The organism is Pseudomonas sp. SJZ103, assembly GCF_007828335.1.
In the GTDB taxonomy this organism is placed as follows: Bacteria; Pseudomonadota; Gammaproteobacteria; order Pseudomonadales; family Pseudomonadaceae; genus Aquipseudomonas.
This window is the reverse complement of record NZ_VIUN01000006.1, coordinates 1-115,343: the sequence shown is the minus strand read 5'-3', so window position 1 is coordinate 115,343 and position 115,343 is coordinate 1. Positions and strand designations below refer to the sequence as shown.

The 115,343-nt window shown below is 61.8% G+C and carries 104 protein-coding genes and 1 pseudogene (1 of these 105 running past the window's edge); 78 read left to right on the top strand and 27 right to left on the bottom strand.

Annotated elements, in window-relative coordinates; translation table 11 throughout:
* The 12 genes from bluB to FBY10_RS15415 form a co-directional block, all read left to right on the top strand.
* Nucleotides 1-388 carry the 3' portion of a 5,6-dimethylbenzimidazole synthase gene (gene bluB / locus FBY10_RS15465; RefSeq protein ID WP_131698612.1) on the top strand. It extends 263 nt beyond the left edge of the window, so only the last 388 of its 651 coding nucleotides appear in the window; the start codon falls outside the window, past its left edge; it ends in the stop codon at nt 386-388.
* The gene (cbiB, locus tag FBY10_RS15460; protein WP_145336984.1) at nt 385-1,293 is read left to right on the top strand and encodes an adenosylcobinamide-phosphate synthase CbiB; all 909 of its coding nucleotides are present in this window, start codon (nt 385-387) and stop codon (nt 1,291-1,293) included. The genes bluB and cbiB overlap by 4 nt, the downstream gene beginning before the upstream one ends.
* On the top strand, nt 1,286-2,275 hold the full coding sequence (gene cobD, locus FBY10_RS15455; protein ID WP_131698610.1) for a threonine-phosphate decarboxylase CobD: 990 nt from the start codon (nt 1,286-1,288) through the stop codon (nt 2,273-2,275). Before cbiB ends, cobD begins: the two co-directional genes overlap by 8 nt.
* The gene (locus FBY10_RS15450) at nt 2,272-3,723 is read left to right on the top strand and encodes a cobyric acid synthase (RefSeq protein WP_145336983.1); all 1,452 of its coding nucleotides are present in this window, start codon (nt 2,272-2,274) and stop codon (nt 3,721-3,723) included. Before cobD ends, FBY10_RS15450 begins: the two co-directional genes overlap by 4 nt.
* Before the next feature lie 109 nt (nt 3,724-3,832).
* Nucleotides 3,833-4,354: a bifunctional adenosylcobinamide kinase/adenosylcobinamide-phosphate guanylyltransferase gene (gene cobU, locus FBY10_RS15445; protein ID WP_131698608.1), complete on the top strand. Its 522-nt coding sequence runs from the start codon at nt 3,833-3,835 to the stop codon at nt 4,352-4,354.
* A complete protein-coding gene (gene cobT / locus FBY10_RS15440; RefSeq protein WP_145336982.1) occupies nt 4,351-5,406 on the top strand; it encodes a nicotinate-nucleotide--dimethylbenzimidazole phosphoribosyltransferase in 1,056 nt (351 codons plus the stop codon). The genes cobU and cobT overlap by 4 nt, the downstream gene beginning before the upstream one ends.
* Complete coding sequence (gene cobC, locus FBY10_RS15435) at nt 5,403-5,978, top strand: alpha-ribazole phosphatase family protein (RefSeq protein ID WP_145336981.1); 576 nt, start codon at nt 5,403-5,405, stop codon at nt 5,976-5,978. The genes cobT and cobC overlap by 4 nt, the downstream gene beginning before the upstream one ends.
* Before the next feature lie 2 nt (nt 5,979-5,980).
* Nucleotides 5,981-6,709, top strand: coding sequence for an adenosylcobinamide-GDP ribazoletransferase (locus FBY10_RS15430; RefSeq protein ID WP_131698605.1), 729 nt, complete (start codon nt 5,981-5,983; stop codon nt 6,707-6,709).
* 42 nt (nt 6,710-6,751) lie between these two features.
* The gene (locus FBY10_RS15425) at nt 6,752-7,156 is read left to right on the top strand and encodes a MarR family winged helix-turn-helix transcriptional regulator (RefSeq protein WP_090400092.1); all 405 of its coding nucleotides are present in this window, start codon (nt 6,752-6,754) and stop codon (nt 7,154-7,156) included.
* A 63-nt stretch (nt 7,157-7,219) separates the two neighbouring features.
* Nucleotides 7,220-8,419 (top strand): MFS transporter, encoded by a 1,200-nt coding sequence (locus FBY10_RS15420; protein WP_178116758.1) that lies wholly within the window; start codon nt 7,220-7,222, stop codon nt 8,417-8,419.
* A complete protein-coding gene (locus FBY10_RS31785) occupies nt 8,416-8,538 on the top strand; it encodes a hypothetical protein (protein WP_256663489.1) in 123 nt (40 codons plus the stop codon). Before FBY10_RS15420 ends, FBY10_RS31785 begins: the two co-directional genes overlap by 4 nt.
* 35 nt (nt 8,539-8,573) lie before the next feature.
* Nucleotides 8,574-9,125 carry a glutathione peroxidase gene (locus FBY10_RS15415; protein ID WP_027603814.1) on the top strand — a complete coding sequence of 184 codons (552 nt, stop codon included), beginning with the start codon at nt 8,574-8,576 and terminating at the stop codon, nt 9,123-9,125.
* A gap of 65 nt (nt 9,126-9,190) precedes the next feature.
* Here FBY10_RS15415 and FBY10_RS15410 read toward each other — a convergent pair whose 3' ends face one another.
* The 4 genes from FBY10_RS15410 to FBY10_RS15390 all read right to left on the bottom strand — a co-directional run bounded on the left by FBY10_RS15410 (nt 9,191) and on the right by FBY10_RS15390 (nt 12,351).
* Nucleotides 9,191-10,474, bottom strand: coding sequence for an OmpP1/FadL family transporter (locus FBY10_RS15410; protein WP_145336980.1), 1,284 nt, complete (start codon nt 10,472-10,474; stop codon nt 9,191-9,193).
* A 146-nt stretch (nt 10,475-10,620) separates the two neighbouring features.
* Nucleotides 10,621-11,103, bottom strand: a complete 483-nt coding sequence (locus FBY10_RS15405; RefSeq protein WP_065946840.1) for a hypothetical protein — start codon at nt 11,101-11,103, stop codon at nt 10,621-10,623.
* Nucleotides 11,104-11,381: 278 nt separating this feature from the next.
* Nucleotides 11,382-11,603, bottom strand: a complete 222-nt coding sequence (locus tag FBY10_RS15400; RefSeq protein ID WP_010563939.1) for a hypothetical protein — start codon at nt 11,601-11,603, stop codon at nt 11,382-11,384.
* Nucleotides 11,604-12,045: 442 nt separating this feature from the next.
* Nucleotides 12,046-12,351, bottom strand: a complete 306-nt coding sequence (locus tag FBY10_RS15390; RefSeq protein ID WP_131698600.1) for a hypothetical protein — start codon at nt 12,349-12,351, stop codon at nt 12,046-12,048.
* A gap of 457 nt (nt 12,352-12,808) precedes the next feature.
* Between FBY10_RS15390 and FBY10_RS15385 the strand changes: the two genes are divergently transcribed.
* Together FBY10_RS15385 and rmuC are read left to right on the top strand one after the other, a co-directional pair.
* Nucleotides 12,809-13,132, top strand: a complete 324-nt coding sequence (locus FBY10_RS15385) for a hypothetical protein (protein ID WP_065940585.1) — start codon at nt 12,809-12,811, stop codon at nt 13,130-13,132.
* Between the two features lie 175 nt (nt 13,133-13,307).
* Nucleotides 13,308-14,672: a DNA recombination protein RmuC gene (gene rmuC / locus FBY10_RS15380; RefSeq protein WP_178116757.1), complete on the top strand. Its 1,365-nt coding sequence runs from the start codon at nt 13,308-13,310 to the stop codon at nt 14,670-14,672.
* Nucleotides 14,673-14,795: 123 nt separating this feature from the next.
* Here the strand turns inward: rmuC and FBY10_RS15375 are convergent, their stop codons facing one another.
* From FBY10_RS15375 to FBY10_RS15365, 3 genes are all read right to left on the bottom strand, one after another.
* Nucleotides 14,796-18,266: a PAS domain-containing hybrid sensor histidine kinase/response regulator gene (locus FBY10_RS15375; RefSeq protein ID WP_131698599.1), complete on the bottom strand. Its 3,471-nt coding sequence runs from the start codon at nt 18,264-18,266 to the stop codon at nt 14,796-14,798.
* 119 nt (nt 18,267-18,385) lie between these two features.
* Entirely contained in the window at nt 18,386-18,769 is a 384-nt protein-coding gene (locus FBY10_RS15370) for a YbaN family protein (RefSeq protein WP_027603821.1), read from the bottom strand.
* A gap of 20 nt (nt 18,770-18,789) precedes the next feature.
* Nucleotides 18,790-19,377 (bottom strand): YecA family protein, encoded by a 588-nt coding sequence (locus tag FBY10_RS15365; RefSeq protein ID WP_131698598.1) that lies wholly within the window; start codon nt 19,375-19,377, stop codon nt 18,790-18,792.
* 279 nt (nt 19,378-19,656) lie between these two features.
* Here FBY10_RS15365 and recQ point away from each other — a divergent pair, with 279 nt between their 5' ends.
* Entirely contained in the window at nt 19,657-21,783 is a 2,127-nt protein-coding gene (recQ, locus tag FBY10_RS15360; protein ID WP_145336979.1) for a DNA helicase RecQ, read from the top strand.
* A gap of 121 nt (nt 21,784-21,904) precedes the next feature.
* Nucleotides 21,905-22,339: a MarR family transcriptional regulator gene (locus tag FBY10_RS15355; protein ID WP_131698596.1), complete on the top strand. Its 435-nt coding sequence runs from the start codon at nt 21,905-21,907 to the stop codon at nt 22,337-22,339.
* Between the two features lie 59 nt (nt 22,340-22,398).
* Here the strand turns inward: FBY10_RS15355 and FBY10_RS15350 are convergent, their stop codons facing one another.
* A complete protein-coding gene (locus tag FBY10_RS15350; RefSeq protein WP_145336978.1) occupies nt 22,399-24,588 on the bottom strand; it encodes a patatin-like phospholipase family protein in 2,190 nt (729 codons plus the stop codon).
* A gap of 84 nt (nt 24,589-24,672) precedes the next feature.
* Between FBY10_RS15350 and FBY10_RS15345 the strand changes: the two genes are divergently transcribed.
* Nucleotides 24,673-24,960: a SelT/SelW/SelH family protein gene (locus FBY10_RS15345; RefSeq protein ID WP_131698594.1), complete on the top strand. Its 288-nt coding sequence runs from the start codon at nt 24,673-24,675 to the stop codon at nt 24,958-24,960.
* A gap of 41 nt (nt 24,961-25,001) precedes the next feature.
* Here the strand turns inward: FBY10_RS15345 and FBY10_RS15340 are convergent, their stop codons facing one another.
* From FBY10_RS15340 to FBY10_RS15330, 3 genes are all read right to left on the bottom strand, one after another.
* Nucleotides 25,002-25,283: a hypothetical protein gene (locus tag FBY10_RS15340; protein ID WP_027603827.1), complete on the bottom strand. Its 282-nt coding sequence runs from the start codon at nt 25,281-25,283 to the stop codon at nt 25,002-25,004.
* Nucleotides 25,284-25,414: 131 nt separating this feature from the next.
* Nucleotides 25,415-26,299: a DMT family transporter gene (locus FBY10_RS15335; RefSeq protein ID WP_145336977.1), complete on the bottom strand. Its 885-nt coding sequence runs from the start codon at nt 26,297-26,299 to the stop codon at nt 25,415-25,417.
* 99 nt (nt 26,300-26,398) lie between these two features.
* Nucleotides 26,399-27,148, bottom strand: coding sequence for an AraC family transcriptional regulator (locus FBY10_RS15330; RefSeq protein ID WP_145336976.1), 750 nt, complete (start codon nt 27,146-27,148; stop codon nt 26,399-26,401).
* A gap of 137 nt (nt 27,149-27,285) precedes the next feature.
* On the opposite strand from FBY10_RS15330, the gene FBY10_RS15325 reads away from it, so the two are divergent.
* Nucleotides 27,286-28,095 (top strand): UDP-2,3-diacylglucosamine diphosphatase, encoded by an 810-nt coding sequence (locus FBY10_RS15325; RefSeq protein WP_027603830.1) that lies wholly within the window; start codon nt 27,286-27,288, stop codon nt 28,093-28,095.
* A gap of 126 nt (nt 28,096-28,221) precedes the next feature.
* Here the strand turns inward: FBY10_RS15325 and FBY10_RS15320 are convergent, their stop codons facing one another.
* The 3 genes from FBY10_RS15320 to phhA all read right to left on the bottom strand — a co-directional run bounded on the left by FBY10_RS15320 (nt 28,222) and on the right by phhA (nt 30,674).
* Complete coding sequence (locus tag FBY10_RS15320; protein WP_145336975.1) at nt 28,222-29,415, bottom strand: amino acid aminotransferase; 1,194 nt, start codon at nt 29,413-29,415, stop codon at nt 28,222-28,224.
* Nucleotides 29,415-29,771 carry a 4a-hydroxytetrahydrobiopterin dehydratase gene (locus FBY10_RS15315; protein WP_010208721.1) on the bottom strand — a complete coding sequence of 119 codons (357 nt, stop codon included), beginning with the start codon at nt 29,769-29,771 and terminating at the stop codon, nt 29,415-29,417. The genes FBY10_RS15320 and FBY10_RS15315 overlap by 1 nt, the downstream gene beginning before the upstream one ends.
* 84 nt (nt 29,772-29,855) lie before the next feature.
* Nucleotides 29,856-30,674 (bottom strand): phenylalanine 4-monooxygenase, encoded by an 819-nt coding sequence (gene phhA, locus FBY10_RS15310; RefSeq protein WP_131698589.1) that lies wholly within the window; start codon nt 30,672-30,674, stop codon nt 29,856-29,858.
* A 257-nt stretch (nt 30,675-30,931) separates the two neighbouring features.
* Here phhA and FBY10_RS15305 point away from each other — a divergent pair, with 257 nt between their 5' ends.
* The 54 genes from FBY10_RS15305 (at nt 30,932) to yegS (ending at nt 83,911) form a co-directional block, all read left to right on the top strand.
* On the top strand, nt 30,932-32,494 hold the full coding sequence (locus FBY10_RS15305) for a sigma-54-dependent transcriptional regulator (protein ID WP_131698588.1): 1,563 nt from the start codon (nt 30,932-30,934) through the stop codon (nt 32,492-32,494).
* Nucleotides 32,495-32,725: 231 nt separating this feature from the next.
* Nucleotides 32,726-33,466, top strand: coding sequence for a flagellar basal body rod protein FlgF (locus tag FBY10_RS15300; RefSeq protein WP_131698587.1), 741 nt, complete (start codon nt 32,726-32,728; stop codon nt 33,464-33,466).
* A gap of 66 nt (nt 33,467-33,532) precedes the next feature.
* Nucleotides 33,533-34,318 carry a flagellar basal-body rod protein FlgG gene (gene flgG / locus FBY10_RS15295; RefSeq protein ID WP_131698586.1) on the top strand — a complete coding sequence of 262 codons (786 nt, stop codon included), beginning with the start codon at nt 33,533-33,535 and terminating at the stop codon, nt 34,316-34,318.
* A gap of 53 nt (nt 34,319-34,371) precedes the next feature.
* The gene (gene flgH, locus FBY10_RS15290) at nt 34,372-35,067 is read left to right on the top strand and encodes a flagellar basal body L-ring protein FlgH (RefSeq protein WP_131698585.1); all 696 of its coding nucleotides are present in this window, start codon (nt 34,372-34,374) and stop codon (nt 35,065-35,067) included.
* Between the two features lie 27 nt (nt 35,068-35,094).
* Entirely contained in the window at nt 35,095-36,183 is a 1,089-nt protein-coding gene (locus FBY10_RS15285) for a flagellar basal body P-ring protein FlgI (protein ID WP_131698736.1), read from the top strand.
* Between the two features lie 4 nt (nt 36,184-36,187).
* The gene (gene flgJ, locus FBY10_RS15280; protein WP_145336974.1) at nt 36,188-37,456 is read left to right on the top strand and encodes a flagellar assembly peptidoglycan hydrolase FlgJ; all 1,269 of its coding nucleotides are present in this window, start codon (nt 36,188-36,190) and stop codon (nt 37,454-37,456) included.
* 10 nt (nt 37,457-37,466) lie between these two features.
* Nucleotides 37,467-39,515: a flagellar hook-associated protein FlgK gene (gene flgK, locus FBY10_RS15275; RefSeq protein WP_131698583.1), complete on the top strand. Its 2,049-nt coding sequence runs from the start codon at nt 37,467-37,469 to the stop codon at nt 39,513-39,515.
* A gap of 14 nt (nt 39,516-39,529) precedes the next feature.
* A complete protein-coding gene (locus FBY10_RS15270; RefSeq protein ID WP_131698582.1) occupies nt 39,530-41,131 on the top strand; it encodes a flagellar hook-associated protein 3 in 1,602 nt (533 codons plus the stop codon).
* 276 nt (nt 41,132-41,407) lie between these two features.
* Complete coding sequence (locus tag FBY10_RS15265) at nt 41,408-42,337, top strand: ketoacyl-ACP synthase III (protein ID WP_131698581.1); 930 nt, start codon at nt 41,408-41,410, stop codon at nt 42,335-42,337.
* Between the two features lie 265 nt (nt 42,338-42,602).
* Nucleotides 42,603-44,027: a flagellin gene (locus FBY10_RS15260; RefSeq protein ID WP_131698580.1), complete on the top strand. Its 1,425-nt coding sequence runs from the start codon at nt 42,603-42,605 to the stop codon at nt 44,025-44,027.
* 74 nt (nt 44,028-44,101) lie between these two features.
* Entirely contained in the window at nt 44,102-44,455 is a 354-nt protein-coding gene (locus FBY10_RS15255; RefSeq protein ID WP_145336973.1) for a flagellar protein FlaG, read from the top strand.
* A gap of 81 nt (nt 44,456-44,536) precedes the next feature.
* Entirely contained in the window at nt 44,537-45,928 is a 1,392-nt protein-coding gene (fliD, locus tag FBY10_RS15250; protein ID WP_145336972.1) for a flagellar filament capping protein FliD, read from the top strand.
* 139 nt (nt 45,929-46,067) lie between these two features.
* A complete protein-coding gene (gene fliS, locus FBY10_RS15245) occupies nt 46,068-46,472 on the top strand; it encodes a flagellar export chaperone FliS (protein WP_131698577.1) in 405 nt (134 codons plus the stop codon).
* Between the two features lie 25 nt (nt 46,473-46,497).
* Entirely contained in the window at nt 46,498-46,794 is a 297-nt protein-coding gene (fliT, locus tag FBY10_RS15240; protein ID WP_027603846.1) for a flagellar protein FliT, read from the top strand.
* A gap of 171 nt (nt 46,795-46,965) precedes the next feature.
* On the top strand, nt 46,966-48,441 hold the full coding sequence (locus tag FBY10_RS15235; RefSeq protein ID WP_131698576.1) for a sigma-54 dependent transcriptional regulator: 1,476 nt from the start codon (nt 46,966-46,968) through the stop codon (nt 48,439-48,441).
* Between the two features lie 110 nt (nt 48,442-48,551).
* Complete coding sequence (locus tag FBY10_RS15230; RefSeq protein WP_131698735.1) at nt 48,552-49,763, top strand: PAS domain-containing sensor histidine kinase; 1,212 nt, start codon at nt 48,552-48,554, stop codon at nt 49,761-49,763.
* 4 nt (nt 49,764-49,767) lie between these two features.
* Nucleotides 49,768-51,144 carry a sigma-54 dependent transcriptional regulator gene (locus FBY10_RS15225; protein WP_131698575.1) on the top strand — a complete coding sequence of 459 codons (1,377 nt, stop codon included), beginning with the start codon at nt 49,768-49,770 and terminating at the stop codon, nt 51,142-51,144.
* A gap of 128 nt (nt 51,145-51,272) precedes the next feature.
* Nucleotides 51,273-51,602: a flagellar hook-basal body complex protein FliE gene (fliE, locus tag FBY10_RS15220; protein WP_010208741.1), complete on the top strand. Its 330-nt coding sequence runs from the start codon at nt 51,273-51,275 to the stop codon at nt 51,600-51,602.
* A gap of 16 nt (nt 51,603-51,618) precedes the next feature.
* Nucleotides 51,619-53,397 (top strand): flagellar basal-body MS-ring/collar protein FliF, encoded by a 1,779-nt coding sequence (gene fliF / locus FBY10_RS15215; protein ID WP_053133228.1) that lies wholly within the window; start codon nt 51,619-51,621, stop codon nt 53,395-53,397.
* The gene (gene fliG / locus FBY10_RS15210; protein ID WP_048720872.1) at nt 53,390-54,409 is read left to right on the top strand and encodes a flagellar motor switch protein FliG; all 1,020 of its coding nucleotides are present in this window, start codon (nt 53,390-53,392) and stop codon (nt 54,407-54,409) included. Before fliF ends, fliG begins: the two co-directional genes overlap by 8 nt.
* Before the next feature lie 10 nt (nt 54,410-54,419).
* Nucleotides 54,420-55,184: a flagellar assembly protein FliH gene (gene fliH, locus FBY10_RS15205; protein WP_131698573.1), complete on the top strand. Its 765-nt coding sequence runs from the start codon at nt 54,420-54,422 to the stop codon at nt 55,182-55,184.
* A complete protein-coding gene (fliI, locus tag FBY10_RS15200; RefSeq protein ID WP_131698572.1) occupies nt 55,174-56,532 on the top strand; it encodes a flagellar protein export ATPase FliI in 1,359 nt (452 codons plus the stop codon). Before fliH ends, fliI begins: the two co-directional genes overlap by 11 nt.
* 3 nt (nt 56,533-56,535) lie before the next feature.
* Nucleotides 56,536-56,985, top strand: coding sequence for a flagellar export protein FliJ (gene fliJ, locus FBY10_RS15195; protein ID WP_027603853.1), 450 nt, complete (start codon nt 56,536-56,538; stop codon nt 56,983-56,985).
* Nucleotides 56,986-57,079: 94 nt separating this feature from the next.
* Complete coding sequence (locus FBY10_RS15190; protein ID WP_131698571.1) at nt 57,080-57,385, top strand: STAS domain-containing protein; 306 nt, start codon at nt 57,080-57,082, stop codon at nt 57,383-57,385.
* Complete coding sequence (locus tag FBY10_RS15185; RefSeq protein ID WP_145336971.1) at nt 57,382-59,100, top strand: fused response regulator/phosphatase; 1,719 nt, start codon at nt 57,382-57,384, stop codon at nt 59,098-59,100. Before FBY10_RS15190 ends, FBY10_RS15185 begins: the two co-directional genes overlap by 4 nt.
* A 30-nt stretch (nt 59,101-59,130) precedes the next feature.
* Nucleotides 59,131-59,475 carry an Hpt domain-containing protein gene (locus FBY10_RS15180; RefSeq protein WP_131698569.1) on the top strand — a complete coding sequence of 115 codons (345 nt, stop codon included), beginning with the start codon at nt 59,131-59,133 and terminating at the stop codon, nt 59,473-59,475.
* Between the two features lie 86 nt (nt 59,476-59,561).
* On the top strand, nt 59,562-60,899 hold the full coding sequence (locus FBY10_RS15175; protein ID WP_131698568.1) for a flagellar hook-length control protein FliK: 1,338 nt from the start codon (nt 59,562-59,564) through the stop codon (nt 60,897-60,899).
* 160 nt (nt 60,900-61,059) lie between these two features.
* Nucleotides 61,060-61,566 carry a flagellar basal body-associated protein FliL gene (gene fliL / locus FBY10_RS15170; protein ID WP_131698567.1) on the top strand — a complete coding sequence of 169 codons (507 nt, stop codon included), beginning with the start codon at nt 61,060-61,062 and terminating at the stop codon, nt 61,564-61,566.
* Nucleotides 61,567-61,575: 9 nt separating this feature from the next.
* Nucleotides 61,576-62,544, top strand: a complete 969-nt coding sequence (gene fliM, locus FBY10_RS15165) for a flagellar motor switch protein FliM (protein WP_131698566.1) — start codon at nt 61,576-61,578, stop codon at nt 62,542-62,544.
* Between the two features lie 56 nt (nt 62,545-62,600).
* A complete protein-coding gene (gene fliN / locus FBY10_RS15160) occupies nt 62,601-63,068 on the top strand; it encodes a flagellar motor switch protein FliN (protein WP_027603860.1) in 468 nt (155 codons plus the stop codon).
* Between the two features lies 1 nt (nt 63,069).
* Entirely contained in the window at nt 63,070-63,504 is a 435-nt protein-coding gene (gene fliO, locus FBY10_RS15155; protein WP_131698565.1) for a flagellar biosynthetic protein FliO, read from the top strand.
* The gene (fliP, locus tag FBY10_RS15150) at nt 63,504-64,247 is read left to right on the top strand and encodes a flagellar type III secretion system pore protein FliP (protein WP_053133261.1); all 744 of its coding nucleotides are present in this window, start codon (nt 63,504-63,506) and stop codon (nt 64,245-64,247) included. Before fliO ends, fliP begins: the two co-directional genes overlap by 1 nt.
* Nucleotides 64,248-64,265: 18 nt before the next feature.
* A complete protein-coding gene (gene fliQ / locus FBY10_RS15145) occupies nt 64,266-64,535 on the top strand; it encodes a flagellar biosynthesis protein FliQ (RefSeq protein ID WP_027603863.1) in 270 nt (89 codons plus the stop codon).
* Nucleotides 64,536-64,539: 4 nt separating this feature from the next.
* Nucleotides 64,540-65,325, top strand: coding sequence for a flagellar biosynthetic protein FliR (gene fliR, locus FBY10_RS15140; protein WP_027603864.1), 786 nt, complete (start codon nt 64,540-64,542; stop codon nt 65,323-65,325).
* A gap of 3 nt (nt 65,326-65,328) precedes the next feature.
* Nucleotides 65,329-66,465, top strand: coding sequence for a flagellar biosynthesis protein FlhB (gene flhB / locus FBY10_RS15135; protein WP_145336970.1), 1,137 nt, complete (start codon nt 65,329-65,331; stop codon nt 66,463-66,465).
* A gap of 117 nt (nt 66,466-66,582) precedes the next feature.
* Nucleotides 66,583-66,789 carry a cold-shock protein gene (locus FBY10_RS15130; RefSeq protein ID WP_131698563.1) on the top strand — a complete coding sequence of 69 codons (207 nt, stop codon included), beginning with the start codon at nt 66,583-66,585 and terminating at the stop codon, nt 66,787-66,789.
* Nucleotides 66,790-67,025: 236 nt separating this feature from the next.
* Nucleotides 67,026-69,140, top strand: coding sequence for a flagellar biosynthesis protein FlhA (gene flhA, locus FBY10_RS15125; protein ID WP_205885876.1), 2,115 nt, complete (start codon nt 67,026-67,028; stop codon nt 69,138-69,140).
* 12 nt (nt 69,141-69,152) lie between these two features.
* A complete protein-coding gene (gene flhF, locus FBY10_RS15120; RefSeq protein ID WP_131698561.1) occupies nt 69,153-70,469 on the top strand; it encodes a flagellar biosynthesis protein FlhF in 1,317 nt (438 codons plus the stop codon).
* Nucleotides 70,470-70,574: 105 nt separating this feature from the next.
* Complete coding sequence (gene fleN / locus FBY10_RS15115) at nt 70,575-71,408, top strand: flagellar synthesis regulator FleN (RefSeq protein WP_003192912.1); 834 nt, start codon at nt 70,575-70,577, stop codon at nt 71,406-71,408.
* Nucleotides 71,405-72,145 (top strand): RNA polymerase sigma factor FliA, encoded by a 741-nt coding sequence (gene fliA, locus FBY10_RS15110; protein ID WP_065924972.1) that lies wholly within the window; start codon nt 71,405-71,407, stop codon nt 72,143-72,145. Before fleN ends, fliA begins: the two co-directional genes overlap by 4 nt.
* A 169-nt stretch (nt 72,146-72,314) precedes the next feature.
* A complete protein-coding gene (locus FBY10_RS15105; RefSeq protein WP_160385018.1) occupies nt 72,315-72,689 on the top strand; it encodes a chemotaxis response regulator CheY in 375 nt (124 codons plus the stop codon).
* Nucleotides 72,690-72,707: 18 nt separating this feature from the next.
* Nucleotides 72,708-73,496: a protein phosphatase CheZ gene (locus FBY10_RS15100; protein ID WP_090399987.1), complete on the top strand. Its 789-nt coding sequence runs from the start codon at nt 72,708-72,710 to the stop codon at nt 73,494-73,496.
* Between the two features lie 11 nt (nt 73,497-73,507).
* The gene (locus tag FBY10_RS15095; RefSeq protein ID WP_145336968.1) at nt 73,508-75,757 is read left to right on the top strand and encodes a chemotaxis protein CheA; all 2,250 of its coding nucleotides are present in this window, start codon (nt 73,508-73,510) and stop codon (nt 75,755-75,757) included.
* Between the two features lie 48 nt (nt 75,758-75,805).
* Nucleotides 75,806-76,939 (top strand): chemotaxis response regulator protein-glutamate methylesterase, encoded by a 1,134-nt coding sequence (locus FBY10_RS15090; RefSeq protein WP_145336967.1) that lies wholly within the window; start codon nt 75,806-75,808, stop codon nt 76,937-76,939.
* On the top strand, nt 76,939-77,679 hold the full coding sequence (locus tag FBY10_RS15085; protein WP_027603872.1) for a flagellar motor protein: 741 nt from the start codon (nt 76,939-76,941) through the stop codon (nt 77,677-77,679). The genes FBY10_RS15090 and FBY10_RS15085 overlap by 1 nt, the downstream gene beginning before the upstream one ends.
* A gap of 15 nt (nt 77,680-77,694) precedes the next feature.
* Nucleotides 77,695-78,582, top strand: a complete 888-nt coding sequence (motD, locus tag FBY10_RS15080) for a flagellar motor protein MotD (RefSeq protein ID WP_145336966.1) — start codon at nt 77,695-77,697, stop codon at nt 78,580-78,582.
* A 51-nt stretch (nt 78,583-78,633) separates the two neighbouring features.
* Nucleotides 78,634-79,422: a ParA family protein gene (locus tag FBY10_RS15075; protein ID WP_065924144.1), complete on the top strand. Its 789-nt coding sequence runs from the start codon at nt 78,634-78,636 to the stop codon at nt 79,420-79,422.
* Between the two features lie 2 nt (nt 79,423-79,424).
* Entirely contained in the window at nt 79,425-80,231 is an 807-nt protein-coding gene (locus FBY10_RS15070; protein WP_145336965.1) for a CheW domain-containing protein, read from the top strand.
* Between the two features lie 81 nt (nt 80,232-80,312).
* Nucleotides 80,313-80,795, top strand: a complete 483-nt coding sequence (locus FBY10_RS15065; protein WP_005790025.1) for a chemotaxis protein CheW — start codon at nt 80,313-80,315, stop codon at nt 80,793-80,795.
* A complete protein-coding gene (locus FBY10_RS15060; protein ID WP_131698556.1) occupies nt 80,796-81,188 on the top strand; it encodes a DUF2802 domain-containing protein in 393 nt (130 codons plus the stop codon).
* 464 nt (nt 81,189-81,652) lie between these two features.
* Complete coding sequence (locus FBY10_RS15055; RefSeq protein ID WP_145336964.1) at nt 81,653-81,964, top strand: hypothetical protein; 312 nt, start codon at nt 81,653-81,655, stop codon at nt 81,962-81,964.
* Between the two features lie 24 nt (nt 81,965-81,988).
* Nucleotides 81,989-82,315, top strand: coding sequence for a hypothetical protein (locus tag FBY10_RS15050; protein WP_065940546.1), 327 nt, complete (start codon nt 81,989-81,991; stop codon nt 82,313-82,315).
* A gap of 33 nt (nt 82,316-82,348) precedes the next feature.
* Nucleotides 82,349-82,894 carry a hypothetical protein gene (locus tag FBY10_RS15045; RefSeq protein ID WP_131698554.1) on the top strand — a complete coding sequence of 182 codons (546 nt, stop codon included), beginning with the start codon at nt 82,349-82,351 and terminating at the stop codon, nt 82,892-82,894.
* Between the two features lie 96 nt (nt 82,895-82,990).
* Nucleotides 82,991-83,911: a lipid kinase YegS gene (gene yegS / locus FBY10_RS15040; protein WP_131698553.1), complete on the top strand. Its 921-nt coding sequence runs from the start codon at nt 82,991-82,993 to the stop codon at nt 83,909-83,911.
* Here yegS and FBY10_RS15035 read toward each other — a convergent pair.
* The 3 genes from FBY10_RS15035 to FBY10_RS15025 form a co-directional block, all read right to left on the bottom strand.
* Nucleotides 83,870-84,529 (bottom strand): response regulator transcription factor, encoded by a 660-nt coding sequence (locus tag FBY10_RS15035; RefSeq protein ID WP_131698552.1) that lies wholly within the window; start codon nt 84,527-84,529, stop codon nt 83,870-83,872. The genes yegS and FBY10_RS15035 overlap by 42 nt on opposite strands.
* Nucleotides 84,526-85,419, bottom strand: coding sequence for a sensor histidine kinase (locus tag FBY10_RS15030; protein ID WP_131698734.1), 894 nt, complete (start codon nt 85,417-85,419; stop codon nt 84,526-84,528). Before FBY10_RS15030 ends, FBY10_RS15035 begins: the two co-directional genes overlap by 4 nt.
* 356 nt (nt 85,420-85,775) lie before the next feature.
* Nucleotides 85,776-86,225 carry a hypothetical protein gene (locus tag FBY10_RS15025; protein ID WP_178116755.1) on the bottom strand — a complete coding sequence of 150 codons (450 nt, stop codon included), beginning with the start codon at nt 86,223-86,225 and terminating at the stop codon, nt 85,776-85,778.
* A gap of 549 nt (nt 86,226-86,774) precedes the next feature.
* Between FBY10_RS15025 and FBY10_RS15020 the strand changes: the two genes are divergently transcribed.
* Together FBY10_RS15020 and FBY10_RS15015 are read left to right on the top strand one after the other, a co-directional pair.
* Entirely contained in the window at nt 86,775-87,710 is a 936-nt protein-coding gene (locus FBY10_RS15020; protein WP_027603884.1) for a chemotaxis protein CheV, read from the top strand.
* Between the two features lie 39 nt (nt 87,711-87,749).
* Entirely contained in the window at nt 87,750-88,556 is an 807-nt protein-coding gene (locus FBY10_RS15015; RefSeq protein WP_145336963.1) for an MOSC domain-containing protein, read from the top strand.
* A gap of 63 nt (nt 88,557-88,619) precedes the next feature.
* Here FBY10_RS15015 and FBY10_RS15010 read toward each other — a convergent pair whose 3' ends face one another.
* The 9 genes and pseudogenes from FBY10_RS15010 to FBY10_RS14970 all read right to left on the bottom strand — a co-directional run bounded on the left by FBY10_RS15010 (nt 88,620) and on the right by FBY10_RS14970 (nt 98,588).
* Nucleotides 88,620-88,904 (bottom strand): pyrimidine/purine nucleoside phosphorylase, encoded by a 285-nt coding sequence (locus FBY10_RS15010; protein WP_131698550.1) that lies wholly within the window; start codon nt 88,902-88,904, stop codon nt 88,620-88,622.
* A gap of 40 nt (nt 88,905-88,944) precedes the next feature.
* Nucleotides 88,945-89,031 (bottom strand): annotated as a pseudogene (locus FBY10_RS32015) (outer membrane lipoprotein carrier protein LolA); the annotation flags it as partial.
* A gap of 65 nt (nt 89,032-89,096) precedes the next feature.
* Nucleotides 89,097-89,639 (bottom strand): exonuclease domain-containing protein, encoded by a 543-nt coding sequence (locus FBY10_RS15005; protein ID WP_053133333.1) that lies wholly within the window; start codon nt 89,637-89,639, stop codon nt 89,097-89,099.
* A 74-nt stretch (nt 89,640-89,713) separates the two neighbouring features.
* Nucleotides 89,714-91,597: an acetyl/propionyl/methylcrotonyl-CoA carboxylase subunit alpha gene (locus tag FBY10_RS15000; protein ID WP_145336962.1), complete on the bottom strand. Its 1,884-nt coding sequence runs from the start codon at nt 91,595-91,597 to the stop codon at nt 89,714-89,716.
* 775 nt (nt 91,598-92,372) lie between these two features.
* Complete coding sequence (locus FBY10_RS14990; protein ID WP_131698547.1) at nt 92,373-93,134, bottom strand: enoyl-CoA hydratase/isomerase family protein; 762 nt, start codon at nt 93,132-93,134, stop codon at nt 92,373-92,375.
* Nucleotides 93,131-94,288: a citronellyl-CoA dehydrogenase gene (atuD, locus tag FBY10_RS14985; RefSeq protein WP_145336960.1), complete on the bottom strand. Its 1,158-nt coding sequence runs from the start codon at nt 94,286-94,288 to the stop codon at nt 93,131-93,133. Before atuD ends, FBY10_RS14990 begins: the two co-directional genes overlap by 4 nt.
* 16 nt (nt 94,289-94,304) lie before the next feature.
* Entirely contained in the window at nt 94,305-95,921 is a 1,617-nt protein-coding gene (locus tag FBY10_RS14980) for an acyl-CoA carboxylase subunit beta (protein WP_145336959.1), read from the bottom strand.
* Between the two features lie 3 nt (nt 95,922-95,924).
* Nucleotides 95,925-96,797 (bottom strand): SDR family oxidoreductase, encoded by an 873-nt coding sequence (locus tag FBY10_RS14975; protein WP_145336958.1) that lies wholly within the window; start codon nt 96,795-96,797, stop codon nt 95,925-95,927.
* A 12-nt stretch (nt 96,798-96,809) separates the two neighbouring features.
* Nucleotides 96,810-98,588, bottom strand: coding sequence for an acyclic terpene utilization AtuA family protein (locus tag FBY10_RS14970; protein WP_145336957.1), 1,779 nt, complete (start codon nt 98,586-98,588; stop codon nt 96,810-96,812).
* A 153-nt stretch (nt 98,589-98,741) separates the two neighbouring features.
* Here FBY10_RS14970 and FBY10_RS14965 point away from each other — a divergent pair, with 153 nt between their 5' ends.
* Nucleotides 98,742-99,365, top strand: a complete 624-nt coding sequence (locus FBY10_RS14965; protein ID WP_145336956.1) for a TetR/AcrR family transcriptional regulator — start codon at nt 98,742-98,744, stop codon at nt 99,363-99,365.
* Nucleotides 99,366-99,458: 93 nt separating this feature from the next.
* The gene (locus FBY10_RS14960; protein WP_145336955.1) at nt 99,459-100,247 is read left to right on the top strand and encodes an ABC transporter substrate-binding protein; all 789 of its coding nucleotides are present in this window, start codon (nt 99,459-99,461) and stop codon (nt 100,245-100,247) included.
* A 2-nt stretch (nt 100,248-100,249) separates the two neighbouring features.
* Here FBY10_RS14960 and FBY10_RS14955 read toward each other — a convergent pair whose 3' ends face one another.
* The gene (locus FBY10_RS14955) at nt 100,250-100,801 is read right to left on the bottom strand and encodes an RNA polymerase factor sigma-70 (protein ID WP_027603895.1); all 552 of its coding nucleotides are present in this window, start codon (nt 100,799-100,801) and stop codon (nt 100,250-100,252) included.
* Nucleotides 100,802-101,103: 302 nt separating this feature from the next.
* Here FBY10_RS14955 and FBY10_RS14950 point away from each other — a divergent pair, with 302 nt between their 5' ends.
* Together FBY10_RS14950 and FBY10_RS14945 are read left to right on the top strand one after the other, a co-directional pair.
* On the top strand, nt 101,104-101,856 hold the full coding sequence (locus tag FBY10_RS14950; RefSeq protein ID WP_145336954.1) for a thioesterase II family protein: 753 nt from the start codon (nt 101,104-101,106) through the stop codon (nt 101,854-101,856).
* A gap of 51 nt (nt 101,857-101,907) precedes the next feature.
* Nucleotides 101,908-114,804 (top strand): non-ribosomal peptide synthetase, encoded by a 12,897-nt coding sequence (locus FBY10_RS14945; protein WP_145336953.1) that lies wholly within the window; start codon nt 101,908-101,910, stop codon nt 114,802-114,804.
* The last annotated feature ends 539 nt before the right edge of the window (nt 114,805-115,343 follow it).

The window sequence follows — 115,343 nt, the reverse complement described above, 5'->3', positions numbered from 1 at the left end:
CTCCGACGCGTTCATGAAGCTCAAGGTCGAAGGTATCCACGACTGCGCCGAAGTGCTGGTGGCGGCGTTGATGGATGATCGCGAGCGCCACATCTTCGGGCGGCGCACCCTGCCGGAGATGGACCTGGCGTCGCTGTCCTGTGCGATCCAGAACCTGTGGCTGGCCGCGCGGGTCGAGGGGCTGGGCATGGGCTGGGTCTCGCTGTTCGAACCCCAGGCCCTGGCCGACCTGCTGGGCCTGCCGCCCGGTGCGAAACCCCTGGCGGTCTTGTGCCTGGGGCCGGTGACGGAATTTTACCCGGCACCGATGTTGCAGCTCGAAGGCTGGACCGAGCCTCGGCCGTTGAGTGACATGTTGTATGAGAATGTGTGGGGAGTGAGTCAATGAGTGTGGCCTTGCTGTGTGTCGCTGCGGTGGCGCTGGATGCGCTGCTGGGCGAGCCCAGGCGCTGGCATCCGCTGGTGGCGTTCGGCAATTTTGCCGGGCGCATCGAGCAGCGTTTCAACAGCGGTGGCCGTGGCTGGCGCAGCCATGGCGTGACCGCGTGGTTTATCGCCGTGGTGCCGTTGACCCTGCTGGCCACCGCGTTGTCGTGGGCGCCGTATATCGGCTGGGTTCTGGAGATCCTCGCGTTGTACTGCGCCCTCGGCATGCGCAGCCTCGGCGAGCATGTGATCCCGGTGGCCCAGGCCCTGCGCAGCGATGACCTCGACGCGGCCCGCACACGGGTGAGCTACCTGGTCAGCCGCCAGACCAGCGAACTGGACCGCACCGAAGTCGCCCGCGCCGCCACCGAATCGGTGCTGGAAAACGGCAGCGATGCGGTGTTTGCCGCGCTGTTCTGGTTTGTCGTCGCCGGTGTGCCAGGCGTAGTGCTCTACCGCCTGAGCAACACCCTCGACGCCATGTGGGGCTATCGCAATGAACGCTTCGAGCGCTTCGGGTGGGCCGCGGCCAAGATCGATGATTTACTCAACTATATTCCTGCACGCCTGGTGGCTTTGACCTACGCCGTGCTGGGCAAAACCCGCCTGGCCCTCAAATGCTGGCGCACCCAGGGGCCGACCTGGGACAGCCCCAATGCCGGGCCGGTGATGGCATCCGGCGCTGGCGCGTTGGGCGTTGAGCTGGGCGGCGCCGCGATTTACCACGGCGAGGTGCACCATCGTCCGCAACTGGGCGAAGGTCCGGCGGCGGATGCCGACTCCATCGACCGTGGCTGGCAACTGGTGCAGCGCGGCGTATGGTTGTGGTTGCTGATTCTATGCGTGGGGGGGCAATTTTATGCTTGAGCACGGTGGCCGGCTGCGCAAGGCGGCGATTCAGTACGGGATTGCCGAGGCCGATTGGCTCGACCTTTCCAGCGGCCTCGCGCCCTGGCCGTGGCCGATCCCCGAGATTCCGCTGCGGGCCTGGGCGCGCTTGCCGGAATCGGACGACGGCCTGGAACAGGCGGCCAGCGAGTATTACGGCGCCGCGCATGTTCTGCCGGTGCCCGGCTCCCAGGCGGCGATTCAATTGCTGCCACGCCTGCGCCGTGCCGGCAAGGTCGGCGTGCTGTCGCCGTGCTACGCCGAGCACGCCGAGGCCTGGCGTCGCGCTGGTTACGTGGTGCGTGAAGTGCAGGAGCAGGAAGTCGACTTCTTCCTCGACGGCCTCGACGTGCTGGTGGTGGTCAATCCCAATAACCCCACCGGACTTAGCCTGACCCCGCAGCGCCTGCTGGACTGGCACACAAGGCTGGCCCAGCGCGGCGGCTGGCTGGTGGTGGACGAAGCGTTCATGGATGTCACCCCGCAGTTGAGCCTGGCGAACCAGGCCCATCAGGTCGGCCTGATTGTGCTGCGTTCGTTCGGCAAGTTTTTCGGCCTGGCCGGGGTGCGCCTGGGCTTTGTGCTGGCCGAACGCAGGCTGCTCAAACTGCTGGCCGAACAGGTCGGGCCGTGGGCCGTCAGCGGGCCGACGCGGGTGCTGGGCCAAGTGTGCCTGCGCGATACCGCCGGCCATGCACGGCAGCGGGCACGCTGCACCGAGGCCGCCCAGCGTTTGTTTGAAATGCTCGAACGCCGTGGCTTTCAACCCCAGGGCGGCTGCGCGTTGTTCCAATGGTTGATCACCCCGCACGCCGAGCGCATGCACGAATTCATGGCGCAACGCGGCATCTTGCTGCGCCTGTTTGTGCACAACAGCAGCGTGCGGTTTGGCCTGCCCGACACCGAGGCCGATTGGCTGCGCCTTGACGAAGCGCTGGCAGCCTACAAGGACGCCTCATGAGTACGCTGATGGTGCAAGGCACCACCTCCGATGCCGGCAAAAGTACCCTGGTGACCGCGTTGTGCCGTTGGCTGGTACGCCAGGGCATTGCCGTGGTGCCGTTCAAACCACAGAACATGGCGCTCAACAGTGCGGTGACGGCCGAGGGCGGCGAGATCGGCCGGGCCCAGGCGGTGCAGGCCCAGGCGGCCAACCTGGCGCCCCATACCGATATGAACCCGGTGCTGCTCAAGCCCAACAGCGACACCGGCTCCCAGGTGATCATCCATGGCCGCGCCGTGACCAGCATGAACGCGGTGGCCTATCACGACTACAAAGCCACCGCGATGCAGGCAGTGCTGGCTTCCCACGCGCGGTTGAGCGAAGCCTACCCGGTGGTGATGGTGGAAGGCGCAGGCTCCCCGGCCGAGATCAACCTGCGCGCCAACGACATCGCCAACATGGGTTTCGCCGAAGCGGTGGATTGCCCGGTGCTGCTGATTGCCGACATCAATCGCGGCGGGGTGTTCGCCCATCTGGTCGGCACCCTGGAATTGCTCTCGCCCAGCGAACAGGCGCGGGTCAAAGGTTTCATCATCAACCGTTTTCGCGGCGACATTGCACTGCTGCAACCCGGCCTGGATTGGTTGCAAGCACGCACCGGCAAACCGGTGGTCGGCGTATTGCCCTACGTGATGGACCTGCACCTGGAAGCCGAGGACGGCATCGACCGGCGCCAAACCGACAAGGCGGCGCAGGTGCTCAAGGTGGTCGTGCCGGTGTTGCCGCGCATCAGCAACCATACGGATTTTGATCCGCTGCGCCTGCATCCCCAAGTGGACTTGCAGTTCATCGGGCCGGGCCAGCCGATTCCGGCCGCCGACCTGATCATCCTGCCCGGCTCGAAAAGCGTGCGCAGCGACCTCGCCTACCTGCGTGCCAATGGCTGGGACACCGCCGTGGCGCGGCACTTGCGCTACGGCGGCAAGGTGCTGGGGATTTGCGGCGGCTTGCAGATGCTCGGTGAGCAGGTGCACGACCCGTTGGGGCTGGAAGGGCCAGCGGGTTCCAGCGACGGCCTGGGGCTGCTGGCGTTCAGCACCACCCTGGAAGAAGAGAAGCAACTGCGTAATGTTCGCGGGCGTTTGTTGCTGGAGAATGCCGAGGTCAGCGGGTATGAGATCCATGCGGGCGTGACGTGCGGCGCTGCCCTGTCGAACGCCGCCGTGCTGCTGGAGGACGGTCGCAGTGACGGCGCGCAAAGCGCTGACGGGCAGATTCTCGGCACGTATCTGCACGGCTTGTTCGAGACCCCGGCGGCCTGCAGTGCGTTGCTGCGTTGGGCCGGGTTGCAGGCTGTGCAGGAGGTGGACTACCACGCCCTGCGCGAGCGCGATATCGAGCGCCTGGCGGATCTGGTGGAGAACCATTTGGACACCGATTTGTTGCGCAAACTGTGTGGGGTTTAAGGGTGTACATACCCATTCCTGCGTTCGGCCAGCGTGGTTTACGGGGCGATTTCAGATCAAAAACGACTCGCTTCGCATCGTGGATGGGTGGGTGGGTAGGGGGTGTCTCATGCTTCAACTGATTTTAGGCGGCGCTCGTTCCGGTAAAAGCCGTCTGGCCGAAAAGCTCGCCAGCGACAGCGCTTTGCCCGTCATCTATATCGCCACCAGCCAGCCGCTTGACGGCGAGATGAATGCCCGCGTTGCCTTGCATCGTGAGCGTCGTCCTGATCACTGGGGTTTGATCGAAGAACCTGTCGAGCTGGCACGGGTGCTACGCGAAAACGCCGCGCCCGGTCGTTGCCTGCTGGTGGATTGCCTGACCCTGTGGCTGACCAATCTGCTGATGCTCGAAGACGCGCAGCGCCTGGCGTTTGAGCGCGATCAATTGCTGGAAACCCTGGCCGTGCTGCCGGGTGAAATTATTTTTGTCAGCAACGAGACCGGTCTGGGTGTCGTGCCGCTGGGCGAATTGACTCGCCGCTATGTGGATGAAGCCGGTTGGCTGCATCAAGCCTTGGCCGAGCGGTGTCAGCGTGTTGTCCTGACGGTTGCCGGCCTGCCCCTGACGTTGAAAGGTACTGCGTTATGACTGACACCTGGTGGCTCAACCCTTGTAAGGCCATTGACGCCTCGGCGTACGAACAAGCCCTGGCGCGCCAGCAGCAATTGACCAAACCGGCCGGTTCCCTGGGCCAGCTGGAAGCGCTGGCGGTGCAATTGGCCGGCTTGCAGGGCCAGGTCAAACCGTCGGTGGATCAGCTGTGGATTGCCATCTTTGCCGGTGACCATGGTGTGGTTGCCGAGGGTGTATCGGCGTTTCCCCAGGAAGTGACCGGGCAGATGCTGCATAACTTTGTCACCGGTGGCGCGGCCATCAGCGTATTGGCGCGGCAACTGGATGCGCAGTTGGAAGTGGTCGACCTCGGCACGGTGAGCCCTTCGCTGAGCCTGCCTGGCGTCCGTCACCTGAATCTCGGCGCGGGCACCGCCAATTTCGTCAAGGGCTCGGCAATGACCGGCGCCCAGGGCCGATTGGCATTGCAGGCGGGGCGCGACAGTGTGCTGCGCGCCCGTGAAAGCGGTGCGCAGTTGTTTGTCGGCGGCGAGATGGGCATCGGCAACACCACCGCCGCCAGTGCGCTGGCCTGCGCTTTGCTCGATTGCCAGGTGACCGACCTGACAGGCCCGGGCACCGGGTTGAATGCCCAAGGCGTCAGTCACAAGGTGGCGGTGATCGAGCGCGCGCTGGCCTTGCATGCCGCGCAGCGCGGGGATGCGTTGCAAACCCTGTGCAATCTCGGTGGATTTGAAATCGCTGCCTTGGTGGGCGCTTATCTGGCCTGCGCCCAGGAAGGTATTGTGGTGCTGGTGGATGGGTTTATCTGCACCGTCGCTGCGCTCGTCGCCACGCGCTTGAACCCGGCGTGCCGCGACTGGCTGCTGTTCGGTCATCGCGGCGCCGAGCCTGGCCATCGCCATGTCTTGCATAGCCTCGACGCACAGCCGTTGCTGGAACTGGGCCTGCGCCTGGGCGAGGGCAGTGGCGCGGCGTTGGCGGTGCCGTTGCTGCGCCTTGCCTGTGCGCTGCACGGGCAGATGGCGACGTTTGCCGAAGCGGCCGTGGCAGACCGTCCGGCATGACCTTGCACCTGGACCTGCTGCGCCATGGCGAAACCGAACTGGGGGGTGGCCTGCGCGGCAGCCTGGACGATGCATTGACCGCCAAGGGCTGGGAACAGATGCGCGCCGCCGTGGTGGCGCAGGGGCCTTGGGATCGGCTGATCAGCTCGCCGCTGCAGCGCTGCGCGCGGTTCGCGGATGAACTGGGCGCGCGGCTGAATGTGCCGGTGAGCCTGGAAAAAGACCTGCAGGAGCTGCACTTCGGTGCATGGGAAGGGCAGAGTGCGGCGGCGCTGATGGAGACCGACGCCGAAGGTTTGGGCCGGTTCTGGGCCGATCCGTATAGCTTCACGCCGCCCGAGGGCGAACCGGTCAGCGAGTTTTCCCAGCGGGTTTTGGGCGCCGTCCTACGCCTGCATAAGGCGTATGCCGGTGAGCGTGTGCTGTTGATCAGCCACGGAGGGGTGATGCGTTTGCTGTTGGCCCAGGCTCGGGGGCTGCCCCGTGAGCAGTTGCTGAATGTCGAAGTCGGTCATGGCGGGTTGTTCAACCTGCAAGTCGCCGCCGATGGCGTGTTGAAGGAAGGAATCTGAGCATGCTGCCGTTCTGGATCGCCGTGCAGTTCCTGAGCAGTTTGCCGATTCGCCTGCCGGGTATGCCGCAACCGCAGGAGCTGGGGCGCTCGTTGCTGTTTTATCCCGTGGTCGGGTTGCTGTTCGGCGTGCTGCTGTGGGGCCTGAACACACTATTGACCGGATCACCGCTGTTGTTGCACGCCGCGCTGCTGCTGACGGCCTGGGTGTTGCTCAGCGGCGGCCTGCACCTCGATGGCCTGGCGGACACTGCCGATGCCTGGCTGGGTGGCTTCGGCGACCGCGAGCGCACCCTCAGCATCATGAAAGATCCGCGCAGCGGGCCGATTGCCGTGGTCACCCTGGGCCTGGTGTTGCTGCTCAAGTTCACCGCGCTGGTGGCCTTGATCGAACAACGCAACGGTGTGGCGTTGATTCTCGCGCCGTTGATCGGGCGGGCGTCGATGCTGGGGTTGTTCCTGACCACGCGTTATGTGCGAGCGGGTGGGTTGGGCCAAGCGCTGTCGGATCATTTACCGCGCATCGTCGGTCAACAGGTGCTGATCCTCAGTGGCCTGGCCTGCATCCTGATCGGCGGTTTCAGCGGGGGGCTCGCCGTGCTGCTCGCGGCTGTGTGTTTCATGGGACTGCGTCAACTGATGGTCAATCGTCTCGGCGGCACCACCGGCGACACCGCTGGCGCGCTGCTGGAGCTGTTGGAAGTCGCTGTTCTGGTCGGTTTGGCGTTGTAACACTTTCTTGCATTTCCTTAATCGCGGGTATATACACGTTCCATGCTTGCCTCCCAATGTTTATGCACCAACCTGCGACGTGCCGCCCGGGGCGTCAGCAGGCATTACGACGGCGCCCTTGACGGCTTCGGGATCAACGTCGCCCAGTATTCCTTGTTGTGCAACCTGCAGCGCCTCGATCAACCGAGCATTTCCAGCCTGGCCGACGCCATGGGCCTGGATCGCAGCACTTTGGGGCGCAACCTGCGGGTGTTGGAAGGTGAGGGCCTGGTGCAGATGGTGGAGGGCGATGACCTGCGCAACCGCCTGGTGCTGTTGACCGCAGCCGGTGAAGAGCGCCTGGCCGCAGCGTTACCCGCCTGGGAGGCGGCGCAACAGAAATTGATCGATCAACTCGGCGCGGAAAAACGCGAAACCCTGTTGGCCTTGCTGGATGAACTCGCCTGAACGCGGGTTTGTTCGAACACAAGCGGGTATATACCCGTGAGCGGAGAATAAGAAATGACGTCGATGTGGCGCACCAGCGGTTGGATCCTTTTAGGGAGTGCGCTGATCCTGGCGTTGTCCTTGGGCGTGCGGCACGGTTTCGGCCTGTTCCTGGCGCCGATGAGCAGCGAATTCGGCTGGGGCCGTGAGACCTTTGCCTTTGCCATCGCCTTGCAGAACCTGATCTGGGGCCTGGCGCAGCCGTTTACCGGTGCCCTGGCCGACCGTTTCGGCGCCACCAGGGCGGTGTTTGTCGGCGGGGTGTTATACGCCGCAGGCCTGGTGTTGATGGGCATGTCGGATTCGGCGTGGTCGTTGTCCTTGAGTGCCGGCCTGCTGATCGGGATTGGCCTGTCGGGTACATCGTTCTCGGTGATTCTGGGCGTGGTCGGCCGCGCCGTGGCGCCGGAAAAGCGCAGCATGGCCATGGGCATTGCCAGCGCCGCCGGTTCGTTTGGCCAGTTCGCCATGGTGCCGGGCACCTTGGGCTTGATCAGTTGGCTGGGCTGGTCGGCCGCCCTGCTGGCGCTGGGCCTGATGGTGGCGCTGATCCTGCCTCTGGTAAGCATGCTCAAGGACCGCCCACTGCCGGTGATGGCTGGCCAGCAAACCTTGCGTGAAGCCTTGAAGGAAGCCTGTTCCCACTCCGGGTTCTGGCTGCTGGCCTTCGGCTTTTTCGTCTGTGGCTTCCAGGTGGTGTTTATTGGTGTGCACCTGCCAGCTTACCTGGTGGACCAGCACTTGCCTGCCACGGTCGGCACCACGGTGTTGGCGTTGATCGGGCTGTTCAATATCTTCGGCACCTACACCGCCGGCTGGCTCGGCGGGCGCATGTCCAAGCCGCGCTTGTTGACCGGGTTGTACCTGCTGCGCGCGGTGGTGATCATACTGTTCCTGTGGGCGCCGGTGACCGAGGTCACGGCCTACCTGTTCGGCATGGCAATGGGCTTCCTGTGGTTGTCCACGGTACCGCTGACCAACGGCACGGTCGCCACGTTGTTTGGGGTACGAAACCTGTCCATGCTGGGTGGGATCGTGTTCCTTTTCCACCAGCTCGGCTCGTTCCTTGGCGGTTGGTTGGGCGGGGTAGTCTATGATCGAACCGGTAACTACGATTTGATCTGGCAAGTGGCGATCCTGTTGAGTGTGCTCGCCGCAGCCTTGAATTGGCCGGTGCGTGAGCGGCCGGTGGCGCGATTGCAGGCGCAGATGGAGGCGGCATGAGTGCGACCTGGTATTGGTTCGGCGGGGCAGCAGCGATAGCGCTGTTGCTGGCCCTGGCCTGGTGGGGCTGGCAGCGCGGTGGCCTGGCGTTGATGCAACTGGGTATGTCGATCTGTTAAGTTCGATCCCTGAACTTTTTAAAGGACGTTTCGACATGCAGATGCGCTGGCTTGCTGTACCCGTGCTGATGGCTGCTTTTGGCGGTGTGGCGTTGGCTGCCGATTGCCCGCCGTTGCTTGAGGGCCAATTGCCCAAGCTGCGCGCCAAGGAATCCATCGACCTGTGCCAACGTTTTGCCGGTAAGCCCTTGGTTATCGTCAACACGGCGAGCTTTTGCGGGTTCGCACCGCAATTCAAAGGTCTCGAAGCGCTGTATCAGCGCTACAAGGATGAAGGGTTGGAGGTGATCGGCGTGCCATCCGATGACTTCAAGCAGGAAGCCAAGACCGGCGAAGAAACCGCCAAGGTCTGCTACGTGAATTACGGCGTGACCTTCACCATGACCGAGCCGCAGAAGGTCAAGGGGCCGGACGCGGTGCACCTGTTCAAGGTATTGGCGCAGCAGAGCAACGCGCCGAAGTGGAATTTCTACAAGTACGTGGTCGACCGACAGGGCAAGGTGATTGCCGATTTCTCCAGCCTCACCAAACCGGACAGCCCTGATCTGATCAAGGCTGTGGAGCAGGCGATAGCGTCTAAACCCTGATCATCGGGCACTAAAAAGGCCCGCCTCCCTTGCAGGAGTGCGGGGCTTTTTTACACCCGTCTGTATCAGAAGGTGTAGGTCATGCCCAGGCCGAAACCGTTGGCACTGTTTTCGTATTTGGCGCGGTAACTGGCTGTCGACGGGGCGTCAGCAGTCTGGTTGATCTTGACGTCTTCTTCTTTCAGGTACGAATACGCCAGGTCGACGGTCATGTTATCCATGACTTTGTAGCCCAGGCCCACGCTGAAGATCGTACGGTCGCCAGTCGGGATGCGCGGCGAACGATCGGTGTTGTTGGTCGGGGATTGGTCGAAGGTCAGGCCGGTACGCAGCACGACTTGCTTGGTCAACTGATACGAGGTACCCACGGCGTAGGCCCAGGTGTCGTGCCAATTTTGTTCTTCGGTGATGGAACCTAGTTGGCTTGGCGCCAGTAAGCCGCCTGCGGCCGTTACGCCTTCGTTGTTGACAGTGATCTCTTTCAGGCGACTCCAACGCGTCCAGGTTGCACCGCCATAGAGTTTCCAGGCGTCGGTCAGGTCTTGGGTGACGGACAGGTCGTAGGACTCTGGGGTGTCGATTTTCAGCGAGGCGTCGTAACGGTTGTTACGCAGGAACGGCTGAGTGGCCGCTGGGCCGCTGACGGTGGTGTGGCCTTCGAGCTTGTACTTGACCTTCGAGTGGTAGGTCAGGCCTACGCGTGTGGTGTCGGTGGCCTGGACCAATACGCCGACGTTGAAACCCAGGGCTGTATCGTCACCCTTGATTTTTACGTTGGTATCGGAGGCAAGCGGGCTAAGGGTCTTGTCCGACTCGAGCACACCGGAAATCCGGTTGATGGTCGGGCCAAAGCCGATGGAAACCTTGTCGTTAAAGGCATAGCTGACAGTCGGCTGGAAGGTCATGACCTTCACTTCGCTCTTGCTGCCGAAGCCGCGACCCTGGAAGCCGTTTTCATAGTCGGTCACCAGGCCGAACGGTGCGTATACACCGAAGCCGATAGCCCACTGATCGTTGAGTTTGTTGGTGTAGAAACCGAATGGCACTGCGGTGAACGGAACCATATCGCCTTTGTTGGTACCGCGAGAGTTGCCACCGGTATTGCTGATGTCGGTCGACGCATCAATGGCAGCAACGCCGCCGGTGATTTGCTGGCCATTCAGGCGGGACATACCGGCCGGGTTACCGTAGACAGTGCTTGCATCATCGGCAGAAGAGGAGCGACCTGCGAAACCCGTACCCATCCCGCTGACGCTCTGTTCGTTCAGTGCGAAACCGCTTGCGAACAGTTGGGAGGATGCCATGGCAACGGCGAGGCTAAGTGTGGTCTTGAGCATTACTTTTTTCATTATTAGAACTCCGGGGTGATCACCGCTGCGGAAAGTATCAATAAAATTAACATCGCGCTATAGGCTGTAATGTAGGAGATAGAGTGGTTTTGTAGGACAATCCGACCAGAATTCTGCTTTTTTGGCGAATCTTGCAAATTGCCCGGTCAGCAGGCCACGTGATTCAAGGGGGAAACACAGGTTTGCCAGGCTTGGGTGAAATCCCGCAGCCTTCCTTGAGGATGAAATATTTCTTTCCAGATACGCGCCATGGCTAAAACATCACCGGGTGGTGGCAGGGCGGGGCTGTGCTGTTCGACCAGCAGCCAAGCGATGGCCGTGGCATAACGCAGGTTTACGGTGAGTTCCAGCTGGGGCGCGCTGAGGAAGGCATGTTGGCTGGCGAGCCCGCGTACCAGGCTGGCGCGCTCGGGGTCGAGCGCCAGGTAGTTATCCCACAAGGCGCGATGGCGAGGTTCGGTGATGCTGTACAGGCCATGGCCGCGTCGATCGTGTAAGGCAGAACCCAATTCCGACTGGCTGGCCGCGATGCCCAGCAGCAGTGACTCAGCCGTTGGGCTCTGCTGGCCGAGGTACGTCAGCGTTGGCCGGATCACATAGCGACACAATTCACTGGCTGCGATACCCATACATGCCTCAATCCGTGAAAGGGGTCGACGAGTCCTGAGATGGGGGCTTGGCAGCAGTGGATCGGATCTCAGGCTCGTCGGAAGCGGATCATGCCGCTTGAGTTGAAGTGTAGTGTCATATTCATGATGTAAAAGACTGTTTTTAAAACATCTTCCTCATCCAGTTATAACGTTTATATCGATTTGAACTTAGTACAAAGGCTCAGGGTACGAATTTCGGGCAATAAAAAACCCTGTGTTTTAAACAGGGTTTTTTGTGTTTCAGCGACTCGGGTCGATCAGGCAACCAGTGCCTGACGGGTACGCTCGATCACGGCCTGCAGCGGTTCAGCGCTGGAGTATTGATCGGGGTACAGGCGTTCGCTGTGACGAGCGATGCCGTGTTCGTTGACCAGGGTGAAGCTGAAGCAGCCTTTGCGAGCGGCCATGATCAGGCAGTTCATTGGAGCAAAAGCGTTGGTGAGGGTGCGAATGGCATCCTGAGTGTGGATAGCGGACATATTATTGGTGTTCCTACAAATGACACGGATAAGAACCGTGCAACGTTAAAACGTTCCAGTAACGTTGATCACCATTGATCAAACGAAGAACCTGACTGGAACAAAGCAGCCAGTTTGAAGCGCTAATAAGTTAGGCGCGCTTGGGCTGGCAGGTAGGTACTTAGGAGGGCAGGCAACACAACAAGGGCAAAGGTTCTGGGCCCGGGGTGAAGATCCTGATCAATTTGCAGGTTGGTTCGGTCAGAGTATGGAAACTTCGCGGCACCCTTTGCTTGTTCAAAGGCAGTGTCGTCGCAAGTGATACCTGGAAACCATCGAGGTGGTCGATCCCGTGTTGTTCAGGGGAGTTGTTCGACCAGAATTGACTTTCAGCTTGGTACTAACGCTGCGGATAGTAACGGATTGAAACAGGTAATGGAAGCGCGTTAATCAAAAACTGCAATCAACCGCCCAGCAGGCCGCGATACACCAGCACCGTGACGGCGGCGGCCAGGGAACAACCCAGCCCATAGGCGGCCAGGGTCAGGCGCAAGGATTGGCCGGTCTCGACCATCTTCATCACATCGCCCATGTCATCGACACGTCCTTCACCCAGCTCGATGCACACGCTCGCGGCGGTGAAAGCGGCCGATAGCAGGATGGCGATGGCAAACAACGCACCATCCGGGGATGGCAGCGCGACATTGATCCCTAATGAAATGGCGCAGATGGCCAGTAACAACACGGCGAATAATAGAATTCCTTTCATCAGCCCACTCAGCCTTGCGTTGTCCGTCGGGCAGTGTGGCGAGCCTGAAAAGATTTGAAAAGTCCCTGTTTTGCTTCGGCGGTAACATTTTTGAAGGCTGTCGCTTCAAAAAAAGCCGGGGATATAACCATCGGATCGGTACTTGTGCACATTAGTTGCGGCGTGTGTAACCGGGCTGTCAATTGCTGGACAAGGCCGCCATTTGCCTGCAATGGAAATTTAAGTCAATGAAAAATCTGGCTTTTTTTTATTGGTGAAAAAATCGTCAGTTTGACTGCGGGCCCCGTTCCATGGGCGTTTGCGCGAGTTAAAGGCTGGTTGTCCACTGAGTTATCCACAGCTTCTGTGGATTGTCCCGAGCGCTTGCTCTAGAACGGGCGTGCAGGGTTTTTTCAGCTTTACCTGTACGAAAAAAAGAGTAGAGTGGCGCGCCTTCCGTTCTGTCCCACAGTGCTTTATGAAGTTTCGCTCAGTATCACCTTCTGTTACCGACATCCCCCAGACTGTTACCGCGCCCAAGCGTTTTTCTTTGAAGGTCGCCCTGTGGTTGCTCGACAGCCCACGCCTGGGGCACAGCACCAACGTCAAACACTTCGCCGGGCGCTTGCTCAAGCAGCCGGCCCGTGAGGGCGTAGTGGCTGCGCAAAGCCGCCTGGGCCAATTGATGTGCCGTGAGTGCGGCAACGCCCGCGACCGCCGCATCGGCCACGATCTGCTGCGCCTGGCCGCCCGTGCCGGTGACCGCCGTGCCCAACGAGAACTGGGTCAGGTCGAAGACTGAGCTGTCCTCACGCTCTACGCTTGGTTAACCTTGCTCCTTTTCGGTGATGGCAGAAATGGCTATGGTTTTTGACTGGACCAGTATTGCCCTGGGCCTGGCTGGCGCCGCAGTGCCCTTATTGGCGGTGTGCTGGCAGATTCAACGGCGGTTGACCGCGCGGACCACCGGCTGGGAACTGCTCGAAGAGCGCCTGGCCACTGCGCAACTGGCCCAGGAAGGCCTCACCGCTCAATTGGATGCCAGCCGCGATGAAATCAGCGATCTGAGCCAGGCCAATGCCGCCAAGCAAGCGGACCTCGCTGCCGTGCGCCGGGAGGTCGAGCTGTTGCAGATCGACCGCGATAACGCCCGCGACGCCGCCCACGCCTGGAACCTTGACCGCAGCGCCAAGGAAACCGAATTGCGCCGCCTTGATGCATTGTCGGCCGCCTTGCGCGCCGAACTGCGCGAGCAGCAGGAAAGCCATCAGCAGCGCCTCGCCGACCTGCAAGGCTCGCGGGACGAATTGCGTGCGCAGTTCGCTGAGCTGGCCGGCAAGATCTTTGATGAGCGTGAGCAGCGCTTTGCCGAGACCAGCCAGGAGCGCCTTGGCCAGTTGCTCGATCCCTTGAAGGAACGCATCCAGTCCTTCGAAAAACGCGTCGAAGAGAGCTATCAGAACGAGGCTCGCGAGCGCTTTTCCCTGGCCAAGGAGCTTGAGCGCCTGCAGCAACTGAACCTGCGTCTGTCAGATGAAGCCACCAACCTGACCCGCGCCCTCAAGGGCCAGAAAACCCAGGGCAACTGGGGTGAGCTGATCCTCGAGCGCGTGCTGGAGCACGCCGGCCTGGAGAAGGGCCGCGAGTACCAGACCCAGGTCAGCCTCAAGGGCCCGGACGGCGAGCGTTTCCAGCCGGATGTGCTGATCATGTTGCCTGGCGACAAGCAGGTCGTGGTGGACTCCAAAGTCAGCCTGACCGCTTACCAGCAGTATGTCGCAGCCGATGATGAGGTCATCGGCCAGACGGCCTTGAAACAGCACGTGCTGTCGCTGCGCAATCACGTCAAAGGTTTGGCCGGTAAGGATTACAAACGCCTGGAAGGCCTGCACAGCCTGGATTTCGTGTTGTTGTTCGTGCCGATCGAAGCCGCTTTTTCCGCGGCCTTGCAGGCCGAACCGAATCTGTTCCAAGAGGCTTTCGACCGTCATATCGTGATCGTCAGCCCAACGACGCTGCTCGCCACCCTGCGGGTAATCGACAGCCTGTGGAAACAGGAGCGCCAAAGCCAGAACGCCCGCGAAATTGCCGAACGCGCCGGGTGGCTGTACGACAAGTTCGTGCTGTTTATCCAGGATCTGGACGAAGTGGGCAATCGTCTACAGCAATTGGACAAGGCTTACAGCGCGGCGCGGAACAAGCTGACAGATGGGCGTGGAAACCTGGTCAGTCGCACCGAGCAATTAAAGTTGCTCGGTGCGCGTGCCAGCAAAAGCCTGCCGGCGGATTTGCTGGAGCGGGCTATGACCGACGCCGACGGTGTCGCGCATCTTCCCGAATAAACACATTCCGAGAGGTGGGAGGGGGCTTGCTCCCGATTGCAGTGGATCAGGCACAGATGGTGTGACTGATGCTCCGCTATCGGGGGCAAGCCCCCTTCCACATTTTGACTGGGTACATCCGGCTTATAGAGGTAAGTGTCGACTCAGCAACGCCCGTAACGCGGCTGGTTTCACCGGCTTGGCAAGGTAATCCAACCCCGCCGCATGCACCTCTGCCACCATCTCCGGGCGGCCGTCGGCACTGATGACCACGCCGGGGATCGGCTCCGCCATTTGTGTACGCAGCCAGCCCATCAACTCGGTACCGGTCTCACCGTGATCGAGGTGGTAATCCACCAGCGCCAGTTGCGGGCGTATGCCTTGCTCCAGCAGCGCCGCACATTGCGCCTGATCGGTGGCAGTCCACACCTCACAGCCCCAGCGTGTCAGCAGGCTGCGCATACCGATCAGAATGCTCTCTTCGTTATCCACGCAGAGCACTTGCGCGCCGCTCAAGGGCAGGCCGTTTTCATGTACTGCTTTGACTTGCGGGCTGGCTTGGTTGCGCGCCAGCGGCACGCGTACGCTGAACACGCTGCCCTTGCCGGGCCATGAGCGCACGCTCAGACGATGGTCCAGCACTCGGCACAGGCCGTCGGCAATCGCGAGGCCCAGGCCCAGGCCTTTCTCGGCGCGGGTCTGGTGGCTGTCCAAGCGCTTGAACTCTTCGAAGATCACCTTCTGTTTATCCTGCGGGATACCGGGGCCACGGTCCCAGACTTCCAGGCACAGCTCGCCCTTGCGCCGGCGTACGCCGAGCAGCACCGAGCCATCGGAATACCGGAAAGCGTTGGTCAGGAAATTCTGCAAAATCCGCCGTAGCAGCTTGATGTCGCTGTCGACGCGCAAGCGGCTGCCCCGCAGGCGGAAGCGCAAGCCCTGCTCTTGGGCCAGGGCCTTGAATTCGGCGCCGAGGGTATCGAACAACTCATTGAGTACGAAAGGCTGGCGCTGCGGATTGATCTTGCCGTTTTCCAGGCGGGAGATATCCAGCAGGTCGCTGATCAGGTCTTCGGCAGAGCGCAGCGAGCTGTCCAGATGCTGCACCAGTTGCCGTGCCTCGCTGGACAGGCCGTCGTTCTGGTGGGAGAGGGCGGCGGAGAACAGGCGTGCGGCGTTCAACGGCTGCATCAGGTCATGGCTGACCGCCGCGAGGAAGCGGGTCTTCGACTGGCTGGCGGACTCGGCGACGCCCTTGGCATCGGTGAGCGCCACATTGAGCTGCGACAGTTCGTGGGTGCGCTCGGTCACCCGTTGTTCGAGGCCTTCGTTGGCCTCGGTGAGTGCCTGCTCGGCCTCGCGGAACGCGGTAATGTCGGTGAAGCTCATGACGAAGCCGCCGCCGGGCATCGGGTTGCCGATCAGCTCGATCACCCGTCCATTCGGGAACAGGCGCTCTGACGTATGCGCGCGGCCCTGGCGCATCCAGTGCAGGCGGCGCGCCACGTGCACCTCGGCTTCGCCCGGCCCGCACAGGCCGCGCTCGGCGTTGTAGCGAATGATGTCGGCAATCGGTCGGCCTACGCTGATCAGCCCGTCCGGGTAATTGAACAATTCCAGATAGCGCCGGTTCCAGGCCACCAGCTTGAGGGACTGGTCCACCACACTGATACCCTGGGTGATGTTCTCGATGGCGCCTTGCAGCAATGCGCGATTGAATTGCAACACTTCGGACGCTTCGTCGGCGATGCGTACGACATCCTCCAGTTGCATTTCCCGCCCTTCGATCGCCGCTTTCACCACGGCCCGAGTCGAAGATGCACCGAGTACACCGGCCAGCAAGCGTTCGGTGTGGGCGATCCAGTCGTTGTCGGCATTCTGGTTGGGGTTAAAGCCTTTGCCCTGGCGATAGGCGAAGCGGATAAAACTCTGTTGGGCCCGTTCTTCACCGACAAAACGCGCGGCCAGGCTGAGCAGGTCGCTGATCTGTACCGACAGCATCGAGCGGGCACTCGCGCGCTGACTGATTTCCTGGCCGATAAAACGCCCGGCTTGCCAGTGTTCCGACACGCGCGTGCGCGACAGCATCGACACCCACACGAACAGCGTGAAGTTACCTGCGAGGGAGAACACCGTGCCCAAGGTCAGTGAGGTGACGGACAAACCGAGCGGGTGCGAATGCATCCACGTCAGCCCCGGGAAAAGGGTGAGGGACCAACCCAGGCTTTTCGCGGTAACCGGTAGGACCAAGGTGTAGAACCACAGGAATGTACCTGCTGCCAGCCCCGCAAACACGCCACGGCGGTTGGCCTGTTTCCAGTACAGCGCGCCGAGCATGGCCGGGGCCAGTTGGGTCACGGCGGCAAAGGCGATCTGGCCGATGGTCGCCAGGCTTGCGGTGGAGCCCAGCAGGCGGTAGCTGACATACGCCAGCAGCAGGATGATCACGATGCTGACCCGGCGCACCGACAGCATCCAGTGGCGGAACACTTCGAACGGTCGCTCTGCGCTGGAACGGCGCAGCAGCCAGGGCAGCAGCATGTCGTTGGAGACCATGGTCGACAACGCGATGCTCGCCACGATCACCATGCCGGTGGCCGCCGACGCACCGCCGATAAACGCCAGCACGGCGAGGGCCGGATGGGCTTCGGCCATGGGCAGGCTGATCACATAAGAGTCCGGCAGTACCGAGCCAGGCAGCATCATTTTGCCGCCCAGGGCGATCGGCACTACGAAAAGTGCGGCGAGGATCAGGTAGGCCGGGAATACCCACTTGGCCAGGCGCAAATCCTGTGGGTCGATGTTTTCCACGACCGTCACATGAAACTGTCGAGGCAAGCAGATGATCGCCATCATGGCGACGCCGGTTTGCACCACCATCGACGGCCAGTTGATGGTTTCCTTCCAGTATTCCTCCAGGCGTGGTGCGAGCATCGCCTGGCTGAACAGGTCGCCGAAACCGTCATATAGGCCGTAGGTCACAAACGCGCCGACTGCGAGAAACGCGAACAGCTTGACCAGGGACTCAAATGCAATCGCCAAGACCATGCCACGGTGGTGCTCCGTGGCGTCCAAGTTGCGTGTACCGAACACAATGGTGAACAACGCCAGCACCAGGGACACGATCAACGCGGTGTCCTGGGCGCGGGTGCCGGTGGTGTCCGCGCCAGCGCCAATCAGCAGGTTGACCCCCAGCACGATGCCTTTGAGTTGCAGGGCGATATAAGGCAGCACGCCCACCAGGCAGATCAGCGCGACCACCACCGCCAGGGACTGGGATTTGCCATAGCGTGCAGCGATAAAGTCGGCGATGGAGGTGATGTTTTCCTGCTTGCTGATCAGGATCATCTTCTGCAGCACCCAGGGTGCCAACACCAGTAGCAGCACCGGTCCCAGGTAGATCGGTAAAAACGCCCACAGTTGTTCGGCGGCCTGGCCTACGGCCCCGAAGAAGGTCCAACTGGTGCAGTAGACGGCCAGCGACAGGCTATAGACCCAGGCACGCATGCGCGGCGGCAGCGGCGCGCGGCGACGGTCACCGTAGAAGGCGATGGCAAACATAATGGCCATATAGGCCAGGGCAACGGCGGCGATCAGCCCGCTGGACAACGTCATGGTAACTCCGAGCATGAGAACACCCAGGCATTCCGGGCCCGGTTGGACAGTCTCGCATGATGCCTGGGGTTAGTCAGTGTCGACCAAGGTCGTGTGGGATCTAATGTCGCAGTGGGCGCTTAGCGCGGTGGCAGGGTTTTCTGACGCAGGATGTAGATTGTCACCAGCACGGCGCTGGTCAGCATGAACCCGCGGGCCCATGGCAGCGGTACCAGGTAGCAGGAAAAACCGATACTCAGCCACATCAGGCCGATGGCGTAGACCTTGCCCTTGAGTGGAATGCCGTTGCCGTCCAGGTAATCACGAATCCAAGGGCCCAGGCGCGGGTGTTCCACCAGCCACTGGTAGAAACGCGGGGAGCTTCGAGCGAAGCAGGCGGCAGCGAGAAGAAGGAAGGGTGTGGTCGGCAAGACCGGCAGGAAAATACCGATCACTCCCAACGCTACGCTCAGCCAGCCGATGGCCAGCAGTACGTAACGCAGGAGCAGCGAGCGATTGCCCATGGGTGTCACGGGCAGGCGACTCAGTGGTGACGTGGCTTGAGGATCGCCGGTTTTTCGTCAGGAGCGTTGCACAGCAGGTACAGGGCGGTCAGCGCTTCCGGGATCTGTACGATCATGTCGTCCATCAGGTTGGCGTCGGCGGCGATGTCGGAAAATTCAGCTTCTTCCTCAAACAGCCCCGAGCCGACCATGATCGGCAGCAGCATTTCGCTGACTTCTTCCTCGGCGGATTCGAACCAGGCAGCTTCGCGCAGGAACACGCCTTCCATGAAGCCGATGCACCAGCCGCGCAGGTCGGAGTCGTCCGGCTCTTCGCCGAGGTCCAGGTCGCACGGCAGCTCGAATTCCTCATCGGAAGCCAGTTGGCGACCGATGTGGGCCTTGAGGGCCAGCAGGGTGGATTCGATTTCTTCGCGCTGTGCGGCGTCGGCGTAGTGCGGTTCTTCGGCGAACAGCGCGTCGATCCATTCACGGTCGGGAACGACCTCGGAGCAGATCGACAGGGCGGTCAGGTAGCCGTGGGCGGCCACGTAGTCCAGCGCCTCGTCATGCAGCTCATCGGCGTCGAGGAAGGCTTGCAGGCGGGTTAGTTGCTCAGCGAAGGACATTGAAGGACTACCTTGGGAATAAACGATGCTGAATTCTAGGCTTTCTTGCGCGCCCAAGCCAGTCGGCATGCATATTTGCCAGGTTTTTGAGACAGGCTGCAATTCGTCAGCGGCGCCCTTTGCCGGATGACGCTCGGGTATACTGCCGCGTTTTGTGATGCCCCTGCAGGCCAAGCGCCAGGCCGAGAAAACTTCGCTTACGGATTATTTTCCGTGAAGCCGAAGTTTTTCGGCCAGCCTGTACAGAGGGATTTCGGCACTATTTTGTTGGAGTTATACATGCTCGATCAGGCTCAACGCGTCCTCAAGGACATCTTCGGCTACGACAGTTTTCGTGGCCGCCAGGGTGCGATCATTGAGCGCGTGGCCAAGGGTGGTGATGCGCTGGTCCTGATGCCTACCGGCGGCGGCAAGTCGTTGTGCTTCCAGGTACCGGCGTTGTTGCGCAACGGGCTGGCGGTGGTGGTGTCGCCGCTGATCGCGTTGATGGATGACCAGGTCGCGACCCTGGAAGAGCTCGGCGTCGCTGCCGCTGCGTTGAACTCCACCCTCAGTGCCGAGCAGCAACGCGACCTGGCCGCGCGGATCAAGCGCGGTGAAGTGAAGATGCTCTACCTTGCACCTGAGCGCCTGGTGCAACCGCGCATGCTGGCGTTTTTGCAGAGCCTGGAAATTGCCCTGTTCGCCATCGACGAAGCCCACTGCGTATCGCAATGGGGGCATGATTTTCGTCGCGAATATTTGCAGCTCGGTCAACTGGCGGAGCTGTTCCCGGACGTTCCCCGCATCGCCCTGACCGCCACCGCCGACAAGCGCACTCGTGAAGAAATCGTCGAGCGTCTGCACCTGCAGAACGCCGAGCGCTTCCTGTCGAGCTTCGACCGGCCGAATATTTTCTACCGCATCGTGCCCAAGGAGCAGCCTCGCAAGCAGCTGCTGGCGTTCCTTTCGGAGCGACGCAGCGATGCGGGCATTGTCTATTGCCTGTCGCGCAAGAAGGTCGATGAAGTGGCTGCATTCCTCTGCGAGCAGGGCTACCCGGCGCTGCCGTACCACGCCGGCCTGCCCAACGAAACACGCTCTGCCCACCAGAAACGCTTCCTTAACGAGGAAGGCCTGATCATGGTGGCTACCATCGCGTTCGGCATGGGCATCGACAAATCCAACGTGCGCTTTGTGGCCCATATGGACCTGCCCAAGTCCCTTGAGGCCTATTACCAGGAGACTGGGCGTGCCGGTCGTGATGGCCTGCCGGCCGATGCCTGGATGGTCTACGGCCTTCAGGACGTGGTGATGCTCAAGCAGATGTTGCAGAACTCCGAAGGCGATGAACGCCATAAACGCCTGGAGCAGCACAAGCTCGACGCGATGCTCTCGTTGTGTGAAGAGACCCGCTGCCGCCGCCAGACCTTGCTGGCGTACTTCGACGAGGACATGCCGCAACCGTGCGGCCACTGCGATAACTGCATTGATGGTGTACAGACCTGGGACGCCACCGAGCCGGCCCGCCAGGCACTGTCGACGATCTACCGTACCGGCCAGCGTTATGGCGTAGGCCATCTGGTGGATGTGTTGCTGGGCAAGGACAACGAAAAAGTGCGCAGCTTCGGCCACGAAAAACTCTCGGTCTATGGTGTCGGCAAGGCCCGTGCCGAAGGTGAGTGGCGTTCGCTGTTCCGGCAAATGGTTGCGCGTGGCCTGGTGGACATCGATATCGAAGGGTATGGCGGCCTGCGCCTGAACGACAGTTGCCGCCCGCTGCTCAAGGGCGAGGTGAGCCTGGAGCTGCGCCGCGACCTCAAGCCGCAGACTACCGCCAAGACCAGCACCAGCCAGGCCAGCCAGCTTGTCCGGGGTGAAGAACGTGAGCAGTGGGAAGCCCTGCGTACCCTGCGACGCAAACTGGCCCAGGAACACAGCGTGCCGCCGTACGTTATTTTCCCCGACTCCACTTTGCTGGAAATGCTGCGCGAGCAGCCCACCACCATGGCCGAAATGGCCCGGGTCAGCGGCGTCGGTGCGCGTAAGCTGGAGCGCTACGGCCAGGCGTTCCTCGAAGTGCTCGGTGGTCAGGTCGAAGCACCGAAGGAAATCGCCGATATTCGCCATGAACTGATCAGTTTGGCACGCGCCGGCATGACCCCGGTCCAGATCGCCGGCCAGCTGCAATGCTCGGAGAAAAACGTCTATACCTTGCTGGCCGAATCCATCGGCAAGCAGCAGTTGTCCCTGGAGCAGGCCCTTGACTTGCCGGAAGATATGCTCGGCGAAATCCAGGACGCATTCCTCGACGGAGAAGGCGAATTGCCACCGGTTGCGGAGATTGCACCGCTGTTTGCAGGGCGTGTACCTGAAGGGGTTTTGTACTGCGTGCGGGCCGCTTTGCAGTCTGAATTCGAAATTTAGTGTGCCAATTACGTCAATGTAACGAATCAGTACATAGCAAGTCTTGCCTAGTGACATGGCTCATGCTTAGCTGACTAATAATTAGCCATACTTTATTTTCAGTCTAAACCATGAGTTTTTTATGCCGTTAACCGATCAACACCGTTTTGGCATGCAGCTGGCGCAAATGTCCCGAGGTTGGCGCGCTGAGCTCGACCGCCGTTTGGCCGGGCTGGGCCTGTCCCAGGCGCGATGGCTGGTGCTGCTGCACCTGGCTCGTTTCGAAGAAGCGCCCACCCAGCGTGAGCTGGCGCAAAGCGTCGGCGTAGAAGGGCCGACACTGGCCCGGTTGCTCGACAGCCTAGAAGGCCAGGGCCTGGTGCAACGCCAGGCCGTGGTGGAAGACCGTCGCGCCAAACGTATCCTGCTGTGTGACACCGCCAAGCCGTTGATCGAGCAGATCGAGACGATTGCCACGGCTTTGCGCCAGGAACTGTTTATGGGCATTGACGAAGAAGATATGCGTGTATGCATGCGGGTGCATGGGCACATCCTGGCGAATCTGGAAAAGTCCTGATTCGACCACCGCAGCCTCGCTTGCGCTCGACAGCTGCTACACGAGCGTGAACGGGGGGGTTAGAAGGTTTGCCCGAGGTTCAGGTACACCGCCTTCTGATTATCATCGTTGAACCCATAGCTGAAATTCAGCGGCCCCAGCGGCGTATCAAACCCGAGGAAAATACTCGCTGCGTTGATATAGCCGCTGTCGAATTCATTGTCGTTGTTCCACGCGCGGCCGCGTTCCAGGGAGGCGCCCAGGTACAGCGGGAAATCCAGCGGCAGGTAGGAGCGCGGTGTCAGCCGGCGGTAGTACACCGCGCGCATCAAGCTGATGTTCTGCCCGGAAATCGCATCCTGGCGGAAGCCCGACAACTGCCGCGCACCGCCCAGCAGGAAGCTGGAAATCACCACGTCCGAATCATCCAGGGTGCGCCCGTAGCGACCGCCCAGTACCAGGGTGTCCGGGCCATGGCTCATGGCCTTGTCCAGCTTGAACTCCCATTGTCGATAGCGCTGGTCCGAGCCCAACCCCGGTTCGAATTCGCGAAAGGCCAGGCCAATGTCCTCGCCGCTGTGGGGGAAGTACACGTTATCCAGGGAGTCGAAGGAATACTTCAGTTCATAGAAGCCTTCGCTGAAGCTCACACTTGGCAGGTCGCGGTCGCCGATGCGCACATCCGCCTTGCCCCAGGCCTCGCCGACACCGAAGCGGATCTCGCCGCTGTTGCCGATCTGGCGTCCCACGTTCAGGCCGAAGCCGTAGCGTTCCAGGCGGTATTCGGAGATGGGGTCGTTGTCCAGGATCAGCTCGACGTTCTGTGCCTGGGCGCTGATATACGGTGCGACAAAGTAGCGCGAACCGGTGTCCATCGGCTGGTAGAACTCGCTGTAAAGCTCCTGCCGATCACCGATCTGTACCCGTGTCAGCCACTCGGCACCCAGGCGATTGATGCCGTTCATGCGGTAGCTGGCGCCGAGGTTGAAGGCGCTGTCGCCGCGCATGTCATCCGACAGGTTCAGACCCAGGCGCAGGTAGTCGGTGCCGCTGCGTTTGCCGCGCGCGCTGATCACCAGGGTGTTGTCCTGGCCCTTTTTTACCACGCGGTATTGCACCTGCTCGAAGTAATCCAGGCCATACAAGGTGCCCATGTCGGTCTGCAGGCGGCCAAGTTCCAGCGGTTGGCCCAACGGTTGGCGGATGTAGTAGCGGATCACGTCGTCGCTGACTTTCGAGTCGTTCTCCACCTTGATCGCGGTAATCACCGGGGTGCGTTCGCCCGGGGTACGCGCGGCTACCAGTTGTGGGTCGATCGGCTCGGCGGGGCGCAAATGGGCCAGGCGAACGTCGAGGGCGCGGGTGGCACGATAGCCGGCATCGATCATGTCCTTGGCGCGGCCGAAATCCGTCACGCCATAGGCGGCCAGCGGCGGCTGGATCAGTACGTCCTTGGGATGCAGGGCCTTGAGTTGTTCTTCGGAGTTGCGCCGGGTCATCAGGGTGATGGACTGGTTGAGCACATCCACCACCGTTGCCAGTTGCTTGCGTGAACGCAAGGGGGTGCCGATGTCGACCACGATGGCGATGTCCACGCCCATCTCGCGCGCCACATCCAGTGGGATGTTATCGGTCATGCCGCCATCCACCAGCAGCCGGCCATCCAACTCCACCGGGGCGAACACGGCCGGAATCGACATGCTCGCTCGGATCACCTGGGGCAGGTGGCCCTTGCTGAACACCACTTTCTCGCCAGTGGTGATGTCGGTGGCCACGGCGCGAAAGGGGATTGGCAGCTTGTCGAAATTACGCGTGTTGCTGGTATGGGCGAACATGCTTTCCAGCAACAGCGCCAGGTTCTGGCCCTGGATCACGCCAAGGGGCAGGCCGAGGCTGCCGTCATCGCGGAAGCTGAGCTTCTGCTTGACCAGGAAATCCCGGTCATCCTGCTTGCGTCGAAACGGCACGTCTTCCCGTGGCGGTGCGTCGGACAGCGCCTGTTGCCAGTCGATGCCCAGCGCCAGTTTTTCCAGTTCATCGATCTTGTAGCCCGACGCATACAGCCCGCCAATCACCGCGCCCATGCTGGTGCCGGCGATCGCGTCGATATGAATACCCTGTTCCTCGAGGGCCTTGAGCACGCCGATATGCGCCAGGCCCCGGGCGGCACCGCCGGACAGTACCAGGCCGATTTTGGGGCGAGGCGTCTCAACGGCATCGGCGACAAGAGGGAGCAGGCAAAGAAACAGGCAGGACAACAGGCGGCGCATCATGAATCTCGAGGCTGGGCGATAAAGGCCGGTATTATAGCCATCCGATCCGCTGAGCCCGTTACGCCAGGAGCCTGTCAAATTATGTCGTTGACCAAACCCGAGATCGTTATCACCTATTGCACCCAGTGCCAGTGGCTGTTGCGCGCCGCATGGTTGGCGCAGGAGCTGCTGAGTACGTTTGCCGAGGACCTGGGTAAAGTGGCGCTGGAGCCGGCGACCGGCGGGGCGTTTCGCATCACCTGCGATGGCGTGCAAATCTGGGAGCGCAAGGCGGATGGTGGATTCCCTGAAGCCAAGGTGCTCAAGCAACGGGTGCGCGACCAGATCGATCCACAGCGCGACCTGGGCCACAACGACCGTACGCAATGAAGGTCACCGCCACACCAGGACGGTGACCCCTCAGTTCACCGCTATTTTGCGGCCATCTTGCTTTTGATGAAGCCCACGACCCAGGTCAGCACCAGGCCGCCCACGCCGCCGCCGACGATATTGCTGCCGACTGCCGCCACATCCAGCGCCTCGCCGCCCGAAGTGCCGGTCAGCGCGGCGACGACCTGGCCCAGCACGAGCCCGCCGACACCACCCAGCATGGTATTGAGCCCGGTCCCCAGGCTCTGTTTGGTCATGCCGGCCAAATTGCCACCGACGGCACCGCTGATGATCTGAACCAACAAGCTGATGAACATTTCCATGATGAAACCCCTGCATCGCGTTTATGGAGTGACCACTCACGTGCAGCAACTTCAGAAAACACCCTGGCTGTCGTCGAGGAGTCTTTATCCGTTGAACGACGGCTGACTGTTGCGGATGTTTAAAGTATAGATCAGGCCGCTGCAGCGGGCTGTTTGGCCTGGCTGGCGCTGCCCATCAGCCCGGAAAGCACGATGGCGACGATGATCAACGCGCCGCCCGACAGCATGCGCAGGGTCGGCGTCTCGGCAAACAGCAGCCAGGCTACCGTGATGCCGTATACCGGCTCCATGGCGAACACCACCGAGGCGGTGCGCGCCTTGATCACCGCAAGGCTGGCGACAAACAGGCTGTGGGCCAGGCCCGTGCAGAACACCCCAAGCAGACCGATCCACAACCAATCCAGCGCGCGAACGTCCGCCAGCCCCGGCGCGGCCACGGGCAGCAGGCACACGGCGACCACCACGTTCTGGCACAGCGCTGCCTGCACGGCGGGAATCCGTCCGGAGCTGGCGCGGTTGTTCAGCGACAACAATGAGAACAGCAAGCCCGAGACAATCCCCCAAAGCAGGCCGCCCGTGGCTTCGCTGGCGAGGTTGAAGTCCGGCGTCACCAGCACCAGGCCAACGGTGACCAAGGCCACCAGCACGATTTCATTGGCGCGAATACGTTCGCGAAAGATCAGCCCTTCGAGGATCACGGTAAAGGCCGGGAATGCGGTGAACCCCAGCGTGGCGACGGCCACGCCGGCGACCTTGACGGCAATGAAGAACGTCACCCAATGCGCCGCCAGCAACACACCGCTGACCAGCAGGCGGCGCCAGTCCTGCAGCGCCAGGGTTTTCCAGGGGGCGTTGCTGGCGAAGCGTGCAAACACTGCCAGGGCAATCACGGCAAACGCGGCGCGACCGAAGACGATGATGGCCGGGGACGCGGCCGCCAACTTGCCGAAAACGCCGGTAAGGCCAAACATCAGTGCGCCGATATGCAGGGCGCCGAGGGCTGAGCGGGGAGTCATTGCGATCCTTGAACCAACGGGAGTGACAGGTTCGCAGTCTAGAGGGTGCAGGTGTGTGCGTCTGTCGTGGGACTCGCGATTTTTAGCGCAAGGCTCGCCCTATGTGGCGCGCCGCAACGCGCCGGGAGAGGCGCCAAATTCGCGCAGCATGGCGGCGGCAAAGGCACTTTGTGAGGTGTAGCCAACCCGCACGGCGATTTCACCGACGGGCAGCGGTGTCTCGCGCAGCAGGTTCAAGGCCAGTTGCAGGCGACGGCTGCGGATGTAATCCATGGGCGTCTGCCCGCACTCGGCGATAAAGCGCGCATGCAGGCGGGCCACCGACAGGCCGGCGATACGCGCCAGATCGGCGACCTGCAACGGATGCGCGACATGTTGCTGGATATGCGCATTGAATGCCGCATACGGCAGGCGACGGCCCGTTAGCGGCGGCGCCTGCGAATGATTGAGGCTGGCCAGCAACAGCACCGCACCCTGTTGGACGATCAGTGGGTCATCCACGGGGCTGTGCGCCAGCCATTGCACCAGTTGGTGTTGCCGGGAATCCAAGGCCAGGCGTGCCGGTTGATCGAGCAGGCGGCGGCTGGCGTCGGCGTGTTCGCCCAGGGAGTGCAGCAGCCAATGCTCCGTGGGCACATCCAGCACCAGGCAGCGGCTGCCATCGCGACTGCCACAGGCGTGGTGGGCGGAGAAGGGCAGCACCATCACGCTGCTTTCGCGCACCTGGCTGCCAAGGCCGTCGACTTCCAGGTCCAGGTGCCCGGACAGGCCGAACACCAACTGCGCATGGTCATGGGTGTGGGCGATGGGCGCTTCAAGGTAGTGGCGTAGCGTAAGCGACGGTCTCATCGCGGTCTCCTGGGCAGCAAGGCGCCAGTCTACAACGCTTCGCGGTCGGCGAGCGTTGTCATCAGACTGACGCACGACTGTCATGGGCTATTAATCGCCAAGGCGCAAGCTCGCGAAAACAGCGTCGAGGGATGCCCATGACCAGTGCCGAGTTCACCAAACCCAGCCGCAAGCAGCGGGTTCGTACCCTGTGGATTTCCGACGTGCACCTGGGCACCCGGGATTGCCAGGCCGAACATTTATCGCAGTTCCTCAAGGGCTACCACGCCGACAAGGTGTACCTGGTGGGGGATATCATCGACGGCTGGAAAATGCGCGGCGGTATGTATTGGCCCCAGGCCCACACCAACGTGATCCGCCGCCTGCTGACCATGGCCAAGCGCGGTACCGAAGTGATCTACGTCACCGGCAACCACGACGAGTTCCTGCGCCGCTACTCCAAGCTGATCCTGGGCAATATCCAGTTGGTGGATGAGGCGGTGCACGTGACGGCCGACGGTCGCCATCTGCTGGTGATCCACGGCGACCAATTCGATGTAATTACCCGTTACCACCGCTGGCTGGCGTTCCTGGGCGACTCGGCCTACGAGTTCACCCTCACCTTGAACCGCTGGTTAAATCACTGGCGCGCCCGCTACGGCTATGGCTACTGGTCTCTGTCGGCGTATCTGAAACACAAGGTCAAAACCGCCGTGAGCTTTATCAGCGATTTTGAAGAGGCCATCGCCCACGAAGTGACCAGGCGCGAGCTGCATGGCGTGGTGTGCGGGCATATCCACCATGCGGAGATTCGCAAGGTGGGCGAGGTGGATTACCTCAATTGCGGGGATTGGGTGGAGTCGTGCACGGCGTTGATCGAGCACTGGGACGGGAGTATCGAGTTGTATCGCTTGGCGGATGCGCAGGCGAAAGAAGCGCTGCTGAAAGCCGAGATGGTCGCCAGCTGAGGGGGGGGCTCGGTCAAAATGTGGGAGGGGGCTTGCTCCCGATGCGGGAGTGTCAGCCAATACACCTGTCACTGACCCACTGCCATCGGGAGCAAGCCCCCTCCCACATTTTCAATCCCGGTTTCGTCAGTGGGATACGTCGGCGATGGCTTCGGCCAGGAGTGTCAGGCGTGTCGCATCAATACCCGCCACGTTGGCCCGCCCCGAACTGACCATATACACGCTGTGCTTCTCGCGCAGTTGCTTCACCTGCCCGGCACTCAAACCAGTGTAGGAAAACATCCCGCGTTGCGCTCCGATGTGCGCAAACCGCTCCGATAAACCATGGGGCGCCAACGCCTCCACCAGTCCGGAACGCAACTGCGCGATTCGCGCACGCATGGCTTCGACTTCCTCGCTCCACTGCTTTTTCAGCTCGGCATCACCCAGGATCGTCGCGACCACCGCTGCGCCGTGGTCCGGCGGCGTCGACCACAGGTTGCGCGCGGTATTTGCCAACTGGCTGCGTACATCCGTCAGCTTCTCGGCGTCCGTCGCGCACACGATCAACGCGCCGACACGGTCGCGGTACAGGCCGAAGTTCTTCGAGCAGGAGCTGGTGATCAGTACTTCCGGCAGTTCAGCTGCAAACAAGCGCACCGCCCAGGCGTCCTGCTCCAGGCCGTCGCCAAAGCCCTGGTAGGCGAAGTCGATCAGCGGCAGCAACTGGCGCTCGCGCACGATCTGCAGCACCTGGCGCCAGTCATCCTGGGACAGGTCGAACCCGGTCGGGTTATGGCAGCAGGCGTGCAACAGCACCACGTCGCCTTTGGGCACGGTGGCCAGCGTCGCCAGCATCGCCGCTACATCCAGGCGATTATCCGCACCCACGTATGGGTAGTGGCTGACCTTGATCCCCGCCTTGGCAAAAATGGTTTCGTGGATTGGCCAGGTCGGATCGCTCAACCACACGCCACGGCCGGGCAAGTTGTGGGCGATGAAGTCGGCGCTCAGGCGTAGGGCGCCGGTGCCGCCAGGGGTTTGAGTCGCGCCGGCACGGTGTTCGCGCAGCAGGGCGGAGTCGGCGCCCAGTACCAGTTCGCTGATCAGTGTGCCGAAGGCTGCATCACCGTGGCCACCGATATAGGTCTTGGTCGTCTGGGTATCGACCAGGCGCTGTTCGGCGCGCTTCACCGAAGCTGGAATCGGCGTCAGGCCCTGGTCGTCTTTATACACACCTACGCCGAGGTCGAACTTGTTCGGGTTGGCGTCCTGGGCATACAGGTCCATCAAGCCGAGGATCGGGTCGCCGGGTACACGGCCTATGGCATCGAAATGCATTACTTGCGGCCCTCGGCGTCCTTGGCCACTTCGTCGGTGCGCGCGGCCATGATGAAGTCGTTGCGGTGCAGGCCCTTGATGGAGTGGCTCCACCAAGTCACGGTTACCTTGCCCCATTCGGTGAGCAGGCCCGGATGATGGCCTTCGGCTTCGGAGATTTCACCCATGGCGTTGGTAAAGGCCAGGGCGAATTTGAAGTTCTTGAACAGGAAAACCTTTTCCAGCTGCATCACGCCGTCGCGTACCTCGATGTTCCAGTCGGGGATCTGCTTGAGCAGCACCGGCAGTTCTTCATCGCTGACTTGCGGGGCATCGGCGCGGCAGGCTTCGCAGTGGGCTTGGTTCAAGGTGGTCATGGTCGGTGTCCTGAATTCGAATAGGTGAAGGTCAGTAGCGTCACCCTAAAGCAACGCTGGGCCAGGGAACAGACTCACCTGGCCTTAAACGCCACAGTTCACGCGGCTTTGGGTTTGGGGGGCCGCCTTTGGGGTAAAGAGCGGGGCGTGCAAGCCAAGCTGCATCCCGCGTTCGACCATGCCCATGATGTCTTCCTGTGCCACTTCGAACAGGCGCTTGAGGTTGGGCAGCACGAAATACAGCGGTTGCAGGATGTCGATGCGGTACGGGGTGCGCATCGCTTCCAGCGGGTCGAAGGCCTGGTGCTCGGGCTCGTCCGACAGGCAGTACACGCTTTCCTTGGGCGACGACAAAATCCCGCCACCGTAGATACGCCGACCTTCGGGGGTATCCACCAGGCCGAACTCGATGGTCATCCAGTACAGGCGCGCCAGGTACACCCGTTGCTCCTTGCTGGCCGCCAGGCCGAGCTTGCCGTAGGTGTGGGTGAATTCGGCGAACCACGGGTTGGTCAGCAGCGGGCAGTGGCCAAAGATCTCGTGGAAAATATCCGGCTCTTGCAGGTAATCCAATTCTTCGCGGGTACGAATAAAGGTCGCCACCGGGAACTGCTTGTTGGCGAGCAATTCGAAGAACGTTTGGAAGGGGATCAGCGCGGGGACGCGGGCGACCTGCCAACCGGTGGTCGCGGCCAGCACCTGGTTGATCTCGCCCAATTGCGGAATGCGATCCAGGGGCAGGCCGAGCTTGTCGATGCCGTCCAGGTATTCCTGGCACGCGCGGCCCTCGATCACTTTCAACTGGCGGGTGATCAGGGTGTTCCACACCGCGTGTTCTTCCGGCGGGTAGTGGATAAAACCTTGCGCATCGGGCTCGCGGGCCACGTAGTGCGTCTGCTTCATACGGCTCTCCTGCTAGGCATTCGTTTTTGTTATGTCCTGGGATGAGCCTATTGATACGCCTTGCGGAGCAAGATTCCATCGGCTTCAACATCGGTTATGTAGGAAAAATTACCGATTTTCGTAAAGTATTCGTTACGGTTGCGCGGCTGGTTGGCGTATTGGGCTGGGAAAAGCCCTCTAGCTGTCACATAATCTTGACGACTATCTGCGCCCAGCGACAAAAAGACGCGGCGCCTACCCACTTTTCGAGCCTTTTCATGCGTATCAAAGTGCACTGCCAGAACCGCATCGGCATCCTGCGGGACATCCTTAACCTGCTGGTGGAGTACGGCGTCAACGTTGCCAAGGGTGAGGTGGGCGGCGAGCATGGCAACGCCATTTACCTGTTCTGCCCAAACCTGGTGAACATGCAATTCCAGGCGCTGCGCCCGCAGTTTGAGGCGATTGCCGGGGTTTTTGGCGTCAAAAGGGTAGGGCTGATGCCAAGTGAACGTCGGCATATGGAACTCAATGCGCTACTCGGTGCGCTCGAGTTTCCGGTGCTGTCCATCGACATGGGCGGCTCCATTGTCGCCGCCAACCGTGCGGCCGCGCAGCTGCTCGGGGTGCGGGTGGATGAGGTGCCGGGCATTCCACTGTCGCGCTACGCCGAGGATTTCGATTTGCCGGAACTGGTGCGCGCGAGTAAATCGCGGATCAATGGCCTGCGGGTCAAGGTCAAGGGTGACGTGTTCCTGGCGGATATCGCGCCGCTGCAATCCTCCGAGCACGATGATAGCGAAGCCATGGCCGGTGCCGTATTGACCCTGCACCGCGCCGACCGCGTGGGCGAGCGCATCTACAACGTGCGCAAACAGGAGCTGCGCGGTTTTGACAGCATCTTCCAAAGCTCCAGGGTCATGGCCGCCGTGGTGCGCGAAGCCCGGCGCATGGCGCCGTTGGATGCGCCTCTATTAATAGAAGGCGAAACCGGCACCGGCAAAGAATTGTTGGCGCGCGCCTGCCACCTGGCCAGCCCACGCGGGCAATCGCCGTTGATGGCGCTCAACTGCGCCGGGCTGCCCGAGTCGATGGCCGAGACCGAATTATTCGGCTACGGCCCCGGCGCGTTTGAAGGCGCGCGGGCCGAAGGCAAGCTCGGGCTGCTGGAACTGACGGCGGGCGGTACGTTGTTTCTCGATGGCGTCGGGGAAATGAGTGCGCGTTTGCAGGTGAAATTGCTGCGCTTCCTGCAGGACGGCTGCTTTCGGCGCGTGGGCAGTGACGAAGAGGTGTACCTGGATGTGCGGGTGATTTGCGCCACCCAGGTGGACCTGTCCGAACTCTGTGCCCGTGGCGAATTCCGCCAGGACCTCTATCACCGCCTCAACGTGCTGTCCTTGCATATCCCGCCCCTGCGCGAATGCCTCGACGGCCTTGCGCCGCTGGTCGAGCACTTTCTCGACCAGGCCAGCCGGCAGATTGGCTGCCCGCTGCCCAGGCTGGCACCTGCCGCGATGGATCGCCTCAGCCACTACCACTGGCCGGGGAATGTGCGGCAGTTGGAAAACGTGCTGTTCCAGGCGGTGTCGCTGTGTGAGGGCGGGACGGTCAAGGTCGAGCACATTCGCCTGCCGGACTATGGCGTGCGCCAACCCCTTGGCGATTTTTCCCTGGAGGGCGGCTTGGAGGCGATCGTCGGGCGCTTCGAGAAGGCGGTGCTCGAGAGCCTGTATGCCGAGCACCCCAGCAGCCGGCAGTTGGGCAAGCGCCTGGGGGTGTCGCACACCACCATCGCCAATAAGTTGCGCGATTACGAAATCCTCAAGGCGGACAAATAACCAACGGCCCCTCCCGCATTGGTTCTCTGTCACCCGTAAGACGGGTACTTGCCGTAAGCGGCATAAGTCCGCCGTTTTTTCGACTATCCCCAGTCCTTAAAATCCTGCTGCCTGCCCGCAAACCCCGCCCCGCCTGGGCTTTCCCCTGTTTTTAAAAGTTGGTTCGCAAATTGCTTAAGCCTCATCAGTACAGCGGTGGGCGGCAAGCCTGCGTCAGAAAGAGGAAGAAGCGTGGACAAGTACCTTTATGTGGCAATGACCGGCGCCAGCCAGAACGCACTGGCGCAGAAGGCTCATGCCAACAACTTGGCGAACATTTCCACCAACGGTTTTCAACGTGACCTGGAACAGGCGCGTTCGATGCCGGTGTTCGGTGACAGCTTTCCGGCGCGGGCCTTTGCCATGACCGAGCGCCCAGCCACCGACTTCACGCCTGGCGCGATGATCGAGACCGGCCGTGACCTGGATGTGGCCGTTAGTGGTGACGGCTGGATGGCCGTGCAAACCCCGGACGGCGGCGAAGCCTACGTGCGCAGCGCCAGCATGAACGTCGATGCGCTGGGCGTGCTGCGGGCCGGCAACGGCATGCCGATCATGGGCAACGGCGGCCCGATTGCCGTGCCGCCCCAACAGAAGATCGAAGTGGGCGCCGACGGCACCATCAGCATCCGCGCTATGGGTGAAGGCCCACGGGTGATGGCTGAGGTGGACCGTATCAAGCTGGTCCAGCCTGACCTTAAGAACATGACCAAAGGCCTGGACGGCAGCATCCACACCAAGGATGGCCAGCCGGCACAGGCCGACGCAAACGTCACGCTGACCTCGGGCTTCCTGCAGGCGAGCAACGTCAATGCGGTGGAGGAAATGACCGCCGTATTGGCGCTTGCCAAGCAGTTCGAGCTGCACATCAAGATGATGAACAGCGCCAAGGAAGATGACCAGGCCATGACTCGCGTCATGCAGATGAGCTGACAGGCGACCACCGAATTCTAATTGTGTAACGCGGCGCCAACAAACAGGCGCGCAAAGGAGAACAGCATGCTTCCGGCTCTATGGGTTGCCAAAACAGGTCTGTCCGCCCAGGACACCAACCTGACCACCATTTCCAACAACTTGGCCAACGTGTCGACCACGGGTTTCAAACGTGACCGCGCCGAGTTCCAGGACTTGCTCTATCAGATCAAGCGCCAGCCAGGCGCCCAGTCGACTCAGGACAGCGAATTGCCGTCGGGTCTGCAACTGGGTACCGGTGTGAAGATCGTCGGCACCCAGAAGAACTTCAACGCCGGTAACCTGCAGCAGACCGGCCAACCGCTGGACATGGCAATCAACGGCAAAGGCTTCTTCCAGATCCTGCAGCCGGATGGGACCACGTCCTACACCCGTGACGGTACGTTCCACCTGGATTCCAACGGCCAGATCGTCACCGCCAACGGCTTCGCCTTGGAGCCTGCGATTGTGGTGCCAGCCGATGCGCAGACCTTCACCGTCGGCAACGATGGCACCGTTTCGATCACCGTGGCCGGCAACCCGGCGTCCCAGGTGATCGGAAATCTGCAGACCGCCGACTTCATCAACCCGGCCGGCCTGCAGGCCATGGGTGGCAATTTGTTCCTGGAAACCGCCGCCAGCGGCGCGCCGCAAATCGGCACTCCCGGCCTGAACGGTTTCGGCACCACGCTGCAAAGCACCCTGGAAACCTCCAACGTCAGCACCGTTGAAGAGATGGTCAACATGATCACTACTCAGCGCGCCTACGAGATGAACTCCAAGGTGATTTCCACCGCCGACCAGATGCTTTCGTTCGTAACGCAGAATCTGTAATCAAGTCCATGGGGCGCTCCTGAGAGCTCCTGCAACACCGTGAGGTAAGGGTCATGAATCGCTATGTTTCCGTTCTGGCATTGAGTGGGATTGCCGTGCTCGCGGGCTGTGTCGCCCCGACGCCAAAACCCAATGACCCGTACTACGCGCCGGTGTTGCCGCGCACGCCATTGCCGGCGGCGGCCAACAATGGCTCGATCTACCAGGCCGGTTTCGAACAGAACCTGTACAGCGACCGCAAGGCGTTCCGCGTGGGTGACATCATCACCATCACCCTGAACGAGCGAACCCAGGCCAGCAAGAACGCCAACTCCCAGATCGGCAAGACCAGCAAGGCAGGTCTGAGCCTGACCTCGCTGTTCGGCGCCGTACCCAACGTCAACAACCCGCTGGGCGATGGCGACCTGAGTTTGAACGCCGGCTACAGCGGCGACCGTGCCACCAACGGCAAGAGCGCGGCGGGGCAGGGCAACAGCCTGACCGGTTCGATTACTGTGACCGTCGCCGATGTATTGCCCAACGGCATCATTGCCGTGCGCGGTGAGAAGTGGATGACCCTCAACACCGGCGACGAACTGGTGCGCATTGCGGGGATGGTCCGAGCCGACGACATCTCCACCGACAACACCGTACCGTCGACGCGGATCGCCGATGCGCGCATCACTTACTCCGGCACCGGCGCTTTTGCCGATGCGAGCCAGCCGGGCTGGTTCGACCGCTTCTTCCTTAGCCCGCTGTTCCCTTTCTAGGTGGCCACTTTGAAACTCAAACAACTGATGGCTGCCGCACTCTTGCTGACGTTGAGCGCTGTCGCCCAGGCCGAGCGCCTGAAAGACATCGCCAGCATCTCCGGCGTGCGTTCCAACCAGTTGATCGGCTACGGCCTGGTGGTGGGGCTCAACGGTACGGGTGACCAGACCACCCAGACCCCGTTCACCCTGCAGACCTTCAACAACATGCTCTCGCAGTTCGGCATCAAGGTGCCGGCGGGTTCGGGCAACGTGCAGTTGAAGAACGTCGCGGCGGTGTCGATCAGTGCCGATTTGCCGGCGTTTTCCAAGCCGGGCCAGGTGGTCGACATCACGGTGTCGTCCATCGGTAACTCCAAGAGCCTTCGCGGCGGCACCCTGTTGATGACGCCGCTTAAGGGTATCGACGGCAACGTCTACGCCATCGCCCAGGGCAACCTGGTGGTGGGCGGGTTTGACGCCGAAGGTCGTGACGGTTCGAAGATCACCGTCAACGTGCCATCGGCCGGTCGGATTCCCGGCGGCGCCACGGTTGAACGCACTGTGCCGAGCGGTTTCAACCAGGGCAACAGCCTGACCCTGAACCTCAACCGTTCGGACTTCACCACCGCCAAGCGTGTGGTCGACAAGATCAACGACATGCTCGGCCCTGGCGTGGCCCAGGCCATCGACGGTGGCTCGATCCGTGTGACTGCGCCGCTGGACCCCAGCCAGCGCGTGGACTACCTGTCGATCCTGGAAAACCTGGAAGTTGATCCGGGCCAGGCGGTGGCCAAGGTCATCATCAATTCGCGTACCGGTACCATCGTGATCGGTCAGAACGTCAAGGTCTCGCCGGCGGCGGTGACCCACGGCAGCCTGACCGTGACCATCACCGAAGACCCGATCGTCAGCCAGCCTGGGCCGTTGTCCAATGGCCAGACGGCGGTGGTGCCACGCTCGCGGGTCAACGCCCAGCAAGAGGCCAAGCCGATGTTCAAGTTCGGCCCCGGCACGACCCTGGATGAGATTGTGCGTGCGGTGAACCAGGTGGGCGCAGCGCCAGGCGACTTGATGGCGATCCTCGAAGCTTTGAAGCAGGCCGGCGCGTTGCAAGCCGACCTGATCGTGATTTAAGGCCATGGCCATGGACATGCGTAACAGCGGCCTGACCAGTACGGCGGATTCGGGTTCGTATTCCGACTTGAATCGCCTGAACCAACTGAAAGTCGGCGACAAGAACAGCGAAGGCAATATGCGCAAGGTGGCGCAGGAATTCGAGTCGCTGTTCTTGAACGAGATGCTCAAATCCATGCGTTCGGCCACCGACGCCCTGGGCAAGGACAACCCGCTGAACACCCCGGCGGCCAAGCAGTACCAGGAAATGTACGACCAGCAACTGGCGGTCTCGCTGTCCCGCGAGGGCGGTGGTATCGGCCTGGCCGATGTGCTGATGCGCCAGATGCAGAAGAACAAGCCGGTGGACGCCCAGGCGGCCACCTTGCAGGGCCCGGCGGCGGCCGAGGCCGTCAAGAAAGTCGATGTGCCGACGCAAATTGCCGCCGGTACCCAGGCCGAGGGCCCGCTGGGGCGTTCCAATGGCCAGCGTCCACTGTGGGCCTATCGCGTGGCGGAGCCCCAGGCGGGCGCCGCTGCGACCCACAGCAACGACATCGCACTGATGAACCAGCGCCGTATCGCCTTGCCGAGCAAGCTCACCGATCGCCTGCTCGCCGGTATCGTGCCGAGCACCGACACCACGACCGTTGCCCAGGCGGCGCCGCTGCGTAACAACGCGGCCGCCGACAATGTGGTCAACAGCACCGCGCGCACATTTGCCGTACCGAGCGGGCGCATGCAGGTCTACGGCCGCGCGGTGGCCCAGCCGCCATTGGCGCCGGTGAAGAAGGCGTTCAGCTCCCAGGACGAATTTGTCGCGACCATGTTGCCGATGGCTAAGGCGGCGGCCGCGCGTATCGGTGTCGATCCGAAGTACCTGGTGGCCCAGGCCGCCCTGGAAACCGGTTGGGGCAAGTCGGTGATGCGCGCCGAAGATGGCAGCAGCAGCCACAACCTGTTCGGCATCAAGGCCGGCCAGAGTTGGCAGGGCGGCCAGGCCCGCGCGATCACCAGCGAGTTTCGTGATGGGGCGATGGTCAAGGAAACGGCGCAGTTCCGTTCTTACGACTCCTACCAGGACAGCTTCCATGACCTCGTGACATTGCTGCAAAGCAATGATCGCTATAAAGAAGTTGTGAAATCGGCCGATAACCCCGAACAGTTTGTACGCGAGTTGCAAAAAGCCGGGTACGCCACCGACCCGGCCTATGCCAGCAAGATTTCGCAGATCGCAAAAACCATGAACAGTTACCAGAATTACGCTGCCGCTGGCGCGACCACTCATTTATAAGGTCTGAACCATGAGTTTGCTCAACATCGGGATGTCAGGGCTTAACGCCGCTCAAGGATCGTTGTCGGTCTTGAGTAATAACATTGCCAACGCCAATACCGCGGGCTATTCGCGTCAGCAGACTACCCAGAGCGCGAATGCGTCGAACCAATATGGCGGCGTGTTCATCGGCAGCGGCACCACCCTGGCCGACGTGCGCCGGGTGTACAACGAATACCTGGACACCGCCTACCAGAACAGCACTTCGCTCAACAGTGATGCCAAGGCTTACCTGGATCAGGTCAGTGCCGTCGACAAGACCCTGTCGGACAAGACCACCGGCATGTCGGCCGTACTCAGCTCGTTCTTCGCTGCTGTGCAGACCGCCTCGGCGAACCCCAACGATACCTCGGCCCGCCAGATCCTGCTCACGAACGCCCAGACGCTGAGCAACCGGTTCAACGCGATCTCCACGCAGTTGAGCCAGCAGAAAGAAACAATCAACGGCCAGTTGAGCTCAATGAGCGATCAGGTCAACCAACTGACATCGTCGATTGCCTCTCTCAACAAGCAGATTGTCCAGGTTCAGGGTTCTTCGAACACCACCCCGGCCAACCTGCTGGACGCCCGCGCCGAAGCCGTGCGTTCGCTCAATGAGTTGATCGGCGTGACTGCCACCGAAAAGAACGGTGTGTTCAGTGTCAGCACCGGTAGCGGCCAATCCCTTGTGCTGGGTGATCGCTCCAGCACGATTTCCGCCGTACCGAGCAAGAGCGACGCCAGCCAGTACACGATCCAGCTCAATGCGGGCGGCGGGACGACGTTGGACCTGGGTAACGTGATCAGCGGTGGCAGCATTGGCGGCCTGTTGCGCTATCGCAGCGACGCGTTGATTCCTGCGATCAATGATCTGGGGCGCATCGCGATTGCCACCGCTGATACGGTCAACAGCCAACTGGGCCAGGGCCTGGACCTCAATGGCGAATTCGGCGCCTCGATGTTCACCGACATCAACAACGCAGCCTCGGTTGCCCTGCGTAGCCTGGCTGCCCAGGGCAACCTGGGCGACGGCGCCCTGGGCGTGACGATCAAGGACAGCACTCAGCTGACCAACTTCGATTACAAGGTCAGCTTCAACGACGGCGCCGATCTCAACAAGGCAACGGTACTGCGTTCCGACGGCAAGGCCATGGGCACCTATGACCTCAGTGCCACGCCGCCGCCGGTCATCGACGGGTTCACCCTGGCGGTCAAGAGCGGTGCGGTGCAAGCCGGTGACAGCTTCAAGGTCAGCCCCACCGCCAACGGCGCCAAGGAAATCGGCACGGTCCTCAGCGACCCGAGCAAGATTGCCTTTGCCGCGCCGTTGCAGGGCGAGGCCGGCAAGACCAACGAGGGCACCGGCACCTTCACGCCGCCGACGCTCACCGTGCCCCTGGACATACAGGGCGGTGCCGATACGGCACAACTGCGTACAGGCATCGAGTACTCGATGCCGGTGAAGATGGTTTTCGGTAAACCGGCGGCCGATGGCACCCAGCCCTACACGCTGAGTAACGCCCAGGGTGATCCCATCGGCTCCGGCACTATCATTCCGGGGCAAGCCAACAAAATCAGCATCAGCGTGCCAATGCGTGATGCCAGCGGTGCCTTGGTGTCGCCAGCCAAGAGCTTCAGTTTCGACACTACGGTGGGCGGTTCGCCGGCCAACGGCGACGGCACCTCGTTCTCGTTCAATGCCACCGGCAAGTCCGACAATCGCAACGCCCAGGCACTGCTCGACCTGCAGACCAAGGCAACCGTAGGCCTGGCGGCCGATGGCAGTGGCGGTACCAGCCTGGTGGGCGCCAACAGCAAGTTGGTTTCCACCGTCGGCGCCAAAGCCGCCTCGGCCGGCACTGACAACACCGCTACCGGTGCGCTGCTGGCCGCCAACAAGAACGCGCGCAACTCCGTATCCCAGGTCAACCTGGATGAAGAGGCGGGCGATATGATCAAGTTCCAGCAGTACTACACGGCGTCGTCGCAGATCATCAAGGCTGCGCAAGAAACCTTCAGCACGCTGATCAATAGTCTTTAAGGGAGTCTGGGACGATGCGCATTTCTACACAGCAGTATTACGACACCAGTGCCGTCAAGTATCAGAACAACTATTCCAGCGTTGTGAAGGCCCAGGAACAGGCGAGCTCCGGCGTGCGTGTACAGACCGCTGCGGATGATCCGGTTGCCGCCCAGCGCTTGCTGATGCTGCAACAGCAAAAAGACATGCTGGCCCAGTACAGCGGCAACATCACCAGCATTCAAAATACGCTGACGAACGAAGAAAGCGTGCTGGATGCGATCAATACCACGATCCAGGCCGGCAGCCAGTTGGCGCTGCGCGCGGGTGGCGTGACCAGTGATGCTGACCGCAAGTCCATTGCGGTCGAGGTGGGCGCGCTTGAAAATCAGCTGCTGGGTTTGCTCAACAGCAAGGATGCGGCGGGCAACTATCTGTTCTCCGGTTCCAAGACCGACACGCCGCCGTATTCGCGCAATAACGATGGTACTTATAGCTATCGGGGCGACGAGAATGAGCTGAGCCTGCAGGTCTCCGAGACGCTGAAGGTGCGCACCAGCGACACAGGCAAGACCATCCTGGAAGGGGCTGTCAACGCCAGCCGCACCCAGTCCACCTACACGACGCCTGCGACGGTGGATGACCACAAGGTCGCGATCTCTGCTGGCCTGGTAACGTCGGGGATCGACTACACCAAGCAGTTTGCCGACGGCCAGCCCTACAAGGTGACTTTTACCAGCAGCACACAGTACGTTGTGACCGACAAGGACAACAACGACATTACCTCGCAGCTTCCAGGTAATGGCACGTTCGACTCCACCAAGGAAGGCAGCGCCAGTATCAATGTGCGCGGGGTCAAATTCGATATCACCGCAGACCTCACCGGCGTGGCCACCGGGCCGGATGCCGATGCGTTGGTCGCAGGGCGCGAGTTCACCCTGGCCGCCAAGCCGGACGCGTTCAATGTCTCTCGCACCGCAAGCAACACTTCGGCGGCGCAACTGACCAATGCCCGCGTCAGCAGTGCAGCCGACTACTCCAGTACGTTTCCCAACAGCGGCGTACTGATCAAGTTCGACGATGTCGACCCGACTGCTTATAAGGTGTATGCCCAGCCGTATACCCCCGACAGCAAGCCGATTGTCGATAATGGCGTGATCGTCAGCGGTACGCCGCCAGCCAAGGACACGATCACCGCCGCGGGTGTCACCTTCGAGTTGAGCGGTACGCCGAGCACCGGCGATCAGTTTTCGGTCGGTAACACCACCCAGAGAACCCAGAACGCCCTCGACACCCTGAGCCAGCTGCGGCAGGCCCTGGAGCAGCCGGCGGATGGTATCCCCGGTGCGCGGGTCAAGCTTCAGGACGCCTTGAACGCCGCCGTCAGTAACCTGACCAACTCGGCCGATCAGGTGGACAACGTGCGTGGCTCCATCGGTGCGCGACAGAATGCACTCACAGTGCAGTCCAGTGAAAACACCAGTGTCGGCCTGGCCAACAAGACCACGATGAGTGACCTGGCCAACATCGACATGGGCGAGGCGGCGATCAACCTGACCCTCCAGCAAACCATGCTGGAAGCCTCGCAACTGGCATTCGTAAAAGTCTCGCAGTTGAGCCTGTTCAACAAGATGTAAGCGGTGCCAAGTCAAGCGGCCCGCTCTGGAAACAGGGCGGGCCGCTGTCGTTTCCGGGGGTTAATTGTTTGAAGGTTTTGCACAAACCACACAAAATTGAGTGACCTGCGAGTCATAAAGCGCATCTTCACTGTATCGTGTGAAAAGGATAAGTCGTCACAGGGTCCTTGCGGGGCGGCTTTCAGCGAGATTTTTATGGGGTTATCCCCTTTATTGTCAGCACTCCGGGCGCATGCCCTGGGGTGTTCTCCAGCTATTTAGTATTGGGAAGCCACAATGATTGGCATAAAAAGCATCGCCAGTTACGTGCCGGCAGACGGGATCGATAACTACGCCCAGGGTGCCAAGTTCGCCAAGGATGAAGAATTCATCATCGGCAAGATCGGCTCGGCGTTCCTGCCGCGCAAGGAAGCCGCGCAGGAAACCTCCGATCTGTGTGTCGAGGCGGTCAACGCGTTGTTTGCCAATAACCCGGATTTGAAGCGCGAGTCCATCGATGCACTGATCGTCGTCACCCAGAACGGCGATGAAGAGGGTTTGCCCCATACGGCCGCGATCGTTCAGGACAAACTGGGCCTGCCCACGCATGTGGCGGCGTTTGATATTTCCCTGGGCTGCTCCGGCTACGTCTATGGCATCTACGCGATGAAGGGCTTCATGGAAGCCACCGGCCTGAAAAACGGCCTGTTGGTCACCGCCGACCCGTATTCGAAGATCGTCGACCCGGAAGACCGCAACACCACCATGCTGTTCGGCGATGCCGCCACCGCCACCTGGATGGGCGAAGATGCGCCGTGGTTGCTGGGCAAGTCCAAGTTCGGCACCGACGGTTCCGGCGCACCGCACCTCAAGGTCAGCGATGGCGTGTTCTTCATGAACGGCCGCCAGGTATTCAACTTCGCCTTGCTCAAGGTGCCGGCGCATTTGCACGAGCTGCTCAACGAGTCGGATCTCAAGGCCGATGAGATCGATGCATTCTGCATTCACCAGGGCAGTGCGGCAATTGTCGACGCCGTGGCCCGCCGTTTCGAAGACGCGCCGGTGGAGAAGTTCATCAAGGACATGGTCGAGACCGGCAACACCGTGTCGTCGAGTATTCCGTTGCTGCTGGAAAAGCATGTGATGGACGCCACCTGGAAGCGCGTGGCAATCAGCGGTTTTGGTGTGGGCCTGTCGTGGGGATCGGCGATTCTCTATCGTCCGTGACCCTATAAGCGCTCATATAAAGAAACGCCGATGATCGAAAGCTCATCGGCGTTTTTTATTTGACGCCAGAAAACCCAATGAAATAAGGCTTTGGGGCCGTCGTAAACCCTTGAATTGCAAGGGGTGGCCCCGCGCCATTAAAAAAATCAAAAAAAATCCTCAAGCAACCGGCTACCACGACGATAACTATTACGTAGGTTCTCAGGCCACACCCGGCGGTTGCCAGGGCCGGAAGCCGCAGTATCCATCCAACGAGGATTTCGTCATGGCTTTAACAGTAAACACCAACATTGCTTCGATCACTACTCAGGGCAACCTGAACAAAGCCGGCGGCGCCCTGGCCACCTCCATGCAGCGCCTGTCTTCCGGCCTGCGTATCAACAGCGCTAAAGACGACGCTGCTGGCCTGCAGATCGCTAACCGCCTGACCAGCCAAATCAACGGCCTGGGCCAAGCTGTAAAAAACGTGAACGACGGTATCTCCATCGCTCAGACCGCTGAAGGCGCGATGCAGGCTTCGACCGACATCCTGCAAAAAATGCGTACCCTGGCTCTGTCTTCCGCTACTGGCTCCCTCAGCGCTGACGACCGTAAGTCGAACAACGATGAATACCAAGCTCTGACTTCGGAACTGACCCGTATCTCGCAAACCACTACTTTCGGTGGCCAGAAGCTGCTGGACGGTTCGTACGGTACCAAAGCTATCCAGGTTGGCGCTAACGCTAACGAAACCATCAACCTGAGCCTGGAAAACGTTGCAGCCAACAACATTGGTTCGCAGCAGGTCAAAACCAAGGCCATCGTGCCTAGCGCAACTGGCCTGGCTGGCGGCGACATCACTGTTACCGGCAACGGTCAGACCAAAACCGTAACTTACGCTGCAGGCGCTTCGGCTAAAGACATCGCTGCGGGCCTGAACGGTTCGATCGGTGGCCTGACCGCTACCGCCAGCACTGAAGTCAAACTGGAAGTAGGCGCTGCCACTCCGTCGAACTTCAAACTGGCTGTAGGTAGCGGTAATGCTGTTGATTTCGTCGGCGTGAAGGACCTGGCCGGCCTGGCTGACCAGCTGAAATCGAACGCTGCCAAACTGGGCATCAGCGTTAACTACGACGAATCCAACAAAACCCTGTCGGTTAAGTCGGATTCCGGCGAAAACCTGTCGTTCTCTGGTGCTGATGCCAACGCCCAGACCAACATCCTGGTTGGCGCTAAAGATGGCGCTGGCGCATTCGCCACCCCGGCTGCTCTGGGTGCTCCTGCAATCGTTGTGACCGGTCAGGTTTCCCTGGATTCGGCTAAAGGCTACTCCCTGAGCGACGCTGCTACTGGTGTATCGGACTTGTTCTCGGCTGCTACCGTTTCGTCGACCAAGACCACCATCTCTAACACCGACGTGACCGACGCTACCAACGCTCAAAACGCGCTGGCTGTTATCGACAAGGCCATCGGCACCATTGACGGCGTTCGTTCGGGCCTGGGTGCTACTCAGAACCGTCTGACTACCACTGCAGACAACCTGCAGAACATTCAGAAGAACTCCACCGCTGCACGTTCCACCGTTCAGGACGTCGACTTCGCTTCCGAAACCGCCGAACTGACCAAGCAACAAACCCTGCAGTCGGCTTCCACCGCGATCCTGTCGCAGGCTAACCAGCTGCCATCCGCTGTACTGAAGCTGCTTCAGTAATCCCAGCGCTTGGTAACTAACGGAAGGGTGCGTCTACGTGCCCTTCCGTTTTTTCGGTTTAGAGGAGATTGGACATGGACATGAGTGTAAAGCTGAACCAGTCTTATCCGCCGGTTGCACCTCAAAGCGCACCTGCTCAGGTGACGGCCAACAAAAGCGTCAACAGCAAGGTCCAGGAAACACCGGCCGCAGGCAAAGAGCCGGAACGTGCCGACCTGGAAAAAGCTGTAACCGATATTCGCGAATTCGTTCAAGCTGCCCAGCGCAGCCTGGATTTTTCCATTGATGATTCGACCCATCGGGTCGTGGTCAAAGTGATTGCCACCGACAGCGGTGAAGTAATCCGTCAGATTCCGTCGGAAACGGCCTTGAAACTGGCGCAGAACCTATCCAGCGCAAGCAATGTGTTGTTTAACGACAAGGCGTGAGCTGGCATGAAACTTGTTGCTGTCAGATCTTGAGGCGTAAATAAGTCAAGATAGCGGCAGCCACCGAACAGGAGATAGATGATGGCGGGTTCAACGGTAAGTGGTATCGGTTCGAACATCGATACGCAAGCGATCGTGACATCCTTGGTTAACGCCGAAAAGGTGCCCAAGCAAACGCAGATCAATACCGCGTCCGCGAAAGCGACCACCACGCTGTCTTCGATCGGCAAGGTTCAGGCAGCGCTGGATGCGTTTCGTAACGCCCTGGACACCATGTCCAAGGACAGTAGCTTCACCGGTTTGAGCGGTTCGTCGTCGGATGAAAAGACCGCGACCATGACGGCCAGCAATACGGCCTCGAACGGCAGCTTCCGGTTGATCGTCGACCAGTTGGCCCAGGCGTCCAAGCTGTCGAGCAAGAACTTCAGCGGTGGCACTTCGACGGTTGTCAACGCGACGGATAAGCCGACCACGTTGACCATCAGTCAGTCCGGCAAGGCTTACGGCCTCAGCGTTCCAGCCGGCGCGACCCTGCAGCAGGTACGTGACTCGATCAATACGCAGTTTGGCACGTCGGGGCTGAGTGCCAACATCCAGACCGATTCCAACGGTTCTCGATTGATCCTGACCTCTACCAATATGGGGACGGGCTCGGACCTCACGCTGTCTGGCACCTCGGGGCTGGATGTGGACGCCACGGTCGTTGATTATCCCAAGGATGCGCAATACAGCATTGATGGGGTTGCGTCTGTGTCCAAGTCCAACACCATCACTGGTGCTCTTAGTGGCGTGGATATCAAGCTGGTAGCAGCGTCGACTTACAAAACGGGCAGTGAGGTTGAAAAGAACGCCACGCTCATCACCGTCAGCACCAACAACACCGCGCTCAAGTCCGGGGTCAAGGGGTTCATTGACACCTACAACGCCCTGATCACAGCGATGAACGCCGAAACCAAGGTCACCACGAACCTGGACGGCAGCACCACTGCGGCAGCGTTGACGGGTGACTCGACCATGCGTTCGTTGCAGAGCACGATCCGCAATGAGTTCAACACGCTGTCGGGCAACGGGGCCTTCAAGTCCCTGGCTCAGTTCGGCGTGACCACCAGTTCGACCACTGGTCTGCTGGCGATTGATGACAAAAAGTGGGACGCGGCGGTTAAAACCAACGGCGCCGACATCAACAGTATGTTCAGCGGTAAAGACGGCATGCTGGCGCGGATGAAAAGTGCCACGGATGACTTTGCCAAGGCAAGTACAGGTGTTCTGGCAACACGTTCTGCTTCTCTGTCCGAGAGTCTCAAGGACCTGACCAAGCAACAGTCCTCGCTCGACGAGCGCATGACCCTGCTCACCAACAGCCTCTCCGCCAAATACAACGCCATGGATACCCTGGTCGCGCAATTGCGCCAGCAAAGCACCAGTGTCATGACTACGCTCAATGCGTTGAACAATCCCAAGACCAATAATTGATCGCAGCCTGCGATAAAGGCCAGGCAAACTGCCTGGCCTTTTTTTATCGGAGCACGACTGGCCCTAAAGCTTTTTGCGGGTCAGTCGACATATTGGTTACTAGAATCCTTTTCGCTGTCGCCTGTCACGAGGTAGAAACATGAATCCCATGAGAGCCCTTCGCCAATACCAGAAGGTCAATTCCCATGCCCAGATCTCCGAAGCCAGCCCGCATCGTCTGGTGCAGATGCTGATGGAAGGCGGGCTGGACCGCATGGCCCAGGCCAAAGGTGCACTGGCTCGTGGTGACATCGCGCAGAAGGGCCTGATGCTGGGCAAGGCCATCGATATCGTGATCGGCCTGCGTGACGGCCTGGATGCAGCAAAGAGTGATAACCCGGCTTACGTCCAGCAGTTGGAAAGTTTGTATGCATATATGACCAACCGACTGATGGAAGCGAACCTGCATAACGACGCCGACATGATCGACGAAGTGGCGCGTTTGCTGATCACCGTAAAAGAAGGCTGGGACGCTATCGCGGCGCCACAGGCAGCAGCAGAATAAGGCCATCGGCCTTGAGGAACACGTCATGAGCCAAGCACTGCAACGCATTGATGAAACCCGTGAAGCGCTGATCGGCGCGCTGGCAGACCGTAACTGGGACGCCATTGGCGAGCTGGACATGGGCTGTCGCAACGTGATCGACGAGGTGCTCAGCGAAGCACCGGTGGATGAGGATGCGTTGCGTGAAAAGCTTGAGAGCCTGCTGGCGGTTTACCAGCAGTTGCTTGAGGTGACGACAGGCGAGCGCCAGGCGATTTTTGAAGAGATGTCGCAGATCAACCAAGCGAAAAATGCGTCAAAGGTTTACCATCTGTTCGGTTGAACAGTCGCAGTTAATCCTACCGGTGCGTCATAAATTTGACCGTACCAGCTTTTTTGACTTAACTAGTGCTGTTTTCAGATTTCAGACGTCTAGTAAGGTAAGAAGTCTTACAGGCGCCTCGATTGCCCACAATCTCGGGGCAGGAAGTTTTACTAGGGAAGTTGCTATTGCATGTGGCGTGAAACCAAAATTCTGCTGATCGATGACGATAGCGTCCGCCGCCGCGACTTGGCGGTGATTTTGAATTTTCTTGGCGAAGAAAATCTGCCCTGCGGCAGCCATGATTGGCAGCAGGTGTCCAGCTCGTTGTCGTCGAGCCGTGAAGTCATTTGTGTGCTGATCGGGACGGTAAACGCTCCAGGTGGTGTTTTGGGCTTGTTAAAGACACTGTCTACCTGGGATGAGTTCCTTCCGGTGTTGCTAATCGGTGATATTTCTTCTGTCGAGCTGCCGGAAGACCAGCGCCGCCGCGTGCTTTCCAGCCTGGAAATGCCCCCCAGCTACAGCAAATTGCTTGATTCCCTGCACCGTGCCCAGGTCTATCGCGAGATGTACGACCAGGCCCGCGAGCGCGGTCGCCACCGCGAGCCCAACCTGTTCCGCAGCCTGGTCGGCACCAGCCGTGCCATCCAGCACGTGCGCCAGATGATGCAGCAGGTGGCCGATACCGACGCCAGCGTGCTGATCCTCGGCGAGTCGGGCACCGGCAAGGAAGTGGTCGCGCGCAACCTGCACTACCACTCCAAGCGCCGCGACGGGCCTTTTGTGCCGGTCAACTGCGGGGCGATCCCGGCAGAGCTGCTCGAAAGCGAACTGTTCGGCCACGAGAAGGGCGCCTTTACTGGGGCGATCACCAGCCGTGCCGGGCGTTTCGAGCTGGCCAACGGCGGCACCCTGTTCCTCGACGAAATCGGCGACATGCCGCTGCCGATGCAGGTCAAGCTGCTGCGCGTATTGCAGGAGCGCACCTTCGAGCGCGTGGGCAGCAACAAGACCCAGAGCGTCGACGTGCGCATCATCGCCGCAACCCACAAGAACCTCGAAAGCATGATCGAGGTCGGCAGCTTCCGCGAAGACCTGTACTACCGCCTCAATGTATTCCCTATCGAGATGGCCCCGTTGCGTGAGCGCGTGGAGGACATCCCGCTGCTGATGAACGAACTGATCTCGCGCATGGAACACGAAAAGCGCGGTTCGATCCGCTTCAACTCGGCCGCAATCATGTCCCTGTGCCGCCACGGCTGGCCGGGCAACGTCCGTGAGCTGGCCAACCTGGTGGAACGCATGGCGATCATGCATCCCTACGGTGTGATCGGCGTGGTCGAGCTGCCGAAGAAATTCCGCTACGTCGACGACGAAGACGAGCAACTGGTCGACAGTCTGCGCAGCGACATGGAAGAACGGGTCGCCATCAACGGCCACACCCCGGACTTCGGCTCCACCGCCATGTTGCCGCCTGAAGGCCTGGACTTGAAGGACTACCTCGGCAACCTGGAGCAGGGGCTGATCCAGCAGGCCCTGGACGACGCCAACGGCATCGTCGCCCGTGCCGCCGAGCGCCTGCGCATCCGTCGAACCACCCTGGTGGAGAAGATGCGCAAGTACGGAATGAGCCGCAAAGACGGTGATGAACAGGCAGATGATTGACGCCTGTTTTCCAAACCGCTGATATTTCAGCGGTTTTTTTTCGGCACAACTATTGCTACAGCTCTCGCAACGTTCCGTTTAACTGACGGTCAGCCAAGCGAGAGAGCATGATGCCCCACGCCGCCCAACTATCTTCGGCCCCTGCCATACAGGGGCTGGTTCCGCCTGTCGAGCCGCCGACCCGTCAGGGTCTTGAGCAGGCGTTCTCGCAGTTCAGCCAGATGTCGAGCCAGCTGACCGACTCCTACAGCCTGCTGGAAGCCCGGGTCTCCGAGCTGAAAGGCGAACTGGCGGTGGTCAGCGCCCAGCGCATGGAAGAGCTGGCTGAGAAAGAGCGCCTGGCCAACCGCCTGCAAAACCTGCTGTCGCTGTTACCCGGTGGCGTGATCGTCATCGATGAAGACGGCCGCGTGCGTGAAGCCAATCCGGCGGCCTGCGACATGCTTGGGCTGCCGCTGGAAGGCGAGCTGTGGCGCCATGTCATCACCCGCTGCTTTGCGCCGCGTGAGGACGATGGCCACGAAATCTCCCTGAAGGACGGGCGCCGCCTGTCCATCGCCACCCGTTCCCTGGATGCGGAGCCGGGCCAGTTGGTGCTGCTTAACGACCTGACTGAAACCCGTCACCTGCAGGACCAGCTGGCGCGCCATGAGCGTTTATCGTCCCTGGGCAGGATGGTCGCTTCGTTGGCGCATCAGATCCGCACGCCGTTGTCGGCCGCGTTGATCTACGCCAGTCATTTGACTGATGAGCAATTGCCCGCCGCCACCCACCAGCGCTTCGCCGGACGCCTGAAGGAGCGCCTGCATGAATTGGAGCACCAGGTACGCGACATGCTGGTGTTTGCCCGCGGCGAATTGCCGCTGACCGACCGCGTGACGCCGGCCCAGCTGATGCAGGCCCTGCAAGCTGCGGCTGCTGCCCATATCCAAGACGTGCAAGTGCGCTGGCAGTGCGACAGCCACCTCGGCGAGCTGCTGTGCAACCGCGACACCCTGGTGGGCTCGCTGCTCAACCTGATCGAAAACGCCACCCAGGCCAGCGGCCCCGGCGCGCGGCTCAAGGTGCACCTGTACAACCGCGAACAAACCCTGCGCCTGTGCATCAGCGACAGCGGCAGCGGTATCGATCCGGTGGTGCTCAAGCGCCTGGGTGAACCGTTTTTTACCACCAAGACCAACGGCACCGGCCTGGGCCTGACCGTGGTCAAGGCCGTGGCGCGTGCCCATCAGGGAGAATTGCAGCTGCATTCCCGCGTTGGGCGTGGCACCTGTGCATTGATGACCTTGCCGCTGTTTTCTTGCGCGGCAAGCGCGGAGTAAGGATATGGCTATCAAGGTTCTGTTGGTGGAAGACGATCGTGCCCTGCGTGAAGCATTGGCTGACACGCTGTTGTTGGCGGGCCATGACTACCGGGCGGTCGGTTCGGCCGAGGACGCCTTGGAAGCAGTGGAGCAGGAAACCTTCAGCCTGGTGGTCAGCGACGTGAACATGCCCGGCATGGACGGCCACCAGTTGCTCGGCCTATTGCGTGCGCGCCAGCCGCAACTGCCGGTGCTGCTGATGACCGCCCACGGTGCCGTTGAGCGTGCCGTGGACGCGATGCGTCAGGGCGCGGCAGATTACCTGGTCAAACCCTTTGAGCCTAAAGCGCTGATCGAGCTGGTCGCGCGCCATGCCCTGGGCGTGATTGCCTCCAGCGAAGGCGAAGGCCCGATTGCCTTCGAACCCGCCAGTGCCCAATTGCTCGAATTGGCCGCCCGCGTGGCGCGTAGTGATTCCACCGTGCTGATCTCCGGTGAGTCCGGCACTGGTAAAGAGGTGCTGGCGCGTTATATCCACCAGCAGTCGACCCGTGCCAAGCAACCGTTTATCGCCATCAATTGCGCGGCGATCCCCGACAACATGCTCGAAGCCACGCTGTTCGGCCACGAAAAGGGCTCGTTCACCGGCGCCATCGCGGCCCAGGCGGGCAAGTTCGAACAGGCCGATGGCGGCACCATCCTGCTGGATGAAATTTCGGAAATGCCCCTGGGCCTGCAAGCCAAGCTGTTGCGAGTGCTGCAGGAGCGCGAAGTGGAGCGAGTCGGCGCGCGCAAGCCGATCCAGCTGGATATCCGCGTGGTCGCCACCACCAACCGTGACCTTGCCGGCGAAGTGGCGGCGGGACGCTTCCGCGAAGACCTGTTCTACCGCCTCTCGGTGTTCCCCCTGGCCTGGCGCCCGCTGCGTGAGCGCCCGGCAGACATCATTCCGCTGGCCGAGCGCCTGCTGAACAACCACGTCAAAAAAATGAAGCACGCCCAGGCGCGGCTGTCCGCCGAAGCTCAGGCCTGCCTGATCAGCTATCCATGGCCCGGCAACGTGCGGGAGTTGGACAACGCCATCCAACGCGCGCTGATTCTGCAGCAGGGCGGCCTGATCCAGCCCCAGGATTTCTGCCTGGCCATGGGCAGTGGCGCGGCGCCATTGCCCACGTTGGCGCCCGCGCCGGTGGTTGCAGAGGCTGAGCCTGCCGGAGGGCTGGGTGACGACCTGCGTCGCCGCGAATTCCAGATGATCATCGACACCCTGCGCGCCGAGCGCGGTCGCCGCAAAGAGGCCGCCGAGCGCCTGGGTATCAGCCCGCGCACCCTGCGCTACAAGCTGGCGCAGATGCGCGACGCCGGGATGGACGTGGAAGCGTATTTGTTCGCCACATAACCGGTAACAAGGTTGACAAGGTTTGTCGCCTTTTCTTACGAGTTGATACAGAGCTGGCACCCTTGTTGCTACTTCCCCTAGTAATCGCTGCGTAGTGTCAAAAATTTGCGGGTTGGAGAGAGAAGGTCATGAGCCAGGGTATTGAGTTCAATCGGTTGATGTTGGATATGCGCGCCATGCAAATGGATGCCATGGCTCAACCGAAATCCGTCGCGCCAGCGCCGGAACTGGGCCAAAGCAGCTTCGCCGACATGCTCGGCCAGGCCATCAACAAAGTCAGTGACACCCAGCAAGCCTCCAGTCAGTTGGCCAATGCGTTCGAGATCGGCAAAAGCGGTGTGGACCTCACCGATGTGATGGTCGCCTCGCAAAAGGCCAGCGTCTCCTTCCAGGCCCTGACCCAAGTGCGTAACAAGCTGGTCCAGGCCTATCAAGACATCATGCAGATGCCGGTTTAAGGGCGAGATCTAAGTCATGGCAGAAGCAGTCTCCGACAACGTACCCGCCAAGGCAGACGGCAAGCCGCCGCTGTTTGGCCTGTCGTTCCTGGAAAACCTCTCGGAAATGACCATGCTGCGTCAGGTGGGCCTGATGGTCGGCCTGGCTGCCAGCGTGGCGATTGGTTTTGCCGTAGTGCTGTGGTCGCAGCAACCCGATTACCGGCCGTTGTACGGCAGCCTGGCGGGCATGGATTCCAAGCAGATCATGGAAACCCTCGCCGCCGCCGACATCGCCTACACCGTGGAGCCCAACTCCGGCGCCTTGCTGGTCAAGGCCGACGATGTGGCCCGTGCGCGCATGAAGCTGGCTGCCGCTGGCGTGACTCCGTCCGACAGCAATATCGGTTTCGAGATCCTCGACAAGGACCAGGGCCTGGGGACCAGCCAGTTCATGGAAGCCACCCGCTACCGCCGTGGCCTTGAAGGCGAGCTGGCGCGCACCATTTCCAGCCTCAACAACGTCAAGGGTGCCCGCGTGCACTTGGCGATCCCGAAAAGCTCGGTGTTTGTGCGCGACGAGCGCAAGCCAAGTGCTTCGGTACTGGTCGAACTGTTTTCCGGCCGCTCCCTGGAGCCTGGCCAGGTCCTGGCGATCATCAACCTGGTGGCCACCAGCGTTCCCGAACTGAGCAAGTCGCAAATCACTGTGGTCGACCAGAAGGGCAACCTGCTGTCCGACATGGCCGAAAACTCCGCGCTGACCCAGGCCGGCAAGCAGTTCGACTACAGCCGCCGCATGGAAAGCATGCTCACCCAGCGTGTGCACAACATCCTGCAACCGGTGCTGGGCAATGACCGCTACAAGGCTGAAGTGTCTGCCGACGTTGACTTCAGCGCCGTCGAGTCGACCTCCGAGCAGTTCAACCCGGACCAGCCGGCCCTGCGCAGTGAGCAATCGACCAGCGAACAACGTACCGCCAGCAATGGCCCGCAAGGTGTGCCGGGTGCCCTGAGCAACCAGCCGCCAGCTCCGGCCTCGGCGCCGCAAACCACCGGTGGTGCCGCTGCTACTGCTGGCGCGATCCAGCCTGGCCAACCGTTGCTGGACGCCAACGGCCAGCAGATCATGGACCCGGCCACCGGCCAGCCGATGCTCGCGCCTTATCCGGCGGACAAGCGTAACCAGTCCACCAAGAACTTCGAGCTTGACCGTTCCATCAGCCACACCAAGCAGCAGCAGGGTCGCGTCAATCGCCTGTCGGTGTCGGTGGTGGTCGATGACCAGGTCAAGGTCAACGCCGCTGACGGTGCCGTAACGCGCGCGCCGTGGAGCGCCGACGAATTGGCGCGTTTCACGCGCCTGGTGCAGGACGCCGTTGGTTTTGACGCCAGTCGTGGTGACAGCGTCAGCGTGATCAACATGCCGTTCTCCGCCGAGCGTGGTGAAGTGATCGCCGAAGCGGCGTTCTACACCCAGCCGTGGTTCTGGGACATCGTCAAGCAAGTGCTGGGTGTGTTGTTCATCCTGGTGCTGGTGTTCGGTGTGCTGCGCCCGGTGCTCAACAACATCACCGGCAACGGCAAGAAACAACTGGCGGCCTTCGGCGGCAGCGATGTCGAGTTGGGTGGCATGGGCGGCCTGGATGGCGAACTGGCCAACGACCGCGTCAGCCTTGGTGGCCCGCAAAGCATCCTGTTGCCAAGCCCGAGCGAAGGTTACGACGCTCAGTTGAACGCAATCAAAAGTCTGGTAGCAGAAGACCCGGGCCGTGTGGCCCAGGTCGTGAAAGAGTGGATTAACGCAGATGAGTGATAGTCGAGCCGCTGTTGCCAAACTCACCAAGGTCGATAAAGCCGCAGTCCTGCTGCTGTCCCTCGGTGAAACCGACGCTGCCCAAGTGTTGCGTCACATGGGACCCAAAGAGGTCCAGCGTGTGGGCGTGGCCATGGCGCAGATGCGCAATGTGCACCGTGAGCAGGTCGAGCAGGTGATGAGCGAGTTCGTCGAGATCGTCGGCGACCAGACCAGCCTGGGCGTCGGCTCCGACAGCTACATCCGCAAGATGCTCACCTCGGCCCTGGGCGAAGACAAAGCCAACGGCCTGATCGACCGCATCCTGCTGGGCGGCAACACCAGCGGCCTGGACAGCCTCAAGTGGATGGAGCCGCGCGCGGTCGCCGATGTGATCCGCTACGAGCACCCGCAGATCCAGGCGATCGTGGTGGCCTACCTCGACCCGGACCAGGCCGGTGAAGTACTCGGCCACTTCGACCATAAAGTGCGCCTGGACATCATCCTGCGCGTGTCGTCGCTGAACACCGTGCAGCCCGCGGCCCTGAAAGAACTCAACACGATTCTCGAGAAACAGTTCTCGGGTAACTCGAACGCCTCGCGGACCACCCTGGGTGGCATCAAGCGCGCGGCCGACATCATGAACTTCCTCGACAGCTCGGTCGAAGGCCAGTTGATGGACTCGATCCGCGAGATCGACGACACCCTGTCCGGCCAGATCGAAGACCTCATGTTCGTGTTCAACAACCTCTCCGATGTCGACGACCGTGGCATCCAGGCGCTGCTGCGCGAGGTGTCCTCCGACGTGCTGGTGCTGGCCCTCAAGGGCTCGGACGAAGGCGTCAAGGAGAAGATCTTCAAGAACATGTCCAAACGTGCCTCCGAGCTGTTGCGCGACGACCTGGAAGCCAAAGGCCCGGTACGCGTCAGCGACGTGGAAACCGCGCAGAAAGAAATCCTCACCATTGCCCGCCGTATGGCCGAAGCCGGAGAAATCGTTCTCGGCGGGAAGGGCGGCGAAGAAATGATCTAAGGCGCTACCCATGTCGAACAAAGATGAGGCGCCCAGCGATCTGATTCGCGCACGGGACGTCGGTGGGTTCGACATCTGGTCGTTGCCCAGCTTCGATCCGCATGTGCCCGAGCCTGAGCCGGAACCGGTGGAAGAACCTCCAGTGGAAATGGAAGAAGTGCCGCTGGAGGAAGTCCAGCCACTGACCCTGGAAGAGTTGGAAAGCATTCGTCAGGAGGCCTACAACGAAGGTTTCGCCGCGGGCGAGAAAGACGGTTTTCGCAGCACCACCCTCAAGGTTCGCCAGGAGGCCGAGGCGGCGCTGAGCGTCAAGCTGTCGAGCCTGGAGCGGCTGATGGGCAACCTGTTCGCCCCTATCGCCGAGCAGGATTCGCAGATCGAAAAATCCATGGTCGGTCTGGTGCAGCACATCGCCCGCCAGGTGATCCAGCGCGAACTGGTGCTGGATTCCAGCCAGATCGAAAGCGTGATGCGCGAAGCCCTAAAGCTGCTGCCCCTGGGCGTCGGCAATGTGCGGCTGTACATCAACCCGCAGGACTTCGAGCAGGTCAAAGCGATGCGCGAGCGCCACGAAGAAACCTGGCGCATCGTCGAAGATGCGGCGCTGCAGCCCGGCGGTTGCCGGGTCGAGACCGAGCACAGCCGCATCGATGCCACGGTGGAAACCCGCATCAGCCAGATCATGGCCAAGCTGCTTGATCAACAACACGAGCAGGCGCTGAACCCCGCCGAGCCGGACCTGAGCGTAGACCTGGACGCCCCCGATGCGCCTTGATCGCACCAGCTTCGCCAAGCGCCTGGGCGGCTATGCCGAGGCCACCGAATTGCCCGGCCAGCCGATCCTCGAAGGGCGCCTGTTGCGCATGGTCGGCCTGACCCTCGAAGCCGAAGGCCTGCGCGCCGCCATGGGCAGCCGCTGCATGGTGATCAACGACGACAGCTACCACCCGGTGCAGGTCGAAGCCGAAGTGATGGGCTTTTCCGGCAACAAGATTTTCCTCATGCCCGTCGGCAGCCTGGCCGGTATCGCCCCCGGCGCCCGCGTGGTCCCGTTGGCCGACACCGGTCGCCTGCCCATGGGCATGAGCATGCTCGGCCGGGTGCTGGACGGCGCCGGTCGCGCGCTGGACGGCAAGGGCGGCATGAAAGCCGAAGACTGGGTGCCGATGGACGGCCCCACGATCAACCCGCTCAACCGCAACCCCATCAGCGTGCCGCTGGACGTGGGCATTCGCAGCATTAACGGTTTATTGACGGTCGGCCGTGGCCAGCGTCTGGGCCTGTTCGCGGGTACGGGGGTGGGTAAGTCGGTGCTGCTGGGCATGATGACGCGCTTTACCGAGGCCGACATTATCGTGGTAGGCCTGATCGGCGAGCGGGGCCGCGAGGTGAAGGAGTTCATCGAACACAGCCTCGGCGAAGAAGGCCTCAAGCGTTCGGTCGTCGTTGCGTCGCCAGCGGATGATGCACCGCTGATGCGTTTGCGCGCGGCCATGTACTGCACGCGCATCGCCGAATATTTTCGCGACAAGGGCAAGAACGTCCTGTTGCTGATGGACTCGCTCACCCGGTTCGCCCAGGCCCAGCGGGAAATCGCCCTGGCCATCGGCGAGCCGCCAGCCACCAAGGGCTACCCGCCGTCAGTGTTCGCCAAGCTGCCCAAGCTGGTGGAGCGCGCCGGGAATGCCGAGGCTGGCGGTGGCTCGATCACCGCGTTCTACACCGTATTGTCCGAAGGCGATGACCAGCAGGATCCCATCGCCGACTCGGCGCGGGGTGTGCTCGACGGCCACATCGTGCTGTCACGGCGTCTGGCGGAGGAGGGGCACTACCCGGCCATCGACATTGAAGCGTCCATCAGCCGGGTCATGCCGGCGGTGGTCACGCCGGAGCATATGGCCCGCGCGCAGCAGTTCAAGCAGCTGTGGTCGCGTTATCAACAGAGCCGCGATTTGATCAGCGTTGGCGCCTACGTGGCCGGTGGTGACCGCGACACGGACCTGGCGATCGCGCTGCAACCGAAGTTGGTGACCTATTTGCGCCAGGGCCTCAACGACAAGATCAGCATGGGTGAAAGCGAAGCGCATTTGCAGTCCATCTTTGCCCCTGCGCCAGGCGGTTAAGCCATGGCCAACAGCCGCGCAGCGCGCCTGGCCCCGGTGGTGGACATGGCCGAAAAGGCCGAAAAAACCGCCGTCCAGCGCCTGGGTTACTTCCAGGGCCAAGTGCGCTTGGCGGAAAGCAAGCTGGGCGACCTGGAGCGCTTTCGCGGAGAGTACCAGCAGCAATGGATCGAGCGCGGCACCCAGGGGGTGTCGGGCCAATGGTTGATGGGTTACCAGGGCTTTCTCAATCAGCTGGAAACTGCCGTCGGCCAGCAGCGCCAAAGCCTTGCTTGGCACCAGAACAACCTCGACAAGGCCCGCGAGAGCTGGCAGCAAGCCTTCGCTCGCGTCGAAGGCCTGCGTAAATTGGTGCAGCGCTACATCGACGAAGCGCGAGCGCTGGAAGACAAGCGCGAGCAGAAATTGCTCGACGAACTGTCCCAGCGCCTCCCGCGCCAATCACAATACTGACGGTTGCCCGCCCCCCCATTTGATCTGCTGTGTTGCTGGTATCCCATTCGCCTGCTACACCTTGTGTCTATGTCTATGACAAGGAAGCAGTCGCATGTCAATCGAGTCAGAAGTATCCCTGGACGGGAAGAAGTTGACGATCGTAATCAAGGGGCGGTTCGATTTCAGCAGCCACCAGACATTTCGTGACGCTTACGAGCGTTTCTACAAGGTGCCTGAGTTGTATGTGGTCGACCTGAAAGAAACCACTTATATGGACAGTTCGGCCCTGGGCATGCTCCTGCTGTTGAGGGACCATGCCGGCGGCGATGAGGCGGAGGTCCAGGTGATCAACACCAACTCCGATGTGCGCAAAATCCTCGCCATCTCCAACTTCGACAAATTGTTCGACATCAATTGAGCGCCCAGCCCCCCGCTGTTGAGCCGCTGACGATCCTGATCGCCGAAGACAGCGCCGCCGACCTGCTGTTGCTGTCGACCATTGTGCGGCGCCAGGGGCATCAGGTGCTCACGGCGACCAATGGCGAGGAGGCCGTTGAACTGTTCGCGCGCGAGCGTCCGCAACTAGTGTTGATGGACGCGATCATGCCCGTGATGGATGGCTTGGCCGCCGCGCGGTGGATCAAGCAGTTGGCGGGGGAAGAGCTGGTGCCGATCATCTTCCTCACGTCCCTGCGCGAAAGTGCCGCCCTGGCCGAGTGCCTGGATGCCGGCGGCGATGATTTCCTGCCCAAACCCTACAACCAACTGATCCTGGCGGCCAAGATCAACGCCATGGACCGCCTGCGTCGGCTGCAAGCCACGATGCTGCAGCAGCGCGACCAGATCGCCAGGCACCATGACTACCTGCTGCGTGAGCAGCGGGCGGCCAAGGCGGTGTTCGATAAAGTCGCCCACTCGGGCTGCATCAACGCGGCGCCGAATATCCGCTACCTGCAATCGCCCTATGCGCTGTTCAACGGTGACCTGCTGCTGGCGGCGTACACGCCGTCGGGTGACATGCACGTGTTGCTCGGCGATTTCACCGGCCATGGCCTGCCGGCGGCGGTGGGCGCCATGCCCCTGGCGGAAGTGTTCTACGGCATGACCGCCAAGGGCTACGGCCTGGCGCAGGTCCTGCAGGAGATGAATGCCAAGCTCAAGCGCATCCTGCCGGTGGACATGTTCTGCTGCGCCACCTTGTTGTGCCTGAGCACGCAGCGGCGGGTGGTGGAGGTGTGGAACGGCGGCATGCCCGAAGGCTATGTGCATGAAGTCGCCAGCGGCAAGCGCACGCCGCTGCAGTCGCGGCATTTGCCGTTGGGGGTGCTGTCGGTGCAAGCCTTTGATGATCGCACCGAAGTCTGGCCGATGGCCCTGGGTGACCGGGTGTTCCTGTTGTCCGATGGTGTGCTGGATACCGCCGACGCCAATGACCAGCTGTTTGGCGTTGAGCGCTTGCAGCAGGTCTTTGCCGCCAACCGTGAGCCCGACCGGCTGTTCGACGACATCGAGCAGGCCCTGGTGGCCTTTCGCGGTGTGACTCGGGATGACGTGAGCATGGTGGAGATCACACTGAGTCCCGGGCAGCCGCTGCGGGCCACCGGGCCGTTGTATGCCGACAGCGGCCAGTCGTGCCCGCTGGATTGGTCGGTGAGTTTCGAATTTCGTGCCGAAACCCTCAAGCGTTACAACCCCTTGCCCTACCTGCTGCAACTGCTGCTGGAGATCCAGGGGCTGCGCGAGCAGAGCGGGGCGCTCTACAGCGTAATGGCCGAGTTGTATTCCAATGCGCTGGAGCATGGTGTGCTGGGCCTGGACTCGCGGCTCAAGCGCGATGCCCAGGGCTTTACCGAGTATTATCGCCAGCGCAATGACCGCCTGGCGCAGTTAAACAGTGGTTATGTGCGGGTGCATGTGCAGGTGGTACCCACCGAGGCGGGCGGCAAGATGACCCTGTGCCTTGAAGACAGTGGGCAAGGGTTCGACGTGGAGCAGGTGCTGGCCCGGCCGCTGGACATCGACTGTCTGTCTGGCCGAGGCTTGAGCCTGGTGCGCCAACTGAGCAGCGAGGTGCGCTGGTCCGACGGCGGGCGCAGTGTCTGCGTAGAGTTTTGCTGGGGGGCTCTGGCATAATCCGCTGATTCTTGATCAGGGAGCGAGCAAGTGGCTGAGATTCATATGGACCCGAACGTGTTGTCGGGTTTGCAGGAGGTCATGGAAGGCGAGTACCCCAAGTTACTCGATACCTTCCTCGATGACTCCCAAAAACGCGTCGAAGCGTTGCGCAAGGCGCGGGACGACGCCAAGGCACTGGGGCGTATTGCCCATAGCTTCAAAGGCAGCAGTGGCAACCTCGGCGCAGTGCGGTTGGCGCATTTGTGCCAGCGGTTGGAGGCGGAGTCCGTTGAGGCTGCGGCGGACCTGGGGGCGCTGGTGGACCAGATTGATCATGAGTTTGCATTGGTGAAGCCGATGTATGAGTCGGAGCGGCAGCGGTTCCAGATTTGATTCCATCAGTTTTAAAACCTGGCCCGACTCTTGCTGTATCTCCTGATACTGCATCCCCGATCCCCATGCAGTGGAGACCTTTACCTATGCCAGTCGCCCCGAATTCGCTTCTTCAGGCTGCCCCTGCGGCCAAGCCTCAAGCGCCTGCCGTCAATCCACCGGCAGTGGCTGCGGACCCACGGGACAAGGGCCCTGGCTTCGCTCAAGTGTTCGCCAGCCAAGGTTCCAAACCCACGGTCAAGGCTGATGACAACTCGGCCAAGCCCACGCGGGACAAGCCTGCCGATGCCAGCGCCAAGCCTGCGGCGGGCAACGACAAACCTGCCGCCAGCACGCCAGTGGTTGCCGATAGCGGCAATACCTTGCCTGCCAAGCCTGCGGCATCGTCCGACGACACTGCCAGCCAGGATGACGATGCACCTGTGGATCCGGCCCTGGCGCAGCAGCCTCCGGTGGACCCGGAGGTCGACCCGGCACTGATTGCCACGGTCACCCCGGTGGTGGTGCCAGTGCCGGTGGAAACCCCGGCACCCGTTGCCGCTGCCAAGGATGATAAGGCCGCACCCGTGGTTGCAGCGCCAATCGCAGCGACCGAGGAAGCCGCGTCGGCCTTCGATCCTGAGGCCGATCCCCTGGACGCCATGCCGGTCGTACGCCTGGCAATGGAGCAGGGCGGGCATGTGTCGGCCAGCAGCCAGGCACCGGCCAAAACCGTCCCGCCGACCACCCAGGACCAGCCAACCGCCGCCCAGAACTTTGCTGCCGGCCTGGCCACCATGGTCGACCAGCAAGCCACCAAGGACAGTACGGACCAGGGCGGCGACAAGGCCTTCAGCGGCTTGATCGAAGGTGGCCTCAAGGACTTGAAGGAGGCCAGCAGCGACACCCGCGTCGATGACTTCGCCAACCGCCTGGCCGCGTTGACCCAGGCGGCCACGCCGAAAACCGCGAATGCCTTGCCGCCGGTGACGAATGCACCGCTGGCCATGCACCAGAGCGGCTGGACCGACGAGATCGTCAACCGCGTGATGTACCTCTCCAGCGCCAACCTCAAGTCGGCGGAGATTCAGTTGCAACCGGCCGAACTCGGGCGCCTGGATATCAAGGTCAACATGACCGCCGACCAGCAGGCCCAGGTCAACTTCATGAGCGCCCACCCGGTGGTGCGCGAGGCGCTGGAAAGCCAGTCCGGCCGCTTGCGGGAGATGTTCGCCCAGCAGGGCATGGGGCAGGTGGACGTGAATGTCTCCGACCAGTCCCGTGGCCAGGAGCAGCAGCAACAGCAGGCCCAGACTGCTGGCGTTAGTCGTGGCGGGCGGGGTGGCGACAGCGGCGACAGCGGCAACCACATTGATGTGGCCGAAGCAGTGGCGCCCGTGACTTCGACGGTGATCGGCTCCAGCGCCGTCGATTACTACGCCTGACTTGAGCCGAGTACAAATCCAAAATGTGGGAGGGGGCTTGCCGCCTCCCACATTGTTTTGTGGTGTTCCTTCGTCTCCGCTTACCAGACAACTCTGGCATAACACTTGCTCTTGCCTTCCCGTAGATCTATGAATCCCCGAATAGTGACGGATTATTGGCATGGCGAAGAGCGACGACGCAGCAAAAGCACCCGCACCCGCAGGCAAAGGCAAACTCAAGCTTATCCTGATGATTGTCGTGGGCCTGCTCCTGGCCATCGGCGCCTCGGTGGGCGGCACCTGGTACATCATGCACAGCAGTGCAAGCAAACCGGCACCTGCCGCCGAAACTGCCAGTAACGTCAAGCAACCGGCAATCTTCGAGCCGATGCTTCCGGCCTTTGTCGCCAACTTCAACCAGAACGGTCGCCAACGCTACCTGCAAGTGAGCATCACCTTGCTGGCGCGGAATGCGGCGGACCTGGAGGCGCTCAAGGAGCACATGCCAGTGATCCGCAACAACCTGGTGATGCTGTTCTCCGGGCAGAGTTTCGACGCCCTGGCCACCCCGGTGGGCCAGGAAATGCTGCGCCAGAAGGTCACTGCCAGCGTGCAGGAAGTGGCCCAGAAGGAGCTCGGCAAAGTCGTGATCGAGCAGGCGCTCTTCACTAATTTCGTATTGCAGTAGGATCACCACATGGCCGTGCAGGACCTGCTGTCCCAGGATGAAATCGACGCGCTGTTGCATGGCGTCGACGACGGTCTGGTACAGACTGAAATAGCTGCCGAGCCCGGCAGCGTCAAAAGTTATGACCTGACCAGCCAGGATCGCATCGTCCGTGGACGCATGCCGACCCTGGAGATGATCAATGAGCGCTTCGCCCGTTACACCCGGATCAGCATGTTCAACATGCTGCGCCGCTCGGCGGACGTGGCGGTGGGCGGCGTGCAGGTGATGAAGTTCGGCGAGTACGTGCATTCGCTGTACGTGCCTACCAGCCTCAACCTGGTCAAGATCAAGCCGCTGCGCGGTACCGCGCTGTTCATCCTCGACGCCAAGCTGGTGTTCAAGCTGGTGGACAACTTCTTCGGCGGTGACGGCCGCCACGCCAAGATCGAAGGCCGTGAATTCACCCCCACCGAGTTGCGCGTTGTGCGCATGGTGCTGGAACAGGCCTTCATTGACTTGAAGGAAGCCTGGCAGGCGATCATGGAAGTCAGTTTCGAGTACATCAACTCGGAAGTGAACCCGGCCATGGCCAACATCGTCGGCCCCAGCGAAGCCATTGTGGTGTCCACCTTCCACATCGAACTCGATGGCGGTGGCGGCGACCTGCACGTGACCATGCCGTACTCGATGATCGAGCCGGTGCGCGAAATGCTCGACGCCGGCTTCCAGTCCGACCTGGACGACCAGGACGAACGCTGGGTCAAGGCCCTGCGCGAAGACCTGCTGGACGTCGACGTGCCCCTGAGCGCCACCGTCGCCCGTCGCCAATTGCGTCTGCGGGATATTTTGCATATGCAGCCGGGGGACATCATCCCCGTCGAATTGCCGGACGAAATGATCATGCGCGCCAACGGCGTGCCGTCGTTCAAGGTCAAGCTCGGTTCCCATAAGGGCAACCTTGCGCTGCAGGTGGTGGAGTCGATCACCCGTCGCTGAGCCACCGCTGTTGATGTATCCCTATTTATGAATGTTTGCTCCGCCGAGGACATGTAATGGCTACCGAACACGAAAACACTTCCGCCGAAGACCAGGCCCTGGCTGACGAATGGGCTGCGGCCCTGGAAGAAACCGGCGATGTTGGCCAGGACGATATCGACGCACTGCTGGCCGCGGATGCCGCCACAGCACCAGCGGGTAATCGCCTGCCCATGGAAGAATTCGGCAGCGTGCCGAAGAACAACGACCCGGTGACCCTCGATGGGCCGAACCTGGACGTGATCCTCGACATCCCGGTGTCGATCTCCATGGAAGTGGGCAGCACCGACATCAACATCCGCAACCTGCTGCAACTCAACCAGGGCTCGGTGATCGAGCTGGATCGCCTGGCCGGTGAGCCGCTGGACGTGCTGGTCAACGGCACCCTGATCGCCCATGGTGAAGTGGTGGTGGTCAACGAAAAGTTCGGCATCCGCCTGACCGACGTGATCAGCCCAAGCGAACGCATCAAGAAGTTGCGCTGATATGAAACGGCTGATGGTGGGACTGTTAGCCGCGCTGCCATTGGCGGCGTGGGCGGCGGAGCCGGTGGCCCAAGCTGCCGCTGCGCCCGTCGGCGGCAGTGTCGGCGGGCAACTGACGCAGCTGGTGCTGGGCCTGTTGCTGGTGGTCGGCTTGATCTTCGTGTTGGCCTGGTTGATGCGTCGCGTGCAGAGCATCGGTCCGGGCAATGCCCAGGTCATCGAAATGATCGGCTCGCGCGCCCTCGGCCCGCGTGACCGGTTGGTGCTGGTGCAAGTGGGCGAGGAGCAGATACTGCTGGGCATTACCCCCGGCCGAATCACGCCGCTGCACGTGCTCAAGACTCCGGTGCAAACCACCCAATCCCAGCCCGCCACGCCAGAATTCGCCCAGCGCCTGATGGAGTTGCTGGGCAAGGATCAGAAGGATAAGAAGTAATGCGCGTTTTATTGACGCTCATGCTGTTGCTGGCTGCGCCGTTGGCGTTTGCCGCCGACCCGTTGTCGATCCCGGCGATTACGCTGGGTACCAACGCGGCGGGGGCCCAGGAGTATTCGGTCAGCCTGCAGATCCTGCTGATCATGACAGCGCTGAGCTTTATCCCGGCGTTTGTCATGCTGATGACCAGCTTCACGCGGATCATCATCGTGTTCTCGATCCTGCGTCAGGCCCTGGGCCTGCAGCAGACGCCGTCGAACCAGATCCTCACCGGCATGGCGTTGTTCTTGACGATGTTCATCATGGCGCCGGTGTTCGACAAGGTGAACCAGCAAGCCCTGCAACCGTACCTGGCCGAGACCATCACGGCCCAGGTCGCGATCGACAGGGCGCAAGGCCCGATCAAGGACTTCATGCTCTCGCAGACTCGCTCCAGCGACCTTGAGCTGTTCATGCGCCTGTCCAAGCGCACCGACATCGCGACCCCGGACCAGGCGCCGCTGACCATCCTGGTGCCGGCGTTCGTCACCTCTGAACTGAAGACGGCGTTCCAGATCGGCTTCATGATCTTTATCCCGTTCCTGATCATCGACCTGGTGGTGGCGAGCGTGCTGATGGCCATGGGTATGATGATGCTGTCGCCGCTGATTATTTCGTTGCCGTTCAAGATCATGCTGTTTGTGCTGGTGGACGGTTGGGCGTTGATTATCGGCACTTTGGCCGGCAGTTTCGGAGGGGTGTGATTTGTTAGGTGAAGCAGCATGACCCCAGAAGTCGCCGTTGACCTGTTCCGTGAAGCGCTATGGCTGACCACCGTGATGGTTGCCGTGCTGGTGGTGCCGAGCCTGTTGGTGGGCTTGCTGGTGGCGATGTTCCAGGCCGCGACCCAGATCAACGAACAGACCTTGAGCTTCCTGCCGCGCCTGCTGGTGATGCTGATCACACTGATTGTCGCTGGCCCGTGGCTGGTGCAAACCTTCATGGAATACATCCTGCAGCTGTACGGCAGTATTCCGCAGTTGATCGGCTGACCGCATGCAATCGCTGCTGGCATTGACCGACACCCAGATCAGCACTTGGGTGGCCTCGTTCATCCTCCCGTTGTTCCGAGTGACGGCGGTACTGATGAGCATGCCGGTGTTCGGTACCACCCTGGTGCCGCGCCGCATCCGCCTGTATTTCGCGGTGGCGATTACCGTGGTGCTCGTGCCCGGCCTGCCGCCGATGCCCCCGGTCAACGCGCTCGACCTCAGCGCCCTGATGCTGATTGCCGAGCAGATCCTGATCGGCTCGCTGCTGGGCTTTTCGCTGCAACTGTTTTTCCAGGCGTTCGTGATCGCCGGGCAAATCATCTCGATCCAGATGGGCATGGGCTTCGCGTCCATGGTCGACCCCACCAATGGCGTGTCGGCGGCAGTGATCGGGCAATTCCTGACCATGCTGGTGACCTTGTTGTTCCTGGCCATGAACGGCCACTTGGTGGTGTTCGAGGTGCTGACCGAAAGCTTCACCACCTTGCCGGTGGGGTCGGGACTGGTGGTCAATCACTTCTGGGAGTTGGTGGGGCGCCTCAGTTGGGTGCTTGGTGCCTCGCTGTTGCTGGTGCTGCCGGCGATCACGGCCTTGCTGGTGGTCAACATCGCGTTTGGCGTCATGACGCGTGCAGCGCCACAGCTGAACATCTTCTCCATTGGTTTCCCCCTGACCCTGGTGCTGGGCATGGGAATTTTCTGGGTCGGCCTGGCCGACATTCTCAATCAGTATCAACCGCTGGCGACCGACGCCTTGCAGTTCTTACGTGATCTGGCACGGGCGCGCTGAGCCATGGCCGAGAGCGAGAGTGGTCAGGACAAAACAGAAGACCCCACGGAGAAACGTAAAAAGGACTCCAGGGAAAAGGGCGAGATTGCCCGTTCCAAGGAGCTCAACACCGTTGCGACCATGATGGCAGGGGCCGGTGCCTTGCTGATCTACGGCGGCGGCCTGGCGCTGGACCTGATGGAGCTGATGAAGCACAACTTCACCTTGCCGCGCGATGTGCTGCTTAACCCCGGCTCCATGGGCCAATACCTGCTGCACTCGGGCAAGATCGCGATATTGGCGGTGCAGCCCATCTTGATCACCTTGCTGCTGGCTGCGCTGATCGGCCCGGTCGCCCTCGGTGGCTGGTTGTTCGCCGCCGGCAGCATGGCGCCCAAGTTCAGCCGCATGAACCCTGCGGCCGGTCTCAAGCGCATGTTTTCCGCCAAGGCACTGGTGGAGCTGCTCAAGGCCCTGGCCAAGTTCATCCTGATTCTGTTCGTGGCACTGATGGTGTTGTCGGCCGACATCGACGAACTGCAGCGCATCGCCCATGAACCCCTGGAGTCGGCGATTATCCACAGCGTGCAGGTGGTGGGCTGGAGTGCGCTGTGGATGGCCGCCGGGCTGATCATCATCGCGGCGGTGGACGCGCCGATCCAGTTGTGGGAAAGCCACAAGAAACTGCTGATGACCAAACAGGAAGTACGCGACGAGCACAAGGACCAGGAAGGTCGCCCCGAGGTCAAGCAACGCATCCGCCAACTGCAGCGGGAAATGTCCCAGCGCAAGATGATGGCTTCGGTGCCCGACGCCGATGTGGTCATCACCAACCCGACCCACTACGCCGTGGCTCTCAAGTACGACCCGGAGAAGGGCGGCGCACCGATGCTGCTGGCCAAGGGCAGCGACTTTACCGCGTTGAAAATCCGCGAAATTGCCGTGGCCCACGACATCCTGCTGTTGGAATCACCGGAACTGGCGCGATCAATCTTCTACTCCACCGACCTCGACCAGGAAATCCCCGCAGGGTTGTACCTGGCCGTGGCCCAGGTGTTGGCATATGTCTATCAGATCCGCCAATACCGCGCGGGCAAAGGCAAGCGCCCGGATCCGCTCAAGGACCTGCCGATTCCGCCGGAATTACGTCGCGATTCCTGATCTCTTACCACTCGTCACTAACGGCCGTCTACCTGTCAACTTTGACAGTAGTCAATCTTATTTCCAGCGCGTTTGATAAGGCTCAGGTCTTAAAAACAAGCAGGGTGGAGAAGGTTAATGGCAACCGGCATCGTAAAGTGGTTCAACGTAGATAAGGGGTTTGGTTTCATCAAGCCGGACGACGGCTCTGAAGATGTATTTGTGCATTACTCGGGGATCGTTTCCAGCGGTTTCAAAAGCCTGGATGAAAACCAAAAGGTCGAATACGTGCTTGCCAATGGTCCCAAGGGACTGCAGGCAACTGAAGTTAAGGCTGTGAACTAGCCGTGGACGTTAGTTTCGCTGTCGGCAATGAATGTACACCGATCCAACTGTGGGAGGGGGCAAGCCTCCTCCCACAATTGGATTGTTTACATCCGATAGAACTCGGGCGCCTGTAGCGATCCACCTCCTCAAAAGCAAAGTTGGAAGGCTTCTTGCAATACCGCCTCCAGGACGCCTCCCGGCGTCAAAAGTTTGCTTCAAGGAAACGAGGAATACCGGTGGTGGATCGCTCTCAAATGCTCGGCACGGCCCGTACGACCCTGACTGACCTCTCGCGGGGCAATCTGGGTGTGCCGTTGTTGTTGCTGGTGATGCTGGCAATGATGATGTTGCCGATACCGCCATTCCTGCTGGACGTGTTCTTCACCTTCAACATTGCGCTGTCGGTCGTGGTGCTGCTGGTGTGCGTGTACGCCCTGCGGCCGCTGGACTTTGCGGTATTCCCGACGATCCTGTTGGTGGCGACCCTGCTGCGGTTGGCGCTCAACGTGGCGTCCACCCGCGTGGTGATGCTCAACGGCCAGGACGGTCACGCCGCCGCCGGTAAGGTGATCCAGGCCTTCGGTGAGGTGGTGATCGGCGGTAACTACGTGGTCGGTGTCGTGGTGTTCGCGATCCTCATGATCATCAACTTCGTGGTGGTGACCAAGGGTGCCGGCCGTATTTCCGAGGTGAGCGCGCGCTTTACCCTCGACGCCATGCCCGGCAAACAGATGGCCATCGATGCCGACCTCAACGCCGGCTTGATCGACCAGAACCAGGCCAAGACCCGACGCCTGGAAGTGGCCCAGGAAGCCGAGTTCTACGGCTCCATGGACGGTGCCAGCAAATTTGTGCGCGGTGACGCCATTGCCGGCCTGCTGATCCTGTTCATCAACCTGATCGGTGGTATTGCGGTCGGGATCTTCCAGCACGGCATGACTTTCGGCGATGCGGGCAAGGTATACGCCTTGCTGACCATCGGTGACGGTTTAGTGGCGCAATTGCCATCACTGTTGTTATCTACAGCTGCCGCCATCATGGTGACCCGTGCTTCGGGCTCCGAAGACATGGGCAAGCAGATCAGCCGGCAGATGTTTGCCTCGCCCAAGGCCCTGGCCGTAGCGGCGGGCATCATGGCGATCATGGGCATCGTGCCGGGCATGCCCCACTTCTCATTCCTGAGCATGGCGGCCCTGGCCGGCGGCGCTGCCTACCTGTTCTGGAAAAAGCAGAATGCGGTCAAGGTCCAGGCCCTGCAAGAAGTTGCGCGCCAGCAGGAACTGCTGCCATCGCCAGCCCGCGCCCAGGAAACCAAGGAGTTGGGCTGGGACGACGTGACCCCGATCGACATGATCGGCCTGGAAGTCGGCTACCGCCTGATTCCGTTGGTGGACCGCAATCAGGGCGGCCAATTGCTCGCGCGGATCAAGGGCGTGCGCAAGAAGCTGTCCCAGGACCTGGGTTTCCTGATGCCTACCGTGCATATCCGCGACAACCTCGACCTGGCCCCGAGTGCCTACCGCCTGACCCTGATGGGCGTGATCCTGGCCGAAGCCGAGATCTACCCGGACCGCGAGCTGGCGATCAACCCCGGCCAGGTGTTCGGCAGCCTCAACGGCATTACCGCCAAAGATCCGGCTTTTGGCCTGGAGGCGGTGTGGATCGAAATCAGCCAGCGCAGCCAGGCGCAGTCCCTGGGCTACACCGTGGTGGACGCCAGTACCGTGGTCGCCACTCACCTCAACCAGATCCTCTACAAGCACTCCCACGAGCTGATCGGCCACGAAGAAGTCCAGCAATTGATGGGCTTGCTCGGCAAGGCCTCGCCAAAACTGGCGGAAGAACTGGTGCCGGGCGTGCTGTCGTTGTCGCAACTGCTCAAGGTGCTGCAGGCGCTGCTGGCCGAACAGGTGCCGGTACGCGACATCCGCAGCATTGCCGAGGCTATCGCCAACAATGCCGCCAAGAGTCAAGATACTGCCGCGTTGGTGGCGGCGGTGCGTGTCGGATTGTCCCGCGCAATCGTGCAAAGCATTGTAGGGCTTGACTCCGAGCTGCCTGTGATCACCTTGGAACCAAGGTTGGAACAGATATTGCTCAATAGTATTCAGAAGGCAGGACAAGGCCAGGAAGAGGGCGTTCTGCTGGAACCAAGCATGGCTGAGAAACTGCAGCGTTCGTTGATCGACGCCGCACAGCGCCAGGAAATGCAGGGCCAACCGGTGATTCTGCTGGTGGCGGGTCCGGTCCGGGCGATGTTGTCGCGGTTTGGACGTCTGGCAGTACCGAATTTGCACGTCTTGGCTTATCAGGAAATTCCTGACAACAAGCAAGTGACTATCGTCGCGACAGTAGGGCCCAACGGCTGAGGGTAGTGGGTTATGCAAGTTAAGCGTTTTTTCGCCGCCGATATGCGTCAGGCCATGAAACTGGTCCGCGATGAGCTGGGCGCCGATGCCGCGATTATCGGTAACCGTCGTATTGCCGGCGGTGTCGAGCTGACGGCTGCCCTGGACTACACCCCCTCGGCATTGGCGCCGCGTGTGCCGAACATGGAGCTTGAAGACGAGCTGCGCAAGACCGCTTCGCGCATCGTCTCGGCCCAGGCTGAACTGAGCATGCGTGGCGACAGCGATGCCACCACCAATCGCCAGTTGTTTGCCGGCCTGCCGCTGACCGCCGCCGAGCCGCTGGTTGAGCCAACGTTCATCGAACCGCCGCGTCCTGCTGCGCCAGCCCCGGCCGCCGCAGTCGACCAGCGTGTCTTCGACTCGATGCGTTTTGAACTCAACGGCCTGCGCGAACTGCTGGAAGTGCAATTGGGTTCGCTGGCCTGGACCCAACTGCAAGGCAGCAAACCGCAACAGGCCAACCTGTGGCGCCGCCTGCAACGCATCGGCCTGTCCGGCCCGTTGTCCCGCGACCTGCTGGCCCTGACCACCGAAATCGAAGAGCCGCGCCAGGCCTGGCGCATGTTGCTGGCCCACCTGGCGCGGATGATCAGCACCCCGGAAATCGAACCCCTGGAAGAGGGCGGCGTGATTGCCATGGTCGGCCCTGCCGGCATGGGCAAGACCACCACCCTGGCCAAGCTGGCGGCGCGTTATGTGCTCAAGTACGGCGCGAATAACATCGCGCTGGTGAGCATGGACAGCTACCGCATCGGCGCCCAGGAACAGCTCAAGACCCTGGGCCGCATCCTCAATGTGCCGGTCACCCACGTCGACCCGGGCCAGTCCCTGGCCAACGCGCTCGATCCGCTGCTGCGCAAGCGTGTGGTGCTGATCGATACCGCCGGCCTGCAAGCCAGTGATCCGGCGTTGCGCATGCAACTGGAAAGCCTGGCCGGGCGTGGCATCAAATCGAAAAATTACCTGGTGCTTGCAACCACCAGCCAGAAACAGGTTCTTACCGCTGCGTACCATAGCTACAAGCGTTGCGGTCTGGCCGGTTGCATCCTGACTAAACTGGATGAAACCGCCAGCCTGGGGGAAGTGTTGAGCCTGGCTATCAGCCATGAACTACCGGTTGCCTATCTGACCGACGGGCCGCGGATCCCGGATGACTTGCATCTGCCGCGCCGTCATCAGTTGGTCAGCCGCGCCGTCAGCGTGCAAATGCAAGAAGAGCCTAGCGAGGAAGCGATGGCCGATATGTTCGCCGACCTTTACCACAACCCGGCAAAACGGGTGGGTTGAGGCGCGATGAACACCGTGAAATGTACCTACATCGATGGTCTGCAAGCGATTCACGCGGCCAAGCCATGTAGCCTGCGTCTAAGCAAGACAAGGTAAAGAAATAAAATGGGCAGCATGCATCCCGTACAGGTGATCGCGGTGACCGGCGGCAAAGGTGGCGTCGGAAAAACTAACGTGTCAGTGAATTTGTCCCTGGCCCTGGCAGAGCTTGGCCGTCGCGTCATGCTGCTGGATGCTGACCTGGGGCTGGCGAACGTCGACGTTCTACTGGGACTGACGCCTAAACACACCCTTGCCGATGTGATCGAGGGGCGCTGTGAGCTGCGCGATGTGCTGCTCCAGGGCCCTGGCGGGATCCGCATCGTGCCGGCTGCCTCCGGCACCCAGAGCATGGTGCACCTGAGCCCGGCGCAGCATGCCGGCCTGATCCAGGCCTTCAGTGACATCGGCGACAACCTCGACGTGCTGGTGATCGACACCGCCGCCGGGATCGGCGAGTCCGTGGTCAGCTTCGTGCGCGCGGCGCAGGAAGTCCTGCTGGTGGTCTGCGATGAACCCACCTCGATCACCGACGCCTACGCCCTGATCAAACTGCTTAACCGTGACTACGGCATGAACCGCTTCCGCGTCCTGGCTAACATGGCCCAGAGCCCGCAGGAAGGTCGCAACCTGTTCGCCAAGTTGACCAAGGTCACGGATCGCTTTCTCGATGTCGCCTTACAATACGTCGGTGCAGTTCCCTACGACGAGTGTGTGCGCAAGGCTGTGCAAAAGCAGCGTGCAGTCTACGAAGCGTTCCCTCGTTCCAAATGCGCATTGGCGTTCAAGGCTATTGCCCAGAAGGTCGATACCTGGCCGTTGCCTGCCAACCCTCGGGGGCATCTGGAGTTTTTCGTCGAGCGATTGGTGCATCAGACGAGCGCAGGACCGGTGCTATGACAGCGAACGGCTATAACGCATACAAGAAGTCTGCCCGTGACAGCCAGGGCGAGTTGATCGAGCGCTATGCGCCACTGGTCAAGCGGATTGCCTATCACCTGCTGGCACGCCTGCCCGCCAGCGTCCAGGTCGAAGACCTGATCCAGGCGGGCATGATCGGCCTGCTCGAAGTGTCGACCAAGTACGACGCGAGCAAGGGTGCGAGTTTCGAGACGTATGCGGGTATCCGCATCCGTGGCGCGATGCTCGACGAAGTGCGCAAAGGTGATTGGGCACCGCGTTCGGTGCACCGCAATACACGCATGGTCAGTGACGCAATTCGTGCAATTGAAGCAAAAACCGGTCGCGACGCTAAAGATCACGAAGTTGCGGCCGAACTCCAATTGAGTCTCGACGATTATTACGGGATTTTGAACGATACCTTGGGCAGCCGCCTGTTCAGTTTCGACGACCTGTTGCAGGACGGCGAACACGAAGGGCTGCATGAGGACGGCGCGAGCACGCATATGGAGCCGTCGCGTGACCTGGAAGATGAGCGTTTCCAGGGGGCGTTGGCGGACGCCATTGCCAACTTGCCGGAGCGTGAGCGGTTGGTGTTGGCGCTGTACTACGACGAAGAGCTGAACCTCAAGGAAATCGGTGAGGTCCTGGGGGTCAGCGAATCGCGTGTCAGCCAGTTGCACAGCCAGTGCGCGGCCCGCTTGCGGGGGCGTTTGGGAGAGTGGCGAGCGCGCTGACAGGCAGTGTGGGGAGCACTGCAAAGCGATACCGCGAAGGTGATTGGCCTTCGCGGGTTCGACCCGTGGTGCCCCTGGCAGTCCTTGTTGTGTATGCCTGTTGATTGAAATGGCGCGTCCAGGTGCTGGGCGCGTTTAAGACTGCTTGGAGGTCGAATTGGACAAGAACATGAAAATCCTCATCGTTGATGACTTCTCAACGATGCGGCGGATCATAAAAAACCTGTTGCGTGACCTGGGGTTCACAAACACGGTCGAGGCGGATGATGGCCTTACGGCGATTCCGATCCTCAACAGCGGGAGCATCGACTTTCTGGTAACGGACTGGAACATGCCGGGCATGACCGGTATCGACTTGTTGCGCCACGTGCGTGCCGACGAAAAATTGCGCAGCCTTCCCGTGTTGATGGTGACCGCCGAAGCCAAGCGTGAACAGATCATCGAAGCCGCCCAGGCCGGGGTCAACGGTTACGTGGTCAAACCATTCACTGCACAGGCCTTGAAAGAGAAGATCGAAAAGATCTTCGAACGCATCCACGGCTGATGCCATCGCGGGGGAGCTATGGAGCATAAAGAAACGTCACAGGGCGACTTTGAGTCGACCCTGAAAAAGCATGCTCACCAGTTGGTCGACAGCCTTGAAAAAGGCCATTTCGGCGACGCGGTGCAGTTAATCCATGAGCTTAACCAGACCCGTGACCGCGGCCTGTACCAGGAAGTGGGCAAGCTCACACGCGAGCTGCACAGTGCAATCGTCAATTTCCAGATTGACCCGCACATGCCCCAGGCCGAAGAGATTTCGCAGATCACCGACGCCACCGAACGCCTGTCCTATGTGGTCAGGCTGACTGAGGCGGCGGCCAACCGCACCATGGACCTGGTGGAAAACGCCACGCCCCTGGTCAACGGCATGGCCACGGAAGCCCAGGCGCTCAGCGTTGACTGGGGCCGCTTCATGCGCCGTGAAGTCGGTGCAGAAGAGTTTCGTGAGCTGGCCCGTCGGGTCGAAGGGTTCCTGTCACGCAGCGAGCAGGAAAACCGCACGGTTTCCAGCAACCTCAATGACATTCTGCTGGCCCAGGATTACCAGGACCTGACCGGTCAGGTGATCAAGCGTGTGACCCAGTTGGTCACCGAAGTGGAAAGCAACCTGCTCAAATTGGTACTCATGGCCGGCCAGGTAGACCGTTTTGCCGGCATCGAACATGACCGCGAAGCGATCCTTTCTGAAAAAGATCCACAAAAACATCTCGCCAAGGGTGAAGGTCCGCAGATTCATGCCGATAAACGTGAAGACGTTGTGTCAGGTCAGGATGACGTAGATGACCTGTTATCCAGTTTAGGCTTCTAAGGAGCACCCACATGAGCTTCGGCGCCGATGAAGAGATCCTTCAGGATTTCCTTGTAGAGGCCGGCGAAATTTTAGAGCAACTGTCCGAACAACTGGTCGAGCTGGAAAGCCGCCCGGATGATGCGAACCTGCTCAATGCAATTTTTCGCGGTTTTCATACTGTAAAAGGGGGCGCCGGCTTCCTCCAGCTCCATGAGCTGGTGGAGTGCTGCCACATCGCCGAGAACGTGTTCGACATCCTGCGCAAGGGTGAGCGTCACGTTGATTCGGAGTTGATGGACGTGATTCTCGAAGCACTGGATGCGGTCAACGGCATGTTCAGCGAAGTGCGCGAACGTGCCCCGATCACCGCAGCCACTCCGGAACTGCTGGCCGCCCTGGCGCGTTATGCCGAGCCGGCCGATACCTCGGCAGCGCCGGTGGTCGAAGCCGCGCCGGAACCGGTGGTGGAGCCTGAAGCGGATGTGACGGACAGCGAGTTCGAGCAACTGCTCAACTCCCTCAGTGCCGTCAAGGCCGAGGCCGAAGCGCCAGCTGCCGTTGCCCCGGCTGCCGCGCCGAGCAGCGAAGACATTACCGACGCTGAGTTCGAGTCTTTGCTCGACCAATTGCACGGCAAGGGCCAGTTCGCTGCCGACGCCGTGGCGCCTGCCGGTGCCGCCGCCGATGCTGCGGATGTGCCTGCCGCTTCTGCCAGCACCGACATCACTGACGATGAATTCGAAGCGTTGCTCGACCAGTTGCATGGCAAGGGCACCTTCGCGGCCGACGCCTTGCCTGCCGTCGCCGCTACAGCCGCTACAGCCGCAACACCGGCTGCTGGTGCCAAGCCTGCGGACGATGGGTTGATCTCCGATCACGAATTCGAAGCGTTGCTGGACGATTTGCACGGCAAGGGCAAGTTCACCGAAGTCGCCCCAGCCGCCGCTGCCGCCCCAGCCGCTGCCGCCCCAGCCGCTGCTGCGGCCACGGCGGCACCGGTTGCCGCCAAAGCCGCCGCGCCCGCCGCCAAGCCTGCGCCTGCGCCGGCTGCTGCCCCGGCTCCAGCGCGTGCCGCAGCGGCCCCGGTCGCGGAAAAACCGGCCAGTGAAGCCGAAACCACCGTACGGGTCGATACCGCGCGTCTGGACGACATCATGAACATGGTCGGCGAGCTGGTACTGGTGCGTAACCGCCTGGTGCGCCTGGGCCTGAGCAGTGGCGATGAAGCCATGCAGAAGGCCGTGTCGAACCTCGACGTGGTCACCGCCGACCTGCAAACCGCGGTGATGAAAACGCGGATGCAACCGATCAAGAAAGTCTTCGGCCGCTTCCCGCGCCTGGTTCGCGACCTCGCGCGCCAACTGAAGAAAGAGATCAACCTGGAACTGGTGGGTGAAGAAACCGACCTCGACAAAAACCTTGTCGAGGCCCTGGCCGACCCGCTGGTCCACTTGGTGCGCAACGCTGTCGACCACGGTGTCGAAACCCCGGAAGAACGCGAAGCCTCGGGCAAGTCCCGTGGCGGCAAGGTGATCCTGGCGGCAGAGCAGGAAGGCGACCACATCCTGCTGTCGATCACCGATGACGGCAAGGGCATGGACCCGACGATTCTGCGCAATATTGCCGTCAAGCGTGGCGTGATGGACAAGGACGCCGCCGACCGCCTGACTGACACCGAGTGCTACAACCTGATCTTCGCCCCTGGCTTCTCGACCAAGACCGAGATTTCCGACGTGTCGGGCCGTGGCGTGGGCATGGACGTGGTGAAGACCAAGATCAGCCAGCTCAACGGCTCGATCAACATCTACTCGACCAAGGGCCAGGGCTCCAAGATCGTCATCAAGGTGCCGTTGACCTTGGCGATCATGCCGACCCTGATGGTGATGCTGGGCAACCAGGCATTCGCCTTCCCGCTGGTCAACGTCAACGAGATCTTCCACCTCGATCTGTCGCGCACCAACGTGGTCGACGGCCAGGAAGTGGTGATCGTACGGGACAAGGCGTTGCCCCTGTTCTACCTCAAGCGCTGGCTGGTTGCTTCGGCTGCCCATGAAGAGCAGCGCGAAGGCCATGTGGTGATTCTCTCCGTGGGCACCCAGCGTATCGGCTTTGTCGTCGATCAACTGGTTGGCCAGGAAGAAGTGGTCATCAAGCCTTTGGGCAAAATGCTGCAGGGAACCCCGGGCATGTCGGGTGCGACCATCACCGGTGACGGCCGGATCGCGCTGATTCTCGATGTTCCGAGCATGCTCAAGCGTTACGCCGCTCGGCGTATTTGATTCTGGTGGGGCACGGCGGTATTGCCCACCCCACCTAACGGAGTGTTTATGGCAGTCAAGGTCCTGGTGGTGGACGATTCGGGTTTCTTCCGCCGCCGCGTCTCGGAAATTCTTTCCGCCGATCCAAGTATCCAGGTGGTCGGCACGGCCACCAACGGCAAAGAGGCGATTGATCAAGCCATTGCGTTGAAGCCGGACGTGATCACCATGGACTACGAGATGCCGATGATGGATGGCATCACGGCAGTTCGGCATATCATGCAACGCTGCCCGACCCCGGTATTGATGTTCTCCTCGCTGACCCACGAAGGCGCCCGAGTGACCCTCGACGCGTTGGATGCGGGTGCGGTGGACTTCCTGCCGAAGAATTTCGAAGACATCTCGCGTAATCCCGAGAAGGTCAAGCAACTGCTGTGCGAGAAAGTCCACAGTATTTCCCGCAGCAACCGCCGCAGCCTGTTCAGCGCGCCAGCCCCTGCGCCGGCACCGGTGGCTGCGCCGGCTGCGCCGACCAGTTCCTCATTCAGTCGCCCGGCGTCTGCGCCGGTTGCACGGCCTGCCGTGCCGCCGGTGCGCACGTCGGCACCGGCGGCTGCCCAGTCGCCTGCGCCCAAGCGCAAGGCTTATAAACTGGTCGCCATCGGCACCTCCACCGGCGGCCCGGTAGCCTTGCAGCGCGTGTTGACCCAATTGCCGGCCAACTTCCCGGCGCCGATCGTATTGATCCAGCATATGCCCGCTGCGTTTACCAAGGCCTTCGCCGAGCGCCTGGACAAGCTGTGCCGCATCAGCGTCAAGGAAGCCGAGGATGGCGACATCCTGCGTCCTGGCCTGGCGTTGCTGGCCCCAGGCGGCAAGCAGATGATGGTCGATGCCCGTGGCGCGATCAAAATCCTGCCGGGCGATGAGCGCCTCAACTACAAGCCGTGCGTGGACATCACCTTCGGTTCGGCTGCAAAGTCCTACGGCGACAAAGTTCTGGCGGTGGTGCTCACCGGTATGGGCGCCGATGGCCGTGAAGGCGCGCGCCTGCTCAAGCAGGGCGGCAGTGCGATCTGGGCCCAGGACGAAGCCAGCTGCGTGATCTATGGCATGCCCATGGCCATCGTCAAGGCTGACCTGGCCGACGCCGTCTACAGCCTGGACGACATCGGCAAGCATCTGGTGGAGGCCTGCCTCTGATGGATGTATTGAGCCTGATCGGCATCATCCTGGCGTTTGTCGCCATTATTGGCGGCAACTACCTCGAAGGCGGTCACCTTGGCGCCCTGGCCAATGGCCCGGCGGCGCTGATCGTGATTGGCGGCACGGTGGGCGCCGCGTTGCTGCAGTCACCGATGAGTTCGTTCAAGCGTGCAATGCAAATCCTCATCTGGATCATTTTTCCGCCGCGTGTCGACTTGGCCGGTGGCATCGACCGTGTGGTCAACTGGAGCCTCACCGCGCGCAAGGAAGGCCTGCTGGGCCTTGAGGGCGTGGCCGATGCCGAACCCGACAGCTACTCGCGCAAAGGCCTGCAATTGCTGGTGGACGGCGCCGAGCCGGAAGCGATCCGCAGCATTCTCGAAGTGGATTTCTACACCCAGGAAAGCCGCGACATCAACGCCGCCAAAGTATTTGAAAGCATGGGCGGCTACGCGCCGACCATCGGCATCATCGGTGCGGTGATGGGCCTGATCCATGTGATGGGCAACCTGGCCGATCCGTCGCAACTGGGCAGCGGCATTGCCGTGGCGTTCGTCGCGACGATCTACGGGGTGGCCAGTGCCAACCTGGTGCTGTTGCCGGTGGCCAGCAAGCTCAAGTCGATCGCCATGCGCCAGTCCCGTTACCGCGAGATGCTGCTTGAAGGCATCCTGTCGATTGCCGAGGGCGAGAACCCGCGCTCCATCGAATTGAAGCTCCAGGGCTTCATGGATTGATGGGGAGTATTGCCAATGAGCCGTCGCCGTCGCGAGCCTGAAGAACACGTCAACCATGAACGGTGGCTGGTGTCCTACGCGGACTTCATCACCTTGCTGTTCGCCTTTTTCGTGGTGATGTATTCCATCTCGTCGATCAACGAAGGCAAGTACAAGGTCATTTCCCAGGCGCTGATCGGTGTGTTCAATGACGCCGACCGCTCGCTCAAGCCGATCCCCATTGGCGAAGAGCGGCCCAAGACCGTGACCCCGGCCAAGCCGCTGGTCAACGACAGCGACGAAACCGCTGCCGGCGTGGGCGGCACCAGTGATCCGCTGAAAAGCATCGCCGACGACATCAGTGCCGCGTTTGGCGACCTGATCAGTTCCAACCAGATGACCGTGCGCGGCAATGAGTTGTGGGTGGAGATCGAACTCAATTCCAGCCTGCTGTTCGCCAGTGCCGATGCGTTGCCCAGCGACCAGGCGTTTACCATCATCGACAAGGTCGCGGCGATCCTCAAACCGTTTGAAAACCCGATCCACGTTGAAGGCTTTACCGACAATGTGCCGATCAGTAACGCTCAGTACCCGACCAACTGGGAGCTGTCATCGGCCCGTGCCGCGAGCATCGTACGCATGCTCGCGATGCAGGGCGTGAACCCTGGGCGCCTGGCCTCGGTGGGGTATGGCGAGTTCCAGCCGGTGGCCAATAACGCCACGCTCGAAGGCCGCGCACGCAACCGTCGGGTGGTCTTGGTGGTGTCCCGAAACCTGGAGGTGCGCCGTAGCCTGACCGGTACCGGTACCGCCAATGCAACACCGGATGCGGCCTTGAAGCGCGCTGGCACACAAACTGCACCGGCCCCTGCAAAGCCGCCGGTTCAGCAGAATGCCGTCAATTCTCCGTCGCCGGCTCAATAACCTTATGCAATGTCTCGGTCGCGCGTGTGCCCACCGGGAGGAACCATCCGAATGAGAGTCTGGGCAGTTGCCAATCAAAAAGGTGGAGTCGGCAAGACCACCACCTCCATCGCTTTAGCCGGCTTGCTGGCCGAGGCGGGCAAGCGTGTGGTCGTGGTCGACCTCGACCCCCACGGCTCGATGACCAGCTATTTCGGCTACGACCCGGATGCGCTGGAGCACAGCAACTACGACCTGTTCCTGCACAAAGGCAACGTACCGGCCGACCTGCCCGGGCAATTGCTGTTGCCCACCAGTAACGAAAGCATTTCCCTGCTGCCGTCCAGTACCGCGCTGGCCACCCTGGAGCGCCAGTCGCCGGGGCAGAGCGGCCTCGGCCTGGTGATTGCCAAGACCCTGGCGCAACTGTGGCAGGACTTCGACTACGCCATCATCGACAGCCCGCCGTTGCTCGGCGTGCTGATGGTCAACGCCTTGGCGGCCAGCCAGCAACTGGTGATACCGGTGCAGACCGAGCACCTGGCGGTCAAAGGCCTGGAGCGTATGGTCAGCACCCTGGCGATGATCAACCGTTCGCGCAAACAGGCGTTGCCCTACAGCATCGTGCCCACACTGTTCGACCGCCGCACCCAGGCGTCCCTAGGCACCTTGCGCGTACTGCGCGACGCCTACCCGGAGACCATCTGGAATGGCTACATCCCGGTGGACACGCGCCTGCGTGACGCCAGCCGTGCCGGGCTCACGCCGTCGCAGTTCGACGGTAAAAGCCGTGGCGTGCTGGCTTACCGTGCATTGCTCAAGCACCTGCTGTCCCAGCAGCTTGTGGCGCAGGTGGCCTGATGATGAACCGTCCCGTCGAACTCAAGGTCAAGACCCGGCCGCAACTGGCACTGGAATCCTACCTGGATGCCTTGCTGCAGGACGCGACCGCGGAAGAATTGCCGGAACCGATCCTGGTGCTGGAGCCGGCGGTCGAAGTGCCGTCGTCGAGCAGCCTGGATGAGTTCCAGTTGGCTGTATTGGAAGAACAGGCCCGTGATGCACTCGTCGCGCCGGTGAGCGTGCCGGTTGTCGTCCCGGTGGTCACGCCCGTCGCGCCTGTGGTGGTCGAGCCGGTCGTGGAAGTGCACCTGCCGCCGAGCATCACGCCACCGCCGGTGAGCGGCGATGATCGCCCGGCCTGGGCTGCCGAGCCGTTTGAATGTTTGCTGTTTGACGTCGCCGGGTTGACCCTGGCGGTGCCGCTGGTGTGCCTGGGCTCGATCTATTCCCTGGAAGGCCAGGAACTGACGCCGTTGTTCGGGCAGCCGGAGTGGTTCCTGGGCATCCTGCCGAGCCAGGCCGGTAACCTTAAGGTGCTGGACACCGCGCGCTGGGTGATGCCCGACCGCTACCGCGATGACTTCCGCCAAGGCTTGCAATACGTGATCTCGGTGCAGGGCTACGAATGGGGGCTGGCGGTGCATCAAGTCAGCCGCTCGCTGCGCCTGGACCCGAATGAAATCAAATGGCGCAGCCACCGGGGCCAGCGGCCTTGGCTGGCAGGTACCGTGATCGAACACATGTGCGCATTGCTGGACGTTGCCGAACTGGCCGAGTTGATCGCCAGCGGTGCCGTTAAAGCGATGCCGGTGAACAAACGCAGTTGATTGGACAATAAGGGCCGCACGCGCGTGCGGCCAAAAGAAGTACACACGCCGCCTACATCGGCATTTGAAGGGGTCAGAGATATGAACAAGTCAGCGTCCGCACAAGGTTTGGATGATCCGATCCTGCAATGGGTTACCTTCAAACTGGACAACGAAACCTACGGTATTAACGTGATGCGCGTGCAGGAAGTGCTGCGCTACACCGAGATCGCTCCGGTTCCCGGTGCGCCAAGCTATGTGCTGGGCATCATCAACCTGCGCGGCAACGTGGTGACGGTGATCGACACCCGCCAGCGTTTTGGCCTGGACACGGTCGAAGTCAGCGACAACACGCGCATCGTCATCATCGAAGCCGACAAGCAAGTGGTCGGGATCATGGTCGACAGCGTCGCGGAAGTGGTCTACCTGCGCCAGTCGGAAGTGGAAACCGCGCCGAACGTGGGCAACGAGGAATCGGCCAAGTTCATCCAGGGCGTGTGCAACAAGAACAACGAACTGTTGATTCTGGTTGAGCTGGACAAAATGATGAGCGAAGAAGAATGGTCGGAACTGGAGAGCATCTGATTGTTCCTTGAGGTCGCGGTGATTGTCCTGGCCCTGTTGTGGGCCGGGACCTTGGGTTTTCTGCTGCGCTATATGAGCCAGCAGCGGGAATTGGCGATGCAGCAGGCCGAGCGCGATGCGGTGCGTGATCGACGGGTGCTGGAGCTGGTCAAGCGGGTTGATCACTTCCAGCAGAGTGCGGTGAGGGTCGGGGACGAGGTGCATGAACTGCGCGCCATTCTCGCGCCGTTGCCGGACAAGCTGGCGCAGATCGAGCAGCGTGATCCTTCCAGCCTGTCATTTGCCCAGGCGGCGAAGCTGGTGGGCATGGGCGCGACGGTGGATGAACTGACCCAGTCCTGTGGCTTGACCCAGGCTGAGGCCCAGTTGATGAGTAAATTACACAAAAGCTGATTGCGCCGTGTATACCGCGCAAAACCTCTCTATGCCCTGAGCTAGAGCCTTCAGGCTTGAAAGTCGAGGGTGTCGGCTGCGGCTGATTGTGTCGAATGTGTCACAGTGCCATGTTTGTCCATGGCACTTTTACGTCTTTGTGATGACCAACCTGCGCATGTAGGAAGTTTCATTCACAAGGATGCGAAATGTCTGTTGATCCCCCTCTCGAGCAAAACCCTCTGTTTTGCTGCCGTCTTGCGTCGCCACCTCCGCGCTTACCGCGCAATCAAACGCCGTGCTTCAAGATCGACCGCGTAGTGCTCAGTGGCAATCAGGCCGAAGATGTCCCATGAATCCTGTCGATGATCCGGTGCAAGGACGTTGCGTCCGTGCCAGCGGCATTAACCTGACGTTGGGCCATGGGCAATGCCAGGGACGTGCTGGCGCGTGAACGATCTACGCAAACCCTGAGGAAGAGCACGATGTTCAGGAAGAGCCTGCTGCTGAGTGTTTACGCGGTGTTATTGATTGGCTGCACGGGCAGGGGCTTTCAGCCTCCGCCAGGGGACTATACCCAATGGAAAAAAAGCGGTGTGTCGCAGCAGGGGGTCGACGATGCCATGCGTGCCTGCGGGTATACCAATCTTGATGGGGCGGGAGACACGTCGCCAATTGATGTGGTCCTGACGCGGTTCTACTGCATGAAAGATGCGGGCTTCACGCGCAGGGATAACCTGGACCTGTGCAAGGAAGGCCGTATCGGCGAATCACCTGTGTGCAAAGGTCGCCGCTGATCCAACACTAAAAGGAAGCAAGGCATGAACGATCTACGCAATGGACTGTACGGCGTCGCGCTGGCATTGGCGGTGGCAGGGCTGGGCGGTTGCGCCTCGTCGATGACGGTCACCGGCGAGCCGGGGGTGAAGATGGGCCAGAGTTACGCCCAGGTGCTCGCGGTGGTCAGCCGCAACAACGCTGTGACCAAGCAGGTCGATGGCCAAGGCTTCCGGGCTGAGGGTTACTCGCCGATGTTCAAGGACTGCCGGATCAAATACTTCATCTTCCAGGGCGCTGATGGCTTGCAGCAGGTGAAGTACGAACCGGCGCCAGAGCTGTCGGTCAACCAGAATTGCCGTCAACCGTAAGCGGCCCTTTATTCCTCTGCGAGTTGACTGCTGATGAGCCTTTTACGTGTGGTTCCCGTGGCGCTGCTGGTGCTGCTGACAGGCTGCGGCCAGGTGGCGAATATCCGTTCCCTGTCCACCGGCTACGTTGCACCGCAGACAGGCGAGACCGCCCGCGTGCGTTTGATCACCGATGGTCTGGTGCGCGCTGTGCCGGGGCGTGATTGCCTGGACTGGAACGTGCCGGGCGCTGGGGTGATGGCCTCGACGAAAGCGGGCTTCCCCGATCACAACGGTGAAAGCCTGGGCATGCCTGGTCCGATTTATTCGTGGGCGGCTGCGGTATCGTCGGAATTGGTGGTGCCGGCGAACAAGCCGATCGCCTTTCATTACCTGGGGCAATTGCAGTATTCCCGGCAATGCTCCGCCAGCATGGCCTTCGTGCCTCGGCCCGGGGTGGATTACATGGTGCAGGCGTCCATGTATGCCAATTGTTCGATCCAGTTGCATGAACTGCCGGCGGGCGCCAAGCAATGGGTCGCTGTGGAGCCTGCGTCCAAGGGCAAGCTGTCGATGTGCAGCGCGATGGATAACTTCTAATCAGTCGCGGGATTAATTTTCAATATTCATGGCTTTTTTTCGGTCGCCCAAGGTCCACATCCTTCAAGCACCTTTGAATCCAGGAGTAAGCCATCCATGACCACACCCAAGGCACTGTTGATCCTCCACGGCAAGCAAGCCCTCAACGAGGACGTGCGCAGCGCCGTGCTGGCCCGGCGCGAGCAGGGTTGGGAGCTGGCGGTGCGGGTGACCTGGGAGGGCGGTGATGCCCAGCGCCTGGTCAAGGAGGCCCTGGAGGGTGGTTACACCCACATCATTGCCGGTGGCGGTGACGGTACCTTGCGCGATGTGGCCGAGGCCATGGCCCAGGCCAAGGGCGACGCCAGCCTGGTGCTGATGCCCCTGGGGACCGCCAATGATTTCGCCAAGGCTGCCGGCGTGTCGTTGGAGCCCGCCCAGGCGCTGGCGTTGCTGGATGTGCCGCCCCGTGCGATCGACCTCGGCCAGGTCGGCGGGCAGATCTTCCTCAATATGGCCACCGGCGGCTTCGGCAGCCAGGTCACCGCCAATACCTCCGAAGACCTGAAGAAAGTCCTCGGTGGTGCCGCCTACCTGTTCACCGGCCTGACGCGCTTCAGCGAGTTGAAGGCCGCCTATGCCGAACTTGACGGGCCGGATTTCCACTGGAAAGGCGAGCTGCTCGCGCTGGGCATCGGTAACGGTCGCCAGGCGGGCGGTGGGCATGTGCTGTGCCCTGGCGCATTGGCCGACGATGGCTTGCTCGATGTCAGCATCCTGCCGGCGCCCCAGGAAGTGGTCGGCACCTTACGCGAGCTGATGGGCAACGGTTGGGAGCTGGACGCGATGTTCGTGCGGGCACGCCTGCCGTGGGTGAACATCAAGGTCGCGCAGGGTTTGTACATCAACCTTGATGGCGAGCCGCTGGAAGGTGACGACCTGCACTTCGAGGCCTTGCCCAAGGCCCTGCGCGTGCATCTGCCGGTGGGTTCGCCCCTAGTCGTCCAGGCTGATGATCTGCTCGCGCACGGCAAATAACACCAGGCCCGCCACGTCGAATATCTGCAGGCGCTTCATGATTTGCGAGCGGTGGGCTTCTACGGTCTTGATGCTCAGGCCCAGGCCGTGGGCGATCTCGCGGGTGGATTTGCCGCGCACGATCAGGCGCAGGATTTCCAATTGGCGGGCCGTGAGGTTATGGCTGTGGCCGGCGGGCGTGGCGGGCCCCTGGCTGCGCACCAGGGCCTGGTTGATCACGGTATGGGCGATCGCGGGGCTCAGGTAGCGCTCGTTATTGCGCAAGGCCAGCAGCGCGTGCTCCAACTCGTTGGCGGTGGTGTCCTTGAGCAGGTAGCCGTGGGCGCCCGCCTCCAGCGCGCACATGATCAGCTCCGGGTCGGTGTGCATCGACAGGATCAGCACCTTGCTCTTGGGGTGCACGCGCTTGAGTTGCTGCAGAGCGTCCAGGCCACTGGTGTGCTTCATCGACAGGTCCAACAGCACGATATCCGGCAGCAAGGCGTTGAACTGCTCCAACAACTGCGCGCCATCGCTGGCTTCGCCGATCACCGTGTAGCCGGGAATATCCTGGACCAGCGCACGTACGCCGGCCCTGATCAGTGCATGGTCATCCACCAGGAGTAATGTACAGCTCACTCGATAACCTTAGGGGCGCTGGCCCGTTCGAGGACGCGGGGCGCCCAGGGGAAAAGCGCTTCGATCCGTGTCCCGTTGCCTGGTTGGCTGCTGACGGATAATGAACCGCCAAGCTGATCAATGCGCTCGGACATGCCGGCCATGCCCCGTTGACCTTCCAGGCCGGGGTTGATGGCGGGCGAAAAGCCTTGGCCGTCATCGCAGATGGTCAGCGACAGGCCCTCGGGCAGGCGTTGCAGGCGCACCAGCAGATTGTGCGCCTGGGCGTGGCGCAGCATATTGGTCACGGCTTCCTGGGTAATACGAAAGGCCGCCACGGCCATTTCTTCAGGAATGCCGGTCAGCCGTTGCTGGCATTCAAGGCTCCAGTGCACGGGGGTGTTTTCCAGGGTCTTGAGCAGGTGCGCGCGCAGGCTGGCTTCCAGGCCCAGGCTGGCGAGCTGCCGGGGATTGAGGATGGCGGACACGTCGCGCACCTTGGCCAGGGTCTCATTCAAGGTGTTGCACAGGACAGTGCACTGGCTTTGCAGCTCATCCGGCAGGCGGCGCTTGAGCCATTCGCTTTGCAGCTTGGCGGCGGTCAGCAGTTGGCCGATATCGTCATGCAGTTCGCGGCTGAGGCGATGACGTTCGTTTTCCTGCACCTGCAACAGGCGATCGGCCAACTCCTGGGGCTGGAACTTGATGGATTTACGCGAGCGCCACTGTTGCAGGCCAACCACCACCAACGTGGCCAGGTTGAGCAGCAGCACCATCAGTGGCAGCGGCGCAGAGCGGCTGTAGGCCCACAGGCTCAGCAGTAGCGAGCCAAGGCACAGGGCGAGGATCAAACGGCGTGCGTGACTGCGGGACGCGGACCTTGCGATGAATGTCTTGAGGCTGGCATGCATAGCGGATGGAGCCAATAAGGTTCGCTGCGAAAAGACCGGTCGCGACTGACCGGGCTCTGTTTGGAATACGTTCTTGAATCGTTTTCAAGCAGGTTGAAGTTGAGTCACTTCAAGCGGGGGCATAGTACCACCACTCTTACCGTTGGTCGCCAGGTGCCTTGCCTGGCGGGCCTATTTAAACGCGCAAAAACTCGGGGAATGATAATCCCAGAGTTGATGAAGTGAGGTTGTATTATTTTAAAGGGGTTGGATCGTTAATGGCTCATTGATATTAGTGTGCGCCATTCTGTTTCAGCGGGTTAGTTGGAACCGTCGTTTTTAGATAACCCTGTGCTTGAATGCGACCTGATAACGCCTCAAGACAAATGATGCATACGTTGTTGCGGCTTGTAACTGAAACCCTTTTGCGGAATTTGTAAGGTGACCGTGTCAATCAACTTGGTCTGTTCTTCTTTATCCATGGTCAGTTGGCCAGTTTTTGCATCGATCAGTTCCAGCTGCCAGGCCAGCAACGTCAAGCAGTCATGCAGGGCCTCCAGGGCTTGATCATGTAACTGCAAAGGGTTTTCGGCGTTGGCGATCACGTCCTGGATATGCCGCGAGAACTCGCTGATCGCTTGCAGGGCCAGGCAATCGGCCTTTTCGGCAAGCTTGATCAGGCTGATTTTCATGCAGTCGATGGCGTCACTGTCGTTGCGGATCAAATGCAGGTGGCTCAGGCATTCTTCCGACTTGGTCAGCAGTTTTTCAGCCTCGCTCAGGAACTCAGGAAGTGCAATCTGCCACTCGTTACCGTCGTTCATCATGCAAGTCTCCACAACATAAGGTCGGGTGATGAGAAGTCGCACCGGGTGAATGGCGTAAAACTACCGCTGAAAGGTAACGGGGATATGTAGGTTGCTTCTGAGTTTTCAGTAGGACGTTTATTTGAATGGCGGCGACGGCTGTGCGTAGCCCCCATGAGTGGGCTCGATTGCACACCTTCAGTTGCCGCGACGTGAACGTCTGGAAGACCCATGGGGCGAGGGCTTGGGATGGCAAACAAAAGCCTGACTCCATTCATGCAATGAGAATGGCGTCACATTAATGGCTATTAGATATTGCGAATATCAGGTTGGGCCTGATTGTGCATAGGGGAATCCCTTACATGGCGGAACCTTGCGTCGATTTGAGTGTCGCGCAACGTTGCTGTACCGCCTATGAACAGGCCTCGGCAGTAAAGCATGATGTCAGTGTGACATCAATGAATTTACGTGGCATTTTACCGGGGTCAAGGTCCGACGCTTGCGGCCGATAACAAGCTAACTGCACAAACACTTCGCGCATTACTTTCCAGCGCACACCAGGAGCTCTTAATGGCCGGCATTCTCGACACGGTAGACCAACGCACGCAACTGGTGGGTGAGAATCGCCTGGAGATCCTCATGTTTCGCCTGGCCGGGCGCCAACTGTTCGCCATCAACGTGTTCAAGGTGCAGGAAGTCTTGCAGTTGCCCAAGCTGACCCTGATGCCCCAGCGTCACCCCTTCGTGTGCGGCGTGGTCAACCTGCGGGGCCAGACCCTGCCGGTGATCGACCTGTCCCAGGCCATCGGCATGCGCCCGCTGGTACCCGGGCCGAACAGCACCATCATCGTCACCGAATACAATCGCTCGGTGCAGGCGTTCCTGGTAGGCGGCGTGGACCGCATCGTCAACATGAACTGGGAAGCCATCCTGCCGCCGCCGACCAGCGCCGGGCGCCAGCATTACCTCACCGCCATCAGCAAGGTCGACGACCAGTTGGTGGAGATCATTGACGTGGAAAAAGTCCTCGCCGAGATCGTGCCGTACAACGCCAAGGTCTCCCGCGAAAAACTCGACGACCCGGTGCTGGAACGCGCCCGTGGCCGCGAAGTGCTGCTGGTGGACGACTCCAACGTGGCCCTGTCGCAATTGCGCGACACCCTCGGCCAACTGGGCGTGAAGATGCACATCGCCAGCGACGGCCTCAAGGCGCTGAACATGCTCAAGGCCTGGGCTGACGCCGGCCATGTCATGACCGACAAGCTGCTGATGATCTTCACCGACGCCGAAATGCCCGAAATGGACGGCTACCGCCTCACCACCGAAATCCGCAATGACCCGCGCCTGCGCAAGCTCTACGTGGTGCTGCATACCTCGCTGTCGGGCAGCTTCAACGACTCGATGGTGAAGAAGGTCGGGTGCGACAACTTCCTGTCCAAGTTCCAGCCGGACAAGCTGGTGGATGTGGTACGCCAGCGCCTGATGCTGGACGAAGCGTCCGCTTGACCTTAGGGTGACGGCTTTGCCCCTCAGGAATGCAGGCCCATGCTCCGTCTCAGCGCGTTGTACCGTTATCCCTTGAAGTCCGGCAGGGCCGAAATCCTGCAACAGATCGGCCTGGATAAACTCGGGTTGGACGGGGATCGACGCTGGATGCTGGTGGACGAGGCCAGTGGGCGTTTTCTCACCCAGCGCGCGGTGGCGAAGATGAGCCAACTGTCGGCGCTGTGGAACAGCAGCGGTGGCCTGACCCTCAGTTCGCCTGGCTACGCGCCGCTGGACGTAGCGCTGCCCGGCAACGAGGCCGAGTTGCGCGGCGTGACCATCTGGCGCGACACCTTGCGTGTGCCGGACGCCGGCGACGAAGCTGCTGCCTGGGTCAGCGACTTTATCGGCAAGCCCACGCGGCTGGTGCAGATCCCCCTGGAACGTGCCCGCACCACCCAAGCGGGTTACGGCCGCGATGATGACCAGGTAGCGTTTGCCGACGGTTATCCGTTGCTGGTGATCGGGCAAGCGTCCCTCGACGACCTCTCGCAGAAAGTCGGCCGTCCCATGGACATGCTGCGCTTTCGCCCCAACCTCGTGATCGAGGGCAGCGAAGCCTTCGCCGAAGACGGCTGGAAACGCTTGCGCATCGGTGATGTGGAGTTTCGCGCAGTCAAACCCTGCTCACGCTGCATTCTCACCACCATCGATCCGCACACCGGCGAGCGCAGCGCCGACCGTGAGCCTTTTGTGACGCTGGAGGCCTACCGCAAGACGGAGGACGGCGCGATTTTTGGCCAGAACCTGGTCAACGATGGCGTGGGCCGCCTGGAAGTGGGCATGCCGGTGATCATCCTCGAATAAGTCATGCGCCCATAAAAAATGCCCGTCTCGCAGGATACGGGCATTTTTTTTGCGGCGCAGCGGTCAGCCGCGGTATTCGCACAGGTAAGCGGTGTCCACCGCGACCTTCAGCTGGAACTTGCTGTTGGCCGGTACGTTGAACTGGCTGCCGGCGGCGAAGGTTTCCCAGGTGTTGGCGTCGGGCAGCTTGACGGTCAGGGCGCCGGACACCACGTGCATGATTTCACGCTGGGCGGTGCCGAATTCGTATTCACCCGGGGCCATTACGCCGATGGTCGCCGGACCTTCTGCGGTGCCGAAAGCGATCGACTTGACGGTGCCGTCGAAGTACTCGTTGACTTTGAACATGGGCGAATCCTCGGAAAAAGTTGCTGCTTTACGCTCACTCTGTAGGAGCGAGCTTGCTCGCGAAAAACCTGAGAGCGCCGCTGGGTGCCCGGTTTACAGCGTTATCGTCAACGACCTGCGCAAGCAAGCTCGCTTCTACAGTTGAGCAGCAAGGAAAAGGGCAGCCAGTATGCCCAAGGCTTCGGGCGCTGCCTAGACCGGCAAAATCAGCGGCAGCAGGCGCGCGGTGTTGCGGGCATCTTCCAGCGCTCGATGTTGCTGGCCCTGGAACTGCATCCCCGCCAACTGCAGGGCGCCATTGAGCCCCAGGGGCTTGTCCAGGCGCCGTGCCTTGGCGAAGCGTTGCTTGAGGTTGACATGGGGCGTGGGGGCCATGGCGCTGGTCAGGCCATGGCGTTGCCATTCGAGCTCCAACTGCACGCGGTCGTAGTCACCCCAACTGGCCCAGCCTTCGAGGCGCGCCTGATGCTGGCCCAGCCAGCGCTCAAACAGCGGCCATACCTCGGTGAAGGGCGCGGCGGTGTCGATATTTGCCTGGGTGATATGGGTCAGTTTGCGACAAAAGGGCGTCAGCAATGGACGGCGCAGCGGCCGCACAAAGCGCTGGAAGTGATCCAGTTCGCGGCCCTGGCGGTTCACCAGGCTCGCGCCGATCTCGATGACTTCCATCTCCGTCACGGGCCAGCCGCCTTCATCCGTTGTGGCTTCAAGGTCAATAATCAGCCAATGAGGCATCGCGCAGGTTCCCGTACTCGTCCTTTCCTGTTGGGGATAGAGCGTAGCCCGGCCTTGTAGTTCCGACTAGGTGGTTATTCGATCTCCAGCAGAACCTGGCGATTGCGTACCTGATCGCCTGCTGTGACCTGTACGGCCTTGACCACACCGTCCATATCGGCCTTGAGTGGATGCTCCATTTTCATGGCTTCGAGCACCAACAACAGTTGGCCTTTGCTCACGTGTTCACCGGCGCTGACGCGTACGTCGACGATGGCACCGTCCATCGGTGCCTTGACCGTGCCGCTGCCGGCGTCGGCCGGGGGGGCGACAACTTGCTGAGTGCGGTTGGTCACGGTCAGGCCGGGTAGCCACAACCGGGTGCCCTCAAGGTGATAGGCGATGCGGCGGCGAATGCCGTTGAGCACCAGAGTGGCATGACGCCCATCGGCACTGAGTGGCAGAGGGGGAGCGGTGAGGGTGTGGATTTCGCCGTCGACCTCCAGGCGAAAGGTACAGGGCACACTGGCGTTGTTGCGCCATCCCGCCAGGCCGTGGGGATGCTGGTCAGCGCTGTGTTGGTAAAACAGCGCGGCGGCCAGGGCGAGCTGATCGCTCGTGGCGGCCTGGCGCGGTATTTCGCTGAAGTGTTCGGCGATAAACCCGGTACTGAAATCGCCGCCGATAAAGTCTGGATGCTTGAGCAAATCAGCCAGCAACCGTTGGTTGGTCGCCACCCCCAGCAGCAAGGTGTCTTCCACCGCCCGCAGTAGTTTGCGCCGGGCCTCTTCGCGGGTGGCGCCATGGGCGATGAGCTTGCCGAGCATCGGGTCATAGAACGGGCCGATTTTTTCACCTTCGCGTAGCCCATGGTCAACCCGTACGCCCACGGCCGGCTCCCAGCGCAGCACCTCACCGGTTTGCGGCAGAAAGCCCAGGGCCGGGTCTTCGGCGTAGAGGCGCACTTCCATGGCGTGGCCGTTCAGGCTCACCTGCGCTTGCGTGAGCGGCAGCGGCTGGCCGGCGGCGATCTGCAGTTGCCAGGCCACCAGGTCGAGGCCGGTGATCAGCTCGGTCACCGGGTGCTCCACCTGCAGGCGGGTGTTCATTTCCAGGAAGTAGAACCGGCCGTTGCGGTCGAGCAGGAACTCCACGGTGCCGGCGCCGACGTAATTCACCGCGCGTGCGGCCTTGAGCGCGGCTTTGCCCATGGCCTGACGCAGTTCGGGCGTCATCACCGGGCAGGGCGCTTCCTCGATGACTTTTTGATGGCGGCGCTGGATCGAACAGTCGCGTTCGCCGAGGTAAATCAGGTTGCCGTGGCGGTCGCCGAACACTTGGATCTCGACGTGGCGTGGCTCGATCAGTGCCTGTTCGAGGATCAGTTCGTCGCTGCCAAATGCGTTCTTCGCTTCCGAGCGCGCGGTGTGCAGGTTGTCCAGCAGCGCCTCTGGCCGGTGGACCAGGCGCATGCCACGACCACCGCCGCCGGCGCTGGCCTTGATCATCAACGGGTAGCCGATGCGCTCGGCTTCAAGTTGCAGGCAGGTGTCGTCCTGGGCGCTGCCCTGGTAGCCGGCGATACAGGGCACGCCGGCCTCCAGCATGGCGAGTTTGGACAGGCGCTTGCTGCCCATCAGTTCGATGGCCTCGGTGCTGGGACCGATGAAGGTCAGGCCGGCGTCTTGGCACGCGCGGGCGAAATCGGGGTTTTCCGAGAGGAAGCCGTAGCCGGGGTGGATGGCGTCGGCGCCGGTTTTTTCCGCGGCCTCGAGGATGGCCGGGATGTTGAGGTAGGACTGTTGTACCGGCGCAGGGCCGATGCGCACGGCTTCGTCGGCCATCTGTACGTGCAGGGCCTGGGCGTCAGCATCGCTGTAGACGGCGACGGTGCGGTAGCCCAATGCCTGGGCCGTGCGTTGGATGCGGCAGGCGATTTCGCCGCGGTTGGCGATCAGGATTTTTGTGAACTGCGGCATTTTTTGCTCCGTGTGTATATCCGTTATTTAGGTAACGGCCACTTAGGGTTCCGCTCTTACAGCGGGTCACTTTTGGAAGGACCCAAAAGTAACCAAAAGGTCCTCGCCCCAACACTCGGCACCTCGCCTAGGCTCGGTGTGCCCTCACTCCGGCTTTGGAGCGTGGGCCGCCGCAATGGGCCATCCATGGCCCATTGCGGCTAACCCGGCGTCCTGCCGGGTTACCCACGCTCCAAAGCCTGCGTTCGGCCAGCGTGTTTGACGGGGCGATCCCAGATCAAAAACAAAGCGAGGCGGCCTTAAAGCCGACCTGATCTTTGAAGCGTACGCGGTGTGGCTTCTACTTCCTTAACCGCTGACGAAGTCAGCAATCTTTTGATCTGGCTCTGGCTCTGGCTTTTGATCTTGATCTCAGGCGCCCCGTTAACCACGCTGGCCGAGCGCAGGCTTGAATCCGTGGGTAACCCGGCAGGACGCCGGGTTAGCCGTCCTGGGCCAGGGATGGCCAATGACGGCGGCCCACGGATTCAAGCCTTCGTTCGGGCATACCGAGCCTAGGCGAGGTACCGAGTGGTGGGGCAAGAGCCCTTTGGTTACTTTGGGGCTTTTCCAAAGTGACCCGCCGTAAGGGCGGAACCAATAGCCGCCGTTACCGCAGCAACGGATATGCACTCACCCAAACCCCAAAAAGCGGTCGGCCCGAAGGCCGCCACGGAAACAAGCCCCCTCGCCACAGACCACTGAAAATTGTGTAGATACCCATGCTCAGCGGGCGTCACCTGCACCACCCAGGCTTTCTCTTCTGCACAAACGCCTGCGTCCCCTCAATCCCTTCTGCACTGGTCACCGCCTCGGCAAACCACTGCGCCGCTTGATCCAGCAGTGGCCCTAACGGTTGCTCCACACTCGCCAGCAGCAGCGCCTTGGTACGCGCGTTGGCACCTGGCGCGCAGCGCAGCACCTGCCCCAGCACCTCATCCAGACGCTCCGCCAACGCCTGCGGGTCGGTCTCGGTAAAGTGCACCAGCCCCAGCCGTTCAGCTTCCCGTCCATCGAACCGCGCCGCCGTCAGTGCCAGCCGCCGTGCCTGGGCCAGGCCGATACGCTTGACCACAAACGGCGCAATCTGCGCCGGCAGCAACCCCAGGCTGGTCTCCGGTAAACCGAACTGCGCCTGGTGGTCGGCAATCGCGATGTCGCTCACGCAGGCCAGGCCAAACCCACCGCCCAGCACCGCGCCTTGCAGCACCACGATGACCACTTGCGACACGGCTTCCACCTCTTGCAGCAACGTGCCGAAGGCCCGGTTCAACGCCTGCAATTGTTCGCCTGCGCTGACCAGATCCCTCACATCGGCACCGGCACAAAAGTGTCCGCCTGCGCCGCTGATCACCACCGCGCGCACCTGGTTGTCCAATCCCGCCAGCACCGCGCGCAGTTCGTTGACCATCTCCAGGCTCATGGCATTACGGCATTCGGGCCGGTTGAGGGTGATGTGCAACACGCCGTTATGGGGTTCGAGCAGCAGGGTATTCATGGCTTTTTCCCAGGCAAAGTGCCCATCAGTTTGCAGATGATGCCCAGCATGATTTCATCGGCGCCGCCGCCAATCGACACCAGGCGCACGTCGCGATAAGCGCGGGCCACCGGGTTGTCCCACATGAAGCCCATGCCGCCCCAGTATTGCAGGCAACTGTCGCTGACTTCACGGCCGAGGCGCCCGGCCTTGAGCTTGGCCATGGAGGCCAGGCGGGTCACGTCCTGGCCCTTGATGTACTGCTCGGTGGCCTGGTAGACCAGCGCCCGCAGGCATTCGATTTCGGTGGCCAGTTCGGCCAGGCGAAAGTGAATCACCTGGTTGTCGATCAGCGCCTTGCCGAAGGTCTGGCGCTCCTTGCAGTAATCAATAGTGCTGTCGATGCAGTATTCCAGGCCCTTGATCATATTGGCCGCGCCAAACAGGCGTTCTTCCTGGAACTGCAGCATCTGCATCATGAAGCCCGCGCCTTCGTGGCCGACGCGATTGCGCTGCGGCACGCGCACGTCGTCGAAGAACACCTGGGCGGTCTCGGAGCTGTGCATGCCGAGCTTTTCCAGGGGCGGGCTGACGCTGATACCGGGGGTGTTCATCGGCACCATGATTAGCGACTTGTTGATATGCGGCTTATCGTCGGAGGTGTTGGCCAACAGGCAGATAAAGTCAGCGCTGGGCGAGTTGGTGATCCACATTTTGCTGCCGTTGATGACGTAGTCGCCGCCGTCCTTGCGCGCATGGGTCTTGAGCCCGGCCACGTCGGAACCGGCGCCGGTTTCCGATACGCCGATGCAACCGACCTGCTCACCGCTGATGGCCGGGCGCAGGAATTCCTCGCGCAATTCATCGGAACTGAAGCGGGCGAGGGCGGGGGTGCACATGTCGGTCTGCACGCCGATGGACATGGGGATGCCACCGCAGCGGATGGTGCCGAACTCTTCGGCAGCGACGATCGAGTAGCTGTAGTCGAGGCCCATGCCGCCGAATTGTTCCGGTTTGGAAATGCCCAGCAAGCCGAGGTCACCGGCCTTGCGGAAGATTTCGTGGATGGGGAAGCGCCCGGCCTTTTCCCATTCGTCCACATGGGGGTTGATCTCGCGGTCGACGAAGGCGCGGACGGTGCGGCGCAGTTCCTGGTGTTCCTGGGTGAAGATCATTGTTCTTGTTCTCCTGTTAGAAACGCGCGACACCGAAGCTGTTGGACTGCAACTCGCGGACTTCGGCCTCGTGACAGATATCCAGCAGAAAGCCGAGCAAGGTACGGGTATCCCGTGGATCTATCAGCCCGTCATCCCACAGATTCGCGCTGCCATAGAGTGCAGTGGACTGGCTGTCGAGTTTCTGCGCGGTGACCTGCTCAAGCATGTCCAGCACCTTGGGATCGGGCACCAAACCGTCCTTCAGCTGTTTGGCCTCGGTGACGATCCGCAGCACCTTGCCCGCCTGCGCACCGCCCATCACCGCTGTGCGGCTGTTGGGCCAAGCGAAGATAAAGCGCGGGTCCAGGCCGCGACCGCACATCGCATAGTTGCCGGCGCCGTAGGAGCCACCGACCACCACGGTGAGTTTAGGTACCCGTGCGTTGGCCACGGCCTGGATCATCTTCGCGCCGTGCTTGATCACCCCTTGCTGCTCCGCTTCGGTACCCACCATGAAGCCGGTGGTGTTGTGCAGGAACAACAGCGGCGTGCGGCTCTGGTCGCACAGCTGGATAAACTGCGCCGCCTTGCTCGCGCCTTTGGGCGTGATCGGGCCGTTGTTGCCGATCACGCCGACCGCACGGCCTTGAATGTGCAGATGGCCGCAGACGGTATGGGCGTCGAACTCTCCCTTGAATTCGAGGAACTGCGAACCGTCGGCCAGGCGCGCGAGGATCTCGCGCACGTCGTAGGGTTTTTTGGCGTCATCGGGGATCAGCCCCAGCAGGTCGTCGATCGGGTACAGGGGCTCGGCGTAAGTGCGTTTTGGCGCCTGTGGCAGGCGATCGTTCCAGAGCAACAGGCTGACAATCTCGCGCACGATGCGCACGCCATCGGCATCGTTTTCCGCCAGGTATTCAGCGGTGCCGGCGATTTGCGCATGCATCTCGGCGCCGCCCAGTTCCTCATCGGTGGCGACTTCACCGGTCGCCGCCTTGAGCAGCGGCGGGCCGGCGAGGAACAGCTTGGCCTTGCCGCGCACCACCACCACGTAATCCGACAGCCCTGGCTGGTACGCACCCCCCGCCGTGGCCGAGCCGTGCACCACGGTGATCTGCGGCAAGCCCATGGCCGACATGCGCGCCTGGTTGGCAAAGCTGCGCGCGCCTTCGACGAAAATCTCCGCGGCGTAGTTGAGGTTGGCGCCGCCGCTTTCGGCGAGGGTCACCACCGGCAGTTTGTTTTCCATGGCGATCTGTTGCAGGCGCAGGGATTTTTTCAGGCCGGAGGGCGAAAGGGTGCCGCCTTTGATCGCGCTGTTATTGGCCACCACCAGCATGCGCACGCCGCTGACGTAGCCGATGCCGGCGATCAACCCACCACCGGCGGCGCTGCCGTCCTTGTCGTCGTGCAGCTTGTAGCCCGCCAGGCTCGCCAGTTCCAGGAACGGCGCGCCAGGGTCCAGCAGCAGGTTGAGGCGCTCGCGCGGCAGCAGTTGGCTGCGCTTGTCGAACTTGGGCCTGGCTTCCTCGGCCTTGGCGAGCAGGGTGTGTTCCAGTTGGCGCAGGTGCTGGATACCTTCGAGCATGGCCTGGCGGTTCTGCGCGAACTGCGGGCTGTGGGGATCGATCAGGCTGTCAATCAGCGGCATGGTTTATTGCTCCGCCTTGAGCACATCGGGCAGGTAGGCGCGGTGGAAGCCGTTGAACGGCTCACTCGGCGGTTGTGCCTTGTGCAGCGGCCAGGCGCGGCTGCCGAGGCTGGCGGCGCCGTCGATGCGCAAGGTGCTGCCGCTGATAAACGCCGCAGCAGGGCTGAGCAGAAACACGATGGCGGCGCTGACTTCCGACTCGGTGCCGATGCGCTTGAGCGGCACGTGTTCACGCAGGGTCGGAATCACTGCCTTGAACGCGCCTTCGTAGGTGTCCATGCCGCTGGACGCGATCCAGCCCGGTGCCACGGCGTTGACCCGCACCCCGGCGCACCCCCACTCGAAGGCGGCGGTCTTGGTGAAGTTGTCCATGCCCGCCCGCGCCGCGCCGGAGTGGCCCATGCCGGGCATGCCGCCCCACATGTCGGCGAGCATATTGACGATGGCCCCGCCGTGCTTGCTCATCGACTGGTTGAACACTTCCCGCGCCATCAGGAAACCGCCGACCAGGTTGGTGCGCAGCACGGTTTCAAAACCCTTTTGGTTGATCGAGGCCAGCGGCGATGGATACTGCCCACCGGCGTTATTCACCAGGCCATGGATTGGCCCATGCGCGTGAATGAGCTGGGTGACCAGCGCCTTCACCGCCTCTTCGTCACGAATGTCGCAGGCCTGCCAATCGGCGGTGCCGCCGTCCTCGGTAATTTCCGCCGCGACCTTGGCGAGTTTTTCCGGCTTGCGTCCAACCAGTACGACGCGGGCACCCAGGGCCGCCAGCTCATGGGCGGTGCAGCGGCCAATCCCGCTGCCACCGCCGGTGACGATCACGGTGTGGCCTTGGAACAGGTCGGCTTTGAAGATCGAGTCGAAGGCCACGGCAACGCTCCTTTAAATGAGTTGATCGGCGATGTGTTGCGGCACGGCGATGGGGATTTCCAGCAGTTGCTGGGCGAAGGCCTTGCCCTGGGGGTCGATGCGCAGGCTGGCGATGCCGCCACCGCCCAAGGCGTTTTCCAGCAGGAAATTGAGGCTGTGACTGCCGGGCAAATACCAGCGTTCGACGCGGCCGTGCACGGGGTCGAGCACGTGGCCCATCCAGTCGACGAGCACCTCCGGCGTCAGCGCTTCGGCAATCCACGGCAGGTACTCGGGGGCTCGGGCAATGACCCCGATATTGCTGTGGTTGCCCTTGTCGCCGGAGCGCGCCACGGCGAGTTTCACCAGCGCCACGCTGGCGTCGGCGCGGCCCAGGGGTTTGGGCGGATCCATCGCGGCGGCAGGCATGAGGGGGGCGTCGGCGACGGGCAGCGTGCAGACGTGGCGTTGGCCCTGGAAGTCGATCACCACCTCGCAGGCGGCCTTATCGATCCGGAACGAGAACAAGCGGATCAGCGGGTAGACCGTTGGCCGGCCACCGACAATCCCGGTCAACCCCGGCGCCATTCCGGTGGCGGCCTGGGCGATCTCGCGTGCGAACAGCACCAGCGCTTGCTTGCTCGGGTGTCGCACCGCCAGCTTGACCACCACCTCGCGGCAGTCGTGGCGCTGGGCGTGAGCGCCATACGTTGCTTCGCTGCCGAGCAGTTCGATATTCACTTCGGTGTAGGGTGCCCAGCCGCGCTGGCTGAACAGCTCCGAGGTCTTGTTGATGATCGCCTGGCTGACGCGCTCGGCCTTGGCCACCGCATCGATCCCGGCGATCAGGCAACTGGCGGTGCAGCGAAAGCCCTCCGGGTAGGTGGCGCTGACCTTGTATTGCGCGGTCGGCGGCAGGCCCTTGGCGCCGTGGAGGCGTACGCAATGTTTGCCTTGTTGCTGCAACTTCACCTGGCTGAAATCGCAAATCACATCGGGCAGTAAATAAGCGCGTGGGTCGCCGATTTCATACAGCAGCTGTTCGGCCACGCTCAGTTCGCTGATCAGTCCGCCGCTGCCCTCGACCTTGTTGACGGTGAATTGACCGTCGGCGCTGACTTCGACGATGGGAAAGCCGATGTGCTCGTAGTCCGGCACGTCGCGCCAATCGGTGAAGTTGCCACCGGTGCATTGGGCGCCGCATTCGATGATATGCCCGGCCAAGGCTGCCTGGGCGAGGCGGTCGTAGTCCTGCCACGACCATCCGAATTCATGCACCAGTGCCGCGCTGACCACTGCGCTGTCGACCACGCGGCCGGTGATGACGATGTCCGCGCCCAATTGCAGCGCCTGGGCGATGCCCGGTGCACCGAGGTAGGCATTGGCGGAGACGCACATGGGCGGCAGCGGCGCGCCGTTGAACATGTCGGTGATGCCGTGCAGGTGCTTGAGCTGGGGTTGCAGGTCGTCGCCCAGCAGCACGGCGATTTTCAGCGGGATCTGGGCTTTATCGCAGGCGGTTTGCAGGGCGGCGGCGCAGGCCTGGGGGTGGATGCCGCCGGCATTGCTGATCACGCGGATGCCCTGGTGCTGGATCTCGGCCAGCAGCGGCGTGAGCACCTCGACGAAATCCGTGGCGTATCCGGCTTGAGGATCTTTCATCCGGGCACCGGCGAGAATCGACATCGTGACTTCCGCCAGGTAGTCGAACACCAGGTAATCCAGCTTGCCGCCGTGCACCAACTGCGCGGCAGCGGTGCAGGTGTCACCCCAGAACGCGCTGGCGCAGCCGATACGAACCGTCTTGCTCATGAGAAATCTTTCCTCGAATGGCTGGCAACGAGACTACCAAGCAAGCGCTTGGTTTGTAAACTCTGGTCACAAGTTTTAGCCAAGCGCTTGCTTGGGTGACTGGCACGGCCTAAATTGCCGGCCAAGACGTCAGTAGAAGTAGAGGAGAGCAGCATGGATGAGCACAAAGCCCTGCGGGTGATGCGCACCATGGTCGACGGCGGCCAATTGACCGACCCCGACAGTGCCCGTGGCAAGTTGCTGCAAACCGCGGCTCACCTGTTTCGCAACAAGGGCTTTGAGCGCACCACCGTGCGCGACCTGGCCAGCGCCGTGGGCATCCAGTCCGGCAGCATCTTTCATCACTTCAAGAGCAAGGACGAGATCCTGCGTGCGGTGATGGAGGAAACCATCCACTACAACACGGCCTTGATGCGCGCCTCGCTCGAGGAGGCGACCAACGTGCGCGAACGCGTGCGGGCGCTGATTCGCTGCGAGTTGCAATCGATCATGGGCGGCAGCGGCGAGGCCATGGCGGTGCTGGTGTATGAGTGGCGCTCGTTGTCGGCCGACGCCCAGGCCCAGGTACTGGCGCTGCGCGATGTGTACGAAGACATTTGGCTGCAGGTGTTGGGCGAGGCCAAGGCGGCGGGCTACATCAAGGGCGATGTGTTTATTGCGCGACGCTTCCTCACCGGAGCCTTGTCCTGGACCACCACCTGGTTTCGTGCCGAGGGCAACCTGACCCTGGAGCAATTGGCCGAAGAAGCCTTGTTGATGGTTTTGAAGGCCGATTGAGGCGCAAGCTCTTAATTTGTCGATGGAAAGTTGTCTAGCCGAACAAAAACGCCTAGCTTATCGACATCGATGTATTGAACGGTGTGTGCCTTGATGTTTTCGCCATGGCGGTTGGCTGCAGGACTTACTTTATGGGCTCTCGGCACCGCAGCGTGGTTGCCGGCTTCGGCTGCGCAACTGGTGCGCATCGGCGCGGCGCATTTTCCACCCTACACCGTGCGTCCGGAGCAGGGCGCCGATACCGGTTTGTTGCCGCAACTGGTGGAGGTCCTGAACGCCTCGCAGATCGACTACCAGTTTGTGCTGGTGCCCACCTCCATCCCCAGGCGCTTCCGCGATTTCGAGCAGGGCCGGATTGACATGGCTATTTTCGAAAATCCCGACTGGGGCTGGCAGAAGATTCCCCACACCAGCGTCGATATGGGCCTTGAAGATGCGGAAATCTTCGTTGCCCAGCATGATCCAGGCCGTGACCAAAGCTATTTCGCCGACCTGACCGGCAAGCGCCTGGCGGTATTCAGCGGTTATCACTACGCCTTTGCCAACTTTAACCCCGACCCCAAGTACTTGGCTGAGCACTTCAACGCCACGTTGACCTACTCCCATGACAGCAACCTGCTGATGGTTGCGCGCGGGCGTGCGGACATCGCCTTGGTAACCCGTTCGTACTTGAGTGACTTCATGGTGCGCAATGCGGATATGGCCGGGCAGTTCCTGGTCTCGGAGCGCATCGACCAGGTCTATCACCACTACGCGTTGCTGCGGCCCAAGGCGCCGATCACGGGCGAGGCGTTTTCGGCGTTGCTCAAGCGACTGCGCGACAGCGGCGAGATGCTGAAGATTTTCGAGCCGTATCGCATCGATGTGATGGCGGTGCCCTGAGGTCAAACCCGCCGCGCAAATGTATCACTGTGGTTGCCCGACACCTTGCGGCAGTGCACCAGCGCATCGCGAATCATGAAGTTCACCAACGTCGGTGAAACCCCCAGTTCTTTGGCAATGTCCTTTTGCGGCACACCGTGCAGGCGGTACATCTCGAACGCGTAGCGGGTGCGCTGGGGCAACTCCGTCAGGGCGTCGGCGATGTTTTCCAGGGTGTTGAAATTGATGTGGGAGGTTTCCGGTGAAGCGCCGTGAATGACCACATTCAAGCCTTCCTCTTCCGTCCCGGAATATTTGAGTTCCAGGGCCTGCTTGCGATAGTGATCGATCGCCAGGTTGCGCACGATCTGGAACAGATAACTCAGTTGGGCCTTGAACGATGACGTGATCGTCGGCGCCGATTGCAGGCGGAAGTAGGCGTCCTGCACTACATCTTCAGCACGGGAGCGGCACCCGGTAATACGTGCCGCAATCTTCACCAGAATCAGTCGATTGTCGACAAATGCCTGGAGAAGCGGTGAGTCGCACCTGCCTGTGGATACTTGTTCCGTCATGGAAATCACCTTGTCGCAAAAGAGGTTAGGGGAGGGCGTCCTTGCTGAGGCCTCCTACACATCGGGCAACAAATTATGCTTAATGATAATGATTGTCAAATGAGAAGGCGAACTAATCTTATGCTTTCTTGTTTGGTGTGAACCACGTCTCGCACGTACCCGGCGACTAATTATTTGCCGGTGCCGTCCGTTCTTCTGGGTGACAGGTCCGTTAGCCAAGCGGCCAGGGATCAGCACCCGCAGGAGGACGAAATGGGTTTTTATCGTGCACACAGCGTGTTTCAGTTTGGAGTCGTCGCGGGATGACTACGCCGACTCGACTGCGCCTTTTCTGTCTGCCCTATTCGGGCGCCAGCGCCATGGTTTACGCACGTTGGCGCCGCACGTTGCCGGAGTGGTTGCAGGTGTGCCCGCTGGAATTGCCCGGCCGTGGCATGCGCATGGACGAGCCCCTGCAGCGCGATATCAAGGCCTTGGCGGCGCAGCTCGCGGATGAAATCAGCGGCGACTTGAGCGGCCCTTATGCGTTGTTCGGCCATAGTCTCGGCGGCCTGCTGGCCTTTGAATTGGCCCACGCGTTAAACGCACGAAATGTCCCTGCGCCGCTGGCGCTGTTCGCCTCCGGCACGGCCGGTCCGGCTCGGCGTGATGTCAGCGAATACGCCATCGAGAAGACCGACGCGCAACTGATCGTCCGCCTGCGCGAACTGCAAGGCACCGCTGAAGAAGCCCTGGCCAACCCCGAGTTGATGCAGTTGATGCTGCCGATCCTGCGCGCCGACTTCCTGCTGTGCGGCAGCTTCACCTACGGCGATCGCGAGCCGCTGGGCATGCCGATCCATGTGTTTGGCGGCACGCAGGACAGCGTGCGCGCCGACCAGTTGCTCGACTGGCAACTCGATGCCGCCAGTGGCTTTTCCCTGGACATGTTCGACGGCCACCACTTCTTCCTTATCCAACACGAAAGCGCCGTACTGCGCTGCGTGCGGCGCTACGCCGACGAACACCTGGCCCGCTGGCGCAACGGCGCGGCGCGGCAACTGGCCGCCGGCTGATCGCTCTCCCATTCCCGAATTTCCCGTAAGCCGATTTCAGGCAGGAACCCCATGATGGACGCCTTCGAACTTCCCCGCACCCTGGTCGAGTCCCTTCAACGTCGCGCCGCGCAGACCCCGGACCAGGTCGCCTTGCGCTTCCTCGCCGAGTCGGCCGAGCACAACGTGGTGCTCAGTTACCGTGACCTGGACCAACGCGCCCGCACCATCGCCGCCGCCTTGCAGGCCAACGCCGAGTTGGGCGACCGCGCGGTGCTGTTGTTCCCCAGTGGCCCGGACTACGTCGCGGCGTTCTTTGGCTGCCTGTACGCCGGGGTGATCGCGGTACCGGCCTACCCGCCGGAGTCCACCCGCCGTCATCACCAGGAGCGCTTGCTGTCGATTATCGGTGACGCCGAACCACGCCTGCTGCTGACCATCGCCAGCCTGGCCGATGGCCTCGCGCAGATCGAAAACGCGCCGCCGGTGCTGAGTGTCGACACCCTCGAAGCACAGATCGCCGGCGCCTGGAGCGCCCCCGACCTGCACCCCGATGACATCGCCTTCCTGCAATACACCTCTGGCTCCACCGCGTTGCCCAAGGGCGTGCAAGTCAGCCACGGCAACCTGGTGGCCAACGAAGTGCTGATACGGCGCGGCTTTGGCATCGACCTGAACCCTGACGATGTGATCGTCAGCTGGTTGCCGCTGTACCACGACATGGGCCTGATCGGCGGCCTGCTGCAACCGATCTTCAGCGGCGTGCCGTGTGTGTTGATGTCGCCGGCCTACTTCCTCGGCCGGCCGTTGCGCTGGCTCGAAGCGATCAGCGAATACCGTGGCACCATCAGCGGCGGGCCGGATTTCGCCTACCGCCTGTGCAGCGAGCGGGTCAGCGAGACGGCCCTGGAACGCCTGGACTTGAGCCGCTGGCGCGTGGCCTATTCCGGCTCCGAACCGATCCGCCTCGACACCCTGGAGCGCTTCGCCGAGAAGTTCGCCGCCTGCGGGTTTACCCCGAATAATTTCTTCGCCTCCTACGGCCTGGCCGAAGCCACTCTGTTTGTCGCCGGCGGCCGGCGTGGCCATGGCATCCCCGCGCTACGTGTCGACGAGCAGGCCCTGGCCGCCAACCGCGCCGAGCCGGGGCAGGGCAGTGCGATCATGAGTTGCGGCACCCGCCAGCCGGAACACGCGGTACTGATCGCCGACCCGCACACACTGGCCGAGCTGGCCGACAACTGCGTCGGCGAACTCTGGGCCAGCGGTCCGAGCATCGCCCACGGCTACTGGCGCAACCCGGAGGCCAGCGCCAAGACCTTCGTGCAGCATGCCGGCCGCACCTGGCTGCGCACCGGTGACCTGGGCTTTATCCGCGAGGGCGAGGTGTACATCACCGGTCGCCTGAAAGACCTGCTGATCGTGCGCGGGCACAACCTGTACCCCCAGGACATCGAACAGACCATCGAGCGCGAAGTGGAAGTGGTGCGCAAGGGCCGGGTCGCCGCGTTTGCGGTGAATGACCAGGGCCTGGAAGGCATCGGCATCGCCGCGGAAATAAGCCGCAGCGTGCAGAAAATCCTGCCGCCTGAAGCGCTGATCAAAGCTATCCGCCAAGCCGTGGCCGAGGCCTATCAAGAGGCGCCGTGCGTGGTGGTGTTGCTCAACCCCGGCGGCTTGCCCAAGACCTCCAGCGGCAAGGTGCAGCGTGCGGCGTGCGCGCTTCGGCAGGCCGACGGCAGCCTCGACTGCTACGCGCAGTTTCCCGATCTGCACGCGCAGGCGAGCGCTGTTGCGCTGGAATCCGAACTGCAAAGCCAGATCGCCGCGATCTGGTGCGAGCAGTTGCAGGTCGCCACGGTGGCGGCCGACGATCACTTCTTCCTGCTCGGCGGCAACTCCATCACCGCCACCCAAGTGGTCGCGCGCCTGCGCGAAACCCTCGGCCTGGAGCTGAACCTGCGCCTGCTGTTCGAGGCGCCGACGCTGTCTGCATTTGCTGCCAACGTGGCGCAACTGCAACAGGACGGCGGCATCGCCCAAGGTGCTATTCATGCCTTGTCACGCCAGGAAGAGCTGCCGCAATCCCTGGCCCAGAACCGCCTTTGGATCACATGGCAACTGGACCCACAAAGCAGCGCCTACACCATCCCCGGCGCTCTGCGTCTGCGTGGCGAGCTGGATGAAGACGCGCTGCGCTCAAGCTTCCAGCACCTGATCCAGCGCCACGAAGCCCTGCGCACACGCTTCTATGAGCTTGATGGCCAGGCCTTCCAGCGTGTGGATGCCCACAGCGATTTCGACCTGCAAATCATCGACCTCAGTGATTTGCCCGCCGCCGAGCGTGAAGCCCGCGCGCAACAGATCCGTGAAGACGAAGCCCGCACCCAGTTCGATCTGGAAAAAGGCCCGCTGCTGTGGGTGACCCTGGTGCGCCTGGACGATGAGGATCACCAGTTGCTGGTGACCCTGCACCACATCATCGCGGACGGCTGGTCGCTGAATATCCTCATCGACGAGTTCTCGCGTCTGTACGCCGCCGCACGCCAGGGCCAGGCCCTGACGTTGCCGCCACTGGCCTTGCAGTACGCCGACTACGGCAGCTGGCAGCGCCAATGGCTGGCCGACGGTGAAGGCCAGCGCCAACTGGCGTACTGGAAAGCCCAACTGGGGGACGAGCACCCGACCCTGAGCCTGGCCACCGACCACCCGCGTGCGGCCCGGCAACGCCACAGCGCGTCGCGCCATAGTGCGCGCCTGAGTGTCAGCCTCAGCGAAGCGATTCGCCAGACTGCCCAGGCTAACGAGTCCACGCCGTTCATGCTGTTGCTGGCGGCGTTCCAGACCTTGCTCTACCGCTACAGCGGCCAGCGCGATATCCGCATCGGCGTGCCCAATGCCAACCGCCCGCGCCAGGAAACCCAGGGCCTGATCGGCTTCTTTATCAACACCCTGGTGCTGCGTGCCGAGCTGGACGGACGCTTGCCTTTCACTGAGCTGCTGGCCGCCACCCGCGAGACTGCACTGGGCGCCCAGGCCCACCAGGACCTGCCGTTCGAGCAACTGCTGGAAGCCTTCCCGCAAGCCCGCGAACAGGGCCTGTTCCAGGTCATGTTCAACCACCAGCAACGTGACCTCAGCGCCTTGCGCCGTCTGCCGGGCATGCTCGCCGATGAGCTGCCCTGGCACAGCCGCGAAGCCAAGTTCGACCTGCAACTGCACAGCGAAGAAGACCGCAACGGGCGTTTGAGCCTGTCCTTCGACTACGCCGATGAACTGTTCGACAGCGCGACCATCCAGCGCCTGGCCGAGCATTTCATTCACCTGCTGCAGGCCGTGTGCGAACAACCGCAACAGGCCATCGGCGACCTCCAGCTGATGCAGCAGGACGAACAGTCAGCGTGGAGCCAGGCGCCGTGCGCACCGGCTCAACACTGGCTGCCCGAACTGCTCAACCAACACACCTCGGACGCCACCGCGCTGGTCTGGCAGGACGGCAGCCTGACCTTCGCCCAACTGCACACCCAGGCCAACCGCCTGGCCCATTACCTGCGTGACAAAGGTGTCGGCCCGGACGTGTGCGTGGCCATCGCCGCCGAGCGTTCGCCGCAGTTGCTGGTCGGCCTGCTGGCGATCATCAAGGCCGGTGGCGCCTATGTGCCGCTGGACCCGGATTACCCTGCCGAGCGCCTGGCCTACATGCTCAAGGACAGCGGCGTGCACCTGCTGCTGACCCAGACCGCGTTGCTGGACCGCGTGCCGAGTGCCGAAGGCGTGTGCGTGATTGCCATGGACACCCTGCACCTCGACGGTTGGCCGACCCAGCCACCGGGCCTGCACCTGCACGGCGACAACCTCGCCTATGTGATCTACACCTCCGGCTCCACCGGCCAGCCCAAGGGCGTGGGCAATACCCACGCGGCGCTGGCCGAGCGCTTGCAGTGGATGCAGGCTACCTATCAACTGAATGACAGCGACGTGCTGATGCAAAAGGCGCCGATCAGTTTCGACGTGTCGGTGTGGGAGTGCTTCTGGCCGCTGATCACCGGCTGCCGCCTGGTGCTGGCCGGCCCTGGCGAACATCGCGATCCGTACCGCATCGCGCAGTTGGTGCAGGCGTACGGCGTGACCACGCTGCACTTTGTGCCGCCGCTGTTGCAGCTGTTTATCGACGAACCGCTGGTGGCCGAGTGCACCAGCCTGCGTCGCCTGTTCTCCGGTGGCGAAGCCTTGCCCGCCGAGTTGCGCAATCGCGTATTGGCGCAGTTGCCGGCGGTGCAATTGCACAACCGCTATGGCCCGACCGAGACCGCGATCAACGTCACCCACTGGCAGTGCCGCGCCGAGGATGGCGAGCGCTCGCCGATTGGCCGGCCGCTGGGCAATGTGATCTGCCGCGTGCTGGACGAGCAGCTCAACCCGTTGCCGGCCGGTGTGCCGGGTGAACTGTGCATTGGTGGCATCGGCCTGGCGCGCGGTTACCTTGGGCGTGCCGGCTTGACCGCCGAGCGCTTTGTCGCCGACCCGCTGGGCGAGGCCGGCGCGCGCCTGTATCGCACCGGTGACCGCGCACGCTGGAGCGCGGATGGCGTGCTTGAATACCTCGGCCGTCTCGACCAGCAGGTCAAGCTGCGTGGCTTCCGGGTGGAGCCGGAAGAAATCGAAGCGCGCCTGCTGGCCCTGGACGGTATCGCCCAGGCCGTGGTGCTGGTGCGTGACGCGCAGTTGATCGGTTACTACACCGCCCATACCGCGCTGGACGAACAGGACGTAAAAGCCGCCCTGGCCGCCGAGTTGCCGGAGTACATGGTGCCCGCGCAACTGATGCGCCTGGACGCGATGCCGCTGAGCCCCAGCGGCAAACTCGACCGTCGCGCATTGCCGGCGCCGGTGTGGCAAACCCGCGAACACATCGAGCCCGAAACACCCTTGCAGCAGCAGATTGCAGCGATCTGGCGTGAAGTGCTGAGCGTGCCCCGGATCGGCCTGCGCGATGACTTTTTCGCCCTCGGCGGCCACTCGTTGCTGGCCACGCAAATCATCTCCCGCACCCGCCAGGCCTGCGACGTCGAACTGCCGTTGCGCACCTTGTTCGAAGCCAGCGAGCTGGGCGCTTTTGCCGAGCAAGTCGGCCTGATCCAGGCCAGCGGCCAACGCAACCAGCAAACCGCAATCGCCACCGTCGACCGCAGCGTGCCGGTGCCGTTGTCGTATTCCCAGCAGCGCATGTGGTTCCTGTGGCAGATGGAACCGGACAGTCCGGCCTACAACGTCGGCGGCATGGCGCGCCTGCGCGGTGTGCTGGATGTGGCGCGTTTCGAAGCGGCGTTGCAGGCATTGATCCTGCGCCACGAAACCCTGCGCACCACCTTTCCGAGCGTCGACGGCGTGGCCTGTCAAAAGGTCTCGGCGCAGACCGGCCTGCGCATGGATTGGCAGGATATTTCTGCACTGGACGAAAGCGCACGTGAGCAGCGTCTGCAGCAACTGGCCGATGTTGAAGCCCACACGCCGTTCAACCTGGAAACCGGGCCGCTGCTGCGCGCCTGCCTGGTCAAGGCCGGCGAGCAGGAGCACTACCTGGTGCTGACCCTGCACCATATCGTCACCGAAGGCTGGGCCATGGACATCTTTGCCCGTGAACTCAGCGCGCTGTACGAAGCGTTTATCGATGAGCGCCTGTCACCGCTGCCACCGTTGCCGGTGCAGTACCTGGACTACAGCGTGTGGCAACGCCAATGGTTGGAGTCTGGCGAGCGCCAACGCCAACTGGATTACTGGACCGCGCAACTGGGCAGCGAACACCCGTTGCTCGAATTGCCCGGCGACCGTCCACGGCCACCGGTGCAAAGTCACCGGGGCGAGCTGTACCGCTTCGACCTCAGCGACGATCTCGCCGCTCGTGTGCGTGCCTTCAACGCCGAACGTGGCCTGACCCTGTTCATGACCATGACGGCCACCCTGGCGGTGTTGCTCTACCGCTACAGCGGCCAGACCGACCTGCGCATCGGCGCGCCGGTGGCCAACCGCATTCGCCCGGAAAGCGAAGGGCTGATCGGGGCGTTCCTCAACACCCAGGTGCTGCGTTGCCAGCTCACTGGGCAGATGAATGTTGCCGAGCTGTTCGAGCAGGTCCGCCACACCGTGATCGAAGGCCAGTCCCATCAGGACCTGCCGTTCGACCATCTGGTGGAAGCCCTGCAACCGCCACGCAGCGCGGCGTACAACCCGCTGTTCCAGGTGATGTGCAACGTGCAGCGCTGGGAATTCCAGCAGAGCCGCCAACTGGCCGGCATGACCGTCGACTACCTGGCCAACGATGCCCGCGCGACCAAGTTCGACCTCAACCTGGAAGTCACCGACCTCGATCATCGCCTGGGTTGCTGCCTGACCTACAGCACTGATTTGTTCGATGAACCACGCATTGCGCGCATGGCCGAGCATTGGCGCAACCTGCTCGAAGCGTTGATCGCCAATCCGCAACAATGCCTCAGCGAACTGCCGTTGCTGAGCGCCACCGAGCAACGTGCGTTGCAGGACAGCCTGGGCGTGGAAGCCGGCGAGCATCGTCTCGACCAGTGCATCCATCAACTGTTCAGCCAGCAGGCGCTCAAGCGTGCGCAGGCCCCGGCGCTGACCTTTGCCGGTGTCACCCTCACTTATGCCGAACTGGACGCCCGCGCCAATCGCCTGGCGTGGATGCTGCGCGAGCGAGGCGTCGGCCCGCAGGTGCGTGTCGGCCTGGCGCTGCCGCGCTCGCTGGAAATGGTCATCGGCCTGCTGGCGATCCTCAAGGCCGGTGGCGCCTATGTGCCGCTGGACCCGGAATACCCGCTGGACCGCCTGCACTACATGATCGAAGACAGTGGCATCGGCCTGTTGCTCAGTGATGCGGCGATGTTCGAAGCCCTCGGCGAATTGCCGGCGACCGTGGCCTGCTGGTGCCTGGAAGATGACTTGCCGGTGCTGGCGAATTACCCCGCCGGCGAGCTGCCGTTTATCAGCGTGCCGCAGCATCAGGCCTACCTGATCTACACCTCCGGCTCCACCGGTAAACCCAAGGGCGTGGTGGTGTCCCACGGTGAAATCGCCATGCATTGCCAGGCCGTGATCGAGCGCTTCGGCATGCGCCCGGACGATTGCGAGCTGCACTTTTATTCGATCAACTTCGACGCCGCCACCGAGCGTTTGCTGGTGCCGCTGCTCAGCGGTGCGCAGGTAGTCCTGCGCGCCCAGGGCCAGTGGGATGCCGAGGAAATCTGCGGGCTGATTCGTACCCATCGCATCAACATCCTCGGTTTTACTCCGAGCTACGGCAGCCAGTTGGCGCAGTGGCTCGCGACCCAGCAGCAGACCTTGCCGGTGCGCATGTGCATCACCGGCGGCGAAGCGCTGACCGGCGAACACGTGCAGCGTATCCGTGCGGCGTTCCAGCCCGAGGTGTTTTTCAACGCCTACGGCCCGACCGAAACCGTGGTCATGCCCCTGGCCAGCCTCGCGCCGCAGCAACTGGAGGAGGGGGCCGCCAGTGTGCCGATCGGCAGCATCATCGGCGACCGCGTGGCCTACATTCTCGACGCCGACCTGGCACTGGTGCCTCAAGGCGCGACCGGCGAGTTGTATGTCGGCGGCGCCGGTCTGGCCCAGGGTTACCACGAACGTCCGGGGATGACGGCCGAGCGGTTTGTCGCCGACCCGTTTGCCGCCGCTGGCGGTCGTCTGTATCGCACCGGCGACCTGGTGCGCCAACGCGCCGATGGCCTGGTGGAGTACCTGGGGCGCATCGACCATCAGGTGAAGATTCGCGGTTTCCGGATCGAGCTGGGCGAGATCGAAACCCGCCTGCTGGAGCACGCCGCCGTACGTGAAGCGGTGGTGCTGGCGCTGGATTCGCCGAGTGGCAAACAGCTGGTGGCGTACCTGGTCAGCGACGCCGACCACGCCACCTTGCGTGACGCGCTCAAGGCCCATCTCAAGGTACAACTGCCGGACTACATGGTGCCCGCGCACCTGATCGTCCTCGACAGCATGCCGCTGACCGCCAACGGCAAGCTCGACCGCCGCGCCTTGCCGCAACCCGACCCCGAGGCCAATCGCCAACACTACGTGGCGCCGCGCAACGAGCTGGAAAGCACCTTGGCGGCGATCTGGTGCGCGGTGTTGAACGTGCAGCAAGTCGGCCTCGACGATAACTTCTTTGAACTGGGCGGTGATTCGATCCTGTCGATCCAGGTGGTCAGCCGCGCACGGCAGGCGGGGATTCATTTCAGCCCCCGCGACCTGTTCCAGCACCAGACCGTGCAAACCCTGGCCGCGGTCGCCACGCGCGCCGAGCAGATCATCGCCGAGCAAGGCGTGCTCACCGGCCGCTCGGGCCTCACGCCGATCCAGCACTGGTTCTTCGACACCGATATTCCTGCGCGTCAGCACTGGAACCAGGCGCTGGTGCTCAAACCGCTGCAACTGCTCGACCCTCATCGCCTGGAGCAAGCGCTGCTGGCGGTACTGGAACACCACGACGCCTTGCGCCTGAGCTTCACCCGGCGCGATGCGCAATGGCATGCCGAACACTTGGCCGTGCCCCAGGGCGGCGTGCTGATGCAGGCGCAAGTGCGCGATATGGCGCAGTGCACCGCGCTGTTCACCGACACCCAGCGCAGCCTCGACCTGGAACACGGCCCGCTGTTGCGCGCCTTGCTGGTGGATGGGCCGCAAGGTCAGCAACGCTTGCTGATCGCGATCCATCACCTGGTGGTGGACGGTGTGTCGTGGCGCGTGTTGCTTGAAGACCTGCAAAACGTTTACCGCCAGCTCAGCGAGGGCCAATCCGTCAGCCTGCCGGCCAAGACCAGCGCCCTGCGTGACTGGGCCGCCCGCTTGCAGGCGTATGCCGGCAGCGAATCCCTGCGTGAAGAGTTGAGCGTGTGGCAGGACCGGTTAGCTGGCCCTGATGCGGCATTGCCCGTGGCCCACCCGCACGGTTTGCGGCGCAATCGCGATGCCGATACGGTCAGCGTGCGCCTGGATGCCGAACACACCCGCCAGTTGCTTCAACAGGCGCCGAGCGCCTACCGCACCCAGGTCAACGACCTGCTGCTGACTGCCCTGGCACGTGTGTTGTGCCGCTGGACTGGGCACGCCTCGGCGCTGATCCAACTGGAAGGCCACGGCCGCGAAAGCCTGTTCGACGACATCGACCTGACCCGCAGCGTCGGCTGGTTTACCAGCGCTTACCCGCTGCGCTTGACCCCGCACGTCGGGCAGGGCGACTCGATCAAGGCGATCAAGGAACAGCTGCGTGCTGTGCCCCATAAAGGCTTGGGCTATGGCGTGCTGCGCTACCTGGCGGACGACGCGTGCAAACAAAGCATGGCCGCGCTGCCAAGCGCGCAGATCACCTTCAACTACCTCGGCCAGTTCGACCAGAGCTTCGGCGCCGATGCACTGTTCCATCCGCTGGACGAATCGGCGGGCCTGGCCCATGACCCGGACGCGCTGCTGCCCAACGAGCTGAGCGTCGACAGCCAGGTGTACGGCGGCGAATTGGTGCTGCGCTGGACCTTCAGCCGCGAACGCCACGACCAACAGACCATCCGGGACCTGGCGCAGGCCTACCTGGCCGAACTGCACAACCTGGTTGCGCATTGCCTTGAGGACAACGCCGGCGGCCTCACGCCGTCCGACTTCCCCCTGGCCCGCCTGACCCAGCCGCAACTGGATGCCTTGCCGGTACCGGCCAGCGCCATCGAAGACGTGTACCCGCTGACCCCGATGCAAGAGGGCCTGCTGCTGCACACCCTGCTCGAACCGGGCACCGGCCTCTACTACATGCAGGACCGCTACCGCATCAACAGTGCCCTCGACCCCGAGCGTTTCGCCCAGGCCTGGCAAGCGGTGATCGCCCGCCACGAAGCCTTGCGCGCCTCGTTCTGCTGGAACGTCGGCGAGGACATGCTGCAAGTGATCCACAAGCCGGGCAGCACGCCGATTGAGTACCTGGACTGGAGTGCCGATCCGGAAAGCGAACAGGAACCGCGCCTGCAAGCGCTTCTCAAGGCCGAGCGCGAAGCCGGTTTCGATCTGCTCAACCAGGCGCCGTTCCACCTGCGCCTGATCCGCGTCGGCGAAGCGCGCTACTGGTTCATGATGAGCAACCACCACATCCTGATCGATGCCTGGTGCCGTTCGCTGCTGATGAATGACTTCTTCGATATCTACATGGCCCTCGGCGAAGGCCGCGAGGCACAACTGGCTACGCCGCCGCGCTACCGCGACTACATCGCCTGGCTGCAACGCCAGAACCTCGCCGAAGCACGCCAGTGGTGGCAGCAGAATCTGCAAGGGTTCGAGCGCACGACGCCGATCCCGAGCGACCGGCCGTTCCTGCGCGAACATGCCGGCCACAGCGGCGGCATGGTGGTGGGCGACTGCTACACCCGGCTCGACGCCCGTGACGGTGCGCAACTGCGCGAACTGGCCCAGGCCCATCAACTCACCGTCAACACCTTTGCCCAGGCGGCGTGGGCGCTGGTGCTGCGGCGCTTGAGCGGCGACCGTGACGTGCTGTTCGGCGTCACCGTGGCCGGGCGCCCGGTGGAAATGCCCGAGATGCAACGTACCGTCGGCCTGTTTATCAACAGCATCGCGCTGCGGGTGAAGCTGCCCGAGGACGACCAGCGCTGCAGCGTACGCCAGTGGTTGAGTGCGTTGCTCGACAGCAATATGCAACTGCGAGAGTACGAATACCTGCCGCTGGTGACGATCCAGGAACACAGCGAACTGCCCAAGGGCCAGCCGCTGTTCGACAGCCTGTTCGTGTTCGAAAACGCCCCGGTGGAAGTCTCGGTGCTGGACCGCGCCCACAGCCTGAATGCCACCTCGGACTCCGGCCGCACCCACACCAACTTCCCGCTGACTGCCGTGTGCTATCCGGGGGATGACCTCGGCCTGCACCTGTCCTACGACCAGCGTTACTTCGACGAAACCACCGTGCAAGGCATGCTTGGCGAATTCAAGCGCCTGCTGCTGGCGCTGGTGCAGGGCTTCCACGGTGATATGGCCGACCTGCCGCTGATGGGCGAGCAGGAGCGCGCGTTCCTGTTGGACGGCTGCAACCAGAGCGAACACGCCTACCCGCTGGAGCGCAGCTATGTCGAGTTGTTCGAAGCCCAGGTGAGCGCTGATCCGCAGCGTATCGCCGCCAGCTGCCTGGACCAGCAATGGACCTATGACGAGTTGAACCGCCGCAGTAACGGCCTGGGTCATGCGCTGATTGCGGCAGGCGTCGGCCTGGACCAACCGGTGGCGTTGCTGGCCGAGCGTAACCTGGACCTGCTGGGCATGATCATCGGCAGCTTCAAGGCCGGTGCCGGTTACCTGCCGTTGGACCCGGGCCTGCCGAGCCAGCGTCTGAGCCGCATCATCGATATGAGCCGCACGCCGCTGCTGGTATGCACCGAGGCGTGCCGTGAGCAGGCCATCGAGCTGCTGGACGGCGTCGACTGCCAGTTGCTGGTGTGGGACGAAGTGCCTGCCCGTGGGGAAAATCCGGGCATCTACAGCGGCCCCGACAACCTTGCCTACGTGATCTACACCTCGGGCTCCACCGGCTTGCCCAAGGGCGTGATGGTCGAACAGCGCGGCATGCTCAACAACCAATTGAGCAAGGTGCCGTACCTGCAACTGAGCGCGACGGATGTGATCGCCCAGACGGCCTCGCAAAGCTTCGATATTTCCGTGTGGCAATTCCTCGCCGCGCCGCTGTTCGGTGCGCGGGTGGATATTGTGCCGAACAGCATCGCCCATGATCCGCAGGGCTTGCTGGCGCATGTGCAGGCACACGGCATCACCGTGCTGGAAAGCGTGCCGTCGCTGATCCAGGGCATGCTCGCCCAGGATCGCATCAGCCTGGACGGTTTGCGCTGGATGCTGCCGACCGGTGAAGCGATGCCGCCGGAGTTGGCGCACCAGTGGTTGTTGCGTTACCCGGATATCGGCCTGGTCAACGCCTACGGCCCGGCGGAATGTTCGGACGATGTGGCGTTCTTCCGCGTCAACCTGGCGTCTACCCGTGGCACTTACCTGCCGATTGGTACGCCGACGGACAATAACCGTTTGTACGTGGTGGATGGCGCGCTGGAATTGGTGCCCCAAGGGGCGGTCGGTGAGCTGTGCGTGGCCGGCACTGGTGTGGGCCGCGGGTATGTCAGCGATCCGCTACGCACCGCCCAGGTGTTTGTGCCGAACCCGTTCGGCGCACCGGGTGAGCGCCTGTACCGCACCGGCGACCTGGCACGGCGGCGCAGCGATGGCGTGCTGGAGTACGTCGGACGTATCGACCATCAGGTGAAGATTCGCGGCTACCGCATCGAACTGGGTGAAATCGAAGCGCGTCTGCATGAACAACCGGAAGTGCGCGATGCGGCGGTGGGCGTGCAGGAAGGCGTCAACGGCAAGCATCTGGTGGGTTACCTGGTGGCCGCCGATGAAGCCCTCAACCCCAGTGAACGCCTGGACCGCATCAAGCAACGCCTGCGCGCCGAACTGCCGGAATACATGGTGCCGCTGCACTGGCTATGGCTTGAGCGCCTGCCGCTCAACGCCAACGGCAAACTCGACCGCAAGGCCTTGCCGGAACTGGAGATCGGCCAGTTGCACAGCCAGGACTACCTGGCGCCGCGCAACGAACTGGAAGGCACATTGGCCGCGATCTGGGCCGAGGTGCTGAAAGTCGAACGGGTAGGGGTGCAGGACAACTTCTTCGAACTGGGCGGGCACTCGCTGCTGGCCACGCAAATTGCGTCGCGCGTGCAGAAGACCTTGCAACGGGACGTGCCGCTGCGGGCGATGTTCGAGTGCAGCACGGTGGCGGAATTGGCCGAGTACATCGAGGGGCTGGCGGCTAATGAGATCAGTGCGGAGAAGGTGGATCGGTTGAGTGATTTGATGGCGGAGTTGGAGGGGCTTTAATCTCCGCTGGGTTTGGGTGAGTACATATCCGTTGCTGCGGTCACGGCTACCTATGGTTCCGCCCTTACGGCGGGTCACTTTTGGAAGAGCGCCAAAAGTAACCAAAAACGCTTCGCCCCAACACTCGGCACCTCGCCTAGGCTCGGTGTGCCCTCACTCCGGCTTTGGAGCGTGGGCCGCCGCGATGGGCCATCCTTGGCCCAGCGCGGCTAACCCGGCGTCCTGCCGGGTTACCCACGCTCCAAAGCCTGCGTTCGGCCAGCGTGTTTGACGGGGCGATTTGAGATCAAAAGCCAAAGCGCGGCGGCCTTAGAGCCGACCGGAGTTGGGTCTGGTGTACTGGGTTAAAAATGTGGGAGGGGCGGTGCGACGATTCGACTTGCCCCCGATAGCGGTGAGTCAGTCAACCCAAATATCACTGACCCACCCTCATCGGGGGCAAGCTGAACTGGCCTAATGATTTTGGACACTTCAATCGGGCGCTATGATAGCGCCCAAATCTGAGGTGTTTGGATATGCGTAAATCTTATTCGAGTGAG

Coding starts and splice junctions, on each gene's coding strand:
- cbiB (WP_145336984.1), top strand. CDS start 385: ATGAGTGTGGCCTTGCTGTGTGTCGCTGCGGTGGCGCTGGATGCGCTG.
- cobD (WP_131698610.1), top strand. CDS start 1,286: ATGCTTGAGCACGGTGGCCGGCTGCGCAAGGCGGCGATTCAGTACGGG.
- FBY10_RS15450 (WP_145336983.1), top strand. CDS start 2,272: ATGAGTACGCTGATGGTGCAAGGCACCACCTCCGATGCCGGCAAAAGT.
- cobU (WP_131698608.1), top strand. CDS start 3,833: ATGCTTCAACTGATTTTAGGCGGCGCTCGTTCCGGTAAAAGCCGTCTG.
- cobT (WP_145336982.1), top strand. CDS start 4,351: ATGACTGACACCTGGTGGCTCAACCCTTGTAAGGCCATTGACGCCTCG.
- cobC (WP_145336981.1), top strand. CDS start 5,403: ATGACCTTGCACCTGGACCTGCTGCGCCATGGCGAAACCGAACTGGGG.
- FBY10_RS15430 (WP_131698605.1), top strand. CDS start 5,981: ATGCTGCCGTTCTGGATCGCCGTGCAGTTCCTGAGCAGTTTGCCGATT.
- FBY10_RS15425 (WP_090400092.1), top strand. CDS start 6,752: ATGCTTGCCTCCCAATGTTTATGCACCAACCTGCGACGTGCCGCCCGG.
- FBY10_RS15420 (WP_178116758.1), top strand. CDS start 7,220: ATGTGGCGCACCAGCGGTTGGATCCTTTTAGGGAGTGCGCTGATCCTG.
- FBY10_RS31785 (WP_256663489.1), top strand. CDS start 8,416: ATGAGTGCGACCTGGTATTGGTTCGGCGGGGCAGCAGCGATAGCGCTG.
- FBY10_RS15415 (WP_027603814.1), top strand. CDS start 8,574: ATGCAGATGCGCTGGCTTGCTGTACCCGTGCTGATGGCTGCTTTTGGC.
- FBY10_RS15410 (WP_145336980.1), bottom strand. CDS start 10,474: ATGAAAAAAGTAATGCTCAAGACCACACTTAGCCTCGCCGTTGCCATG.
- FBY10_RS15405 (WP_065946840.1), bottom strand. CDS start 11,103: ATGGGTATCGCAGCCAGTGAATTGTGTCGCTATGTGATCCGGCCAACG.
- FBY10_RS15400 (WP_010563939.1), bottom strand. CDS start 11,603: ATGTCCGCTATCCACACTCAGGATGCCATTCGCACCCTCACCAACGCT.
- FBY10_RS15390 (WP_131698600.1), bottom strand. CDS start 12,351: ATGAAAGGAATTCTATTATTCGCCGTGTTGTTACTGGCCATCTGCGCC.
- FBY10_RS15385 (WP_065940585.1), top strand. CDS start 12,809: ATGAAGTTTCGCTCAGTATCACCTTCTGTTACCGACATCCCCCAGACT.
- FBY10_RS15375 (WP_131698599.1), bottom strand. CDS start 18,266: ATGACGTTGTCCAGCGGGCTGATCGCCGCCGTTGCCCTGGCCTATATG.
- FBY10_RS15370 (WP_027603821.1), bottom strand. CDS start 18,769: ATGGGCAATCGCTCGCTGCTCCTGCGTTACGTACTGCTGGCCATCGGC.
- FBY10_RS15365 (WP_131698598.1), bottom strand. CDS start 19,377: ATGTCCTTCGCTGAGCAACTAACCCGCCTGCAAGCCTTCCTCGACGCC.
- recQ (WP_145336979.1), top strand. CDS start 19,657: ATGCTCGATCAGGCTCAACGCGTCCTCAAGGACATCTTCGGCTACGAC.
- FBY10_RS15355 (WP_131698596.1), top strand. CDS start 21,905: ATGCCGTTAACCGATCAACACCGTTTTGGCATGCAGCTGGCGCAAATG.
- FBY10_RS15350 (WP_145336978.1), bottom strand. CDS start 24,588: ATGCGCCGCCTGTTGTCCTGCCTGTTTCTTTGCCTGCTCCCTCTTGTC.
- FBY10_RS15345 (WP_131698594.1), top strand. CDS start 24,673: ATGTCGTTGACCAAACCCGAGATCGTTATCACCTATTGCACCCAGTGC.
- FBY10_RS15340 (WP_027603827.1), bottom strand. CDS start 25,283: ATGGAAATGTTCATCAGCTTGTTGGTTCAGATCATCAGCGGTGCCGTC.
- FBY10_RS15335 (WP_145336977.1), bottom strand. CDS start 26,299: ATGACTCCCCGCTCAGCCCTCGGCGCCCTGCATATCGGCGCACTGATG.
- FBY10_RS15330 (WP_145336976.1), bottom strand. CDS start 27,148: ATGAGACCGTCGCTTACGCTACGCCACTACCTTGAAGCGCCCATCGCC.
- FBY10_RS15325 (WP_027603830.1), top strand. CDS start 27,286: ATGACCAGTGCCGAGTTCACCAAACCCAGCCGCAAGCAGCGGGTTCGT.
- FBY10_RS15320 (WP_145336975.1), bottom strand. CDS start 29,415: ATGCATTTCGATGCCATAGGCCGTGTACCCGGCGACCCGATCCTCGGC.
- FBY10_RS15315 (WP_010208721.1), bottom strand. CDS start 29,771: ATGACCACCTTGAACCAAGCCCACTGCGAAGCCTGCCGCGCCGATGCC.
- phhA (WP_131698589.1), bottom strand. CDS start 30,674: ATGAAGCAGACGCACTACGTGGCCCGCGAGCCCGATGCGCAAGGTTTT.
- FBY10_RS15305 (WP_131698588.1), top strand. CDS start 30,932: ATGCGTATCAAAGTGCACTGCCAGAACCGCATCGGCATCCTGCGGGAC.
- flgG (WP_131698586.1), top strand. CDS start 33,533: ATGCTTCCGGCTCTATGGGTTGCCAAAACAGGTCTGTCCGCCCAGGAC.
- flgH (WP_131698585.1), top strand. CDS start 34,372: ATGAATCGCTATGTTTCCGTTCTGGCATTGAGTGGGATTGCCGTGCTC.
- FBY10_RS15285 (WP_131698736.1), top strand. CDS start 35,095: ATGGCTGCCGCACTCTTGCTGACGTTGAGCGCTGTCGCCCAGGCCGAG.
- flgJ (WP_145336974.1), top strand. CDS start 36,188: ATGGCCATGGACATGCGTAACAGCGGCCTGACCAGTACGGCGGATTCG.
- flgK (WP_131698583.1), top strand. CDS start 37,467: ATGAGTTTGCTCAACATCGGGATGTCAGGGCTTAACGCCGCTCAAGGA.
- FBY10_RS15270 (WP_131698582.1), top strand. CDS start 39,530: ATGCGCATTTCTACACAGCAGTATTACGACACCAGTGCCGTCAAGTAT.
- FBY10_RS15265 (WP_131698581.1), top strand. CDS start 41,408: ATGATTGGCATAAAAAGCATCGCCAGTTACGTGCCGGCAGACGGGATC.
- FBY10_RS15260 (WP_131698580.1), top strand. CDS start 42,603: ATGGCTTTAACAGTAAACACCAACATTGCTTCGATCACTACTCAGGGC.
- FBY10_RS15255 (WP_145336973.1), top strand. CDS start 44,102: ATGGACATGAGTGTAAAGCTGAACCAGTCTTATCCGCCGGTTGCACCT.
- fliD (WP_145336972.1), top strand. CDS start 44,537: ATGGCGGGTTCAACGGTAAGTGGTATCGGTTCGAACATCGATACGCAA.
- fliS (WP_131698577.1), top strand. CDS start 46,068: ATGAATCCCATGAGAGCCCTTCGCCAATACCAGAAGGTCAATTCCCAT.
- fliT (WP_027603846.1), top strand. CDS start 46,498: ATGAGCCAAGCACTGCAACGCATTGATGAAACCCGTGAAGCGCTGATC.
- FBY10_RS15235 (WP_131698576.1), top strand. CDS start 46,966: ATGTGGCGTGAAACCAAAATTCTGCTGATCGATGACGATAGCGTCCGC.
- FBY10_RS15230 (WP_131698735.1), top strand. CDS start 48,552: ATGCCCCACGCCGCCCAACTATCTTCGGCCCCTGCCATACAGGGGCTG.
- FBY10_RS15225 (WP_131698575.1), top strand. CDS start 49,768: ATGGCTATCAAGGTTCTGTTGGTGGAAGACGATCGTGCCCTGCGTGAA.
- fliE (WP_010208741.1), top strand. CDS start 51,273: ATGAGCCAGGGTATTGAGTTCAATCGGTTGATGTTGGATATGCGCGCC.
- fliF (WP_053133228.1), top strand. CDS start 51,619: ATGGCAGAAGCAGTCTCCGACAACGTACCCGCCAAGGCAGACGGCAAG.
- fliG (WP_048720872.1), top strand. CDS start 53,390: ATGAGTGATAGTCGAGCCGCTGTTGCCAAACTCACCAAGGTCGATAAA.
- fliH (WP_131698573.1), top strand. CDS start 54,420: ATGTCGAACAAAGATGAGGCGCCCAGCGATCTGATTCGCGCACGGGAC.
- fliI (WP_131698572.1), top strand. CDS start 55,174: ATGCGCCTTGATCGCACCAGCTTCGCCAAGCGCCTGGGCGGCTATGCC.
- fliJ (WP_027603853.1), top strand. CDS start 56,536: ATGGCCAACAGCCGCGCAGCGCGCCTGGCCCCGGTGGTGGACATGGCC.
- FBY10_RS15190 (WP_131698571.1), top strand. CDS start 57,080: ATGTCAATCGAGTCAGAAGTATCCCTGGACGGGAAGAAGTTGACGATC.
- FBY10_RS15175 (WP_131698568.1), top strand. CDS start 59,562: ATGCCAGTCGCCCCGAATTCGCTTCTTCAGGCTGCCCCTGCGGCCAAG.
- fliL (WP_131698567.1), top strand. CDS start 61,060: ATGGCGAAGAGCGACGACGCAGCAAAAGCACCCGCACCCGCAGGCAAA.
- fliM (WP_131698566.1), top strand. CDS start 61,576: ATGGCCGTGCAGGACCTGCTGTCCCAGGATGAAATCGACGCGCTGTTG.
- fliN (WP_027603860.1), top strand. CDS start 62,601: ATGGCTACCGAACACGAAAACACTTCCGCCGAAGACCAGGCCCTGGCT.
- fliO (WP_131698565.1), top strand. CDS start 63,070: ATGAAACGGCTGATGGTGGGACTGTTAGCCGCGCTGCCATTGGCGGCG.
- fliP (WP_053133261.1), top strand. CDS start 63,504: ATGCGCGTTTTATTGACGCTCATGCTGTTGCTGGCTGCGCCGTTGGCG.
- fliQ (WP_027603863.1), top strand. CDS start 64,266: ATGACCCCAGAAGTCGCCGTTGACCTGTTCCGTGAAGCGCTATGGCTG.
- fliR (WP_027603864.1), top strand. CDS start 64,540: ATGCAATCGCTGCTGGCATTGACCGACACCCAGATCAGCACTTGGGTG.
- flhB (WP_145336970.1), top strand. CDS start 65,329: ATGGCCGAGAGCGAGAGTGGTCAGGACAAAACAGAAGACCCCACGGAG.
- FBY10_RS15130 (WP_131698563.1), top strand. CDS start 66,583: ATGGCAACCGGCATCGTAAAGTGGTTCAACGTAGATAAGGGGTTTGGT.
- flhA (WP_205885876.1), top strand. CDS start 67,026: ATGCTCGGCACGGCCCGTACGACCCTGACTGACCTCTCGCGGGGCAAT.
- flhF (WP_131698561.1), top strand. CDS start 69,153: ATGCAAGTTAAGCGTTTTTTCGCCGCCGATATGCGTCAGGCCATGAAA.
- fleN (WP_003192912.1), top strand. CDS start 70,575: ATGGGCAGCATGCATCCCGTACAGGTGATCGCGGTGACCGGCGGCAAA.
- fliA (WP_065924972.1), top strand. CDS start 71,405: ATGACAGCGAACGGCTATAACGCATACAAGAAGTCTGCCCGTGACAGC.
- FBY10_RS15105 (WP_160385018.1), top strand. CDS start 72,315: ATGAAAATCCTCATCGTTGATGACTTCTCAACGATGCGGCGGATCATA.
- FBY10_RS15100 (WP_090399987.1), top strand. CDS start 72,708: ATGGAGCATAAAGAAACGTCACAGGGCGACTTTGAGTCGACCCTGAAA.
- FBY10_RS15095 (WP_145336968.1), top strand. CDS start 73,508: ATGAGCTTCGGCGCCGATGAAGAGATCCTTCAGGATTTCCTTGTAGAG.
- FBY10_RS15090 (WP_145336967.1), top strand. CDS start 75,806: ATGGCAGTCAAGGTCCTGGTGGTGGACGATTCGGGTTTCTTCCGCCGC.
- FBY10_RS15085 (WP_027603872.1), top strand. CDS start 76,939: ATGGATGTATTGAGCCTGATCGGCATCATCCTGGCGTTTGTCGCCATT.
- motD (WP_145336966.1), top strand. CDS start 77,695: ATGAGCCGTCGCCGTCGCGAGCCTGAAGAACACGTCAACCATGAACGG.
- FBY10_RS15075 (WP_065924144.1), top strand. CDS start 78,634: ATGAGAGTCTGGGCAGTTGCCAATCAAAAAGGTGGAGTCGGCAAGACC.
- FBY10_RS15070 (WP_145336965.1), top strand. CDS start 79,425: ATGAACCGTCCCGTCGAACTCAAGGTCAAGACCCGGCCGCAACTGGCA.
- FBY10_RS15065 (WP_005790025.1), top strand. CDS start 80,313: ATGAACAAGTCAGCGTCCGCACAAGGTTTGGATGATCCGATCCTGCAA.
- FBY10_RS15055 (WP_145336964.1), top strand. CDS start 81,653: ATGTTCAGGAAGAGCCTGCTGCTGAGTGTTTACGCGGTGTTATTGATT.
- FBY10_RS15050 (WP_065940546.1), top strand. CDS start 81,989: ATGAACGATCTACGCAATGGACTGTACGGCGTCGCGCTGGCATTGGCG.
- FBY10_RS15045 (WP_131698554.1), top strand. CDS start 82,349: ATGAGCCTTTTACGTGTGGTTCCCGTGGCGCTGCTGGTGCTGCTGACA.
- yegS (WP_131698553.1), top strand. CDS start 82,991: ATGACCACACCCAAGGCACTGTTGATCCTCCACGGCAAGCAAGCCCTC.
- FBY10_RS15030 (WP_131698734.1), bottom strand. CDS start 85,419: ATGCATGCCAGCCTCAAGACATTCATCGCAAGGTCCGCGTCCCGCAGT.
- FBY10_RS15025 (WP_178116755.1), bottom strand. CDS start 86,225: ATGATGAACGACGGTAACGAGTGGCAGATTGCACTTCCTGAGTTCCTG.
- FBY10_RS15020 (WP_027603884.1), top strand. CDS start 86,775: ATGGCCGGCATTCTCGACACGGTAGACCAACGCACGCAACTGGTGGGT.
- FBY10_RS15015 (WP_145336963.1), top strand. CDS start 87,750: ATGCTCCGTCTCAGCGCGTTGTACCGTTATCCCTTGAAGTCCGGCAGG.
- FBY10_RS15010 (WP_131698550.1), bottom strand. CDS start 88,904: ATGTTCAAAGTCAACGAGTACTTCGACGGCACCGTCAAGTCGATCGCT.
- FBY10_RS15005 (WP_053133333.1), bottom strand. CDS start 89,639: ATGCCTCATTGGCTGATTATTGACCTTGAAGCCACAACGGATGAAGGC.
- FBY10_RS15000 (WP_145336962.1), bottom strand. CDS start 91,597: ATGCCGCAGTTCACAAAAATCCTGATCGCCAACCGCGGCGAAATCGCC.
- FBY10_RS14990 (WP_131698547.1), bottom strand. CDS start 93,134: ATGAATACCCTGCTGCTCGAACCCCATAACGGCGTGTTGCACATCACC.
- atuD (WP_145336960.1), bottom strand. CDS start 94,288: ATGATCTTCACCCAGGAACACCAGGAACTGCGCCGCACCGTCCGCGCC.
- FBY10_RS14980 (WP_145336959.1), bottom strand. CDS start 95,921: ATGCCGCTGATTGACAGCCTGATCGATCCCCACAGCCCGCAGTTCGCG.
- FBY10_RS14970 (WP_145336957.1), bottom strand. CDS start 98,588: ATGAGCAAGACGGTTCGTATCGGCTGCGCCAGCGCGTTCTGGGGTGAC.
- FBY10_RS14965 (WP_145336956.1), top strand. CDS start 98,742: ATGGATGAGCACAAAGCCCTGCGGGTGATGCGCACCATGGTCGACGGC.
- FBY10_RS14960 (WP_145336955.1), top strand. CDS start 99,459: ATGTTTTCGCCATGGCGGTTGGCTGCAGGACTTACTTTATGGGCTCTC.
- FBY10_RS14955 (WP_027603895.1), bottom strand. CDS start 100,801: ATGACGGAACAAGTATCCACAGGCAGGTGCGACTCACCGCTTCTCCAG.
- FBY10_RS14950 (WP_145336954.1), top strand. CDS start 101,104: ATGACTACGCCGACTCGACTGCGCCTTTTCTGTCTGCCCTATTCGGGC.
- FBY10_RS14945 (WP_145336953.1), top strand. CDS start 101,908: ATGATGGACGCCTTCGAACTTCCCCGCACCCTGGTCGAGTCCCTTCAA.